Annotated in this window: 105 protein-coding genes, 1 other RNA gene and 2 pseudogenes (2 of these 108 only partly in view); 50 read left to right on the top strand and 58 right to left on the bottom strand. The window is 62.5% G+C overall.

The features are described from left to right. The 4 genes from pimC to E0H22_RS20760 form a co-directional block, all read right to left on the bottom strand. Positions 1-214, bottom strand: partial view of a pimeloyl-CoA dehydrogenase large subunit gene (gene pimC / locus E0H22_RS20745; RefSeq protein ID WP_233022865.1) — the start only. The gene continues 974 nt to the left of window position 1, outside the view; the window shows 214 of its 1,188 coding nt (coding positions 1-214); it begins with the start codon at positions 212-214; its stop codon lies beyond the left edge, outside the window. Positions 215-236: 22 nt separating this feature from the next. After that, positions 237-1,424: an acetyl-CoA C-acyltransferase gene (locus E0H22_RS20750; RefSeq protein WP_233022866.1), complete on the bottom strand. Its 1,188-nt coding sequence runs from the start codon at positions 1,422-1,424 to the stop codon at positions 237-239. Beyond that, positions 1,421-3,112 (bottom strand): dicarboxylate--CoA ligase PimA, encoded by a 1,692-nt coding sequence (gene pimA / locus E0H22_RS20755; protein WP_233022867.1) that lies wholly within the window; start codon positions 3,110-3,112, stop codon positions 1,421-1,423. The genes E0H22_RS20750 and pimA overlap by 4 nt, the downstream gene beginning before the upstream one ends. A gap of 199 nt (positions 3,113-3,311) precedes the next feature. Next, positions 3,312-5,393, bottom strand: coding sequence for a 3-hydroxyacyl-CoA dehydrogenase NAD-binding domain-containing protein (locus E0H22_RS20760; RefSeq protein ID WP_233022868.1), 2,082 nt, complete (start codon positions 5,391-5,393; stop codon positions 3,312-3,314). A gap of 205 nt (positions 5,394-5,598) precedes the next feature. On the opposite strand from E0H22_RS20760, the gene E0H22_RS20765 reads away from it, so the two are divergent. The 11 genes from E0H22_RS20765 (at position 5,599) to E0H22_RS20815 (ending at position 18,218) form a co-directional block, all read left to right on the top strand. Further along, a complete protein-coding gene (locus E0H22_RS20765) occupies positions 5,599-6,468 on the top strand; it encodes an IclR family transcriptional regulator (protein WP_233022869.1) in 870 nt (289 codons plus the stop codon). A gap of 27 nt (positions 6,469-6,495) precedes the next feature. Further along, positions 6,496-7,308: an ABC transporter ATP-binding protein gene (locus tag E0H22_RS20770; RefSeq protein WP_233022870.1), complete on the top strand. Its 813-nt coding sequence runs from the start codon at positions 6,496-6,498 to the stop codon at positions 7,306-7,308. Beyond that, a complete protein-coding gene (locus E0H22_RS20775; protein WP_233022871.1) occupies positions 7,305-8,018 on the top strand; it encodes an ABC transporter ATP-binding protein in 714 nt (237 codons plus the stop codon). The genes E0H22_RS20770 and E0H22_RS20775 overlap by 4 nt, the downstream gene beginning before the upstream one ends. A gap of 11 nt (positions 8,019-8,029) precedes the next feature. Continuing rightward, a complete protein-coding gene (locus E0H22_RS20780) occupies positions 8,030-8,908 on the top strand; it encodes a branched-chain amino acid ABC transporter permease (RefSeq protein WP_233022872.1) in 879 nt (292 codons plus the stop codon). A 2-nt stretch (positions 8,909-8,910) separates the two neighbouring features. Further along, positions 8,911-9,939: a branched-chain amino acid ABC transporter permease gene (locus tag E0H22_RS20785; RefSeq protein ID WP_233022873.1), complete on the top strand. Its 1,029-nt coding sequence runs from the start codon at positions 8,911-8,913 to the stop codon at positions 9,937-9,939. A gap of 108 nt (positions 9,940-10,047) precedes the next feature. After that, entirely contained in the window at positions 10,048-11,265 is a 1,218-nt protein-coding gene (locus E0H22_RS20790; protein ID WP_233022874.1) for an ABC transporter substrate-binding protein, read from the top strand. Between the two features lie 154 nt (positions 11,266-11,419). Beyond that, entirely contained in the window at positions 11,420-12,655 is a 1,236-nt protein-coding gene (locus E0H22_RS20795; protein WP_233022875.1) for an ABC transporter substrate-binding protein, read from the top strand. A gap of 156 nt (positions 12,656-12,811) precedes the next feature. Continuing rightward, positions 12,812-14,044, top strand: a complete 1,233-nt coding sequence (locus tag E0H22_RS20800; RefSeq protein WP_233022876.1) for an ABC transporter substrate-binding protein — start codon at positions 12,812-12,814, stop codon at positions 14,042-14,044. Positions 14,045-14,206: 162 nt separating this feature from the next. Further along, complete coding sequence (locus E0H22_RS20805; protein ID WP_233022877.1) at positions 14,207-15,448, top strand: ABC transporter substrate-binding protein; 1,242 nt, start codon at positions 14,207-14,209, stop codon at positions 15,446-15,448. 181 nt (positions 15,449-15,629) lie between these two features. Beyond that, positions 15,630-16,859 carry an ABC transporter substrate-binding protein gene (locus tag E0H22_RS20810; RefSeq protein ID WP_233022878.1) on the top strand — a complete coding sequence of 410 codons (1,230 nt, stop codon included), beginning with the start codon at positions 15,630-15,632 and terminating at the stop codon, positions 16,857-16,859. A 78-nt stretch (positions 16,860-16,937) separates the two neighbouring features. Continuing rightward, the gene (locus E0H22_RS20815) at positions 16,938-18,218 is read left to right on the top strand and encodes a glycerate kinase type-2 family protein (protein WP_233022879.1); all 1,281 of its coding nucleotides are present in this window, start codon (positions 16,938-16,940) and stop codon (positions 18,216-18,218) included. A 72-nt stretch (positions 18,219-18,290) separates the two neighbouring features. Here E0H22_RS20815 and E0H22_RS20820 read toward each other — a convergent pair whose 3' ends face one another. Continuing rightward, positions 18,291-18,797: a MarR family winged helix-turn-helix transcriptional regulator gene (locus E0H22_RS20820; RefSeq protein ID WP_233022880.1), complete on the bottom strand. Its 507-nt coding sequence runs from the start codon at positions 18,795-18,797 to the stop codon at positions 18,291-18,293. A gap of 183 nt (positions 18,798-18,980) precedes the next feature. On the opposite strand from E0H22_RS20820, the gene E0H22_RS20825 reads away from it, so the two are divergent. Genes E0H22_RS20825 through E0H22_RS20835 form a run of 3 tightly spaced genes read left to right on the top strand, consistent with a single transcriptional unit; the run spans position 18,981 to position 22,524 of the window. After that, positions 18,981-20,021, top strand: a complete 1,041-nt coding sequence (locus tag E0H22_RS20825) for a branched-chain amino acid ABC transporter permease (RefSeq protein WP_233022881.1) — start codon at positions 18,981-18,983, stop codon at positions 20,019-20,021. 5 nt (positions 20,022-20,026) lie between these two features. Further along, on the top strand, positions 20,027-21,799 hold the full coding sequence (locus tag E0H22_RS20830) for a branched-chain amino acid ABC transporter ATP-binding protein/permease (protein ID WP_233022882.1): 1,773 nt from the start codon (positions 20,027-20,029) through the stop codon (positions 21,797-21,799). Continuing rightward, entirely contained in the window at positions 21,796-22,524 is a 729-nt protein-coding gene (locus E0H22_RS20835; protein WP_233022883.1) for an ABC transporter ATP-binding protein, read from the top strand. Before E0H22_RS20830 ends, E0H22_RS20835 begins: the two co-directional genes overlap by 4 nt. Before the next feature lie 85 nt (positions 22,525-22,609). Here E0H22_RS20835 and E0H22_RS20840 read toward each other — a convergent pair whose 3' ends face one another. The 10 genes from E0H22_RS20840 to E0H22_RS20885 all read right to left on the bottom strand — a co-directional run bounded on the left by E0H22_RS20840 (position 22,610) and on the right by E0H22_RS20885 (position 33,724). Further along, positions 22,610-23,758, bottom strand: coding sequence for an ABC transporter substrate-binding protein (locus E0H22_RS20840; RefSeq protein WP_233022884.1), 1,149 nt, complete (start codon positions 23,756-23,758; stop codon positions 22,610-22,612). Between the two features lie 190 nt (positions 23,759-23,948). Beyond that, a complete protein-coding gene (locus E0H22_RS20845; protein ID WP_233022885.1) occupies positions 23,949-25,097 on the bottom strand; it encodes an ABC transporter substrate-binding protein in 1,149 nt (382 codons plus the stop codon). A gap of 130 nt (positions 25,098-25,227) precedes the next feature. After that, positions 25,228-25,989: an SDR family NAD(P)-dependent oxidoreductase gene (locus tag E0H22_RS20850; protein WP_233022886.1), complete on the bottom strand. Its 762-nt coding sequence runs from the start codon at positions 25,987-25,989 to the stop codon at positions 25,228-25,230. 135 nt (positions 25,990-26,124) lie between these two features. Then, positions 26,125-28,005: a feruloyl-CoA synthase gene (locus E0H22_RS20855; RefSeq protein WP_233022887.1), complete on the bottom strand. Its 1,881-nt coding sequence runs from the start codon at positions 28,003-28,005 to the stop codon at positions 26,125-26,127. A 66-nt stretch (positions 28,006-28,071) separates the two neighbouring features. Beyond that, the gene (locus E0H22_RS20860) at positions 28,072-28,851 is read right to left on the bottom strand and encodes a crotonase/enoyl-CoA hydratase family protein (RefSeq protein ID WP_233022888.1); all 780 of its coding nucleotides are present in this window, start codon (positions 28,849-28,851) and stop codon (positions 28,072-28,074) included. A gap of 200 nt (positions 28,852-29,051) precedes the next feature. Beyond that, positions 29,052-29,984: a cyclase family protein gene (locus tag E0H22_RS20865; RefSeq protein ID WP_347340805.1), complete on the bottom strand. Its 933-nt coding sequence runs from the start codon at positions 29,982-29,984 to the stop codon at positions 29,052-29,054. A gap of 180 nt (positions 29,985-30,164) precedes the next feature. Beyond that, on the bottom strand, positions 30,165-30,629 hold the full coding sequence (locus E0H22_RS20870) for a DUF3237 domain-containing protein (protein WP_233022890.1): 465 nt from the start codon (positions 30,627-30,629) through the stop codon (positions 30,165-30,167). 4 nt (positions 30,630-30,633) lie between these two features. Next, entirely contained in the window at positions 30,634-31,938 is a 1,305-nt protein-coding gene (locus E0H22_RS20875) for a TRAP transporter large permease (protein WP_233026457.1), read from the bottom strand. An 11-nt stretch (positions 31,939-31,949) separates the two neighbouring features. Continuing rightward, on the bottom strand, positions 31,950-32,444 hold the full coding sequence (locus E0H22_RS20880) for a TRAP transporter small permease (RefSeq protein ID WP_430715291.1): 495 nt from the start codon (positions 32,442-32,444) through the stop codon (positions 31,950-31,952). A 263-nt stretch (positions 32,445-32,707) separates the two neighbouring features. After that, entirely contained in the window at positions 32,708-33,724 is a 1,017-nt protein-coding gene (locus E0H22_RS20885; protein ID WP_233022892.1) for a TRAP transporter substrate-binding protein, read from the bottom strand. Between the two features lie 261 nt (positions 33,725-33,985). Between E0H22_RS20885 and pobA the strand changes: the two genes are divergently transcribed. Next, positions 33,986-35,158 (top strand): 4-hydroxybenzoate 3-monooxygenase, encoded by a 1,173-nt coding sequence (gene pobA / locus E0H22_RS20890; protein WP_233022893.1) that lies wholly within the window; start codon positions 33,986-33,988, stop codon positions 35,156-35,158. 227 nt (positions 35,159-35,385) lie between these two features. Next, the gene (locus E0H22_RS20895; protein ID WP_233022894.1) at positions 35,386-35,802 is read left to right on the top strand and encodes a PaaI family thioesterase; all 417 of its coding nucleotides are present in this window, start codon (positions 35,386-35,388) and stop codon (positions 35,800-35,802) included. Between the two features lie 90 nt (positions 35,803-35,892). Here the strand turns inward: E0H22_RS20895 and E0H22_RS20900 are convergent, their stop codons facing one another. Further along, a complete protein-coding gene (locus E0H22_RS20900; protein WP_233022895.1) occupies positions 35,893-36,804 on the bottom strand; it encodes a LysR family transcriptional regulator in 912 nt (303 codons plus the stop codon). Between the two features lie 101 nt (positions 36,805-36,905). Here E0H22_RS20900 and E0H22_RS20905 point away from each other — a divergent pair, with 101 nt between their 5' ends. After that, positions 36,906-37,544 (top strand): pyridoxamine 5'-phosphate oxidase family protein, encoded by a 639-nt coding sequence (locus E0H22_RS20905; RefSeq protein WP_233022896.1) that lies wholly within the window; start codon positions 36,906-36,908, stop codon positions 37,542-37,544. Positions 37,545-37,617: 73 nt separating this feature from the next. Here E0H22_RS20905 and E0H22_RS20910 read toward each other — a convergent pair whose 3' ends face one another. Next, positions 37,618-38,346 carry a glutathione S-transferase family protein gene (locus E0H22_RS20910; protein ID WP_233022897.1) on the bottom strand — a complete coding sequence of 243 codons (729 nt, stop codon included), beginning with the start codon at positions 38,344-38,346 and terminating at the stop codon, positions 37,618-37,620. Positions 38,347-38,407: 61 nt separating this feature from the next. Beyond that, a complete protein-coding gene (locus tag E0H22_RS20915) occupies positions 38,408-38,599 on the bottom strand; it encodes a hypothetical protein (RefSeq protein WP_233022898.1) in 192 nt (63 codons plus the stop codon). Positions 38,600-38,687: 88 nt separating this feature from the next. On the opposite strand from E0H22_RS20915, the gene E0H22_RS20920 reads away from it, so the two are divergent. Together E0H22_RS20920 and E0H22_RS20925 are read left to right on the top strand one after the other, a co-directional pair. Further along, the gene (locus E0H22_RS20920) at positions 38,688-39,386 is read left to right on the top strand and encodes a helix-turn-helix transcriptional regulator (RefSeq protein ID WP_233022899.1); all 699 of its coding nucleotides are present in this window, start codon (positions 38,688-38,690) and stop codon (positions 39,384-39,386) included. 41 nt (positions 39,387-39,427) lie between these two features. After that, entirely contained in the window at positions 39,428-39,757 is a 330-nt protein-coding gene (locus tag E0H22_RS20925) for a YkgJ family cysteine cluster protein (protein WP_233022900.1), read from the top strand. 9 nt (positions 39,758-39,766) lie between these two features. Here the strand turns inward: E0H22_RS20925 and E0H22_RS20930 are convergent, their stop codons facing one another. The 4 genes from E0H22_RS20930 to E0H22_RS20945 form a co-directional block, all read right to left on the bottom strand. Then, complete coding sequence (locus E0H22_RS20930) at positions 39,767-40,180, bottom strand: hypothetical protein (RefSeq protein ID WP_233022901.1); 414 nt, start codon at positions 40,178-40,180, stop codon at positions 39,767-39,769. 156 nt (positions 40,181-40,336) lie between these two features. Further along, positions 40,337-40,726, bottom strand: coding sequence for a DUF3307 domain-containing protein (locus E0H22_RS20935; RefSeq protein WP_233026459.1), 390 nt, complete (start codon positions 40,724-40,726; stop codon positions 40,337-40,339). 165 nt (positions 40,727-40,891) lie between these two features. Next, complete coding sequence (locus E0H22_RS20940) at positions 40,892-41,737, bottom strand: DUF6537 domain-containing protein (protein WP_233022902.1); 846 nt, start codon at positions 41,735-41,737, stop codon at positions 40,892-40,894. Between the two features lie 15 nt (positions 41,738-41,752). After that, the gene (locus tag E0H22_RS20945; protein WP_233022903.1) at positions 41,753-42,415 is read right to left on the bottom strand and encodes a Crp/Fnr family transcriptional regulator; all 663 of its coding nucleotides are present in this window, start codon (positions 42,413-42,415) and stop codon (positions 41,753-41,755) included. Positions 42,416-42,615: 200 nt separating this feature from the next. On the opposite strand from E0H22_RS20945, the gene E0H22_RS20950 reads away from it, so the two are divergent. Further along, the gene (locus E0H22_RS20950; RefSeq protein ID WP_233022904.1) at positions 42,616-43,407 is read left to right on the top strand and encodes an enoyl-CoA hydratase/isomerase family protein; all 792 of its coding nucleotides are present in this window, start codon (positions 42,616-42,618) and stop codon (positions 43,405-43,407) included. Positions 43,408-43,469: 62 nt separating this feature from the next. Here E0H22_RS20950 and E0H22_RS20955 read toward each other — a convergent pair whose 3' ends face one another. From E0H22_RS20955 to E0H22_RS20990, 8 genes are all read right to left on the bottom strand, one after another. Then, complete coding sequence (locus tag E0H22_RS20955; protein WP_233022905.1) at positions 43,470-44,147, bottom strand: nitroreductase; 678 nt, start codon at positions 44,145-44,147, stop codon at positions 43,470-43,472. Between the two features lie 156 nt (positions 44,148-44,303). Next, positions 44,304-45,530, bottom strand: coding sequence for an acyl-CoA dehydrogenase (locus E0H22_RS20960; protein ID WP_233022906.1), 1,227 nt, complete (start codon positions 45,528-45,530; stop codon positions 44,304-44,306). Positions 45,531-45,668: 138 nt separating this feature from the next. Beyond that, the gene (locus tag E0H22_RS20965; protein ID WP_233022907.1) at positions 45,669-46,916 is read right to left on the bottom strand and encodes an acyl-CoA dehydrogenase; all 1,248 of its coding nucleotides are present in this window, start codon (positions 46,914-46,916) and stop codon (positions 45,669-45,671) included. A 118-nt stretch (positions 46,917-47,034) separates the two neighbouring features. After that, positions 47,035-48,162 carry an acyl-CoA dehydrogenase family protein gene (locus E0H22_RS20970; RefSeq protein ID WP_233022908.1) on the bottom strand — a complete coding sequence of 376 codons (1,128 nt, stop codon included), beginning with the start codon at positions 48,160-48,162 and terminating at the stop codon, positions 47,035-47,037. A gap of 174 nt (positions 48,163-48,336) precedes the next feature. Next, positions 48,337-50,208, bottom strand: a complete 1,872-nt coding sequence (locus E0H22_RS20975) for an AMP-binding protein (RefSeq protein WP_233022909.1) — start codon at positions 50,206-50,208, stop codon at positions 48,337-48,339. Between the two features lie 72 nt (positions 50,209-50,280). Next, complete coding sequence (locus tag E0H22_RS20980) at positions 50,281-51,084, bottom strand: enoyl-CoA hydratase/isomerase family protein (protein WP_233022910.1); 804 nt, start codon at positions 51,082-51,084, stop codon at positions 50,281-50,283. A 229-nt stretch (positions 51,085-51,313) separates the two neighbouring features. After that, on the bottom strand, positions 51,314-52,072 hold the full coding sequence (locus tag E0H22_RS20985) for an SDR family NAD(P)-dependent oxidoreductase (RefSeq protein ID WP_233022911.1): 759 nt from the start codon (positions 52,070-52,072) through the stop codon (positions 51,314-51,316). Positions 52,073-52,301: 229 nt separating this feature from the next. After that, entirely contained in the window at positions 52,302-52,976 is a 675-nt protein-coding gene (locus tag E0H22_RS20990; protein WP_233022912.1) for a TetR family transcriptional regulator, read from the bottom strand. Between the two features lie 131 nt (positions 52,977-53,107). Here E0H22_RS20990 and E0H22_RS20995 point away from each other — a divergent pair, with 131 nt between their 5' ends. The 3 genes from E0H22_RS20995 (at position 53,108) to E0H22_RS21005 (ending at position 57,511) form a co-directional block, all read left to right on the top strand. Next, complete coding sequence (locus tag E0H22_RS20995; protein ID WP_233022913.1) at positions 53,108-54,283, top strand: acetyl-CoA C-acetyltransferase; 1,176 nt, start codon at positions 53,108-53,110, stop codon at positions 54,281-54,283. A 189-nt stretch (positions 54,284-54,472) separates the two neighbouring features. Further along, positions 54,473-56,017 carry an acyl-CoA synthetase gene (locus E0H22_RS21000; RefSeq protein WP_233022914.1) on the top strand — a complete coding sequence of 515 codons (1,545 nt, stop codon included), beginning with the start codon at positions 54,473-54,475 and terminating at the stop codon, positions 56,015-56,017. A gap of 180 nt (positions 56,018-56,197) precedes the next feature. Further along, complete coding sequence (locus E0H22_RS21005; protein ID WP_233022915.1) at positions 56,198-57,511, top strand: cobyrinic acid a,c-diamide synthase CobB; 1,314 nt, start codon at positions 56,198-56,200, stop codon at positions 57,509-57,511. A 105-nt stretch (positions 57,512-57,616) separates the two neighbouring features. Here the strand turns inward: E0H22_RS21005 and E0H22_RS21010 are convergent, their stop codons facing one another. Continuing rightward, entirely contained in the window at positions 57,617-58,459 is an 843-nt protein-coding gene (locus E0H22_RS21010) for a DUF1194 domain-containing protein (protein ID WP_233022916.1), read from the bottom strand. Between the two features lie 185 nt (positions 58,460-58,644). Between E0H22_RS21010 and clpS the strand changes: the two genes are divergently transcribed. Continuing rightward, positions 58,645-58,950, top strand: a complete 306-nt coding sequence (gene clpS / locus E0H22_RS21015) for an ATP-dependent Clp protease adapter ClpS (RefSeq protein WP_233022917.1) — start codon at positions 58,645-58,647, stop codon at positions 58,948-58,950. 122 nt (positions 58,951-59,072) lie between these two features. Here clpS and E0H22_RS21020 read toward each other — a convergent pair whose 3' ends face one another. The 4 genes from E0H22_RS21020 to fabI form a co-directional block, all read right to left on the bottom strand. After that, on the bottom strand, positions 59,073-60,260 hold the full coding sequence (locus E0H22_RS21020; protein WP_233022918.1) for an adenylate/guanylate cyclase domain-containing protein: 1,188 nt from the start codon (positions 60,258-60,260) through the stop codon (positions 59,073-59,075). A 128-nt stretch (positions 60,261-60,388) separates the two neighbouring features. Further along, a complete protein-coding gene (gene aroC / locus E0H22_RS21025; RefSeq protein WP_233022919.1) occupies positions 60,389-61,474 on the bottom strand; it encodes a chorismate synthase in 1,086 nt (361 codons plus the stop codon). Between the two features lie 82 nt (positions 61,475-61,556). Further along, positions 61,557-62,150, bottom strand: coding sequence for a histidine phosphatase family protein (locus E0H22_RS21030; RefSeq protein WP_233022920.1), 594 nt, complete (start codon positions 62,148-62,150; stop codon positions 61,557-61,559). Between the two features lie 111 nt (positions 62,151-62,261). Beyond that, complete coding sequence (gene fabI / locus E0H22_RS21035; protein ID WP_233022921.1) at positions 62,262-63,083, bottom strand: enoyl-ACP reductase FabI; 822 nt, start codon at positions 63,081-63,083, stop codon at positions 62,262-62,264. A 219-nt stretch (positions 63,084-63,302) separates the two neighbouring features. Here fabI and E0H22_RS21040 point away from each other — a divergent pair, with 219 nt between their 5' ends. Together E0H22_RS21040 and E0H22_RS21045 are read left to right on the top strand one after the other, a co-directional pair. Next, positions 63,303-63,791 (top strand): sigma-70 family RNA polymerase sigma factor, encoded by a 489-nt coding sequence (locus E0H22_RS21040; RefSeq protein WP_233026460.1) that lies wholly within the window; start codon positions 63,303-63,305, stop codon positions 63,789-63,791. Positions 63,792-63,809: 18 nt separating this feature from the next. After that, a complete protein-coding gene (locus E0H22_RS21045) occupies positions 63,810-64,586 on the top strand; it encodes an anti-sigma factor family protein (RefSeq protein WP_233022922.1) in 777 nt (258 codons plus the stop codon). Between the two features lie 55 nt (positions 64,587-64,641). Here E0H22_RS21045 and E0H22_RS21050 read toward each other — a convergent pair whose 3' ends face one another. Continuing rightward, positions 64,642-65,619, bottom strand: coding sequence for a DnaJ C-terminal domain-containing protein (locus E0H22_RS21050; protein ID WP_233022923.1), 978 nt, complete (start codon positions 65,617-65,619; stop codon positions 64,642-64,644). Positions 65,620-65,768: 149 nt separating this feature from the next. Next, on the bottom strand, positions 65,769-66,197 hold the full coding sequence (locus E0H22_RS21055) for an RT0821/Lpp0805 family surface protein (protein WP_233022924.1): 429 nt from the start codon (positions 66,195-66,197) through the stop codon (positions 65,769-65,771). Positions 66,198-66,320: 123 nt separating this feature from the next. On the opposite strand from E0H22_RS21055, the gene pdxH reads away from it, so the two are divergent. Both pdxH and E0H22_RS21065 read left to right on the top strand, forming a co-directional pair. Continuing rightward, the gene (pdxH, locus tag E0H22_RS21060; protein ID WP_233022925.1) at positions 66,321-66,965 is read left to right on the top strand and encodes a pyridoxamine 5'-phosphate oxidase; all 645 of its coding nucleotides are present in this window, start codon (positions 66,321-66,323) and stop codon (positions 66,963-66,965) included. 65 nt (positions 66,966-67,030) lie between these two features. Continuing rightward, positions 67,031-67,750 (top strand): SDR family NAD(P)-dependent oxidoreductase, encoded by a 720-nt coding sequence (locus E0H22_RS21065; RefSeq protein ID WP_430715292.1) that lies wholly within the window; start codon positions 67,031-67,033, stop codon positions 67,748-67,750. 206 nt (positions 67,751-67,956) lie between these two features. Here the strand turns inward: E0H22_RS21065 and E0H22_RS21070 are convergent, their stop codons facing one another. Next, positions 67,957-68,169, bottom strand: coding sequence for a hypothetical protein (locus tag E0H22_RS21070; RefSeq protein ID WP_233022926.1), 213 nt, complete (start codon positions 68,167-68,169; stop codon positions 67,957-67,959). A 934-nt stretch (positions 68,170-69,103) separates the two neighbouring features. After that, a complete protein-coding gene (locus tag E0H22_RS21075; protein WP_233022927.1) occupies positions 69,104-69,850 on the bottom strand; it encodes a YebC/PmpR family DNA-binding transcriptional regulator in 747 nt (248 codons plus the stop codon). 186 nt (positions 69,851-70,036) lie between these two features. Here E0H22_RS21075 and E0H22_RS21080 point away from each other — a divergent pair, with 186 nt between their 5' ends. Both E0H22_RS21080 and ppk2 read left to right on the top strand, forming a co-directional pair. Beyond that, the gene (locus E0H22_RS21080; protein WP_233022928.1) at positions 70,037-71,791 is read left to right on the top strand and encodes a methyl-accepting chemotaxis protein; all 1,755 of its coding nucleotides are present in this window, start codon (positions 70,037-70,039) and stop codon (positions 71,789-71,791) included. A 596-nt stretch (positions 71,792-72,387) separates the two neighbouring features. Next, complete coding sequence (ppk2, locus tag E0H22_RS21085) at positions 72,388-73,314, top strand: polyphosphate kinase 2 (protein WP_233022929.1); 927 nt, start codon at positions 72,388-72,390, stop codon at positions 73,312-73,314. A 302-nt stretch (positions 73,315-73,616) separates the two neighbouring features. Here the strand turns inward: ppk2 and E0H22_RS21090 are convergent, their stop codons facing one another. The 12 genes and pseudogenes from E0H22_RS21090 to E0H22_RS21145 all read right to left on the bottom strand — a co-directional run bounded on the left by E0H22_RS21090 (position 73,617) and on the right by E0H22_RS21145 (position 86,192). Continuing rightward, complete coding sequence (locus tag E0H22_RS21090; protein ID WP_233022930.1) at positions 73,617-77,939, bottom strand: autotransporter domain-containing protein; 4,323 nt, start codon at positions 77,937-77,939, stop codon at positions 73,617-73,619. Between the two features lie 244 nt (positions 77,940-78,183). Further along, positions 78,184-78,921, bottom strand: a pseudogene (locus E0H22_RS21095) (autotransporter outer membrane beta-barrel domain-containing protein); the annotation flags it as partial. Between the two features lie 119 nt (positions 78,922-79,040). Then, complete coding sequence (locus E0H22_RS21100) at positions 79,041-80,498, bottom strand: tetratricopeptide repeat protein (protein ID WP_233022931.1); 1,458 nt, start codon at positions 80,496-80,498, stop codon at positions 79,041-79,043. Between the two features lie 123 nt (positions 80,499-80,621). After that, positions 80,622-81,122 carry a GDSL-type esterase/lipase family protein gene (locus E0H22_RS21105; RefSeq protein WP_347340806.1) on the bottom strand — a complete coding sequence of 167 codons (501 nt, stop codon included), beginning with the start codon at positions 81,120-81,122 and terminating at the stop codon, positions 80,622-80,624. Between the two features lie 636 nt (positions 81,123-81,758). Beyond that, a complete protein-coding gene (locus E0H22_RS21110) occupies positions 81,759-82,379 on the bottom strand; it encodes a cupin domain-containing protein (RefSeq protein WP_233026463.1) in 621 nt (206 codons plus the stop codon). Between the two features lie 154 nt (positions 82,380-82,533). Beyond that, positions 82,534-82,962: a hypothetical protein gene (locus tag E0H22_RS21115; RefSeq protein ID WP_233022932.1), complete on the bottom strand. Its 429-nt coding sequence runs from the start codon at positions 82,960-82,962 to the stop codon at positions 82,534-82,536. A 404-nt stretch (positions 82,963-83,366) separates the two neighbouring features. Next, a complete protein-coding gene (locus E0H22_RS21120; RefSeq protein ID WP_233022933.1) occupies positions 83,367-84,185 on the bottom strand; it encodes a TIGR00282 family metallophosphoesterase in 819 nt (272 codons plus the stop codon). Between the two features lie 2 nt (positions 84,186-84,187). Beyond that, positions 84,188-84,769 carry a 5-formyltetrahydrofolate cyclo-ligase gene (locus E0H22_RS21125; protein WP_233022934.1) on the bottom strand — a complete coding sequence of 194 codons (582 nt, stop codon included), beginning with the start codon at positions 84,767-84,769 and terminating at the stop codon, positions 84,188-84,190. Next, positions 84,766-85,209, bottom strand: a complete 444-nt coding sequence (locus tag E0H22_RS21130; protein ID WP_233022935.1) for a type II toxin-antitoxin system ParD family antitoxin — start codon at positions 85,207-85,209, stop codon at positions 84,766-84,768. The genes E0H22_RS21125 and E0H22_RS21130 overlap by 4 nt, the downstream gene beginning before the upstream one ends. 34 nt (positions 85,210-85,243) lie before the next feature. Further along, positions 85,244-85,403, bottom strand: a non-coding RNA gene (ssrS, locus tag E0H22_RS21135) — 6S RNA. Between the two features lie 71 nt (positions 85,404-85,474). After that, positions 85,475-85,858: a cell division protein ZapA gene (locus E0H22_RS21140; protein ID WP_233026464.1), complete on the bottom strand. Its 384-nt coding sequence runs from the start codon at positions 85,856-85,858 to the stop codon at positions 85,475-85,477. 7 nt (positions 85,859-85,865) lie between these two features. Further along, complete coding sequence (locus E0H22_RS21145; RefSeq protein ID WP_233022936.1) at positions 85,866-86,192, bottom strand: DUF4164 domain-containing protein; 327 nt, start codon at positions 86,190-86,192, stop codon at positions 85,866-85,868. Positions 86,193-86,494: 302 nt separating this feature from the next. Here E0H22_RS21145 and tkt point away from each other — a divergent pair, with 302 nt between their 5' ends. The 11 genes from tkt to E0H22_RS21200 all read left to right on the top strand — a co-directional run bounded on the left by tkt (position 86,495) and on the right by E0H22_RS21200 (position 96,896). Further along, on the top strand, positions 86,495-88,480 hold the full coding sequence (gene tkt, locus E0H22_RS21150; protein ID WP_233022937.1) for a transketolase: 1,986 nt from the start codon (positions 86,495-86,497) through the stop codon (positions 88,478-88,480). A 123-nt stretch (positions 88,481-88,603) separates the two neighbouring features. Further along, entirely contained in the window at positions 88,604-89,614 is a 1,011-nt protein-coding gene (gene gap, locus E0H22_RS21155; protein WP_233022938.1) for a type I glyceraldehyde-3-phosphate dehydrogenase, read from the top strand. Positions 89,615-89,761: 147 nt separating this feature from the next. Then, the gene (locus E0H22_RS21160) at positions 89,762-90,955 is read left to right on the top strand and encodes a phosphoglycerate kinase (RefSeq protein WP_233022939.1); all 1,194 of its coding nucleotides are present in this window, start codon (positions 89,762-89,764) and stop codon (positions 90,953-90,955) included. 78 nt (positions 90,956-91,033) lie between these two features. Then, on the top strand, positions 91,034-91,291 hold the full coding sequence (locus E0H22_RS21165; protein WP_233022940.1) for a hypothetical protein: 258 nt from the start codon (positions 91,034-91,036) through the stop codon (positions 91,289-91,291). A gap of 175 nt (positions 91,292-91,466) precedes the next feature. After that, positions 91,467-92,534, top strand: coding sequence for a class II fructose-bisphosphate aldolase (gene fba / locus E0H22_RS21170; protein ID WP_233022941.1), 1,068 nt, complete (start codon positions 91,467-91,469; stop codon positions 92,532-92,534). Positions 92,535-92,619: 85 nt separating this feature from the next. Then, positions 92,620-92,826 carry an antitoxin MazE family protein gene (locus tag E0H22_RS21175; RefSeq protein ID WP_233022942.1) on the top strand — a complete coding sequence of 69 codons (207 nt, stop codon included), beginning with the start codon at positions 92,620-92,622 and terminating at the stop codon, positions 92,824-92,826. A gap of 14 nt (positions 92,827-92,840) precedes the next feature. Further along, the gene (locus E0H22_RS21180; protein WP_430715176.1) at positions 92,841-93,146 is read left to right on the top strand and encodes a type II toxin-antitoxin system PemK/MazF family toxin; all 306 of its coding nucleotides are present in this window, start codon (positions 92,841-92,843) and stop codon (positions 93,144-93,146) included. 51 nt (positions 93,147-93,197) lie between these two features. Next, complete coding sequence (locus E0H22_RS21185; RefSeq protein ID WP_233022944.1) at positions 93,198-94,220, top strand: class I fructose-bisphosphate aldolase; 1,023 nt, start codon at positions 93,198-93,200, stop codon at positions 94,218-94,220. A 2-nt stretch (positions 94,221-94,222) separates the two neighbouring features. Next, complete coding sequence (locus E0H22_RS21190) at positions 94,223-94,900, top strand: thiamine phosphate synthase (RefSeq protein WP_233022945.1); 678 nt, start codon at positions 94,223-94,225, stop codon at positions 94,898-94,900. Between the two features lie 5 nt (positions 94,901-94,905). Beyond that, positions 94,906-95,994 (top strand): tetratricopeptide repeat protein, encoded by a 1,089-nt coding sequence (locus E0H22_RS21195; RefSeq protein WP_233022946.1) that lies wholly within the window; start codon positions 94,906-94,908, stop codon positions 95,992-95,994. 107 nt (positions 95,995-96,101) lie between these two features. Continuing rightward, positions 96,102-96,896: an inositol monophosphatase family protein gene (locus tag E0H22_RS21200; protein WP_233022947.1), complete on the top strand. Its 795-nt coding sequence runs from the start codon at positions 96,102-96,104 to the stop codon at positions 96,894-96,896. 110 nt (positions 96,897-97,006) lie between these two features. Here the strand turns inward: E0H22_RS21200 and E0H22_RS21205 are convergent, their stop codons facing one another. After that, a complete protein-coding gene (locus E0H22_RS21205; protein WP_233022948.1) occupies positions 97,007-100,159 on the bottom strand; it encodes a multidrug efflux RND transporter permease subunit in 3,153 nt (1,050 codons plus the stop codon). 10 nt (positions 100,160-100,169) lie between these two features. Next, the gene (locus E0H22_RS21210; RefSeq protein ID WP_233022949.1) at positions 100,170-101,384 is read right to left on the bottom strand and encodes an efflux RND transporter periplasmic adaptor subunit; all 1,215 of its coding nucleotides are present in this window, start codon (positions 101,382-101,384) and stop codon (positions 100,170-100,172) included. Positions 101,385-102,147: 763 nt separating this feature from the next. On the opposite strand from E0H22_RS21210, the gene E0H22_RS21215 reads away from it, so the two are divergent. Genes E0H22_RS21215 through E0H22_RS21225 form a run of 3 tightly spaced genes read left to right on the top strand, consistent with a single transcriptional unit; the run spans position 102,148 to position 104,674 of the window. After that, positions 102,148-103,164: a flagellar motor protein MotA gene (locus E0H22_RS21215; RefSeq protein WP_233022950.1), complete on the top strand. Its 1,017-nt coding sequence runs from the start codon at positions 102,148-102,150 to the stop codon at positions 103,162-103,164. 39 nt (positions 103,165-103,203) lie between these two features. Continuing rightward, positions 103,204-104,235 carry a peptidoglycan -binding protein gene (locus tag E0H22_RS21220; RefSeq protein ID WP_233022951.1) on the top strand — a complete coding sequence of 344 codons (1,032 nt, stop codon included), beginning with the start codon at positions 103,204-103,206 and terminating at the stop codon, positions 104,233-104,235. Between the two features lies 1 nt (position 104,236). Next, positions 104,237-104,674: a GNAT family N-acetyltransferase gene (locus E0H22_RS21225; protein ID WP_233022952.1), complete on the top strand. Its 438-nt coding sequence runs from the start codon at positions 104,237-104,239 to the stop codon at positions 104,672-104,674. A 58-nt stretch (positions 104,675-104,732) separates the two neighbouring features. On the opposite strand, the pseudogene E0H22_RS21230 reads toward E0H22_RS21225, so the two are convergent. After that, a pseudogene (locus E0H22_RS21230) lies at positions 104,733-104,870 on the bottom strand (IS5/IS1182 family transposase); the annotation flags it as partial. Positions 104,871-105,129: 259 nt separating this feature from the next. On the opposite strand from E0H22_RS21230, the gene E0H22_RS21235 reads away from it, so the two are divergent. The 4 genes from E0H22_RS21235 (at position 105,130) to E0H22_RS21250 (ending at position 108,348) form a co-directional block, all read left to right on the top strand. Continuing rightward, on the top strand, positions 105,130-105,738 hold the full coding sequence (locus E0H22_RS21235; RefSeq protein ID WP_233022953.1) for a TetR/AcrR family transcriptional regulator: 609 nt from the start codon (positions 105,130-105,132) through the stop codon (positions 105,736-105,738). A 300-nt stretch (positions 105,739-106,038) separates the two neighbouring features. Then, complete coding sequence (locus E0H22_RS21240) at positions 106,039-106,863, top strand: oxidoreductase (protein ID WP_233022954.1); 825 nt, start codon at positions 106,039-106,041, stop codon at positions 106,861-106,863. Positions 106,864-106,909: 46 nt separating this feature from the next. Further along, positions 106,910-107,758: an alpha/beta fold hydrolase gene (locus tag E0H22_RS21245; RefSeq protein ID WP_233022955.1), complete on the top strand. Its 849-nt coding sequence runs from the start codon at positions 106,910-106,912 to the stop codon at positions 107,756-107,758. Positions 107,759-107,817: 59 nt separating this feature from the next. Continuing rightward, positions 107,818-108,348: a VOC family protein gene (locus tag E0H22_RS21250; protein ID WP_233022956.1), complete on the top strand. Its 531-nt coding sequence runs from the start codon at positions 107,818-107,820 to the stop codon at positions 108,346-108,348. A 353-nt stretch (positions 108,349-108,701) separates the two neighbouring features. Here the strand turns inward: E0H22_RS21250 and E0H22_RS21255 are convergent, their stop codons facing one another. Next, complete coding sequence (locus tag E0H22_RS21255; RefSeq protein WP_233022957.1) at positions 108,702-110,561, bottom strand: ABC transporter transmembrane domain-containing protein; 1,860 nt, start codon at positions 110,559-110,561, stop codon at positions 108,702-108,704. Between the two features lie 188 nt (positions 110,562-110,749). Between E0H22_RS21255 and rpmE the strand changes: the two genes are divergently transcribed. Further along, positions 110,750-110,977 (top strand): 50S ribosomal protein L31, encoded by a 228-nt coding sequence (rpmE, locus tag E0H22_RS21260; RefSeq protein ID WP_233022958.1) that lies wholly within the window; start codon positions 110,750-110,752, stop codon positions 110,975-110,977. A 67-nt stretch (positions 110,978-111,044) separates the two neighbouring features. Here the strand turns inward: rpmE and E0H22_RS21265 are convergent, their stop codons facing one another. From E0H22_RS21265 to E0H22_RS21275, 3 genes are all read right to left on the bottom strand, one after another. Then, on the bottom strand, positions 111,045-112,127 hold the full coding sequence (locus E0H22_RS21265; protein ID WP_233022959.1) for an acyltransferase family protein: 1,083 nt from the start codon (positions 112,125-112,127) through the stop codon (positions 111,045-111,047). 210 nt (positions 112,128-112,337) lie between these two features. Next, entirely contained in the window at positions 112,338-112,847 is a 510-nt protein-coding gene (gene rcdA / locus E0H22_RS21270; RefSeq protein ID WP_233022960.1) for a protease adaptor protein RcdA, read from the bottom strand. 529 nt (positions 112,848-113,376) lie between these two features. Further along, complete coding sequence (locus E0H22_RS21275; RefSeq protein ID WP_233022961.1) at positions 113,377-113,568, bottom strand: DUF1192 domain-containing protein; 192 nt, start codon at positions 113,566-113,568, stop codon at positions 113,377-113,379. A 109-nt stretch (positions 113,569-113,677) separates the two neighbouring features. On the opposite strand from E0H22_RS21275, the gene E0H22_RS21280 reads away from it, so the two are divergent. Then, positions 113,678-114,537, top strand: the 5' portion of a protein-coding gene (locus tag E0H22_RS21280; protein ID WP_233022962.1) for an NAD(P)H-quinone oxidoreductase. Its footprint extends 136 nt past the window's final position; only the first 860 of its 996 coding nucleotides appear in the window; its start codon is at positions 113,678-113,680; its stop codon lies off the right edge, out of view.

Below are 114,537 nucleotides of genomic sequence, written 5' to 3' on the forward strand. Positions count from 1 at the left end.
CCGCGCTCCAGCCGGTGCCGCCATACTCGGTCGGCCAGTGCGGAACAGCCCACCCCTTCTTGTTGAGCGTGCGCTGCCAGTTGACCAGGTCTTCCTTGGTCGTGTGGTGGCCTTCCTGCAGCTTCCTGCGCACGGCCGGGTCGAGATTGTCCTTGAAGAAGGCGCGTACTTCTTCGCGAAACGCGAGTTCTTCCTTGCTGAAACTCAGATCCATCGGATCCTCCTTGGCGTCTTGATTACTGAACGATTTCGAGAAGGCCGGCTGCGCCCATGCCGCCGCCGACGCACATGGTGACCACGGCATATTTCGCCTTGCGGCGACGACCTTCGATCAATGCATGGCCAGCGAGGCGCGCGCCCGACATCCCATAGGGATGACCGACCGAAATGGCACCGCCATTGACGTTGAGTTTTTCCGGATCGATGCCGAGCTTGTCGCGGCAATACAGAACCTGCACGGCGAAAGCTTCGTTAAGCTCCCAGAGATCGATGTCATCAACCTTGAGGCCATGGCGCTTGAGCAGGCGCGGCACAGCGAAGACGGGGCCGATACCCATTTCATCCGGCTCGCAGCCGGCCGAAACGAAGCCACGGAAAATGCCGAGCGGCTTGAGGCCTTTCTGCGCGGCAAGCTTGTCGCTCATGATCACAGTGGCGCTCGCGCCGTCCGAGAGCTGCGAGGCATTGCCGGCGGTGACGGTGAAGCCCTCGCCGCGCACAGCCTTGAGGCCGGCGAGACCTTCGGCGGTTGTTTCCGGGCGCGGCCCCTCGTCCTGCGACAGGGTGATATCCTTCATCGACACGGCGCCGGTGGCCTTGTCGGTGACGGCCATCTGCGTCGAGATCGGCGCGAGCTCATCCTTGAACTTCCCTGCCTGCTGCGCGGCAGCGGTGCGGCGCTGGCTTTCGAGGCTATATTCGTCCTGGCGCTCGCGCGAGATGTTGTAACGCTTGGCGACCACTTCGGCAGTGTCGATCATGGGCATGTAGACGTCGCCCTTGATCTTCAGCAGCGCGGGGTCCTGGGTGTGGAATTTGTTGGCATGATCGTTCTGCACGAGCGAGATCGACTCGCCGCCGCCGCCGACAGCAATCTCGACGCCGTCGAAGATCACCGAGCGCGCGGCCAACGCCATGGCCTGCAGGCCCGAGGCGCACTGGCGGTCGATGGTGGTGCCGCCGACAGTAACCGGCAGGCCGGCGCGGAGCAGCGCCTTGCGCGCGATATTGCCGCCGGTAGCGCCCTGCTGCAGGGCCGCGCCCATCACCACATCCTCAACTTCCTTCGGATCAATACCGGCGCGCTTGACGGCATGCTCGATGGCATGGCCGAGCAGCGTTGCACCTTCGGTGGCATTCAAGGCACCACGATAGGCCTTGCCAATGGGGGTACGGGCAGTTGAAACGATGACGGCTTCGGTCATGGGCGTCCTCCGGATGCGGTTTGTTGTTGATCGAGTGTGGGCATGGCGAGCTGATCACGCAAGGCATGGCGCGACAGTTTTCCGACCGGCGTGCGCGGCAATTCGCTCAGGAACTCCACGGCAGCCGGCAATTCATGCTTGCCGAGCTTGCCTGTGAGGAATGCACGCAGATCGTCGATGGTGAAAGGTTCGGCGCCCTTGCGCAGAGTGATGAACGCCTTCGCGGCTTCGCCGCGATAGGCGTCCTTCACACCGATGACGATGACTTCCTGCACGGACGGATGGGTGTAGATCGCCTGCTCGATCATCTGCGGATAGACATTGAAACCGCCGGAGATGATCATGTCCTTCTTGCGATCGACCAGATAGAAATAGCCGTCTTCGTCCATGTAGCCGATATCGCCGGTAAGAAAGCGATCGCCGACAAAGGCTTCCGCGGTTTCCTGCTGGCGATTCCAGTATCCCTTCGTGACGTTCGGCCCCTTGATGCGAATCTCGCCGGTCTCGCCGATGCCAAGCACTTGCGAGGGATCTTCCAGCGAGACGACATCGAGCTCGATACCGGGCAATGCAAGGCCGATGGAGCCGGGCTTGTCGGGGCCTTCGGCGGGATGACCGGTACCGGGTGAGCAGGTCTCGGTCATGCCCCATCCGCTCTTGAGCTTGAGGCCGGTCTTACGCTCGAACAACCGCGCGACTTCCACCGGCAACGGCGCACCGCCGGAGCCTGCGACAGCGAGAGATGACAGATCGCGTGTCTCCAGCGAGGGATCGGCGGCGATGGCAATCCACATGGTGGGAACGCCAGGGAATACCGTCGCCTTCTTCTCCTCGATGTCATCGAGCACGCTGGTGACATCGAAACGCTGGTGCAGCGAGATGGTGTCGCCGACACTGATGCGGCCGAGCAGGATCACCGTCAGCGCATAGATGTGAAACAACGGCAGTGTGCAGATGACACGTTCAATGCGGTTGCGTTCGGCGCGGGATGGCTCCGCCCACACATTGTAGATCGAAACAGCCGAAGTCAGATTGCCGTGGCTGAGCATCGCGCCTTTCGGCAGACCGGTAGTCCCGCCGGTATATTGCAGCAGCGCTACGTCGTCCGGCGAGATGTTCGGCCACTCGGAAAGCGGCTTGGCGTCGGCAGTGAAATTGCGGAAGGTGACAATCTTTGAATTATCCGGCAGAGGCAGTTGCTGGGTGCCGATCGCTCCCCAGTCGTCGTCCTCGCAGACAATGAGCTTGTCGAGCAGGCCCTTGTCAAAAAATTTGAGTGCCATCGGCAGCAATGCGGCAAGATTGCTTGTCACAAGCACGCGCGCGCCGGAGTCCTTCAGCTTGTGCGACAGCGCGATCTCGCCATCGAGCGGCGAAAGATGCACGAGGCGAGCACCGGCTTTCAGTGCGCCGAAGAAATTGACGGGATGATCCGGCGTGTTGCCGAGGAACAGCGCGATGGTCGCATCGCGGCCATAGCCCGCACGCATAAAACTGGCTGCGGCGGCATCTGCACGACCTTGCAGCTCGATGAAGGAGATCGGTTTGCCGCGGAATTCGATCGCTGTGCGGGCACCGTAGTCACGAGCGGCATCGGCTAGCAGGCCCGGCAAGGTGCCGCGCGCAATCGGTGCATCCCAGCGCAGGCCTTTGGGGTAGTATTTCTCGCCTGGGTAAGAATACGTCATGCGCGTTGGGTCCGCACGTTGTGAAAGAGTGGCGGCGATGCCTCCTCCCCGCTTGCGGGGAGAAGAGGACCGCGCAAAGCGCGGTCGGATGAGGGATCTCTCCGCGGGTTCGGAGCGTGTGGAAAGCCTCCCTCGCCTGCCACTGGCATCTTCGCATGCGAGTGGCGCCTCTCCCCGCAAGCGGGGAGCGGTTAGAGGTCTACTTGCCCAGCGAGGCGAAGGTCTTGCCTTCGTCTGCCAGTTTCTTCAGCAGCGGGGCCGGCTCGAGCGACGGATCGTTGATCTGCTTTGCGTAGAACGACAGGCGGTCGGCAATCTCCTTGAGACCGACCTGATCGGCATAGAACATCGGGCCGCCACGATAGATCGGCCAGCCATAGCCATAGAGCCAGATCACGTCGATATCGCTCGGGCGCGAGGCGATTTTCTCCTCGAGGATGCGGGCGCCCTCGTTGATCATCGGATAGACCATGCGCTCCAGGATCTCCTGATCGCTGATGAGCCGGCGGGTGAGACCGAGACGCTTGCAGGTATCGTCAATCAGCTTCTCGACTTCCGGATCCGGGATCGGCGCACGCGAACCGGCTTCATACTTGTAGTAGCCCTTGCCGGTCTTCTGTCCGAAGCGGCCGGCTTCGCACAGCGCGTCGGCGATTTCAGACTTGATGCCGCGGTCCTGGCGCGAGCGCCAGCCGATATCGAGACCGGCAAGATCGCCCATGGCGAAGGGGCCCATCGGCAGGCCGAACTTGGTCACAACGGCGTCCACCTGCTGCGGCAGCGCGCCTTCGAACAGCAGCTTTTCAGACTGCTTGGAGCGAGCAGCCAGCATGCGGTTGCCAACGAAGCCGTCGCAGACGCCGACCACGGCCGGCACCTTTGCGATCTTACGGGCGATCGCTACGGCGGTGAGCAGCGCGTCGGGCGCAGTCTTCTCTGCGCGCACGATTTCACACAGCTTCATCACGTTGGCGGGCGAGAAGAAGTGCATGCCGAGCACGTCCTGCGGACGCTTGGTGACGGCGGCGATCTGGTTAATGTCGAGATAGGATGTGTTGGAGGCCAACACCGCGCCCGGCTTGGCGTGCGCATCGATGGCCGTGAAGACGTCTTTCTTGATCGCCATGGTTTCGAACACGGCTTCGATGATGAGGTCGGCGCCTTTGACATTGTCGAGGCCGACCTTGCCGTCGATCAGCGCCATGCGCTTCGCCGGGGCATCCGCCGGGATACCGCCGCGGGCCGCAGTGTTCTCCCAGTTCTTCTGCATGATGCCCATGCCGCGCTTGAGCTGCTCTTCGCCGGTCTCAATCAACGTCACCGGAATGCCGGCATTGGCGAATGACATGGCGATGCCGCCGCCCATCGTGCCGGCGCCAATGATGGCGACGCGTTCGACCGGTCGCGGCTTGACCGCTTCCGGCACGCCGGCAACCTTGGCGGCTTCGCGCTCGGCGAAGAAGGCATAGCGCTGCGCCTTTGACTGATCGTCATTGACCAGCTTCAGGAACATCTCGCGCTCCTTCTTGAGCGCTTCGTCGAACGGCGTATCGAGGGTCCAGCTCACCGCTTCGGCGCAGGCAAGCGGTGCATTCATGCCGCGGTTCTTTTTGTTAGCGGCGGCAGCGGCATTGGTGAAGATCGAACGGTCGGCCCTGGCGGCGGCGAGCTTCGAATCATCATTCTTGAGCACACGCAACGGGCGCTTCTCGGCAATAACCTTCTTCGCGAAAGCGATAGCCCCCTCCGTCGGACCTTCGACGATCTCTTCGATCAGGCCGTTCTTTAGCGCTTCCGTCGCACTGATCGGGTTGCCGGTCACGATCATCTGCACAGCAAGCTCGGGGCCGACCGCGCGCGGCAGGCGTTGGGTACCGCCGGCGCCTGGCAGCAGGCCGAGCTTCACTTCCGGAAGGCCAAGCTTGGCCTCCTTCACAGCGACGCGAAAGTGACAACCGAGCGTGAGCTCGAGACCGCCGCCAAGTGCAGTGCCGTGAATCGCAGCAATGACCGGTTTAGAGCACTTCTCGATTTCGGCGATGACCTCATTGAGGCCAGGCGACTGCGGCGGCTTGCCAAATTCGGTGATATCAGCACCGGCGACGAAGGTACGTCCGGCACAGGCGATCACGATTGCCTTCACAGCCGCATCGGCATTCGCCGCCTTGACGTTTTCGAAGATGCCGCGGCGAACCGCCGCACTCAGTGCATTCACCGGCGGCGAATTGACCATCACGACGGCCACTTCATCATGACGTTCAAGCTTCACGACATCGCTCACGGCATTCTCCTTGGGTCGAAAATTCAGGACTGGTTTTTGTTGTTTCGCAGTGCGAAATTTAATTCCACATCTTGACAGGCAGGGTTATTTTGAAGAGCGTCCGTTGTCAACGAGGACGCACCACAGAAAACCAATCTGGGCGCGACCTCTCGCGAAAGCCAAGGCGTCGTCGCACAAGATGACGTGAGACGATTATCGGGGAAGCGTGAAGCGTTCAGGAAAACCAGCGGCGACCGATCGCAATTTCGTCGTCGCTCTAGCGCGCGGCCTCGATGTCCTGCGCGCGTTCCGGCCGAATGACGGATTGCTGGGCAACCAGGAAATCGCGGCACGCACCAATCTTCCGAAGCCGACGATTTCACGTCTCACCTATACGCTGACAAAGCTCGGCTACCTTACGCCCGTTCCGCGCTTTGAGAAGTATCAGCTCGCGCCGGCAGCTATGGCCCTTGGGTATGCCGCACTTGCGAATTTAGGCGTAAAGCATCTCTCTGAACCGTTTCGCGATGAATTGATGCGGCAAACCGGCGGCGCATGTGCCGTTGGTGCACGCGATCGGCTCAGCATGATTTATTTCGGGCAATCGCGTTCATCGATGACCGTCGGCGTTCAGCTCGATGTCGGCTCGCGCATCCCGATCGCCACCACAGCGATGGGGCGTGCCTATTTCTGGGCATTGCCCACGGAAGAGCGTGCCCAATTATTGCGCGAGTTCCGCGAACATTACGGAAGCCGCTGGGCGAAGATGCGCGACGGCCTCGAACAGGCCGGCGAGATGGTTTCCAAATATGGATTCGTGATTTCCGCCGGTGAATGGCAGGACGATGTACATGCTGCCGGCGTTGCGCTCACTTTGAACGATGGCACAGGGCCTTACGCATTCAATTGCGGCGCACCTGCATTTCGCTTCACGGAAGAACGTCTCCTCAACGATATTGGACCTCGCTTGCTCGCGATGGTAAGAAATATCGAAGCGGCGCTCGGGGGACTTGCAGCGCCGCACCAAAAAAAAACAGAACCAAAAAAAAATAAATCAGGAGGGAAAGTTGCTGGTATCGTTGAAGGGCTCGGATAGCCTTCGCTGCCGCGAAGGATGCCACACATGACACAGGCACAACTCGCAGAGCGAGCGCCCGTCACATCAAGCGCTCCGCTGCTGCAGGTCCGCGACGTCAGCGTTGTGTTCGGCGGCATCATCGCATTGAACGGAATCACGTTCGACATGCAGAAAGGCCATATCCTCGGCCTGATCGGACCGAACGGTGCCGGCAAGACCACGCTGTTCAACTGCCTCTCCCGGCTCTATCAGCCGAGCAAGGGCGACATCCTGATGGAAGGCCAGTCGATCCTGTCGCGGCCCGCCCACAAGATCTCAGAGATTGGCATCGGCCGCACCTTCCAGAACGTCGCGCTGTTTCCGAACCTCACGGTTCGGGACAATGTCCGCGTTGGCAAGCATGCCCGCACCAACAGCGACATCATCAGCGACAGCCTGAAGCTGCCATGGGTGCGCGCGGGCGAAGCGGCGATTAACAAGGACGTCAACGACATCCTCGGTTACCTCAACCTGCATGATGTCGCCGACACTGTTGTCAGTGGTCTGCCTTTCGGCACCCAGAAGCGCGTCGAGCTCGCACGCGCGCTCGCGGCGGAGCCGAAGATCCTGCTTCTCGACGAGCCTGCCGGTGGCCTCAATCACGAAGAGGTCTACATCCTCGGCGATTTGATCCGCCGCATCCGCGACGAACGCGACGTCACCGTGCTGCTCGTCGAACATCACATGGGCCTCGTGATGTCGATCGCCGATCACGTTGTCGCGCTGAACTTTGGCAAGAAACTCGCGGAAGGTACACCGTCTGCCGTCCAGAAGGACCCGGCTGTCATCAAGGCCTATCTGGGGGATAAAGATTCATGACCGCAATGCTCCACGTAAAGGACCTGCGTGCCTATTACGGACAGGTTCAGGCGCTGCACGGGCTCGAATTCGACCTCAAGGAAGGCAGCCTTACCACTCTCCTCGGAGCCAACGGCGCCGGCAAGACCACCACGTTACGGGCGATCTGCAACATGGTGCGCTCCACCGGCTCGATCGAGTTCGAGGGCAAGAAGCTCGACAACAAATCCACCGAGAGCATCGTGCGTCTCGGTATCGCCCATGTGCCGCAGGGCCGCGGGACCTTCACCACGATGACGGTGGAGGAGAATCTGCAGCTCGGCGCGATCAGCCGCAAGGATACCAAGGCGATCGATAGCGATATCGAGCGCATGTACGATCACTTCCCCGTGCTCAAGCAGCGCCACACCCAGCAGGCCGGCACGCTGTCCGGCGGCGAACAACAGATGCTAGCGGTCGCCCGCGCGCTGATGCTGCGTCCTCGCCTGATGTTGCTGGACGAGCCCTCCTTCGGCCTCGCGCCGCTGATCGTGCGGGATCTGTTCAAGATCCTCGGCAAGATCAATCGCGAGGACAAGGTCTCGATCCTGGTCGTCGAACAGAACGCACAGCTCGCGCTCGAACTCGCCGACAAGGCCTATGTGATCGAAACAGGACGCATCGTGATGTCAGGCACAGCCGACGAAATCGCGAACAACGAAGACGTCCGTAAATCCTATCTGGGATATTGAGGGGGAAAGCCATGGAGCTGTTTACCAATCAAGTCCTGGCTGGCATCGCCACCGGCGCGATCTATGCCTGTATGGCGCTCGCGGTGGTGATGATCTACCAGGCCATCGACCATCTGAACTTCGCGCAAGGCGAGATGGCGATGTTCTCGACCTTCGTCGCATGGCAACTGATGCAGTGGGGCACACCCTACTGGGTCGCCTTCGTGTTGGTGCTGATCTTCTCATTCATCGGCGGTGTCGTCATCGAGCGGGCTTTGTTCAAGCCGCTCGCTAAGGCTCCGGTGCTGACCCACGTGGCTGGCTTCATTGCACTGTTCGCCATCGTGAACAGCGTCGCCGGCCTGACCTGGGACTTCACCATCAAGCAGTTTCCCTCGCCATTCGGCTCGGCTCCGTTTCTCGGCAGCCAGCTGATCTCGACCCACCAGGCCGGCATGATCGGCGTCACACTGGTGCTGCTGATCCTGCTGTTCCTGTTCTTTCGTTACACCCGCGTGGGACTGGCGATGCGCGCCGCAGCCGTCATGCCTGAATCGGCACGTCTGGTCGGCATCAACACGTCGTGGATGATCGCACTCGGCTGGGGCATGGCTGCGGCGATCGGCTCGATCGCAGGCATGTTGATCGCGCCCGTGGTCTTCCTCGAGCCCAACATGATGGGCGGCGTGCTGATCTACGGCTTTGCGGCCGCAGTCGTGGGCGGCCTGTCGAGCCCGCTCGGCGCTGTGACCGGTGGCTTCCTGGTCGGCATCTTCGAGAACCTCGTCGGCACCTACATTCCGGGTGTCGGCAACGAACTCAAGCTGCCCATCGCGCTGGCGCTGATCATCACCGTGCTGGTCGTCAAACCCCACGGCCTGTTCGGCCGCACCATCGTCAAGCGAGTCTGATCATGAGCACCGTGCAAGAAGTCTCCTCTGCTCCGATGGTCGCTGCGGTCCCCAAGAAGGCGATGTCGCTCGGCCCTGCCGCGTCGCTGTTGCTGCTTGGCCTGCTGGTGGTCACGCCGTTCTTCGTAAAGAACTTTATCATCTTCCAGATGACGATGGTGCTGATCTATGCGATCGCGGTGCTGGCGCTGAACATCCTGACGGGTGCGAGCGGCCAGTTCTCGCTCGGCCAGAGCGCGTTCTACGCGCTTGGCGCCTATACGTCGGCGATCCTGATCGAGCATGCGGGCATGAACTACGCGCTCACACTGCCCTTCGCCGGCCTTGTCTGCTTCATCGCCGGCTTCCTGTTCGGTCTTCCGGCGCTGCGGCTGTCCGGCATCTATCTCGCGCTGGCGACCTTCGCCCTCGCAGTAGCGATGCCGCAACTGCTGAAGCTCGGCGTGTTCGAGCACTGGACCGGCGGCGTGCAGGGTCTCGTCGTGACCAAGCCGGACGCGCCGGAAATCTTCGCTTCCATGGGGCTGAAGGTGTCGCAGGACATGTGGCTGTACTTCTTCACCCTCGTCGTGACCATCGTCATCTACATGCTGTCGGTCAATCTGCTGAAATCGCGCTCCGGCCGCGCCATGATGTCGATCCGCGACAACGAAATCGCCGCATCGGCGATGGGTGTGGACGTGGCGCTCTATAAGACGCTTGCTTTCGGTGTTTCCGCCGGCATCACCGGTATCGCCGGCGGCCTAGGCGCCATCGCCGTGCAGTTCGTGGCGCCGGATGGCTACACCATCCAGCTCGCCATCGCGTTGTTCCTCGGCATGGTGGTCGGTGGTGTCGGCTGGCTTCCCGGTTCGCTCGCGGGCGCGCTGTTCATCGTATTCGTGCCGAACATCGCCGAGCACGTGTCGAAGGGCTTGTCAGGCGCCGTATTCGGCGTGATCCTGATCTTCATCATCTTCCTGTTGCCGAACGGCGCGCGCCAGCTCGCCTTTGGCGTGCAGTCCGTGTTCAGCAAAATGCGGCGTGGCTAACGCCACCATCTTTCTGCCACACACTGAGTGCCCCTCGCGACTGCGTCGCGAGGGGTTTTTCATTCGGGTGCTGACGTCAGCGCTCCCTCGCCCCGCGAGGATATCTGGATGCTGCTCCGCCTGTTGTCGCCCGCGTCGATCGCCGCACTGTCCGTTCTGCTCGCAGGTCCGGCTGCGGCACAAAAGCGATACGACGCCGGCGCGTCCGACACCGAGATCAAGATCGGCAATATCATGCCCTATAGCGGGCCGGCTTCCGCTTATGGCGTCGCAGGAATTATTGAGGCCGCCTATTTTCGCATGATCAACGATCAGGGCGGCATCAACGGGCGGCAGATCAATTTCATCAGCTATGACGACGCCTACAATCCCGCAAAGGCGGTCGAGCAGGCGCGCAAGCTGGTGGAAAGCGACGAGGTGCTCGTGGTGTTCAATCCTCTGGGAACGCCGTCGAATACCGCGATCCTGAAATACCTGAACATGAAGAAAGTGCCGCAACTGTTCGTCGGCGCCGGCGGCACTTCATTCGGCGATCACAAGGCCTATCCATGGACGATGGCCTGGCAGCCGCCCTATCAGAGCGAAGGGCGCATCTATGCCAAATATATCCTGACCGAGAAGCCGAACGCGAAGATCGCCGTGCTCTATCAGAACGACGATTTTGGCAAGGACGTGCTCAAGGGCTTCAAGGACGGTCTCGGCGACAAGTCGTTGATGATCGTCGCGACCGAAGCCTATGAGGTGACCGAGCCGACCATCGATAGCCGCATTATCAATCTAAAAGCATCGGGTGCCGACGTGTTCGTCAGCGTGACCACGCCGAAACCGGCTGTGCAGGCGATCCGCAAGGTCGCCGCGATGGATTGGAAGCCACTTTACATCCAGGGTTATGCCAGCGCATCGGTCGGTTCCGTGCTGAAGCCAGCGGGCCTCGACATCTCGCAAGGCATCGTGTCCGCGTATTACGCCAAGGACGGGTCGGATCCGCAATGGGACAACGACGAGGGCATGAAGCGTTTTACCGCCTTCCTCGCCAAATATGCACCCGACTACAGCCGCAACGACATCTCGGTGATCTATGGCTACGGCGTGGCACAGGCCATGGTGCAGGTCCTGAGGCAGGCCGGGGACGATCTCACCCGCGTGAATGTGATGAAGCAGGCGGAAAATCTGAAGGACTTCGTGCCAGACATCGTGCTTCCCGGCGTAAAACTCAACACGTCAGCAAACGATCACTACCCCATCGAACAGTTGCAGATGATGCGCTTCAACGGCGAGAAATGGGAACTGTTCGGCCCGGTCATCACAGGCGAGATCGAACGCTGAGATTTGCCGCCACACGGTATTCGCTCTGCCTAAGAAAGAAGCTCCGCGCGATCTCGTCGCGAGGGGCTTTTTGTTGCCGCACAAGCGCGAACGGTGTTCAATCCGATGGGAGCCACAAAGGCCCTGAAAGACAAACAGAATTCGGGAGTTAGAAATGCCGTCGATCCGTTCGCGCGCCATGGTGCTGTCCATCGCCGCGACCCTCAGCGTTGCCGCATCTGGCAACGCGCTCGCCCAGAAGAAATACGACACCGGCGCAACAGATACCGAGATCAAGATTGGCAATATCATGCCGTATAGCGGCCCTGCCTCGTCCTATGGACTGATCGGCAAGACCGAGGCAGCCTACTTCAAGATGGTCAACGACAATGGCGGCGTGAACGGTCGCAAGATCAACTTTATCAGCTATGACGACGCCTATTCGCCGCCGAAGGCTGTCGAGCAGGCACGCAAGCTTGTCGAGTCCGACGAAGCCCTGCTGATCTTCAACTCACTCGGCACGCCGTCGAACACTGCTTTTCAGAAATACATGAACGCCAAGAAGGTGCCGCAGCTGTTCGTCGCTACCGGCGCCAGCAAGTGGAACGATCCGAAGCACTTCCCCTGGACCATGGGCTGGCAGCCGAGCTACGCCGTCGAGGCGCAGATCTATGCCAAGTATCTGATGAAGGAAAAGCCGGACGCCAAGGTCGCGGTGATCTATCAGAACGACGATTTCGGCAAGGACTATCAGAAGGCCTTCAAGGAAGCATTGGGCGCCAAGGCGGCTACGATGCTCGTGACCGAGGAGAGCTATGAAATCTCCGAACCGACCATCGATTCCCATATAGTGAAGATCAAGTCCCTCAATCCTGACGTGGTCGTGCATTTCGTCACGCCGAAATTCGCCGCACAAGGTATCAAGAAAATCGGCGAACTCGGCTGGAAGCCGCTGCAGATCGTCACCAATGTCAGCGTCTCGGTCGGCGCGGTGATGCAACCGGCCGGCTTCGACAATGCGCAGGGCGTGCTCTCGGCCGACTACCGCAAGGACGGTGCCGATCCGCAGTGGAAAGACGATCCAGGCATGAAGAAATGGTCAGCCTTCATCGACAAATACATGCCGGGAGCCGACCGCACCGACAACAGCCTCGTCTTCGGCTACGGCGCTGCGCAAACCATGGTGAAGGTGCTGGAAATGGCCGGCGATAACCTCACCCGTGAGAACGTTATGAAACAGGCAGCAAGCCTGAAGGACTTTGCACCGGACACGCTGCTGCCCGGCATCACCATCACCACCTCGGCCACCGACTATGCCCCGATCTCCCAGCTCCGCATGATGCGCTTCAAGGGCGAGAAGTGGGAACTGTACGGCGACATCATCAATGCCGACGTAACCGCACCAGATTAGTTTCTGGCACGCCTTGCAACATCGAATACGGGGAACCCCTGCGATTTTGTCGCAGGGGCTTTTTCTTGTGACCTTGCATCAAGAGGCATTCAATATGTCGCAGGAGCCGCAGAGCTCCGCAAAGAACCTGGGACGAAACGACCACGGAGACGATGAATGCTCGCACGATCCATGCGGCTGGGTGCCATCCCTGCTGCGCTCGCCTTGATGCTGGCCACGACCGGCGCATTCGCGCAGAAAAAATACGACACCGGCGCCACCGATACCGAGATCAAGATCGGCAACATCATTCCCTATAGCGGCCCCGCCTCCGCCTATGGGCTGATCGGCAAGACCGAGGCTGCCTATTTCAACATGGTCAACGCCAATGGCGGCATCAATGGACGCAAGATCAATTTCATCAGCTATGACGACGCCTACTCGCCACCAAAGGCCGTCGAGCAGGTTCGCAAGCTGGTCGAATCGGACGAGGTGCTCGTCGTCTTCAATCCGCTTGGTACCCCATCCAATACTGCGATTCAAAAATACCTGAACGCCAAGAAGGTGCCGCAACTGTTCGTCGCGACGGGTGCAACGAAGTGGAATGATCCGAAGAACTTTCCCTGGACTATCGGCTGGCAGCCCTCTTATCAAAGCGAAGCGCAGATCTATGCGAAGTATTTGCTTAAGGAAAAGCCGAACGCCAAGATTGGCATCCTCTACCAGAACGATGACTTCGGTAAAGACTATCTGAAGGGCTTCAAGGACGGCCTCGGTGCCAAGGCCGCATCGATGATCATCATTGAGGACAGTTATGAGATCGCGGAACCGACAATCGACACCCATGTGGTGAAGCTGAAAGCGGCCAATCCCGACGTATTGATGATCTTCACCACACCAAAGTTTGCAGCGCAGACCATCAAAAAGACCGCCGAACTCGGCTGGAAGCCTCTGCAGATTCTCGCCAATGTCAGCATCTCGGTCGGCGCGGTGATGCAGCCGGCGGGTTTCGAAAACGCGCAGGGCGTGTTGTCGGCATCCTACAGCAAGGACGGCACTGATCCGCAATGGAAGGATGATCCGGGTATCAAGAAGTGGAGCGCTTTCCTCGACAAATACATGCCGGACGCCAACAGGGCGGACTCCAGCACGATCTACGGCTACGGTGCGGCACAGACCTTGGTGAAGGTGCTGGAAATGTGCGGCGACGACCTCACCCGGGCTAATGTGATGAAGCAGGCTGCGAGCTTGAAAGACTTCGAGGTCGATACGCTGCTGCCCGGTATCAAGATCAACACCTCGCCTACCGATTTTGCGCCGATCTCGCAGCTGCAGATGCAGCGTTTCAAGGGCAACGCCTGGGAGCGCTTTGGCGAGGTGTTCAGCGGGGATGTCGCCGCCACACAGTAAGCCGCCGCAGCAGATACCATCAGCACGAGCCAGATAACGCCTCCGTGACGCCGACACGGAGGCTTTTTCTTGCTGCCCGATTTACTCGGGTGTTGAATGCGACCAGGAACCGCAGAGTTCCGTGCCGGCACACGGCAAGACACGTCATCAGGGAGACCCGAAATGCCCGTCATGTATCCGCGTTTGGCCGCGCGTCCGGCTGCCTTCTCGCTAGCTGTGGCGCTACTTGCTGCCAGCGTTTCCGCTGCGACCGCCCAGAAGAAATACGATACCGGCGCCACCGACACCGAAATCAAGATCGGCAATGTCGAAGCCTATAGCGGCCCCGCCTCGGCCTATGGCGTCATCGGCAAGACCGAGGAGGCCTATTTCAAGATGATCAACGATCAGGGCGGCATCAATGGTCGCAAGATCAATTGGATCAGCTACGACGACGCCTATTCGCCGCCCAAGACAGTCGAACAGACCCGCAAGCTGATCGAGAGCGACGAGGTGCTTCTGGTGTTCAACGCGCTTGGGACGCCGACGCAGACGGCGGTACAGAAGTATCAAAATAGCAAAAAGGTGCCTCAACTCTTCGTCGCCACCGGCGCCAGCAAATGGAACGATCCGAAGAACTTCCCGTGGACCATGGGCTTCCAGCCGAGCTACCGGGCCGAGGCGCGGATCTTTGCCAAATACATCCTGAAGAACAAACCGGACGGCAAGGTCGCCGTGTTCTATGCCAATGACGACTTCGGTAAGGACTATCTTACCGGCCTCAAGGATGTATTCGGCGACAAGGCGTCGAAGATGATCATCATCGAGGAAAGTTACGAGACATCCGAACCCTCCATCGACAACCACATTGTCAAGATGAAGGACGCCGGCGCGGATGTGCTCGTCAACATCTCGACGCCGAAATTCGCGGCGCAGGCAATCAAGAAGAGCGCCGAACTCGGCTGGAAGCCCATGCATCTGATGACCGACGTCAGCATCTCCATCGGCGCTGTCATGAAGCCCGCCGGGCTCGAAGCCTCCGAAGGCGTGTTATCGGCCGGTTATTTGAAGGACGCGTCCGACCCGCAATGGAAAGACGATGCCGGCATGAAGAAGTTCATGGCCTTTGTGGACAAATATATGCCGGGTGCCAATGTCGCCGACAGCAATTTGCCCTACGGCTATGCCGCCGCGCAGACCATGGTGCAGGTACTGAAGCAATGCGGCGACGATCTCACCCGCGAGAACGTCATGAAGCAGGCCGCAAGCCTCAAGGACTTCGCGCCCGATACGTTACTCCCCGGCATCAAAATCAACACGTCGGCCACGGACTTCGCCCCGATCGAACAGTCCAAGATGATGCGCTTCAAGAACGGTCAGTGGGAATTCTTCGGCGATGTCATCGGCGCCGAAATCGGCGGCTGACGCTTCATTCCATTTGACGGAAAACGAAGGGCTTGCGACCGAAATCTCGCGAGCCCTTCTGCGTTTCTGGACGCTTTCCGTTTGAGCCACTGTGCATTCGCGGTATGACCATATCGCAAGCGCGAAGGATCGCGCTGCGCAAGAACAAGATCTCGCCTTGCAAGCAAGGGAAGGAATTTCAATGTCTGCCACGACCGCGCGGCTGGTTACGCTTTCGGCCGCCGCCATGCTGTTCGCCGCCTCCGCCAGTCCGTCGCTGGCGCAGAAAAAATACGACACCGGCGCCAGCGACACCGAAATCAAGCTTGGCAATATCGTGCCGTATAGCGGACCGGCTTCCGCCTATGGCGCCGTCGGCAAGGCGCAGGCCGCGTATTTCAAGATGATCAACGACCAGGGCGGCATCAACGGCCGCAAGATCAATTACATCTCCTACGACGACGCCTATTCGCCGCCGAAGGCCGTCGAGCAAACCCGTAAGCTGGTCGAGTCCGATGAGGTGCTGTTGATCTTCTCGGCGCTCGGCACGCCGTCCAACACCGCGATCCAAAAATATCTCAATGCCAAGAAGGTGCCGCAGCTGTTCCTCGCCACCGGCGCCACCAAGTGGAACGATCCGAAGAACTTCCCGTGGACCATGGGCTACCTGCCGAGCTACCAGAGCGAAGGTCGCATCTATGCGCAGTATCTTCTCAAGGAGAAGCCGGGCGCGAAAGTCGGCGTGCTCTATCAGAACGACGACTTCGGCAAGGACTACCTGAAGGGCCTGAAGGACGGTTTCGGCGACAAGGCCTCAGCGGTCGTGATCGAGGACAGCTATGAGTTGACCGAACCGACGGTCGATTCGCATATCGTGAAGATCAAGGCGGCCAGTCCGGATGTGGTCGTCATCTTCGCGACGCCGAAATTCGCAGCGCAGACCATCAAGAAGATCGCCGAACTCGGCTGGAAGCCGACCATGATCGTCCCCGGCGTCAGCGTCTCGGTGGGCCAGGTGCTGAGGCCAGCCGGCTTCGAGAATGCGCAGGGCCTCATCTCGGCGCACTACGCCAAGGACGCCACCGACCCGCAATGGAAGGACGATCCCGGCATGAAGGCGTATAAGGAATTCCTCGCCAAATACGTGCCAGATGGCAATCCGGCCGATTCCTCGCTGATGACCGGCTACAACATCGCCGAAACCATGGCGGTCCTGCTCAAGCAGTGCGGCGACGACCTCACCCGCGCCAATGTGATGAAACAGGCGGCCAACCTGAAGGACGTCCAGCAGTCGACATTGCTGCCCGGCGTCAAGGTTAATACATCGCCGACCGATTTCGCGCCCATCGACCAGATGCAGATGATGAGGTTCGAGGGAGAGGCCTGGAAGCTATTCGGAGAGGTGATGAAGGGCGAGGTCGGGACGAACTGAGGTTCGTTCTGTCCCTCTCCCGCTTGCGGGAGAGGGAAGCGCTTGCCGCCTCCCTCATTGCCCGGCATAACCCCTGCCATGATCGACAAACGCCCCCTGCTCCGCGCCATTTTCGATGCCGCTGTCGCTGCAGCGCATCCTGACGTCATTCTCGGTTCCCACCTGCCCGCGCCACCGAAAGGCCGCATCATCTGCCTCGCCGCCGGCAAGGGCGCGGCCGCCATGGCCGCCGCGGCGGAGAAACACTATCTCGACGATCTCAAGCTCGACCCGGAGCGCCTGACCGGTATCGCCACCACGCGCCACGGTCATGGCGTGCCGACTCGCCGTATCCGCGTGGTCGAAGCCGGTCACCCCGTCCCCGATGAAGCCGGCCTCAAGGGGGCTGAAGATACGCTGGCCCTGGCCGCCACTGCGACCGTCGACGATCTGCTGCTGGTGCTGATCACCGGCGGCGGCTCGGCGAACTGGATCGCCCCTGTCGCCGGCATCACTTTCCAGCAGAAGCAACAGGTGACGCGTGCGCTGCTGCGCTCCGGAGCGGTGATCGGCGAGATCAACACCGTCCGCAAACACCTGTCGCGCATCAAGGGCGGGCGCCTCGCCCGTGCCGGGCAGAAGGCCGAGATCCTCTCGCTCGCGATCTCCGACGTGCCGCATGACGATCCCGCTGTGATTGCCTCCGGCCCTACCGTACCGGATACGACGACGCTGGCCGACGCTCGCGCGATCATCGCCAAATACAGGCTGGCGGTAGACGACGCCGTGCGCGCCGCTCTGGACAATCCCGACAACGAAAGCGTGAAGCCAAATGACCGGGCCTTCGCCCGCGCGGCCTTCAAGCTGATCGCCCGGCCGAAAGAATCGCTCGATGCCGCGATCAAAGTGGCGCGCGATGCCGGCTATGAAATCATCGATCTCGGCGCCGATCTCGAGGGTGAAGCCCGCGAGGTCGCGGCCGAGCACGCGAGGATGGCGCTGAAGGCAAAGGCCGAAGGCCGAAGGCTCGCAATCCTGTCCGGCGGCGAACTCACCGTCACGGTCACCGGCAATGGCCGTGGCGGCCCCAATCAGGAATACGCGTTGGCCCTGGTGGAGGCCTTCAAGGACACATCAGGCATCGTGGCATTGGCTGGCGATACCGACGGCGCTGACGGCGGTGCCGGCAGCGCAAGCGATCCGGCCGGCGCGCTGCTCGATGCAAGGACGTTCGAGGCCATGCGGGTGCAAAACCTGGATCCGATCGCATCACTGAAGAACAACGATGCCACGACATTTTTCACGGCCACGGGCGATCTGCTGCAGACCGGGCCGACGCTGACGAATGTGAATGATGTTCGGGTGATTTTGGTGGGGTGAATCTCCCCCTCGTTATTCCGAAGACGAATCGACGCCGCTGGCGGCGAGCACCCCGGAACGACGAAATACAGACTAAAACTCGTGCGCGATCTTCGCCATCATCCCGAGCAGCGCTTTGTGCTCTCCGGGCCCCAACAGTTCGATCAGACGCGCTTCATGCCGCGTCGCCACCAGCTTCTTGGCGCGCGCCAGCGTAGCGCGGCCCTTGTCCGTCAGCATCAGCACATGGGAGCGCCGATCGCTCGGCGAGCGCATGCGCGTCAGCAAATCGCGGCTCTCCAGCCCATCAAGCATCGACACAAAATTCGGACGTAGAATACCCAGCGTGTTGGCGATCTCGGTCTGATTGCGGCCGGGGTTCTTGTCCAGCAGCAGCAGCACCGAAAATTGCGCCGGCGAAAGCTGCAGCGGCGCCATGGTGCGGTGGAAATCGTCGAACACCTTCAACTGCGCGCGCTTGATCACATAACCCAGCAACTCGCTGAGTTCCCCCATCTGCAGCGCGGGGCTCTCCTCATCGAAGCCGACCGGCTCGACAACCTTGGCAGATTGCTGAAGGGGGTTTTTCGACGTCGTCATTGCTCGCCTTCCGCGAATCCCGGTGGTTTGATGTCACACCCGGTCGAGTTGCGGCTGGGCTTGAGTTATGCTCAATAATCGTTATCAAATATACTCAATCTGAGAGCGGGTTCAACCGCCATTGTTGATTGTCCTGCCCCTGTGGTATCCGCCGCGGCAGGCAATATGGGGGAGCGTTCTGCCTTGAATACGACGATCTTGCTGTTCCTGCTTCAGGACGGCATCACCAATGGCGCGGTCTATGCGCTGCTGGGACTGGCGCTGGTGCTGGTCTTCGCAGTGACACGCGTGATCCTGATCCCCCAGGGCGAGTTCATCACCTTCGGTGCGCTGACCTATGCCAGCCTCTCGGCCGGACAGATGCCGGGGACCATCAAGCTCGCGGTGGCGATGGGCGTCGTGGCCTTCGCCTTCGACCTGTTCACTTTCCGCAAGGCCCTGCGCGCCACGCGCGTGCTGCGCTCGCTGGCGGTGAACATCGTATTTCCGCTCGCTATCTGGGGCGTGATGCTGGCACTCGCCGGCAAGCCTTCCAACATCGCCGTCAACATCGCGCTGTCGCTGCTGATCGTCGCCGCTATCGGTCTCTATCTCTACCGCATCGCCTATCAGCCGATCGCCCACACCTCGGTGCTCGTGCTGCTGATCGCCTCTGTGGGCTGCCACCTGGCGCTGCAGGGGTTTGGCCTCGTCTTTTTCGGCGCAGAAGGTCAGCGCGGGCCGGCTCTTTCCACCGATGCCATCACCATCGGCACGCTGCGTTTCACCGGTCAGAGCATCGCAGTCTATGCCATCACCGCCGCGCTGATCGTCGGCCTGTGGCTGTTCTTCGGCTACACGCTCTACGGCAAGGCGTTGCGCGCCACTGCGGTGAACCGGCTCGGCGCCCGCCTGTCAGGCATTCGCACCACGCTGTCCGGTCAGCTCGCCTTCCTGCTCGCCTCGATCATCGGCGCCATTTCCGGCATCCTGATCGTACCGATCACCACACTCTATTACGACACCGGCTTCCTGATCGGCCTGAAGGGCTTCGTCGCCGCGATCATCGGAGGTCTCGTCAGCTATCCCCTCACCGCCGCCGCTGCGATCCTGGTCGGGTGCGTCGAGGCGTTTTCCTCATTCTATGCCAGTAATTTCAAGGAGGTCATCGTCTTCACGCTGATCCTCCCTGTGCTGATCCTTCGCTCGCTTGCCGCACCTGCGGTCGAAGAAGAGAAGGATTAAGCGCCATGCAATCGCGTCTCCTTCCCATTCTCGCCTTCGCTGCTCTGATGGCCGCGATCCCGTTCGTACCGGGTGTCCCGCCCTTCTGGATCGTGCTGCTCGACAATATCGGCCTCGCCTCGCTGGTCGCCATGGGCCTCGTGCTGCTCACCGGCGTCGGCGGCCTCACCTCCTTCGGCCAGGCGGCATTCTGCGGCTTCGGCGCTTACACCACGGCCGTCCTCACAACCGCCTATGGCGTGTCGCCCTGGCTCACACTGCCGCTGTCGCTGCTGGTCGCCGGTTTCGCGGCGGTTCTGCTCGGCATCATCACCATGCGCCTGTCGGGCCACTATCTGCCGCTCGGCACCATCGCCTGGGGCATTAGCCTGTACTACCTGTTCAGCAAGCTGGAATTTCTCGGCCGCAATGACGGCATCTCCGGCATCCCGCCGCTATCCATCGGCACCTGGAAGATGCTCGATCCCGACACGATCTATTTCCCGATCTGGATCGCGGTCATCCTTTGCGCGATCCTCTCGATGAACCTGCTCGACTCCCGTACCGGCCGCGCTATCCGCGCGCTGCGTCGTGGCCATGTCGCCGCAGAAGCCTTCGGCGTGCAGACCCCACGCGCCAAGTTGCTGGTTTTCGTCTATGCTGCGGTACTGGCCGGCCTGTCTGGATGGCTCTATGCGCATTTCCAGCGTGCCGCCAACCCAACCCCATTCGGCGTCCACCTCGGCATCGAATATCTGTTCATCGCCGTGGTCGGCGGCGCCGGCTATGTCTGGGGCGGGGTGCTCGGCGCGGCCGTGGTGATCATCCTCAAAGAAGCGTTGCAGAGCTATCTGCCGATCTTGTTCGGCGGAAGCGGACAACTCGAAGCCATCGTCTTCGGCATCCTGCTGGTAGCGTTGCTGCAGCTCGCCCCCACCGGCATGTGGCCATGGGTGATATCGCTGTTGCCCGCGAAGAACAGCCGCCGACGCCCGGCTCCGGCCGAGGCCCTGCCCGGTCGCGCCGAAAGCCCGCCGGCCGATGGCGTGCTGTTGCTGGTGGAGAAGGCACGCAAGCAGTTCGGCGGGGTGGTCGCCGTCAATGACGTGTCGTTCCAGGTGAAGTCCCGCGAGATCGTCGCCCTGATCGGCCCCAACGGCGCCGGCAAGAGCACGACCTTCAATCTCATCACCGGCGTGCTGCCGGCGACGGCGGGCAAGGTCACCGTACGCGGCGAGAGCGTTTCCGGCGCACCTCCTCAGGAAGTGGTGAAACTCGGGGTCGCCCGCACCTTCCAGCATGTGAAGCTGGTGCCCGACATGACGGTGCTGGAAAACGTCGCCCTTGGCGCGCATCTGCGCGGAAGCTCGGGCGCCATCGCCAGCATGCTCCGCCTCGACCGCGCCGATGAAGCAAAGCTCCTGGCGGAAGCCGCCAGGCAGATCGAGCGCGTCGGCCTTGGCGACCAGATGAACCAGCTCGCGGGCTCCCTCTCGCTCGGCCAGCAGCGCATTGTCGAGATCGCGCGCGCACTCTGCGTCGATCCGATGCTGCTGCTGCTCGACGAGCCTGCCGCCGGTCTGCGCCACATGGAGAAGCAACAACTCGCCGCTCTCCTTCGCCAGCTCCGCGAAGGCGGCATGTCCGTGCTCCTGGTCGAGCACGACATGGGCTTCGTGATGAATCTCGCCGACCGCATCGTCGTGCTCGATTTCGGCACCAAGATCGCGGAAGGCACGCCCGCCGAGATCAAAACCAATCCCGACGTGATCAAGGCCTATCTCGGAGCCGTCGCATGAGCGCGCTGCTGACTGTTACCGACGCGCATGTATCCTACGGGAAGGTCGAGGCCGTGCGCGCCGTCAATCTCGAAGTCCGCGATGGCGAGATCGTCACCATCATTGGCGCCAATGGCGCCGGCAAGACGACGCTGCTGAACGCCACTATGGGCATCCTGCCGCTGAAAGGCGGCGTACGGTTTGCCGGCAAGGAGATTTCCAAGCTCGACATCGAGGATCGCGTTGCCGCCGGCCTCAGCCTTGTACCCGAGCATCGCGAACTCTTCGCCACGATGAATGTCGAGGACAACCTTCTTCTCGGCGCCTTCCGCATCGATAAGACCACCGCTGCACGTTCCTTCGAGCGCGTCTACACCCTGTTCCCGCGCCTGAAGGAGCGCCGCAAGCAACTCGCCGGCACACTCTCCGGCGGCGAGCAGCAGATGCTGGCCATGGGCCGTGCGCTGATGGGCGCACCGAAGCTGCTGATGCTGGACGAACCCAGCCTCGGTCTCGCGCCGATCATCGTCGCCGATATTTTCCGCATCGTCGGCGAGCTCAAAGCCGCCGGCGTTGCCGTGCTGCTGGTCGAACAGAATGCGCAGGCCGCATTGAAGATTGCGGACCGTGCCTATGTCATGGAGCTCGGCGAATTCGTGCTCGACGGCAATGCCAGCGAGATCGCCAGCAACCAGCGCGTGGTGGCGAGCTATCTCGGCTTCCAGCATGGCGCGAGCGCGATTTAATACGTGCTCCGCTCTCTCCACTTGCACCAACAGAAAAGCCGGCGACCTCACGATCGCCGGCTTTCGTTTCTCGCATGGTCCCAGCTTACTTCGCCGGAACGTATTTCCCGTCCTTCACCGTCAGCAGGATGCGCGAGCGGTCGTCGACGCCGTTGCGGTCCTTTTCGGTGTAGTTGTAGACGCCCTGGCTCGCCGGGATCTCGCGCTCGGTGAGCAGCGCCTGGCGGATAGCGTCGCGAAATTCCGGCGTGCCGGGCTTCGCGGTCTTCAGCGCCACAGGCACGACGCGCTTCAGCACTTCGAACACGTCGTAGGAGTGGCCGGCGAACTGGCTGCGGCTGTTGGCGCCGTACTTCGCTTCATAAGCGGTGTTGAGTTCGAGACCCGGCTTTTTGGTCAGCGCCGAATCCGGCTGACCTTCCGGGTTCATCACCGGGCCGGCGGCCATCAGCACGCCTTCGGCCGATTTGCCGGCGATCCGGATGAAGTCACTCGAGGCCGCGCCGTGAGTCTGATAGATCAGGCCCTTGTAGCCGCGGTCGCGCAATTCCGACTGCGGCATGCCCGCGCCGGTTCCGGCGGCGCCGATCAGGATCGCATCCGGATTACTGGCGATCAGCTTCAGGGCCTGGCCGGTGATCGAGGTGTCCGGGCGAGCGAAACGCTCGTCGGTGACGATCTTCATGCCCATCGGACCGGTCTGGTTCTTCAGGTCGTTGAACCACAGGTCGCCATAGCTATCGGAATAGCCGATATAACCGATGGTCTTCACGCCATTGGCCTTCATGTGATCGTACATGATCTTGCCGACGATCTCGACCGGCTGCGGCATGTCCACCGACCACTTTTCACGCGCCGGCGTGAACGGCATCGGCGACAGGCTGAAATGCGGCACACCGACTTCGTTGGCGACCGCCGAAATGGCGATGGATGGCGGCACGATGGACGAGCCGATGATGATATCGGCCTTGGATTCCGAGACGAAACGACGGGCATTGGTGGTCGCGGCGGTCGGATCGCCGCCGTCGTCGAGCACAATCAGCTTCAACGGCACGCCGCCGATCTCCTTCGGCACGAAGTCCAGCGCATTGCGCGCGGGCACGCCGAGCGCCGCAGCCGGGCCGGTGGTCGACAGGCTGACGCCGATGGTGATTTCAGGGCTCTGGGCTTCCGCCGGGGAAGCAACCGCCAGCGCGGCGGCAACGGCCGCGATCGCCAGATGAAGCTTGGACATTTTGGGACTTTCTTGGATGGAAGGGAACGCAGCGGCGGCGGCCGATCACCGGCCGACGGCATGCGGATGGCGATTTGCGCGGCGGCGCGCGCACGGCAAAAAGCCGACCTTCGGGTGAAGGCCGGCTTTGGTTAGCCAATATCGCGGAGGATGGAAAGCGGCTTGCGCCGCGCCCTGTCACCCGAAGGTATTACTGTGCGAGGACGTACTTCCCATCCTTGACCGTGAGCAGGATGCGGGAGCGGTCGTCGAGGCCGTAGCGATCCTTCTCCGTGAAGTTGTAGACCCCCTGGCTCGCCGCGATCTCACGCTCGGAGAGCAGCGCCTGACGGACTGCCTCGCGGAATTCCGGCGTCCCCGGCTTCGCAGTCTTCAGCGCCGTCGGGATCACCCGCTTGAGTATCTCGAAGGCGTCATAAGAGTGACCGGCGAACTGGCTGCGGCTGTTGGGGCCATATTTGGTCTCATAGGCCGTGTTGAGCGCCAGGCCCGGCTTCTTGGTCAGCGCCGAGTCCGGCTGGCCTTCCGGATACATCACCGGTCCCGAAGCCATCAGCACGCCTTCCGCAGCCTTGCCGGCGATACGGATGAAGTCCATCGAGGCGGCGCCGTGGGTCTGGTAGATCAGGCCCTTGTAGCCCTTGTCGCGCAGTTCGGTCTGCGGCAGCGCGGCGGCGGTGCCGGAGGCACCGACCAGGATCGCGTCAGGATTGGCGGCGATCAGTTTCAGCACCTGGCCGGTAACCGACGTATCCGGACGGGCAAAACGCTCCTCCGCAACGATATTGATGCCCATCGGCACCGCCTGGGTCTTGAGGTCGTTGAACCACAGGTCGCCATAGCTGTCGGAATAGCCGATATAGCCGATGGTCTTGATGCCCTTCGCCTTCATGTGGTCGTACATCACCTTGCCGACGATCGGCACCGGCTGCGGCATGACCACCGACCACTTGGCGCGTTCCGGCGTGACTGGCAGCGGCGACAGAGCGAAATGCGGGATACCAGCTTCGTTGGCCACATTGGACACCGCGATGCTGGTCGGCGTCACCGCCGAGCCCATGATCACGTCAGCCTTGGACTCGGTCACGAAACGGCGGGCATTGGTGGTGGCAGCGGTCGGGTCGCCGCCATCGTCGAGCACGATCAGCTTCAGCGGCACGCCGCCGATTTCCTTTGGCACGAATTCCAGCGCGTTACGTTCCGGAATACCCAATGCTGCCGCTGGCCCGGTCGTGCTGGTGGTGATCCCGATGGTGACTTCTGCCGTCTGCGCGCATGCAGGTCCGGCGATAGCCAGCGAGGCGGCAACGGCCGCAATCGCCAAGTGATACTTGATCATTGCTCTCTCCCTCTGGGTTATTTTTTTCTCGTGTCAGCTAAATCAAAGTTTGGCCGATCATTCAGCCCCTTCTTTAGGTCAGTGGGCCGGCACCGGTAAAGACCCGGCCCAATGGCGCTTCGCCGCAGCCTTAACGCGGCGCCATCCGCAACGAGGCGTCGAGCCGGACCACCTCGCCGTTCAGATACGGATTGTCGATCATGTGCAGCGCCAAAGACGCGAACTCCTCGGCGTGGCCGAGCCGGCGCGGAAACGGGATCGCGGCGGCGAGACTATCCTGAGCTTCCTGCGGAAGGCCAGCCAACAGCGGCGTCATGAACAGGCCGGGCGCGATGGTCAGCACGCGAATGCCGAACTGGGCCATCTCGCGGGCGATAGGAAGCGTCATGCCGACGATACCGCCCTTGGAGGCAGAATAGGCGGATTGCCCGATCTGTCCGTCATAGGCCGCGACAGACGCGGTGGAAATCACCACGCCGCGCTCGCCATCTTCGAGCGGCTCAAGTTTGGACATCGGGTCGGTCGCCAGCCGGATCATGTTGAATGAGCCGATCAGGTTGACCCGGATCACCTTGTCGAAATCGCCCAGCCCCATCGGGCCATCGCGACCGATCACGCGCTTGGCGACGCCGATGCCTGCGCAGTTCACCAGCACGCGCGCGGGACCATGCGCCTTGGCGGCTGCAGCAATGGCAGCTTCACCGGAAGCAGCATCCGAGACATCGCAGGAGATGGCAACGCCGCCGATCTCCCGGGCGACGGTTTCAGCGAGTTTGGTGTTGAGATCAAGCAATGCGACCTTGGCGCCCTGTGCCGCGAGTTTTCGCGCGGTGGCGGCGCCGAGGCCGGACGCACCACCGGTGACGATGGCGGCCTGGTTCTTGAGCTGCATGGTGTCCTCCCTTTTTCGATTTCTAGGTCGCCACTCCGGGGCACATGACGGCGGCATGTGAACCCGGAGCTCCGAAGTGTTCAGCCTCTCGGGACCCCGGAGGCGCTGCCCGCGCCCCGGAATGACAGTGAGTGGTCAGATCGCAATCACCTTTGCGGCCTCCGGCCTCGTGTAAATATCGTCGATCAACGTCGCCCGATGCTCCAGCACCGCGCGCTGGTTCAGCGACCCCTTGTCCGTCACCTCTCCTTTATCGATGGACAGCGGGGTATCCAGCAGCACGGCCTTGGCGATGCGGGTCGACGATCCGGTGGCCCCGGACACAAAATCGGCGAGCCGCTTGCGAAAGGCATCGCGGACCATAGGATCATGCGCTGCCGCGACAAGGTCGCCGGGCGGCAGATCGGGATTGATGACTCGGCAGCCGTCGAGATCGAGGATCACCAGCGCTGCGAGTTCATCGCGATTGATGCCGGCGACAACGACATCCCGCACCAGCGGCGCGCAGGTGCCGACAAAGCGCGCGCGGAGCGGGCCGACGCTGACCCAGGTGCCGCTGGCCAGCTTGAAATCCTCGGAAATGCGGCCATCGAAATCGAAGCCCGCCGAAAAATCTGCGGGATCGACGGCCTTCAGCGCATCTCCGAAAATATAATACCCTTCCTCGTCGAACGCTTTCGCCGTGAGATCGGGCTGGCGCCAGTACCCGGGCGTGACGTTCGGGCCTTTGGCGCGCACTTCCATCTTGCCATTGTTCGGCACCAGCTTGGCGTCATTGCCCGATACGGGAAGGCCGACATGGCCGGACCGGCTGGTGAGCGGCGTCACGCACATGAAAAACGGCGATGTCTCGGTGGCACCCAGGCCGGTGAGCATCGGCACCCGCTTGCCCGTGGCCTGCACGGAGAGTTCGTCGAGACTGTTCCAGACGTAGCTGGAAAGCGCCGCTCCCGAGAAGAACATCGCATGCAGGCGCGAGAAAAACTTTTCACGCAGCTGCGCATCTTCGCGCAGGTAAGGCAACAGCGACTCGTAGCCTTTGGGGACGTTGAAATAGACCGTCGGCGAGATTTCACGGAGATTCCGGATCGTCTCGGCGATGCCGGCCGGCGTCGGCTTGCCCTCATCGAGATACATCGAACCGCCATTGAACAGCGTCAGCCCGATATTGTGATTGCCGCCGAAGGTGTGATTCCATGGCAGCCAGTCGATGATGACCGGCGGCTCATCCTTCAGGAACGCCAGCGTATCGCGCAGCATGATCTGGTTCGCGCACATCATGCGCTGGGTGTTGATCACCGCTTTCGGATTGCCGGTTGAGCCCGACGTGAGCAGAAATTTCGCAATCGTATCGGGGCCGATCGCCTGATTGGCCGCATCGAGACCGGCCGCTTCCGGCGTCGCAAGCAACCCCGACAACGTCGTTACGCGGCGATCTGCGAGCGTTCCTCTGGAGACGACGACCTCGACATCGGCGGGCACATTGAGACGGATTGCGTCGGCGAAGGCCTCGCCGTCGTCGACGAAGACAAGACCGGGCGTCAACAGCTTCATCAGATAGTTGAGCTTGCCGTAATCTTTCGACACCAGCGAATAGGCCGGTGACACCGGCGCAAAGGGAATGCCCGCATAGAGCGCACCGAAGGTTATCAACGCATGATCGACGGAATTACCCGACAGAATGACGATCGGCCGTTCGGGCGACAGGTTGCGGGCCAGCAAAGCTGACGCGATACGACGTGCCGCATCGAGCATCTGCGCATAGGTGACCTCGCGCCAGCCGTCATCACCGCGACGCTCGGCCATGAAAACGCGATCCGGCGTCTCCTTCGCCCAATGATGCAGATAATCGGTGACCCGTACGGGATAATCGCCGATGGCATTGACCGGGCGCAGATAGATGGTGCCGTCGTCACGGCGCTCCACGCTGATCGCGGGATCGCTGTAGGAAATCGGCCGCAGCGGATGCTTGGTCGCGCCTCCTGCCCGGTCGCTCGTCTTTGCCGCTGCAGACATGGTTGTCCCGTCCTCTGTATCTTTCCGTCCCATGTTTTTGTTCTTGTCGTCTTGCTGTCGCGACGGTCAGCCGGATTTCACCTTGCCGGCCTTTTTCTCCAGAAAATCCCGGATGCGGTTCTTCGCCTCCTGGTCGCTCTGCGCCACCGAGGCCATCAGCGATTCCAGCATCAGGCCGGTCTGCGGGCTCGCCTCTGCGATCAGCGGCAGCGCCTGCAGCACCGCGAAATTCGTCAGCGGCGCATTCTGCGCAACGCGTTCGGCGAGTTCGATCGCCTTGGCGAGCGCGCCATCCGCCTCGGTGAGATATTGCGCGAAGCCGAGCGTCACACCCTCTTCCGCCTTGTAGACGCGGCCGGTGAGCATCATGTCCGCCATCCGGTGCACGCCGATCAGGCGCGGCAACCGCATCGAGGCGCCGCCGCCGACGAAGATGCCGCGGCTGCCCTCGGGCAGCGCGTAATAGACGCTGGTATCGGCGACGCGGATATGCGCCGAGCAGGCAAGTTCGAGCCCGCCGCCGATCACCGCGCCTTGGAGCGCGGCCATGACGGGGACACGGGCGTGCTGGACCAGATCGAACACCCGATGCCACATGCGTGAATGGTACAGCCCGGCGGTGGCGTCGCGCTCCTGCAATTCGGACAGATCAAGGCCAGCGGAAAAGTGTTCGCCGACGCCATGGATGACAACTGCGCCGATATCGTCCGGCAGCGCCAAAAACGTTTGCTCGATCTCCAGGATGATCGCGTCATTGAGCGCATTGCGCTTGGTCGGGCGATTGAGGCCCACAAGCAGCACCCGGCCACGGGTTTCGATCTGGAGCAAGGAAGCAGCTTGGGTCATCGGCACCGAATAAGTCTCTGGAAGAATAATTATATATTATAACGGATTGGGCGCGAGTCAATCCGCCATCTTCTTGCACGGGTCTCCCACTGTCATTGCGAGGAGCGCAGCGACGAAGCAATCCAGTCCTTCTTGGCGCCATCTGGATTGCTTTGCCCAAACAAATTGGCGCTGCCAATTCGTTTGGGCTCGCAATGACGCTACCGGATCGCCACCGGATTGATCATGCTCTGCACGCCGCCTTTGAAACGCGGCTGGCCGAGCACGAACATGAACTCATAGCCTTTGTCTTTGGCGAGCTCGGCCGTGTCCATGTTTTCCAAGATATAGGTCCCGTTCATCGCCAGCAGGATCTGATGCACCTCGAACACGGTGTTCTTCTCGAACGGCACCACCTCGACGCCCCAGGTATCGGCGCCGACAGCCACCACCCCCTTGCTGGTCAGGTATTTCGCACCCTCGACACCGAGGCCGGGCTCGCCGCCATTGTAGCGCTTGTCATCCTTGCCGAGCAGACCGAGCCAGCCGGTGTGGAACAGCACCACGTCGCCTTCCCTGATCTCGACGCCCTGCGCTTTCGCGGCTTCCTCGATCTCCTTGGTGTTGAACGCGGTGCCTTCCTTCACCACGTCGGTCTTGTAGTAAGCCGCCATATCGAGCAGCACGCCGCGCGCCACGAGCGGCGGCACCTTGTCGATGCCGAGCTTCTTCAAGCCGCTAACATCGCCGAAATCGGCGATCTTGTTGCCGTTATAATAGACGTGGTCCACACCAAGGTGGCCAAGCCCATCCATCTGGCTGCCGACCCCCACCCAGCCGGTGATCATGTCGTCGTTATAAGTCGCCTGATTGGGCCCGATGCCATGATTGCCGGCCTGCCCCGGCTGCACGATCGTGACCTTCACCGAGCGCGGCGGATAAGCGGGCGTATCCGCACCGACGGGAATGCCGAGTGCGTAGGTCTTGCCGGTTTTCACCAGTTGTGCGGCCGCCTTCACGCGTTCGGGGGTGATATAATTGGCGGCGCCAATCTCGTCATTCGGGCCCCATTTCGATTTCGTCCAATCCTGCGCCAGTGCAGGCACAGCCATGACAAGCGATACGGCACATCCAAGCAAAGCTGCTCTTAACATTCGTCGCCTCCCTGTGTTCGCCGGCTTTTGCCGGTCGATCGGGAGTAAACTACAGCAATTAGGGTGAAAGTAAGTATCTTCGTCATAGTGAGGAGCGCAGCGACGAAGCAATCCAGTCTTTCTTCACGTGGCCTTCCGGATTGCTTCGCTGCGCTCGCAACGACGGCGGACAGGTGAACGTCACAGCACTTGATGTACCGCAAGCTCGACGCGATCCGGGTGCCGCGCACCGACGCCGATAAACAGGTTCTGCATCAGCCAGCGATAATCCGGATGTGCCGTCTCGAATTTCGGCACCGAACGGAAATAGATCAGGCTGGGATCGACGATCTCGCCGCGTGCGATGCGATCCAGCGCCTCCTTCGGCCCGAAGCGGATGCCGTAATTGGCGATATAGATCACCGCGCCATCGTCGAGCTCGAATGTGTATTTCGCTTCGAGCTCGGTAAATCCATCCGGGCGGATGATCTGGAAATCGGCGCCGCCGCGATGGATCGTGCCACTGATCCTGTCGCCCTTCACGATGCCTCCGAGTACAGGGATTACACGCCGCGTCCCATAGCCGAGATCGCCGGCCACCACGGGCGTACCGACCTGGATGGCGAGGCTGAACACATATTTCGTTTTCAGTTCCGGCACGTTCATCGCCTCATCCCAGCATGCGCATCGGCAGCCATGTGGCGATGATCGGGAACAGGATCAACAGCACCAGCCGCACCAGATCCGTCGCCACAAACGGCAGCACGCCCTTGAAGATCGTGGACATGGTGACATCCTTGATCACGCTCTTGATGACGAAGACGTTCATGCCGACCGGCGGATGGATCAGGCCGAGTTCCACGGTCATGACGATGATGATGCCGAACCAGATCGGATCGAAGCCAAGCGCCATGATGACCGGGAAGACGATCGGCACCGTGAGGATCACCATGGCCATGGCGTCCATCAGGCAACCGAGCACGAGATACATCAGCAGGATCAGCGCCAGCACACCATAGGGGCCGATGCCGAGGCCGGTGAGAAACTCCGTCACATGCTGCGGCGTCTGCGTCACCGTGAGGAAATAGCCGAAGCACAGCGCGCCGATCAGGACGGTGAAGACGGCCGCGGCCGTACGCGTCGCCTGCAGCAGCGATTGCAGGATGCCGTCCTTGCTCAGCTTGCCGCGCAGGATGCCGATCAGGAAGGCGCCGACCGCCCCCACTGCACCGGCTTCGGTCGGGATGAAGAAACCCCCATAGAGTCCACCGATCACGAACACGAACAGCAACAACGGCGACCACACGTCACGGATCGCCGATGCGCGCTCGCGCCATGACGCCTTCGGTCCGGCAGGCAGGAAGCCCGGCTTCACCACGCCGATGATGGCGATGGTGATCATATGCATCACGATGGCAAGCAGGCCTGGAATGACGCCGGCAATGAACAGTTTGCCGATATCCTGCTGGGTGATGATGCCGTAGACGGCGAGCACCGTGGACGGCGGCAGCATGGCGCCGAGGGTGCCGCCGACGGCGATGACCCCGGTGGCAAAGCTCTGCGGATAGTTGAACCGCCGCATCTCCGGATAGGCCACCGCGGAGAACGTCGCGGCCGTCGCCACCGAGGAGCCGGAGATCGCCGCAAAGCCGCCGCAGGCGGCGATGGTGGCGATGCCGAGGCCGCCCTTCCAGTGCCCCACGAACGTGTTCGCCGCGCGAAACAGTTCGCGGCTGATACCGGACACCGAGACGAAGGCGCCCATCAAGAGGAACATCGGGATCACGCCGAAGGAATAATCCGTCACCGTGCGCATGGTGGTCTGGCCGACCAGCTTCAGCGCCGGCGCGAAGCCGGTGATGTAGCCGAATCCGGTGATGCCGACGAGCCCCATGGCCATGCCCACCGGCACGCGCAGCAGCATCAGCACGAACAGGCTCACAAAGCCGATGACAGCGACCGCTTCATTGCTCAATTCCATGGGATTTACTCGGCCGTCTTGAGTTTGGGTTCTTGCATCTCTTCCGGATGGAAGACGAGCCGATAGGTGCGGATGGCGATCAGCAGCACGGCGGCGCCATCACCGATCCAGGACAGCAGGAAGAACGGCCACACCGGCAGTTGCAGATCCATGGTGACGAGACCGCTGTTGTAGGTGTCCACCACCTTGTCGAACAGCGTGTAGGTCTGCACTGTGACCACGAACAACAGCACCAGCGTCGCGAACACGTCGATCCAGCGCTGATATTTCGGTTTGCTGTTGGCCCAGACGAGATCGACAGTGATGTGCGAGCCGCGATAGCTGGTCGCGGCGATGCCCCAGAAGATCAGCACGCCCAGCATGAACTGGCCGACATTGTAGTAATCGGGAATCGTCACCGCGAAGAACTTGCGCATGAACACCGCGAGGAAAGTGTTCAACGCAACGATGCCGACGAAGAAAGCTGCGATCCATTCGATGGAATCGATGAAGCGATCCATCACGTTCTTCTTGCGCGGCTCCGGCGGGCCGGTGAGCGCGCCGTCGGCGGTAACTTGGGGATTAGCGGTCATGATGGTTTCCTGAGGCAGTCATGGTGCCTTCTCCCCGCTTGTGGGGAGAAGGTGGCCCGGCGAAGCGGAGCCGGGTCGGATGAGGGGCTCTCCATTTGCTGCGGAGCTAGTGGAGAATCCCCTCACCCGTCACGCACATGCTTCGCATGCGAGTGACGACCTCTCCCCGCAGGCGGGAAGAGGTTAGAACGTCACAGCCCCGCATTGTGCTTCTTCAGCGCGGCCTTCAGCTCGGAATCGATGGTGTCCGCATCGCCGCCGGCCTTTTTCACCGCTGCAGCCCAGGCGGCATGCAGAGGCTCGACGCCCTTCTTCCACAGAGCGAGCTGCTCCGGCGTCAGCGGATAGACTTCGTGATCCGGCAACGCCTTCATCTTGGCGACACCGGCGAATTCGTAATCCACCCAGGGATCGGTCACCTTCGCCGCCCATTCCGGCGAGCAGTGATCGTCGATGATCTTCTTCTGCGCCGGCGACATCGAATTATATTTGGCGAGATTGATGTTGTAAGTGAACACCGTCGAATAGAGCGGCACGTCGATGTGATACTTCACCACCTTGTCGATGCCGAACAGGAAGATCGATCCCCAGGGGAAAGCGATCTCGTCGGCCACGCCGCGTTCCAGTGCATCGCGCGATTCAGGCGCGGAAGCCTGCACATTGGTGCCGCCGAAAAGTTTTACCATTTCGCCGATGGTGCTCTGCGCCGGGCGCACCTTCACGCCCTTGAGATCGTCGGGCACCAGAATCTTCTTCTTGCCGTGCAGCGTGCCGGGCGCGTGGATGAAGGCGAAGCACAGTTTCGTGTCCTTCATCTCCGTCTTGGCGTATTTCTGGTACCATTCGTTGAAGGCCTGCGTGCCCTTCTTGCCTTCGTTGAACACGAAGGGCAGCTGGCCCGCGGCCGCGATCGGGAAGCGGCCCGGCTGATAACCCGGATTCACGTAAGTGACGTCGGCAATGCCGTCGCGCGCCATATCGTAGTGGTCGAACGCCTTGCCGAGCTGCTCCGAGGGAAACACCGACAGTTTGATGCTGCCACCTGAGACCTTCTCGATATCCGCCGCCCAGGCCTGCGTGGCCGGCACCAGCGGATGCGCGGGCGGCACCCACAGCGATACTTTCAGATTGACGGTCTTGTCCTGCGCTTGCGCGAAACCGGGCAACAAGCAGCCGGCCGCGAGCAACGCCATCAGCGTCTTCCTCATCGACATCTCTCCCTCTGTGCGTCCGTGGATTTTCCCACTGGACCTGTCCTTCCGGACATATTCACCGAACCTTGAATGGCTCTTGGCAAAGATTGTTATATTTTATAACCATCTCTGCCAGTCTGGCGGAGACCAGTCTCGCCAGACCGCTTGACTTGTCAACTCAGCCTTGAGACTGAGACACAGCGCATGATCCCGAAAAGTGGATACCGGCTTTCGGACTGGATCATGCTCCGACAAACGGAATGACGGGAGCAAGTGGTGCGAACGAAAGTTGCGATCATCGGTGCCGGTCCGGCGGGCATGCTGCTCGGACAACTGCTGCATTCCTATGGCATCGATAACGTCATTCTCGAGCGCAAGGATCGCGATTATGTGCTGGGGCGGATCCGTGCCGGCGTGCTCGAGCAAGGTACGGTCGGCCTGCTGGAAAATCTGGGGATCACGGAACGCCTGCACCACGAGGGTCTGATCCATGACGGCATCGAGCTGCTGTTCGGTGGCACGCGTCACCGCATCGATCTGAAAGCGGCCTCCGGCGGCAAGGTCGTCACCGTCTATGGACAGACCGAAGTGACGCGCGACCTGATGGATGCCCGCGCCAAGGCCGGGCTTGAGACCGTCTATGACGCTGACAATGTGCGCCTGCACGACTTCGACAGCGACAAGCCTCGCGTGAGCTATGAGAAGAACGGCGTCACCCACGAGCTGCTGTGCGATTTCATCGCCGGCTGCGACGGTTTTCACGGCGCCAGCCGGCAGGCGATTCCTGCCTCCGCGGTGCACACCTATGAACGCGTTTATCCGTTCGGCTGGCTCGGCCTGCTGTCGGATACGCCGCCGGTCTCGCCGGAGCTGATCTACACCAATCATGCGCGCGGCTTTGCGCTGTGCTCGATGCGCTCGCCGACCCGCAGCCGCTATTATGTGCAGTGCTCGCTCGATGAGAAGGTCGAAGACTGGACCGACGACATGTTCTGGGATGAGCTGCGCCGCCGCCTCGACAAGGAGGCGGCCGAAAGCCTGATCACCGGACCGTCGCTGGAGAAGAGCATCGCGCCGCTGCGTAGTTTTGTCGCGGAGCCGATGCGTTTCGGCAAGCTCTTCCTGGCCGGCGACGCCGCCCATATCGTGCCGCCCACCGGCGCCAAGGGCCTCAATCTCGCAGCCTCGGACGTGCATTACCTGTCGATGGCCCTGCGCGAATATTACGACGAGAAGTCATCGGCCGGTCTCGATAATTATTCAGCCATCGCGCTCAAGCGTGTCTGGAAGGCCGTGCGCTTCTCTTGGTGGATGACCTCGATGATGCACCGCTTTCCCGATGCCGACGGTTTTGGCACCAAGCTGCAACAGGCCGAACTCGACTATGTCGTCCATTCGGACGTCGCGCGCGCATCTCTGGCGGAGAATTATGTGGGGCTACCGTATTGACTCTCCTATCGTCACCCGGCTTGGCCAGGTGACCCAGCAGCCTCCGACGGAAGTGATGATCCGAACTGCCTGCGTCTAATGGATCGCCCGCCCCAGGCACGCAATGGCGCGCCAGGGCGGGTGATGACAGGCTGAGAACAACACTCGCCTGTTTTAAACACCCGATCCTCCCCGTTTGAAACTTTGTTGGTCTGTCACGATAAGTCTCTTTCACCTTTAATGGCGGCATGACCGACACCGTCCCCAACGGCTTTGCCCCGCATTTTCGCAAGAGTCCGCTCACCACGCCGTGGGAGCCGATCTATTCGAAGATCACCGACAAAGCCGTGATCCTTGGGCTGCGCATCGCCGATGCCCACACCAATTCGCGCGGCATGGCGCATGGCGGCTTGATCACCGCCCTCGCCGACAATGCCATGGGTCTGAGCTGCGGCCATGTTGCCGGCGGCGGCACACGGCTGGTGACAGTGAATCTCTCCACTGATTTTCTCGGTCCCGCAGAGATCGGTCAATGGCTGGAGATCGTAACCGATGTGGTGAAGACCGGCAGCCGGCTGTGTTTCGCGCAAGCGCTCATCACCGCCGACGGTATTCCCTGCGCTCGCGCCAATGGCACGTTCAGCGTGGCTGTTCGGAAAGATTGAAACCTTGTCCCGGACGCGAACGCCGGAGTTCGTAACGGTCCCGGCTCTGCGGCGCATCGCTACGCGATGCACCGCGTCCGGGACACAAATTTAACGGCGCTTCGCCTTCTCGCCAAACCGCCAATCCGTCGTCTCGACCGCCAGATCGATGAACGCGCGTACCTTCGCCGATAGCAGGCGCGACGTCGGATAGACGATGTGGATCGGAATGGCCGGCTGCTCGAAGGCAGCCAGCACGATTTTCAGCTTCCCGGCGGCGAGCGCTTCTGCCGCCTGATAGGCCAGCACGCGCGTGAGTCCGCCGCCTTGCGCCGCATGCCAGATCGCAGCATCCGCTACATTGCAGGTGAAGCGCGGCGCGTGCGGGATGCGCAGATCATCGCCGTCCCGCACGAACCGCCATTCCGGCGAAGCCACGGCGGCACCGAACTGGATCGTGTCATGCCCGGCAATCGCCTCCGGCTCTTTCGGCTCACCGCGGCGCTTGAGATAGTCAGGCGACGCCACAACGATCCGCCTGAGGTCGCCGACCTGCCGCGCCACCAGGCTAGAGTCGGAGAGATGGCCGATACGAACGGCGACATCGACGCCCTCTTCCACCAGATTGACCATGCGATCGTTCAGGCGCAGCTCGCCCGACACGTCCGGATAGCGCTGCAGATAGGCCGACATCAACGGCGTCACGTGCAGACGCCCGAAGCCGACAGGAGCAGTCACTGTCAGCCGCCCGCCCGGCTGCACCTGCTCGGCCTGGGCCGCGCCATCTGCTTCCTCGATATCGGCGATGATACGCCGCGCCCGCTCCAGATAACGCGCGCCGACATCCGTCAGCGTCACCGAGCGCGTGGTCCGCTGCAGCAGCCGGGCGCCTAGCCGCTCCTCCAGCGCCGCCACCAGCCGCGTCACCGCCGATGCGGAAATCCCCAGGCGGCGCGCGGCAGGCGCAAAGCCCTGCAGGTCCGCCACCGCAACGAACGCGGTCATGGCTTCGATCCGATCCATTCGATCATTTCAATATCCGCAATAATGACGTGTCAATCGCGATAATTGTTGCGGAGGTCAACAGGGCCCATCTTCAAGCGACGCAACGAAAGGTGGCTCAGATGTCCGGCACCCACGTCTATTCGAGCGATGTCGCTTTCACGCCTGCGGTCAAGGCGATCCAGACCCGCAAGGGGTCGCGCCAGTCCTATGCGCATGTGGAAGAGAACGGCGGCTGGCGCACCGAGATTGACGATAACCTCGCCGAATTCCTCGCACACACCAACAGTTTCTATCTGGCCACGGCCAGCACGGACGGCCAGCCCTACATTCAGCACCGTGGCGGCCCGAAGGGATTTATCAAGGTGCTCGACAAGCATACGATCGCCTTCGCCGATTTCAGCGGCAACCGGCAGTATATCACCCAGGGAAACCTGACGGAGAATCCGAAGGCCAACATCTTCATCATGGACTACGTGCATCGCCGGCGTGTGAAGATCTGGGGCACGGCGAAGGTGGTAGAGGACGATCCGGCGCTGCTCGCCTCAATGATGCCGAAAGGCTATCGCGCGCGACCCGAACAGGTAATCCTGTTCGCCATCGCCGCATGGGACACCAACTGCCCGCAGCACATCCCGCAGAAATTCGACGCGGCCGACGTGGCGGCGGCGCTGGCGGAGCAGAACGTGAAGATTGCCGAGTTGGAAGCCGAACTAGCAGACCTTAGGAAAACGTTGTCGTCACCCGGCTTGACCAGGTGACCCCGTACACACCGCAGCTTCCGAGTTTACTGGGTTGCCCGGTCGAACCGGACAACGACAGTTGGGAGAGCAACTATGCCGCTTTGGCCTGACGCTCCCATTCGTGCTCCGGATAAAACCGAGCCATCATGCGATTCACATAGGCTGTGAGATTGCCGAACTGCAGCAACCGCCGTCGCAGCGACGATTCGAAATACGGCGTCATGATGCCGGCGAGCATCGCAAAGGCCGTTGCGTCCGCACCGCAGGGACGTTCCCCCATCAGATAGGGCTTGTCGGCCAATAGCAGTGACAGTGCCATCAACGAACGCCCGGCAAGCTCCAGCGCTTCCTCGGGCGAATGGCGGCCGAGACCGCTCAGCAGATAGTTGTGCGCGACCTGTTCGCGTACCGCGTTGCGGACGCCCTCGCGCTGTACATCAGGCAGATCGTCGAAGAAACGCGCGGGTCCCTTGGCGAAGTTCTCTGCATCGACCCAGCGCGCACCAACCATTGCGAAATAGATGTGATGCTCGAGCATCCGCTCGATGGCCCAGGCCTGCGCACGCTGCGCCAGATCGAGGCCCTCGTCGAAATCGACCCCGTGTTTGCGCTCGATATGCGCGCGGATGAAGCTGGAATCGGCGATGGTTTCCGCATTGTCCTCGATGAACGGGATCTGGCCTTTCGGCGATGCCATCGGCCGCGACGCTTGCTTGCGATAGGCAAGCCCCGCCATCTTGAGCTGGACCTCGGTCTTGGTGACGAAAGGGCTGATTTCCGGCAGGCCAAAGCCCGCACCTGCGCCGTGCAGCGTGATCATGTCGTTCTCCCGTTGGTGATTGATGACGGCGTTCTAGAAGGGCGCTGCTGCCACCGTGGTGTCAGCAGCGGATCGCAGCCGCGAGGCGGAGACGCGCTTGCGTCAATGACGCCGACATCAGGCGGCAGCCGAACGCCAGAAGCGCCCAGCGCAGATCGCCACTCATGACCGTAATCACGCGCTCCAGCAGCCAGGCGCGGATACGCCAGAACCGGTCGTCGCTGAAAAAGTCGGGGCTTTGGAATACCGTCATCGCAGGAATCCTTCCGTGTTCGGGGTTGGCTCCTGTATGACGGACCCCTGCTGCCAACATGCTGTCAGCATCATTCGACGAGGACGCCATGAGACGTGCCGATCGCCTGTTCCAGATCATCCAGGTGCTGCGGCGAACCCGAAAGCCGCTGACGGCGGATGCCATCGCCGCCGAGCTGGAGACGTCCAAGCGCACGATCTATCGGGATATCGCGACGCTGATGGGCCAGCGCATACCGATTCGCGGCGAGGCCGGCATGGGCTACATCCTCGAAAGCGGCTTCGACATGCCGCCATTGATGCTGACGCCCGACGAGATAGAAGCGGCGGTGCTCGGCGCACAGTGGGTGATGGGCCACGCCGATCCGGCGCTGGCGACGGCAGCAAAGGACCTGATCGCCAAGATCGCGGACACCGTACCGGAAAAATTGCGACCCTTCGTGCTGGAGCCGGCCAGCCGCGCCCGGCCGGTTGTCGATGGCGCCGTGGACGCGCTCGATATGGTGCAGATGCGCGCGCATATTCATGCTGGCAAGAAAGTCCGGCTCCGGTATCGCGACGAATCCGGTCGCGACAGCGAGCGCATCATCTGGCCGGTGGCAGTCGGCTATCTCGAAGCCGTGCGCCTGCTCGCGGCCTGGTGCGAGCTGCGCAACGATTTTCGCAGCTTCCGCACCGACCGGGCCGTCGCCGCCGACTATCTCGACGAAAAGTATCCCGAGCGTCGGGAGGTATTGCGCAGCCGCTGGCGCAAGACGCTCGCCTGGGAACCACCGACGGACACATGACCGGGTGGCGGCCTGTGGCGGATCGCGCTACATCGCACGGCATGACCACAACCTCCACACGCAATGACGACAGCCCGTGCCAGGCCTGCGGCGCCTGCTGCTCCTATTCAAGCAACTGGCCGCGCTTCACCATCGAGGACGATGCGGAACTCGACCTGATCCCTGCGAAATTTGTAAACGAGCGTCAGTCAGGTATGCGCTGCGATGGCGATCGCTGCAGCGCACTGAACGGCAAAGTGGGGGAATCCGTTGCCTGCGGCATCTATGCGATCAGGCCCGACGTGTGCCGGACCTGCATGCCCGGCGATCCTGAATGCGCCATGGCACGACGCCGCCACGGACTGCCCGTGCTGGCAGCTGCGGACCGGTAGCGCCTTGGCTCAAGCGATGACGCGATCGCGCTCGGCCTCGATCGGATCGTCGAGATCTTCGTCCAGCGGCGCCAGGGTCGATAGCGGCTTGGTCGACAGCGTAATCGCCTTGCGGCTGCTGTAGGCAGACACCGACACGCTGCGCGCTGCCGGTGCATGATGCGCCAGTGCATAGAGCGTGGAACCGACGCGCCCGCCATGCTCGATCAGCTCGCGCTCGCTGCAGCTCGATGCGATGGAGATCGCAAGCGCATGCATGTGATTGCGGCGATAGCAGAACAGCGCCAGCATCGCGCGGACATCCGACGGCACGCTGGCAACGAGATGGGGCAGGCCATTTTCATTCGCACGATACATCGCGCCGAGCAGGTCGTCGCTGACCGGGCAACGATCATTCTCAAAAGCTTGACGGCTGGACCACATGGGTTGTTCTCCTCGATACCGAGGATGCGATCCAATTTGCTAACGTGCGGTTAACCAATAGGCTTAACGGCCCTGTGCGACTCTTGCGCAACAGTGGTAAATATGGCAGCCGCCGCCACAAGCCTGACGCAAGATTGCCGCAAGAGTTTCGCCGGTTCAGCTGTTGGCGACGATGTAAATGGCGAGAAAGAAGTCGGTCAGATGGTGCAGAGCCTGATCGATTCCGATCAACCACCAGAACCAGCGGGTGTTCAGCGTGATGTCGAAATGCGCCACCAGCCAGCCCTTACAGCGATCGATCACGATGTGGATCGCGAAATCGACCAGCCCGAGAAACCAGAGCTTTGGCTGAACCGCAGCGACGATCACAGTCGTAAGCACACCGTGAATCATACAATGGATCAGCAGCGGCAAGGCCCAGCCGATCTTCTGATCCTTGCCCATCGCCAGCCAGGCATTTTGCAGGATGAAATCCGCAATGACATGCTTCACGGTGAGCGCGAGCATCCAGCCGACCAGCCCGCCCAGAGCAATCGACGACGACATGTCAGGAAACACGGTGGCCCCTCTTTGCAGTCACGACGGGCTGGCCAGCAGACCGTCGCCCGTTTCATTTATGACATCACGACGGCAGGAATGCACGCTGCAGCCCCCGAAAACTCACCATATCGTGTTACGCCTTTTGCCACGCCGTCAATGCGCTCCCGCATATCAATGCGCCAGCGCATGACCACGAATGTCACCGATCGTCTTGCGCAAAAGCTCTCCCTTGGGATCGCGCGGCACCGCACGGGCGCGTTCAATGGCTCCGCTCAGATCCGCAATATCGAGTGCGCCATCGAAACTGGGTTTGACAAGTCCGTCGATAATCTGATGCCAAGCCGCCATGCCATGGCGATAGCCGGTGCCGTAGCCCTCGATCATGGTGGCCGAACGCACCACGGCAATGACCGCATCGGGTCGTTTGGTCAACGCCCGGTCGATCATATGTAGCCAGCGCTCGACCCAGACGCGCTCCATCTCGTAGCGCGTTGAGAGCCGACGCCAGTGCCGCATCCAGGCTTCGAATTCCAGGCGCTTGATGCCTAGGATACTGGCCTTGCTGAAGCTGATCTGGACGGTGCGATGCGCGCAATAAATGCGCTCCAGCAGCCGCATGGCGGGCTTGCCGACAATATCCGGAAGCGAAGACACCAACTCGTCGAGGCGGAAACGGCGTTTGTCCACGGCGGGTTTGCGGCCGGGAGTCACAGGCTCATGCAACTTCAATTGCGCAATCCGAATAGGATCGAGATAGCTCATGCGCGCAGCGAGCAGGCGCGCGATCTCCACGAACAATGCATCGTCGACGCCCCGCTTGCCGATGAAGCGGCGCAGGCGATCGCAATAGAGCTGCGCATAGGCCGGACTCTGATAGTCGATCAGGAGCGCAACGCCATCCTGCGCGATCGGACGCATGGCGGCTGGCAGCCCGGCCGGATACTCCACCGTCGCGACATCATTGATGCCGGCAATTTCGCGAATGGTCGAGCGAATGATATTGGTGAAGCCGGGCACGACGATCTCTGAACGTTAGGCCGGCTGCGCTGCCGTTGGCGCGAGCATCGACACATCCCGCTGCGACAGCCGCGCCTCCAGCGTACCGATATTCTCGAACAGTCGGGCGCTTGCGAGACGCAGGAAGAAGAAGCCGAATTCCGGATTCTGAACATAGAGTTCTTCAACCTGGGCATAAGTGACGCTCAGCACGAGCCCCGCCTCGATACATTCCAGGGTTTGCGTGCGTTCACCGAGCGGCGACAGCATGCCGAGCTCGCCGACGATCGCACCGACCGGAAGTTCGATACCGGACTCGACGAGGCGATAGCGACCAGACACAATATAGAACATCCGGTCGGCCTTCTCGTCCTTATAGAACAGAATCTCGCCTGCCTTGCATTTCTGCTTGGTCATGAACGGCTTCAGCCATTCCATCGATAGGTCCGAATTCACCGATTTCTTCACTTCGCGCACCAACTGCAGCATCTGACGCAGGCGAAAGACATTCACTGGCAGCAGCACCGCATGGAGCACCAGTGTCGGATAATTGTGCGTCGGAATCGAGATCGCGATCAGCAGCAGATTGGCCATGATGCCGAACACGCGCAGCGGAATCATCGTCCGCATGGTGGCCGTCGCCACCACGAAAATCGTGGCTGCGGCGCTGCCGAAGTGGTGAAGGTAAGACATGTCCATGGGCGCGAACCGGTGTTCGAGAAAGCGACCGCGATGTCTCCCGTCCGTGCGAAATGCGGAAGACCGGGGAGCGCGAGCCGCATAGAACCTATGTAGTCATCATATCCCGCCCCGCGGCTTATGAAAATGAGACGATCGGCATGACAATTGACGTGCCCGGGTGGCGCGGGCACCGTACGCGCGCTGAGAAGGAGAACAACATGTCGGAAACGACAGACACCGCCGATAATTCCGCCCCGATCCTTACCATCGACGGCCCGCGCGCCACCATTCGCCTCAACCGGCCGACCAAGCTCAATCGGCTGTCGCAGGCCGATCTGGACGCTCTGATGGTGCATTTCGACCGGGTGGAAGCGGATCCTGCCGTTCGCGTGCTGGTGCTGACCGGGACCGGACGCGCCTTCAGCGCCGGGTTCGATCTGACGGCCATCGCCGCGCGCGCCACGAGCACGCCATCGGACAATTCATCCGGCTCAGCTTTCGAGGCAGTCGCCAACCGGCTGGAGGATTTGGGTGTCCCGACCATCTGCCGGCTGAATGGCGGCGTTTATGGCGGCTCAACGGATCTGGCCCTTGCCTGCGACTTCCGTATTGGCCTGGATACGGCCGAGATGTTCATGCCCGCGGCACGGCTCGGGCTGCATTACTACAAGGGAGGCATCAAACGTTATGTCAGCCGGCTCGGCGCGGACAATGCCAAGCGGCTGTTCCTGACGGCGGAAAAGATTGACGCACACGAAATGCTGCGGATCGGCTATCTGACCTCAATCGTCAGCGCACAGACGCTGGATGGCGAAGTGGACAGGCTGGCGACAATGCTGGCGGGGAACGCGCCGAAGGCGATGCGCGGCATGAAGCAGGCGATCAACGAGTTCGCCCGCGGCGAACTGAACGAGGAAGCCGCCGATCAGCGCGCGCGGGACAGCATGCGCGGCGATGAAATCAAGGAAGGCACGAAGGCGTTTGCCGAGAAGCGGGCACCGAGATTTTAGCTCAGAATACGCAGCGGCGCTCCGTTCACCTCTCCCCACCGGGGAAAGGTGAAGAAAGAGCGTCACTCCACAAACGTCGCGACATCCCCGAGTTGTGCGCGGCTGGTGCGATAGCTATTCACCTTGTGCTCGCTATCCGCGTAGCCGAACGAGATTCCGCAAACGACCCGACGGTCATCGGACATATCGAAATGCTTGCGCACGACCGCGGAATGGAAGGCCAGCGCAGCCTGCGGCACGGTGGCAACGCCCAGCGCCTGTGCAGCCAGCATGAAATTGTTGACGTAGCCGCCACAATCCACCGCGCCATAGACGCCGAGCGCCTCATCCGAGGTGATGATCGCCACATGGGGCGCACCGAAGAAGTTGAAATTCTGCAGCGCCTGCTCGGCATAGGCCGCCTTGTCGCCACGCGCGATGCCCAGCGTGTTGTAGAGCTGGAACCCGCTCTCGCGGCGACGGTCGAGATAGACGCCGCGATACTCGCGCGGAAATTCGAAATCACCGGTGCTCGGCGCACCTGACGCAGCAACTGGGTAAAGAGCATCGCGGAAGCGCTTCGTCGCCTCCCCTGAGGTGATCGTCACCTCCCAGGGCTGGCTGTTGCACCACGATGCCGTACGCTGCGCAGCGGTGAGGATGCGATCGATGATCTCGCGCGGTACTGCCTCAGGTTTATAGGCGCGGCAGGAATAGCGGTCGGCGAGAAGGGCTTCGAGGGTGGCAATGGCGTCGGTCATGAAGGCCCCTTACTGACTCAGCCCCTCATGGTGAGGAGGCGCCTTGGCGCCGTCTCGAACAATGAGTTGGCCTGGCTCTTGAGTTTGCCGCCATCCTTCGAGACGACGCGCGTTGCGCGGCTCCTCAGGATGAGGGCGGAGAGTTGAAGGGAGGTATCACCGCCCCTTGGTCGGCACCTTGTTGAACGGCACATCCTTATCGACGCGGATGTCGCCGGGCAAGCCCAGCACACGCTCGGCGATGATGTTGCGCAGGATCTCGTCGGTGCCGCCCGCGATGCGCATCGAGGGCGATGACAGGATCGTGGCCTGGAATTCGCCCGCCGCTTCCGCGTCCGTGCCCGCCAACGCGCCGGCTGCACCCTGCAGATCGGCGGCAAACATGGCGATATCCTGCATCATCATGCCCGACACCAGCTTGCCGATGGAATTCTCAGGTCCTGGGCGCTCGCCCTTCGAGAGCGCCGAGATCGAGCGATAGCTCGTGTAAGTGAGGCCGGAATTCTTTACGGCCCAACCTGCAAGTTTCGAGCGCACATTGGGATCGTCGATCGCGAGACCGTCTTCCAGCATCAGCTTGCTGCAATAGTCGAACAGTTCCGGAAAGCCGGTGTGGACCCGAGCACCGATCGACATACGTTCGTTCATCAGCGTGGTCAGCGACACGTTCCAGCCGTCGCCCACCGCGCCGAGGCGCTGCGCGTCAGGGATGCGTACGTTGGTGAAGAACACCTCGTTGAATTCCTGCATGCCATTGGCCTGCTTGATCGGCTTCACCTCGATGCCGGGGCTCTTCATGTCCAGGAAGAACATGGTGAGGCCCTTGTGCTTCGGCACATTCGGGTCGGTGCGCGTGATCAGAATGCCGTAGTCGGAATAATGCGCGCCCGAAGTCCAGATCTTCTGCCCGTTGACGATCCAGTCGTTGCCGTCTCTCTCCGCGCGGGTACGCAGGCCGGCAACGTCGGAGCCACCGGCGGGCTCGGAGAACAGCTGGCACCAGACTTTCTCTCCGGAGGCTAGCGGTGGCAGATATTGGCGCTTCTGCTCCTCGGTGGCATAGGCCATCACCGTGGGACCACACATGCCCTGGCCAATGGCAAAGGGGCGCGAGAGCTTGTCGTAGACGCCCTCTTCCTGCTGCCAGATCACGCGCTCGATGGGTGTCGATCCGCGGCCGCCATATTCCTTCGGCCAGTGTAGGCAGGCCCAGCCGGCTTCGGCCTTTTTCTTTTGCCACGCCTTGGAAGCTGACAACATGGAGTCGCGCTTGGCGTTCGGATCGGACAGAGCTGCATGGAGCTCCTTCGGCGCATTGGCGTCGATCCACTTGCGCGCTTCGGCGCGAAATTCGGCTTCCTGCGGCGTGTCATCGAAATTCATCGGTCTCGTCTTTCTCTCTGTCCCTCATGGTGGGGAGGCACCGCTTGGCGCCGTCTCGAACCATGAGTTGGCCGGGCTCTGAGTTTGCCGCCATCCTTCGAGACGCCGCTACGCGGCTCCTCAGGATGAGGGCAGAGTTTATGCGCGTCCCCTGGTCGGTATCTTGTTGAATGGCACGTCCTTGTCGACGCGGATGTCGCCGGGAAGGCCCAGCACACGTTCGGCGATGATGTTGCGTAGGATCTCGTCTGTGCCGCCTTCCACACGCGTGGCGGGCGAGCGCAGCAGCATGGCCTGAAATTTTCCGGCGACCTCCGCATCCTCCGGGCTGTTCAGCACGCCGGAGGCGCCCTGCAGGTCGAGCGCGTAGGTCGCGACCTCCTGCGTCATGGCACCCGCAACCAGTTTGCCGATCGAATTCTCCGGCCCCGGCCGCTCGCCTTTCGAGAGTGCGGAGATCGACCGGAAACTCGTATAGCGCAGACCGGAGGCACGCACGGCCCAATTGGCAAGCTTGGAGCGTACGGCCGGATTCTCGATCGCAGGGCCATCCTCGAGCGTGAGGTTGTTGACGAAGTCGAACAATTCCGGGAAGCCGGTGGCGACACCTGCGCCGATCGCCATGCGCTCGTTCATCAGCGTGGTGAGCGACACGTTCCAGCCATCGCCGACAGCGCCGAGGCGCTGGTGATCGGGAATGCGGACATCGGTGAAATAAACTTCGTTGAACTCAGCCTGGCCGTTAGCCTGCTTGATCGGCTTCACCTCGACGCCCGGGCTCTTCATGTCCAGGAAGAACATGGTGAGGCCCTTGTGCTTGGGCACGGTGGGATCTGTGCGCGTGATCAGGATGCCATAATCGGAATGATGCGCGCCGGAGGTCCAGATCTTCTGGCCGTTGATGACCCAGTCGTCACCGTCCTTTTCCGCACGCGTGCGCAAACCGGCGACGTCGGAGCCGCCGGCAGGCTCGGAGAACAGCTGGCACCAAATATGTTCGCCGGAGGCCAGCGGCGGCAGATAGCGGAGCTTATGCTCTTCCCGCGCGAAGGCCATCATGGTCGGTCCGCACATACCATGGCCGATGATGAAGAGCGCCCCTAACTTGCCGAATACGCCCTCTTCCTGTTGCCAGATCACGCGCTCGATGGGCGATGCACCGCGGCCGCCATATTCCTTGGGCCAGTGCGGCACGGCCCAGCCGGCATCGGCTTTCTTCTTCTGCCAGGCTTTTGCAACCTCGAGAATATTCGCGCTCTTGAGCTGGATGCGGCCGAGCGCTGCCTTCTTCAACTCGTCTTCGTACTCGCGTGGCGCATTGGCGGCGATCCAGGCACGGGCCTTGGCGCGGAATTCGGCTTCCTGCGGGGTATCATCGAAATTCATATTCACATCCTCTGACCCTCATGGTGAGGAGGCGCACAGCGCCGTCTCGAACCATGAGCTGTGACACTCACCCTTCGAGACGCGCGCCAAGGCGCGCTCCTCGGGGTGAGGGGCGGAGTTAGGCCGCGTTCTTCTTCCGCATGCGTTCGATCAGCTGGTCTTCCCAATAGCTCAGCGATCCCAGACCCACCGCCAGCGCATTGGAGCGGCGGTAGTAGAGATGGCAGTCGAACTCCCAGGTGAAACCCATGCCGCCATGGACCTGGATATTGTTCTTGGAGCAATGCTGGAACGCCTGGGTGGCGCTGATGCGCGCGGCTGCGGCGGCTTCCGGCAATTCAGCAGCATCGGTCGAAAGCGCCCAGGCGCCGTAATAGCAGTTCGAGCGCGCCAGCGTGGCTGAGACATACATGTCGGCAAGCATATGCTTGATCGCCTGGAACGAGCCGATCTGACGGCCGAAGGCGATGCGGTCCAGCGCGTAGTCACGTCCCATTTCCAGCGCGCGATCGGAGCCGCCGACCTGTTCGAATCCGACCAACACGGCCGCACGGTCGAGCACCTGCGAGAGAATACTCCAGCCTTCATTCGGTGCGCCGAGCAGCTCGGCCTTGACGTTCTTGAACGAGATCTCGGCCTGGTTGCGCGACGGATCGATGGAGGTCAGCGCCTTGGCTTCGACGCCTTCGCTGGTGAGGTCGACGAGAAAGAGCGCGATATCGGTATCACGGCCAGTGGACGCCGTGCGCGCAGCGACGATGGCGAAATCGGCAATGGCGCCGTCGGCGACCGGCTTCTTGGTGCCATTCAGCACACCGTTGGACGCGGTGAGCTTGATCGCTTTCGGCGACGGGTTGCCGGCACCTTCGAACAGCGCCAGCGTGCCGACGGCATGGCCCTGCGCGATGGCTGGCAGCCACTTCTGCTTCTGCGCCTCGGAGCCGGCGAGCAGCAGCGCTTCGGCGGCAAGATAAACGGTGGAGGAGAACGGCACCGGCGCCAGCGCACGGCCCATTTCCTCGGCGATCACGCACAGCTCCAGATGGCCGGCGCCCGAACCGCCGTAAGCCTCTGGGATCGCGACGCCCAGGAAACCCATATCGGCAAGGCCCTTCCACAGTTCGCGATCGTAAGGCTCCTTGCCGTCGATGACCGCACGCACAGCCTTGGGCGGGCTCTTCTCGGTGAGGAAGCGGCGGGCTTCGTCGCGGAGCTGTTTCTGGTCGTCGGAGAAATCGAAATTCATGGCGGTGTCTCTCTTGCGGAGTGTTAGCTGTATCTCAGTCCCTCAAGGTGAGGAGGCGCGACGCGCCGTCTCGAACCATGAGTTGGAGGGCTCGGAGTTTGCCGCCATCCTTCGAGACGCCGCGCTCTGCGCGGCCCCTCAGGATGAGGGAGGAGTTCATGGCGGCCTTGTTCTTCATTTCAGCACGATCACATCCTCGCCCGGATGCTGCGCATAGAGCTGCTCCACCTGCACCGCGCGGCGCTCGAGGCCGGCGCGCTGGTTGATGTAGCCCTTGTCGGTGAGTTCGTTGCCGTCGATGGAAGGCGGCTCCACCAGGAACATCGCCCGCGCGATACGACGGCTGCTCGCGCCAACGGATGTCGCGTTGTGCGCGCGCAGACCGTCCTTGAAACAGGCGAGCACTTTTGGATGCTTCACCACATCGGCGAATGTCGCTTCCGGTTCACCGATCAGGAGACGGCACGCCGGCAGGTTCGGCCAAGCGAGGACGCCGATGAACTCGCGGTCCTGCCCCGTGATCAGCGCATCCTGGACGACGGGTGTACACGCCGCGATGATATCGGTGCGCAGCGAACCCACATGTACGAAAGTGCCCGTGGTGAGCTTGAAATCCTCCACCACGCGGCCGGAGAAGATCAGACCCTTCACCGGGTCGTTATCATCGACGAACACGCCGGCATCGCCGATCTTGTAGAATCCCTCCTCATCGAAAGCAGCTTTCGTCAGCTCAGGCTGGCGGTAGTAACCGGGCATCACATTGATACCCCGCAGGCGCAGCTCATATTTCGCATCCACCGGCACCATCTTCAACTCGACGCCGGGAAACGGCAGGCCGATGAGGCCGACGCGTTCAGTGTCCCAATAGGTGCCGGTCGAGGTCGGAGAGGTCTCGGTGCAGCCCCAGCCGGTGTAGAATACGATGCGTTCGCCGGTTGCGCGCACGGCGAGCGCCTGCATGCGGTCAAACAGATCGTCCGGCAGGCGCGCGCCGCCATAGCCCATCAGGCCGAGTTTCTTGAAGAACGACCGCGCCAGCTCATCATCCCTCTCCATCGCACTGGCGATCGCAGCATAACCGGCAGGGACATTGGCGTAGTAGGTCGGCGAAATCTCACGCAGATTGCGCAGCGTTTCATCAATCATACCCGGCATCGGGCGGCCGTCGTCGATATAGAGCGTGCCACCGTCGATCAGCAGCGGATTGAACAGCGCATTGCCGCCCATGGTGTGGTTCCACGGCATCCAGTCGAGATAGACCGGCGGGGCGGCATCGTGATCGCGCGGACGCGTCTGCATCATTTGCGCGGCATTGGCGGTCATCATTTCCTGCGTATTGATGACGGCCTTAGGCATGCCGGTGGAGCCGGAGGTAAATAGCAGTTTACCGACCGTCTTAGACGTAATCCTCGCAATCGAGGCTTCGACATCGGCGGTGACCTTCGTCGCGGCCATTTCGGTAAACGACGCACTGGCAATCCCTTCTGGCGGCCGGGCGACATGGATGACCTTGATGCCGGTCAGATCGAGCGCATCCAGCGCCTTCTGAAAAGCCGGGCCGTCCTGCACCATGATGGCGACGGGCTTCACGAGGTCGAACAGATATTTGAGTTTTGCGTGATCCTGGCTCATCAGCGAATAAGCCGGCGACACCGGTGCTGCCGGATGCCGCGCCTGCATCGCCGCCAGGGTCATCAGGGCATGCTCGATGGAATTGCCCGACAGAATGGCGACCGGGCCTTCCGCCGGCAGCTTCATGTCAAGCAACGCCTGGGTCAGGCTATCGACGGTGCGCTTGGCTTCCGCATAGGAGATGCGGCGCCACTGCCGATCGTCGCCAGCACGCTGGGCGAGCCAGGTGAGATCGGGGCGCAGCTTCGCCCATTTGGCCAAGGGGGCGGCAAGATGAGGCTCACGCTCCATCAGCGGAATGCGCGACTTCATGATGATCACGCCATCCGGTCGGCGCTCGACAGCGATATCGCGCTCCATCCAATGTACCTTGCGGAAGGCGGGTTTTGTCTGCGCCGCAGCCTGCACGTTCATTGCGTTCCTCCCAGAACGGCTTGACCGACTCCCAGTTCCTTGTCCGGATTTTGTGTCGGCATCATTGTAGCCTCAGCGTGTGACATAGATCGGCTTGCGTTTCTCAATGAAGGCGCGAATGCCCTCTTCGAAATCTTCGGACCGGCTGCACAGCACCTGATTGCGATCTTCCATGGCGATGACGGCTTCGATCGAGCCGGCATCCACCGCCATGTTGATGCATTCCTTCGACAGCCGCAGACCGACCGGCGATGCCGCGATCATGGCATCGATGTAAGGCGCGGCGGCTTTGTCGAGCTCCGCCTCCTCGACGACTTCGGACACCAGGCCGACGGCGAGCGCACGATCGGCATGAATGAAGCGGCCGGTGAGAATGAGCTCGGAAGCGACGGAGACGCCAACGAGGCGCGGCAGAAAATAGCTGGTGCCGATGTCGCAACCACCAAGGCCGAGTTTGATGAAAGCACAGTTCATGCGCGCCGATTTCGACGCAATGCGGATATCGGCGGCAAGCGCCAGCGCGAAACCACCACCAGCGGCGGCACCCTGCACCAGCGCGACGATCGGCTGCGGGCAGCGGCGCATCAACATCACGATATCAGCGATGCGGCGCTGGGAGTCCAGCGACTCGGTGACAGTGCGCGGCGCATTCTGGCCGCGCGAGGCCATCGCATGCTTGAGATCGAGCCCCGCACAGAAATTTGCGCCGGCGCCTTTGAGGATGACGACACGCGTCTTGCGATTGCGCTGCAGGCTCTGGAAATAATTGTTGAGAGCATCGATGAGGGAAGGATCGAGCGCGTTAAGGCTCTCCGGGCGATTGAGCGTCACCCGGTCCACGCCGTCGTCATATTCGATCAGCAGTGGTGATGCCACGTGTTACTCCTACCCATCATGTTGCGCATTCGAGGCGCTTATTTCTGCGCCCTCTCCCTTTGTGGGAGAGGCATGCAGTGGCAGTAGAAAGAAACCCAGTTGGATGAGCGGTAGCCACAAACTCAGGAGCCTTGTGGCTATCCCAAACCCGTCCGCGCTTCGCGCGGCTACCCTCTCCCACCCTGCACAGCTTCGCTGTGCTTGGGGGAGAGAGGAAGAAACGTCCGCCTTACCGCGGCGCCATACGGATGGCGCCATCGAGACGGATGGTTTCGCCATTCAGCATCGGGTTCTCAACGATATGAACCGCGAGATTGCCGTATTCCGACGCATCGCCGAGACGGGCTGGATGCGGGACTTGGGCGCCGAGGCTGGCACGGGCTTCTTCATTCAGGCCCATCAGCAACGGCGTCAGGAACAGGCCGGGCGCGATGGTATTGACGCGAATCTTCTGCGAGGCGAGGTCGCGTGCGGCCGGCAGCGTGAGGCCGACGACACCGCCCTTCGAGGCGGAATAGGCGATCTGGCCGATCTGGCCTTCATAGGCGGCAACGCTGGCGGTGTTGATGATGACGCCGCGTTCCTCGCCGATCGGCTCGGCCGTCGCCAGTTGTTCGGCGAACAGACGCAGGCAGTTGAAGGTACCGATCAGGTTCACCATGATCACATTGGTGAACTTCTCCAGCGGGTAGACGCCCTGCTTGCCGACGATGCGCTGCGAACCGCCGATGCCGGCGCAATTCATCAGCACACGCGCGGTGCCGTGGGCGGCCGAGGCTTTGGCGAGCGCTGCCTTGACATCGTTTTCGCTAGTGACATCGCCCACGCAGGCCACGCCCTTCACTTCGGCGGCCACCTTCTCGGCATTCTCCGCAGCACGATCGAACACCGCGACCTTGGCGCCCTTGGCAGCCATCGCGCGTGCGGTCGCGGCACCGAGGCCCGAGCCACCACCGGTGATGAATACGGCTACGTCTTTGAGCTGCATGTCGAGAGCCTTTCCTTGGGCGTTTCTGGTCGTTTCTTGAATCGTTGGTCGCAAAGAGAAAAAGAAGAAATGGTCCTTGGGCGTTTCTTATTGGTCTTGAACTGCGAGCTTGATGGAAGCTTTTGTTTTCTTGTTCTTCTTATTGTTGTTTTTGTTAGGTTCCTTGGGCGTTTCCTCAAGTTTCTTATTTTTGCAGTCTGTCCTTGGGCCGTTTCTTCTTGAGCTGTGATTAGCGGGCTTTCGCGCCCGCTTTCTTGTTCGTGAGCATGCCGTCGAGCAGCAGCATTTCGAGATGCGCCACATAGGCGCGGCACACATCGTCCGTCACCGGGCCGACGCCGATGGCGCGCGACATGGCGTGACGGCTGAAAAAGAGATTGTCGCAGGCGCCGATCAGGGTGGTGTAGAACAGCACGGGATCGACGACGCGGAATTCGCCGGTCTTGTGGCCTTCAGCCAGCAGGCGGCGATGGAAATTCAGCAGCGGCCCAACGAAGAATTTTGAAACCTCGTTGGCCGACTTGTCGCTGCTTTCATGCAGCAGATAGTGGATCAACCGGTTCATATAGGGGAACTGGTTGTAGGCCTTGATAATCCCGGCGATGTGCAGCCGCAGCTTTGCGGTGGCCGAGATCGGCTGCGCCAGCAGATATTCCAGATTGGTCATTTCATTGGCGGCGTCGCGCTCGAGCAACGCCAGCAGGAGTCCATCCTTGTTGCCGAAATGATATTTCACAAGGGCGGCATTGACGCCGGACTGCTGCGCAATCTCGCTCAGTGACACCTCGATGGAGTTGCTGGAGATCATCAGCTCGCTTGCCGCGAGCAACAGCTTCTCCGCGGTCGGATTTTTGCCGACTGCGTGACGGACTGGTGCTTGAGACGGGCTGGGAGTCGCTGCCATGGGAGCCGCAGATAATACGAACATTAGGCCGCACTCAAGAGTTAATTGACTGATTGACTAAAATGGATGCGCCCCGTTAAATCCGCCCGGTTTCACGCCCACCAAACAACAAAATTCAAGGGAGAACGCTCATGGCCGAGGCCTATATCGTCGCCGCCGCACGCACCGCAGGTGGCCGCAAGGGTGGCCGGCTGGCCGGATGGCACCCGGCGGATCTCGCCGCTTCCGTGCTGAATGCGCTGGTCGATCGCTCCGGTGTCGATCCCGCACTGGTGGATGACGTGATCATGGGCTGTGTCGGCCAGGGCGGCGAACAGGCCGTCAACGTCGCGCGCAATGCCGTGCTGGCCTCGAAACTGCCGGAAAGCGTGCCGGGCACGTCGATCGACCGGCAGTGCGGCTCGTCGCAGCAGGCATTGCATTTTGCGGCGCAGGCGGTGATGTCCGGCGCCATGGATATCGTGATCGCCTCGGGCGTCGAGAGCATGACCCGCGTGCCGATGGGATCGCCGAGCATCCTCGCCGCCAAGGCCGGCATGGGCCATTACAAGAGCCCGCAGATGGAAGCGCGCTATCCGAACATCCAGTTCAGTCAGTTCACCGGCGCCGAGATGGTGGCGCAGAAATACGATCTGTCGAAGGACCAGCTCGACGCCTACTCCTACGAGAGCCACAAGCGCGCGATCGCGGCCACCGAAGCCGGCCGGTTCAAGGACGAAATCGTGCCGGTGCAGATCACCCGCGCCGATGGCTCGACCGACACCCATCATATCGACGAAGGCATCCGCTTCGACGCCACGCTGGACGGCATCAAGGGCGTCAAGCTGATCAACGAGAACGGCGGCCGGCTCTCGGCGGCGAGCGCGAGCCAGATCTGCGACGGCGCCTCAGGCGTGCTGGTGGTCAACGAGAAGGGCCTGAAGCAGCTCGGCGTGAAGCCGCTGGCGCGGATCCACCATATGAGCGTGATGGGCGGCGATCCCGTCATCATGCTGGAAGCCCCGCTGCCGGCCACCAAGCGTGCGCTGGAAAAGGCAGGGATGAAGATCGACGACATCGATCTGTTCGAGGTCAACGAAGCATTCGCATCGATCCCGACGGCATGGCTGAAAGCGACGGGCGCGGATCCTTCGCGGCTGAACGTGAATGGCGGCGCCATCGCGCTCGGCCATCCGCTCGGCGGCTCCGGCACCAAACTGATGACCACGCTGGTGCACGCGCTCAAGCAGCAGAACAAGCGCTATGGATTGCAGACCATGTGCGAAGGCGGCGGCATGGCCAATGTGACGATCGTCGAGCGGCTGTAACTCCACTTCCTCTCTCGCTTGCGGGAGAGGGTCTGAGACGAACAAGAACAAAAGGCCCTCTCCCGTCTCGAACCGCCAACGCGAACCTCAGCTTCGCATCCGCGGCTCGATCCACCCTCTCCCGCTGCGCGGGAGAGGGAAAGAACCAAACGAGCGGAAAAATCCGCCGGCCTTCCAGAGGAAACATCCATGACGCATCCGTCGATCCACGCGAAGACCCATCCCGACAAGATCGCCTATCGCATGGCCGGCTCGGGCAAGACCCTCACCTATCGCGAGCTCGACGAGCGCTCCAATCGCGGCGCGCATCTGTTCCGCTCGCTGGGTCTCAAGGCCGGCGACCACATCGCGCTCTTGATGGAGAACCGGCTCGAATTCATGGAGATCTGCTGGGCCGCACAGCGCAGCGGGCTCTACTACACCGCTATCAGCCGCTATCTCACCGCCGACGAGATCGCCTATATCGTGCAGGATTGCGGCGCCCGCGTCGTCATCACGTCCGAACAGTGCGCCGATGTGATCGCACCTGTTATCACCAGCGCGGCCGAGCCGATCTTCTACATCGTCGATGGCTCGCGCGACGGTTTTCGCGACTGGAATGCGGCGCTAGCGGCCCAGCCGACCACTCCGATCGCCGACGAGATCGCCGGTTATGACATGCTGTATTCGTCCGGCACCACAGGCCGGCCGAAAGGCATCAAGCGGGCCTCGGAGAATTCGCCGATCGACGTGCCCAACCCATTCCTGAAGCTCTTGTGCTCCACCATGTGCGGCATGACCGAGGACAGCGTCTATCTGTCACCGGCGCCGCTCTATCATGCGGCACCGCTGCGCTTCAACATGATGGCGATCACGCTCGGCGGCACGTCGGTGATCATGGAGAAATTCGACCCCGAAAAATTCCTGGAGCTGGTCGAGAAGCACAAGATCACCCAGTCGCAGCTGGTACCGACCATGTTCGTACGCATGCTGAAACTGCCGGACGAAATCCGCCAGCGCTACGACGTGTCGTCGCTGAAGGGCGCGATCCATGCGGCGGCGCCCTGCCCGATCGACGTGAAGGCGAAGATGATCGAGTGGTGGGGCCCGATCCTGATCGAATATTACGCCGGCAGCGAAGGCAACGGCGTCACCGTCTCCAATTCGCAGCAATGGTTGAGCCATCGCGGCACCGTCGGCAAGGCCGTGGTCGGCAGCGTAAAGATCCTCGACGAGGAAGACCAGGAACGGCCGACCGGCGAGATCGGCACCGTCTATTTCGCCGACACGCCGCAATTCAGCTATCATAACGATCCCGAGAAGACGAAACGCGCCTATAATGCGCGCGGCTGGTCGACGCTCGGCGATGTCGGCTATGTCGACGAGGAAGGCTTCCTCTATCTCACCGACCGCAAATCCTACATGATCATCTCCGGCGGGGTGAATATCTATCCGCAGGAGACCGAGGATGTATTGATCACGCATCCCGAAGTCGCCGATGTCGCCGTGTTCGGCGTGCCCAATGACGAGATGGGCGAAGAGGTGAAAGCGGTGGTGCAACCGCACAGCATGGACCGCGCCGGCAAGACACTGGAATCCGACCTGATCGCGTTCTGCCGCAAGCATCTGTCGCCGATCAAATGCCCGAAGAGCGTCGATTTCGAACCCGAACTGCCGCGCACCCCGACAGGAAAACTGGTGAAGCGGCATCTGCGCGACAAATATTGGCCGAAAAAGGAAGCGGCGACGGCGTGAGTTATTTCACCGCCGCCTCACCCCACTTGTCGTCACCCGGCTTGACCGGGTGACCCAGTACAGGCCGGCCTGAGTTTACTGGATCGCCCGGTCAAGCCGGGCGACGACAGACCGTATGTATCGACTTGCCGCCTCACCTCACTCGCAGTAATCCACCGCCATGCTGCGAGCCCCATTTCCATGACCACCGGCCTCCTGATTTCTGCCATCCGTTCCGGTGCCGGCAAGACGACGGTAACGCTTGGTCTGCTGGCCGCGCTGGCGCGGCGTGGCATCAGGCTGCGCGCGGCCAAGGCCGGACCAGACTATATCGATCCCGCATTTCACGCCGCCGCCACCAGCGCGCCTTGCATCAATCTCGACAGCTGGACCATGCCGCCACCTCTGCTGCAGACGCTGATGGCGCGCGCAGCGGCAAGCGCCGATCTCATCGCCATCGAAGGCGTGATGGGGCTGTTCGACGGCGTGCCGGCAATAGATTCCCGCAGCGGCTCCAGCGCCAGCATTGCCGCGCAATTTGGTCTGCCGGTGATCCTCGTGCTCGACGTCACCGCCCAATCGCAGTCGGCCGCAGCCGTCATACGCGGCTTCGCTACTCATGATCCAAGTGTTCGCGTCGCTGGCGTCGTGCTTAATCGCGTCGGCAGCGAGCGCCATCGACGATTGATCACCGATGCCATCGCGGCGCTGAACGTTCCCGTCGTCGGCGCCATCCCGCGCGATGCGGCACTCGCTTTGCCGGAGCGGCATCTCGGCCTGGTTCAGGCCGGCGAACATGGCGATCTTGCAAAGCGCATCGCGGCGCTCGCCGACATGGCCGAGACGCATCTCGATCTCGATGCAATTCTCGCTTTGGCTGCGCCCATCGAAACGTCACCGGCCCGTTCCAATACGCCAGCGTTGGCGCCACCGGGCCAACGGATCGCGCTCGCTTCCGATGCGGCGTTCAGCTTCATCTATCCGCATCTCATCGATGGCTGGCGCGATGCCGGCGCCGAGATCGTCCGTTTCTCACCGCTGGCAAACGAAGCGCCACCCGCGGATTGCGACAATTGCTGGCTGCCGGGCGGCTATCCCGAACTGCATGCTGGCACACTGGCGGCTGCGACCGCATTCCGTGACGGCCTCGCAGGCTTCGCGCAGACCCGCCCCGTTCACGGCGAATGCGGCGGCTACATGGTGCTCGGCGAAGGGCTGGAAGACGCGGACGGTCATCGTCATGCGATGACTGGCCTGCTTAGCCACACGACGAGCTTTGCGAAACGCAAGCTGCATCTCGGCTATCGCGAGGCGAAGCTGCTGGCGGACAGTGCGATCGGATCCCAGGGCGCGCTCATCCGCGGCCATGAGTTCCATTACGCGTCGCTCACCGATATCGGCCGCGACCAACCACTGGTCGATATGATCAATGCCGATGGTCAGCCCCTGCCCGAACGCGGCGGACGGCGCGGCCATGTCACCGGGACGTTCTTTCACGCCATAGCGCGAACATGAGCGCTTTGCCGTAGGGCGGATGGGCGAAGCGTAATCCGCCGGCCGAATGCATGGTGGAGACTCCGTGGCGGATGACGGCTTCGCCTCATCCGCCCTACGGATCCGCTACCTTCCCCAGCGATCCTGCCAGATCTTCTCGCCCACCATGCAATTCACCCGCGGTTCGCGCGCAGCTGCCGGAATGACCTTCGCATAAGGCAGCTGAATGCCCGCCACTTCCATCACCAGCTTGGTACGGATGGCTTCCTTGAACTTGTCACGCTCCTTGATCGGCACCACGAAAGAGCCGGGACCGCCGATCACGCAATCTTCATAGTACCAATCGAGGTTCTCGATATCCATGGTCGAGTAAGACAACTCCTTCGCCATGATCGGCAGGCCATTGATGATGATGCCTTTCTCCACCGCCGCATCGCGCGCGATGGTGACAGGGCCGCCATTGTTGTTCGGCCCGTCGCCCGAGATGTCGACGACACGGCGCATGCCATGCAGCGCGTTCTCCTCGAACAGCGGAACGGCAAAGTTGATGGCTCCCGAAATCGACGTCCGCGACGCCCGGCGGATCGGTGCTTTCATGATTTCGGCGGCGACCGCGTCGGCCGACTCCGGCCCGTCGATCACGCGCCAGGGGATGACGACTTTCTGATCATTGGCGGCCGCCCATTCGAAATAGGTAACGGCGATCTTGCCATTCGGCCCGGTCTTCAGCGCAGCGAGGAATTCCTTCGAGATGATCGCCTGGGCATAACCCTCGCGCTGTATCGCCAGCTCGTCCATATCCATCGAGTAGGACACGTCCACCGCCAGCACCAGTTCGACATCGACCACGGGCTCGGCCTTGCTCTGGGCCAGTTGCCCGCGCAAACCGGTGGCAGCCACACTCGTCGCATCGCCGCCGAGCATCGCTCCGGCGACCAGCACCGCTCCAATCGAGACACACCAGCGCATTGCGGTCCTCCCGTTTGTGAATCAGATGGTGACATGCAAATGACGAGCCGCAAAGCGGGAACCGCGTGGTCGCTTCACAATCAAGTCAGCAATGCCGGTGGTCGCTGCTCATCGACAGAGACCGGCGGTGCGATTATATGTGGACGCCTCAGAGCGCGTCCCGCCGACCGACCGCGTGAATCGTCATGCCCCAAAGCGTTGTTCAGCCGCAGACCAAGGCGAAGCCGAAGGTCGAGCGACCCAAATTATACAAGGTCATCCTGGTCAATGACGACTACACGCCGCGGGAATTTGTCGTCCGCGTGCTGAAGGCGGAATTCCGCATGGCCGAGGAGCAGGCGGCCAAGGTGATGCTGACCGCCCACCAGCGCGGCGTCTGCGTGGTCGCCGTATTTACGCGGGACGTCGCCGAGACAAAGGCGACGCGGGCAACAGATGCCGGACGCGCCAAGGGCTATCCGTTGCTGTTCACGATAGAGCCGGAGGAATAGCTCCGGCCCCCTCATGGTGAGGAGGCGCGAAGCGCCGTCTCGAACCATGAGATGTCGGAGCTCCGAGCGTCCGGCCATCCTTCGAGACGCCGCTAGGCGGCTCCTCAGGATGAGGATGGAAGTTATGGCAACGCGTCTTCATCGGCCAGCCCGTACACCCGCTCCGCCCTTGCAAATCCCGCAATCGGAAACTCACCGAGATCGGTCCACTCGACTCCGCTCGCATCGACGAAAGCGGACGATGCCACCACCGTGCGGGACAGCTTGCCGGCGATCTTCTCCAGTCGCGCGGCGAGATTCACCGCGGGACCGATGCAGGTGAAATCCACGCGATCACCACCGCCGATATTGCCATACAGCACCTTGCCCACATGCAAAGCGAGGCCGAAGCGGAATTGCTCCTCGGTCAGGCTGGCTCCTGCCCAGCGGAGCTGCTCGACGGCTGCACGAGACAGGCGCGCAGCTTCCAGCACGCGGCCGCACACAGCCGTCAAGTCGTCCTCATCTTCGGCCACGGGAAATACGGCAAGCAACCCGTCGCCCATGAATTTCAGCACCTCGCCGCCCTGCTCCAGGATCGCCGGCACCTGACAATCGAAATAGCGGTTGAGAATATCGACTACATTTTCCGGCTGCAGCCGGTCCGACAGCGCGGTGAATCCGCGCAGATCGGACAGCCAGATCACAGCCTGCATGGTCTCGGTATGGCCGCGCCGGATCTGCCCGGCGAGAATGCGCGCACCCGCACGGGCGCCGACATAATTATCGAGCAGGCCGGCAGCCGTGCGGCGGAGCAGATGGATTTCGATCATGCGCGTCAGTGACGGCATGATCCGGCGGAGGCCAACCAGCTGGGCCTCGGTGAAACCTTCGGGATCGCGCGTGATCCAGCTGGATGCATAAAACTCGCCGTCCGACATCACGAGCGGCAGCGCGATGTAATCGGTGCAGCCCTCGGCGCGCATTTCGGTGAGAAACGGCCTGTTGCTCACCATGTCATCGCGGAGCGAATGACGGACTTCCACCCCCTCGTTGAAAACGCGGTGCAGCGGACTGATCTGGAATTCCTCGCCGTCCTCCTCGCCATGGGCCATGGAGCCCAATGTCACGCCAGTACCAGCCCGCCAGATGAAGCCACGCCCCATCATGCTCGGATGAAGCGTCCGCACGAACACGCCGACACGGAACAGCGGGATGCCGCAGGCGACCATGCGCTCGCAGGTCTCTGACATAAAGAGATCGGTGCGAACGGCCGAACGCGCGCCCTCGGCAAGCCAGGTGATGAGATCGTTGAGTTGTGTCGTATCCATTGCGGGGTGAGCGTAACACAACCGCGCTGCCGTAGGGCGGATTAGCGAAGCGTAATCCGCCGGCCGATTCCTTAATTATGCTCCGCGGCGGATTACGGCTTCGCCTCATCCGCCCTACGGCCGAGCTCTTATCCCACCTGCCCGCGATGACGGATAAAATGGTCGGCGATCACGCAGGCGACCATGGCTTCGGCCACTGGCACGGCGCGGATGCCGACGCAGGGATCGTGACGTCCCTTGGTGAGAATGTTCGTGTCGGTGCCGCTGCGATCCACGGTCTTGCGCGGCGACAGGATCGACGATGTCGGCTTGACCGCAAAACGCGCGACGATGAACTGGCCGGTGGAAATGCCGCCGAGAATGCCGCCTGCATGGTTGGACATGAAGGTCGGGCCGTTATTGCCCATCCGCATCTCGTCCGCGTTTTCCTCGCCAGTCAGCGCGGCAGCATCGAAACCGTCGCCGATCTCGACGCCTTTCACGGCATTGATACTCATCAGCGCCGACGCGATGTCGCTGTCGAGCTTGCCATAAATCGGTGCACCGAGGCCGGCGGGCACGCCATCGGCCACCACCTCGATCACTGCGCCGATGGAGGAGCCGGACTTGCGGATGCCGTCGAGATAGTCGGCATAGAATGCCGCCTTGTCAGCATCAGGGCAGAAGAACGGATTGTTCCCGACCTCGTCCCAATTCCAGTTCGCACGATCGATCTTGTGCGGCCCCATCTGCACCAGAGCGGCGCGGACATTCACACCCGGCACGACTTTTCGCGCAATAGCGCCAGCCGCCACACGGGTCGCGGTTTCGCGCGCCGAGGAACGACCGCCGCCGCGATAGTCGCGCAATCCGTATTTCGCCTCATAGGTGAAATCGGCATGGCCGGGGCGGAATTTGTCCTTGATGTCCGAATAGTCCTTGGAGCGCTGATCGGTGTTCTCGATCAAGAGCGCGATCGGCGTTCCCGTTGTCACCTGCATGCCGGTCTGCGGATGCGCCATCACACCGGACAGAATCTTCACCGCGTCGGGCTCCTGCCGCTGGGTGGTGAAGCGCGACTGGCCGGGACGACGGCGATCGAGGTCGTGCTGGATCTCGGCCGCTTCCAGCGGAATCATCGGCGGGCACCCGTCGACCACGCAGCCGATCGCGACACCGTGGCTCTCGCCGAAGGTGGTGACGCGGAACATATGGCCGAAGGTATTGTGGGACATGGGGTTTCCGAAGATCGCAAAAGTCGACACATGTCGTAGCGACATGTCGCGAGAATCGCAACAAACGCCCCCTTCACGGTGATTAAGCGAACTTCTCCAGCCCGCTTTCGCCAAACACATAGACCGCGCCCTGCTGGATCGGCAGTTCCGCGACGCCCTCCGGCGTGTCGAGCCCGAGCGCCACCATCAGCGCGCGGCAGGTGCCGCCATGGGCGACCGCGACCACGTCGCCGGTCAAATCTGCTGCCCAGGCGCGGACGCGTTCCTGAACCTCAACATAGCTCTCACCACCTGGCGCCGGCAGCGTCCATTTCTGGGTCAGGCGCGCGGCATAAAGATCGGGCTTGTCGGCCCGCTGCTCGGCCAGCGTAAAGCCTTCCCAGTCGCCATAGCCGATCTCGCGCAGGCGATCGTCAAGTGCATAGTCGCCCACAGGAATAGCAAGCTCCGCGCGCACCAATTCCATGGTGTTGCGCGCGCGGCCAAGCGGGCTGGCGACAAAAGACACATCGCGATGAGTGCGATTGTGACGCGCCAGCAGATCCTTCAGCACCGTACCGGCATGCGTCGCCTGTTCGCGGCCGAGATCATTAAGCGGAATGTCCTTGGAGCCCTGAAAACGACCCAAGGCATTCCACTCGGTCTGGCCGTGGCGGATGTAATAGATGGTTGGCATGAGGTGAGGCTCGATGTTTCCAGTCGTCATTGCGAGCGTAGCGAAGCAATCCAGAGGCCAAGAACGAAGGCTGGATTGCTTCGTCGCTACGTTCCTCGCAATGACGGCATATTATTCCCCGCTGCCCATGCGAATATCCGGCGCGTCCGGCACCTTGGTGCCGAGTACGTGATAGCCGGCATCGACATGGTGCACCTCGCCGGTGACGCCGCTGGAGAGATCGGAGAGGAAATACATCGAGCTCTGGCCAACTTCGTCGATGGAGACGTTCTTGCGCAGCGGCGCGTTCACTTCGTTGTATTTCAGCAGATAACGCGAGTCCGCGATGCCCGCGAAGGCCAGCGTCTTGATCGGGCCGGCCGAGATCGCATTGACGCGGATGCCCTTCTCGCCGAGGTCTGCCGCGAGATAGCGCACACTGGCTTCCAGCGCGGCCTTGGCGACGCCCATGACATTGTAGTTCGGCATCCACTTCTCGGCGCCGTAATAGGACAGCGTGACGATCGAACCGCCTTCCGTCATCAGCTTCTCGGCGCGCTGGGCGATCGCCGTCAGCGAATAGCAGGAGATCAGCATGCTCTTGCTGAAATTCTCCGCGGTCGTGTCCACATAGCGGCCTTCGAGCTCATTCTTGTCCGAGAAAGCGATGGCGTGGACCACGAAATCGATCTTACCCCACTTGGCCTTGGCGGCGTCGAACACCGCGTCGATGGTAGCGGGATCGGTGACATCGCAATGGCCGAGCAGTGTCGCGCCGAGTTCGGCAGCCAGCGGCTCGACGCGCTTCTTCAGTGCATCGCCCTGATAGGTCAGCGCGATTTCGGCGCCTTGAGCCTGACACGCCTTGGCGATGCCCCAGGCGATGGAGCGGTTGTTGGCGACGCCCAGAATGACACCACGCTTGCCCTTCATCAGGCCCGACACTTCGCTCATATCGCCTCCGTTTTGCGCTGACCGGCTTTGGGCCGGCCTCAAATCTGGCCCTTGGGGTACACCAGCACTGCCGCAGGGTATAGCCCCAAAGTGGCCGCTTGGCGGCCGTTTACCCTGTGCGCCAGCGTCGGAATAGATGCCCTACCAAGGTGTTATGATGGATGCGGCAATTGTGGCCGCCTCGAAATACCGATGGACCCAGCCGATGGCGACAGCCTCATGAACGCGTTCCGCGACGGCGTGGAGAGCATGATTCCGGCGCTGCGGCGTTATGCCCGCGCGCTGGCACGCGACACAGACATTGCCGACGACCTCGTGCAGGACACGCTTGTGCGCGCGCTGCGCTCCGAAAAGCTGTTCATCGGCGGCGACCTGCGCAGCTGGCTCTATACGATCCTGACCAATCTGAACCGCAACCGCCGCCGCTCGCTGGCGCGCAAGCCTGTGTTCACCGAGCTGTTCGACACCAATGCGGATGCGTCAGGCACCGAAGCCGAGGGGCGCGATATTTCGCGCGCTCTTGCTGCCTTGGTCGAGGAGCAGCGCTCGGTGCTGCTGCTCGTGATGCTGGAGGGACTGAGCTATCGTGAGGTCGCCGACATCCAGGGTGTGCCGATCGGCACCGTGATGTCGCGCCTCGCCCGTGCCCGTGCCCATGTCAAAGCCTATCTCGACGGCGAGCGCCCGGCGCTCCGCGCGGTCAAGTGATCTTCCGAGGACCCGACGATGACGACCCCGAACATTCCCGTCACCGAAGATGAACTGCACGCTTTCATCGACGACGAATTGCCGGCCGAACGTCGCGCCGATGTGGAAGCCTGGCTCGCGGCACACCCCGACGATGCCGAGCGCGTGCGCTCCTGGCGCAGCATGGCCGATCTCCTGCACGCACGTTACGATGCGGTAGCCGACGAGCCGGTGCCGCAGCGACTCGAGCTCGAGCGCCTGACCCGGCAGTCGCAAACACGGCCATGGCTCTATAGCGCCGTCGCTGCAGCGCTGGTCGCCTTCGTCGCCGGCGGCAGCGTCGGCTGGCTGGCGCGCGGCACATCCGCCTCGTCGCCGAGCTTTCGGACCTTCGCGCTCGATGCGCTCGATGCCCATCGCACCTATGTGGTGGAAGTCCGCCATCCCGTCGAGGTCGCGGGCGACGAGCGCGCGCATCTGCAGCAGTGGCTGTCCAAGCGCGTCGGCTACGCCGTCAAGGCACCGGATCTGGAGAGCAGCGGCTTGAAGCTGGTCGGCGGACGCTTGCTGCCTGGTCCCGACGCCCCGGCGGCGTTCTTCATGTACGAGACCGCCAGCGGCGAGCGCTTCACACTTTATACGTCGCGCGCCAAAACCGACACGACCTCGATGCGCTACGCCTCGCAGGACAAGGACGGCGCCATGTTCTGGGCCGACAAGGGCGTCGGTTATGTGGTGTCAGGCACGTCCGACAAGGAGCGCCTGAACACCGTAGCGCGGGCGATCTACGATCAGACGGAGAAGCTGGGCGGATAGCTCGGATCTTAGGATGGGTAGAGCGTAGCGAAACCCATCCTAAGACCGCGCAGTGTTACATCTCACTCCGCGGATTATACGGGTGTCCGCTCTGCCACTTCTCCATCAGCGCTTCCAGCTCCGCGTCGTTGCCGTCGGGAAGCATGATGCGGGTGGTGAAATAGAGATCGCCGGCACCGTCGGCTTTCGGCAAGCCCTTGCCCTTCAGGCGAAACGTGCGGCCGCTCGACGTATTCTTCGGGATCGACAATTCGACCGCGCCTGTCAGCGTCGGCGCACGCACTTTCGCGCCGAGCACGGCTTCATAGAGCGTGATCGGCAGGTCGACGCGCAGGTCGCTGCCGTCGATCTTGAAGGTCGAATGAGGAGCGATGGTCACGGTGATCATCAGATCGCCGGGGCGGTGGCCGGGGGCGGTCTCGCCCTGCCCGCGCAGGCGGATCTGCTGGCCGTTGGTGACGCCGGCCGGCACCTTGACGTTCAGCTCCTTGCCGGATGGCAGGCGCACGCGCTTTTCGGCACCCTTGACGGACTCCTCGAGAGTCACGGTCATGGCGACATTGATGTCGAGATCGGGGATGCCGCCACCATAGGCGCTGCCGCCGCCGAAGCCACCGCTCTCGAATTCGAACGACTGCGCACCGGCACGGGCGCCGCGAGCGGCCGCGCCGCCGAACATGCTGTTCAGGATATCCTCGAAGCCGGCGGCGCCGCCGGCGCCAAAGCCCTGCTGGCCGCCGCGGAAGGCGTGCTCGAAACCGGCACCGCGCGCGCCGCCACGTCCGCCGCCCGGGAAGCCCTGGAAACGCGGCTTGCCTTCGGCGTCGATCTCACCGCGGTCAAACTGCTTGCGCTTGTCCTCGTCGCCAAGGATTTCATTGGCCGCGTTCACTTCCGAAAACCGCTCGGCGGCTTTCGGATCGTTCTTGTTGGCGTCGGGATGATGCTTCTTGGCGAGCTTGCGAAACGCACTCTTGATCGCCGCAGCACTGGCGCCCCGCTGCACCCCCAAGACCTCATAGGGGTCGCGCATCCGTCGTCTCTCCTCACATATGCGAAATACGGGCTTCGGACGGCTAGGCCCGGACCCGCGTGAATGGCATGCGGGACAAACCCGCTTGCCCCTTCATCTGGTGTGTTCGTGTCATTTTTGCAACGGGGCCGCAAGCGGTGAAGCGAAACTCAGCTTCGCTTCCACGGCACCAGAGTCCGCACGTCCCAGCGTCCGCGCTCGCCTTTACACGCCGCACCTTGCATCCAGCTTTCGGTGGTGCCGTTGACATAGGAGGCGAGAAAGTCACGGCAGGTCTTGCCCTCGGCGACATAGGCATTGGACAGCGGCGTGACCGAGCCGCGGGCACCGGTCACCGGATTTTCCCATGGCTGGCTGGAATCCTTGCTGCCGCGCGTGAGCACATCACTGGCGGCGTTGCGGGCGAGCGCCAGATCGGCCTCGGTCGGGTCGTAACTCGCCGACTGCGCCGTGGGTGACATAGAACCGGGCGTGATCGAGCCGGTCACGTCGCCGCCGTCCATCCTGGCGAACGGGCCGTCATTGTCCCGCATGACGCTGCAACCGCCAAGGCCCGTACCGATGAGAATAGCTGTCAAAGCTGCCTTGAGCGGCCACAGACCCGATAGGCCAATGCGTCCGCGTGCCCTATATAGGTCTCGCCTATAGAGGGATCCTGGCGCGCTATCGCTGACAGGCCAACGCAATACGGAACTCCGGACATGACCGACACGACCCCCTCCATGAAACACCCAACTCCGTTAACGTCCGGTGATTTTACGGCGGCAGAGGAACCGTTTGCGCTGTTTTCCGAATGGTTTAACGAAGCCAAGACGTCCGAGCCGAACGATCCCAACGCCATGGCGCTGGCGACCGTCGATGCCGACGGCCTGCCCGATGTGCGCATGGTGCTGATGAAGGGCTATGACGCCGACGGTTTCGTCTTCTACAGCCATATCGCCAGCCAGAAGGGCCAGGAACTCGCCGGCAATCCCAAGGCCGCGCTGCTGTTTCACTGGAAATCGCTGCGCCGGCAGATTCGTGTTCGCGGGCCGGTGACGCCTGTGACCGATGCCGAAGCCGACGAATATTTCGCCACCCGTCCGAAACAGGCGCAGATCGGTGCGTGGGCCAGCAAGCAGTCGCAGCCGCTGGAGAGCCGCTTCGCCTTCGAGCAGGCCATCGCCAAAGAGGGCGCGAAATATCTGATCGGCAATGTTCCGCGCCCGCCAGGCTGGAGCGGCTGGCGCATCATTCCGCAGAGGATCGAGTTCTGGCACGACCGCCCGTTCCGCCTGCATGACCGTATCGAATTCCGCCGCGATGCCGCCGGCAGCGCCTGGAGCAAAGTGAGGATGTATCCGTGAACGCTGACCCGGCCGCGAGGCCCAAAGCCGCGATCCATTCCGGATCGAATGCGCCCAAGCGCACGATGCTCCTGACCGGCGCAAGCCGCGGCATCGGCCATGCTACCGTGATGCGCTTTTCCAGCGCCGGCTGGCGCGTGCTCACCTGTTCGCGGCATCCATTTCCTGAAGTCTGTCCATGGGACGCAGGTCCCGAAGACCACATCCAGGTCGATCTCGCCGACCATGACGACACCGCCCGCGCCATCGACGACATCAAGGAGCGCCTGAACGGCGGCACGCTGCACGCGCTGGTGAACAATGCTGCGATCTCGCCGAAGGCCGAAGGCGGCAAGCGCATGGGCTCGATCGACACCGATGTCGATACCTGGACCCATGTGTTCAACGTGAACTTCTTCGCACCGATCATGATGGCGCGCGGGCTGATCGAACAGCTCAAGGCCGCCAAAGGCTCGGTAGTGAACGTCACCTCCATCGCCGGCTCGCGCGTGCATCCCTTTGCCGGCGCCGCCTATGCCACATCGAAGGCCGCGCTCGCGGCGCTGACGCGCGAGATGGCATCGGATTTCGGCCCACTCGGGGTGCGCGTCAATGCGATCGCGCCGGGCGAGATCGACACCTCGATCCTGTCGCCGGGAACGCAGGCCATCGTCGATCACCAGATTCCGATGCATCGCCTGGGCACGCCGGACGAAGTCGCCAAGATCATCTATGTGCTGTGCACGGAGACGAGCTCATACGTGAACGGCGCCGAAATCCACATCAATGGCGGCCAGCACGTCTGACCACACTCTTCGCACCTCATGGTGAGGAGCGCGCTCTTGCGCGCGTCTCGAACCATGAGCTGGCCGGGCTCGAGCATGCGGCCATCCTTCGAGACGCCGCTGCGCGGCTCCTCAGGATGGGCGCGGAGTTTTTGTTTTCGGAATGTGTGGGAACATGAAGTGAGGCTGGCGCCTTTCTGGCGCTCCTCGCAGGGAAGGCGGAACAATCAGTCCGCGTAAAACTTTCGCAGCATCGGCGCCGCGGCGCTGATGCCGGCGCTGGAACAATCATCATCGGACTCGCCTTCGAGCAGGGCCGCGCCGCAATGCCGGCACGTCCGCGCCGATATCGCCTGCGCCCTGCCGACGGCGATACGCGCTTGCTTGTAGGAGCGCAGATCGACGACGTTCCGCCCGGGCATTTCTGTTTTATCAACCATTGCTGTCCTCATCGCTAGTGACAGCGGTTATGACAGCAAGACTTAGCGCAACCGTTCAGCGGAATGCTCGAATTTTACCTGAAATATTGTGGCGGAAGAGAGCACCTACTTCGTAGGGCGGATGAGCCGAAGGCGTAATCCGCCGCGGAGTTTCGGTTACGCCCTCGGCCGGCGGATTACGCTGCGCTCATCCGCCCTACGCCCTGCGCGTCGTTGCCTGATCAACCTGTCAAACAGCCACGTCCTTCCCGAGATCATGAGTCCTCATTCTCGCGGCGCTTGCGCGTCCGAGGTGTGAGCAGGTCTCCCCTCGAAGACATGAGGGGAGGCGGCACGCCGCAAGGCGCGTGGGGGTGGGACTGACGCGATCGGTTTGCACTGGATCGCCAGTGCTGGCCGGCCGCGCAACGCCTGACGGCGTGCCACCGCGGGACTTTTGGCTGGAGGACCGCTCTGTCGCACACCGGCACGTCCCTTACTCCTTGCCGCAGCAAGTTTCCGAGCCGCTGATCCCGACGGATTTCTCCGCCGTTCGCCTGTGCCGTCGCAGCCGACCTATCGGCTCCCCCTCGTATTGGGGAGGGACGGTGACCCCCGGCCTCCCGAGTCCTGCTTGCGAGGCAGGCCGCGGGCTCCGCATCCTGTCCCGCTCAAAGAACGCCTCATGAGAGCGCCCCCCGCGAACAAGACGGCAGCGATAATGGACGGGATGGGAATTTTGTCAAGAACAAAATAAGAACATTTAGACTCTGCTTGTCATCCCCGCGAAAGCGGGGATCCGGTACACGCCGACTGAGCAGCTTGATCCGATCCATGGGTGTCTACTGGATTGCCCGGTCGAGCCGGGCAATGACATGTCAGAGGCCGCTACGCCAAGCGGCGACGGCAGAGGTTTGGCCAAGCTACGCAACAATGGGGAAAGCGCGGCGGAGCGTCAGCCGCCCAGCTTCGCCATCAGGGCTTCGGAGATTTCGAAGTTCGAATAGACCTGCTGCACGTCGTCGTGATCGTTGAGCAGGTCGACGAGCTTGAGCAGCTTTTCGCCGGTCTCGTCATCGACGGCGATGGTGTTCTGAGGCTTCCAGGTCAGTTCCGCCTTGCTGGCTTCGCCGAACTTCGCTTCCAGCGCCTTCGAGACTTCGTGGAAACCGTCGGCCGAGGCATAGATTTCGTGGCCGCTCTCGCTCGACACCACATCGTCAGCGCCGGCCTCGATGGCCGCTTCGAGCATGTCATCGGCCGATGCCTTGTCGGCGGGATATTCGATGATGCCGACCCGATCGAACATGAAGGACACCGAACCGGTTTCCCCCATATTGCCGCCCGACTTGGTGAAATAGGAGCGGATGTCCGAGGCGGCGCGGTTGCGATTGTCGGTCAGCGCCTGGACGATGACGGCGACGCCACCGGGGCCGTACCCCTCGTAACGGATTTCATCGTAGTTCTCGCCATCGTTGCCCGCGGCCTTCTTGATGGCGCGCTCGATATTGTCCTTTGGCATGTTCTCCGCGCGCGCCGCCAGCACCGCGGAGCGCAGGCGCGGATTCATTGCCGGATCCGGCGTTCCCAGCTTGGCCGCCACGGTAATTTCGCGGGCCAGCTTGGAGAACAGCTTGGACCTCTGGGCGTCCTGACGGCCCTTGCGGTGCATGATGTTCTTGAATTGGGAATGTCCGGCCATGCAGGTCTCTCGATCGTCCGACTGATTGAATATGAGGGCTGTGGCGGGGGGTTATAGGGGGCGAAATTGGCAAAATCAAAAAAACGGCGGAATAGCGAAAATCGGCCGCCCCGGCCAAATGCCGCTTAACGATCGTTTCACCGGTAGGTGCAAGACTACTCGCATAAATTGCATAGCGGGGGAGGCATGGCGATCCAACTGTTTCGCAAGCGGCTGGCCGAGACGGCCGTGCCGGTGATCGACGCTGAAAAACCTGCCCCTCATGCCCAGCCGCCGCTTCCCGAACCCGACCCTGCCCGCGACATCCTGGAGTTGCTGGAGCTCGAACTCGGCGGCCTCGTCCGCCAGCTGGAGAAGGCCGCAGGCGCGGTGGCGGGAGGCGCCGAATCGACCGCGGCAACCCTCGCCGCGATCCGCACCCGCACCGATGCGTTGACAGACCGCAGCACCGGCGCGCTGGCGACCGCCGCAACCTTCTCCCATGCCGCCGACAAGTTCACCCATTCGGCCCAGGCCATCGGCGCACAGGTGCGCGATGCCGGCCAGCTGGCGGACGCGGCCGGCGCTGCCGCCCATGAGGCCAGCCTGAATGTGGACCGGCTGCGGGAATCCTCCGCGGCCATCGGCCAGGTGCTGGACCTGATCGCCCAGATCGCGCGGCAGACCACCATGCTGGCCCTGAACGCGACCATCGAGGCCGCACGGGCCGGCGCCGCAGGGCGCGGCTTTGCCGTGGTCGCGACGGAAGTGAAGGCGCTGGCGGTGCAGACCCAGGGGGCCACCGAAGAGATCAAGCGCAAGGTCGACACGCTGCAGCGCGACGCCGCGAATTCAGTCGAGGCGGTGCAGCGGATCTCCGCGGCGATCGCGGCGATCCGCCCGGTGTTCTCCCATGTGAATGAGGCCGTGGCCGAGCAGAATACGACCACCGGCGAGATGGCGAGCAACGCAGCCGCCGCGTCGCAATTCATCGCCGCGGTCGGCGACAGCGCGCAGAAAATCGATGCCGCGGCCAGGACGGCGACGGAACATGGCGCGGACGTCGCGCAGGCCGGCGCCGCGGTGACGCTGTTTGCCTCGAAACTGAAATCGCGCTGCGCGGTGCTGCTGAAGCAGGACGCCGCGAGCGAGGAACAGCGCAAGCGCGAACGCCTGCCCTGCCATCTGGATATCGTGCTGGACACGGGCGGCGGACAGCTGCGCGCGCCGGTCTATGAGATCGCCATGGATGGCGTGCTGATCGGCGGGCCGGATGCGGCGCGGCTGCCGCTGCACGCGGTGCTGTCCGCGGAGCTCGGCGAGATCGGCGCATGCCGGCTGCGCATCGACGCGCGTGGCAACAGCGGCGCACAGGCCCGCTTCGTAGCGCCGGATGCACATCTTGTCAGCCGCATCGAGGACCGGCTCTGGGCGATCCACGACGAGAACACCGAATTCGTGACGCGGGCGCTCGACGCAGGCGCGGCGCTCAACAAGATCTTCGCCGACGGCGTCGCATCGGGCGCGATCACCATCGACGACATGTTCGACGAGACCTATGTGGAGATCGCCGGCAGCAATCCCGTGCAGTACCGCACGCGGATGCTGCCCTGGGCTGAGCGCGCGCTGCCGGAATTCCAGGACGCGTTTCTCGCCCGGGATTCGCGCATGGCATTCTGCGTCATGATCGACCGCAACGGCTATCTGCCGGTGCATAACGGCATCTATTCGAAGCCGCAGCGCCCCGGCGACGTCGCCTGGAACACCGCCAATTGCCGCAACCGCCGCATTTTCAACGATACGGCGGGCCTCGCCGCCGGACGCAACACCCGCGCCTATCTGATCCAGAGCTATGCCCGCGACATGGGCAATGGCACCACCGTGATGATGCGCGAGATCGACGTCCCCGTGCGCGTGCAGGGACGGCATTGGGGCGGATTCCGGACGGCGTATAAGCTGTGACGCCGGGTCGTAGGGCGGATAAGGCGCAGCCGTCATCCGCCGCGGAGTTTCCGCCATGCAATCGGCCGGCGGATGACGCTTCGCTCATCCGCCCTACGTCTCTGCCCTCATCCTGAGAGCTTGACTGGAAAGGCGGTCTGTAGTTTGGCGCTGCTGGTCGCCTAGACGGAGCGCAACAGTCCCTCATGGTGAGGAGGCCTAGCGGCGCAATTGCGCCGCTGACAGCGCCGTCTCGAACCATGAGATGGCTTGGCTCGGAGCCTTTTCGGCCATCCCTTGCGAATGGCTACGCCATTCGCTGGGAGACGCCGCTGCGCGGCTCCTCAGGATGAGGGCGGAGTATAGAAGAACCCTCATGGTGAGGAGCGTCCACTTGGCCGCGTCTCGAACCATGAGCTCGCGCCCAGACCGCTTTATGAGTCAGACTCTGAGGGGCCGCGCAGGCCGCATCTCGAAGGATGACTGGAAAGCTCCGAGCCAAGCCAACTCATGGTTCGAGATGGAGTTGGTGGAACGCATGTCACACCAATGACATTCGATGTTGGTTCAACCCGGTTGGACCGACATCGATCACCCACTCGTTTCCCGAGGCGACCATGAACGAACTCTCCCCCGACAATGCAAAAGCCATGCATGACCGCGTGCGTGAGGAGATGCTCGACAGCTACGACGAGGAAATGGAACTCGAACTCGACGAAGACCGCATCGACCAGATGGCCGATGAGCTGGCCGGCCAGAAGCTGACCTCATCGGTCGACCGCCGCACCTATTTCAAGGAACTGTTCCGCCTGCAGGGCGAGCTGGTGAAGCTGCAGAGCTGGGTGCAGCACGAGAAGCTGAAGGTCGTGGTGATCTTCGAGGGCCGCGACAGCGCCGGCAAGGGCGGCGTCATCAAGCGCATCACCCAGCGGCTCAATCCGCGCATCTGCCGCGTCGCCGCCCTGCCCGCGCCGAACGAGCGCGAGCGCACCCAATGGTACTTCCAGCGTTACGTGTCGCATCTGCCGGCCGGCGGCGAAATGGTGCTGTTCGACCGCTCCTGGTACAACCGCGCCGGCGTCGAGCGCGTGATGGGCTTCTGCACCGAGGACGACGTGCAGGAATTCTTCCGCTCGGTGCCCGAATTCGAACGCATGCTGGTGCGCTCGGGCATCATCCTGATCAAATACTGGTTCTCGATCACCGACGAGGCGCAGCATCTGCGCTTTGCCATGCGCATCGCCGATCCCCTGAAGCAGTGGAAGCTCTCCCCGATGGACGTGCAGGCCCGCGCGCGCTGGGAGGCCTATACCAAGGCCAAGGAAGCGATGCTCGAACATACGCATATTCCGGAAGCGCCGTGGCATGTGGTGCAGGCCGTCGACAAGAAGAAGGCCCGCCTGAACTGCATCGCGCACCTGCTCGCGCAAATCCCGTACAAGGATCTGCCCTATGAGCCGGTGGCGCTGCCGGAACGCGTGCGCAACCCCGACTATTTCCGCGCCCCCGTGCCTGCGGAGATGTATGTGCCTGAGAAGTATTAAAGGGCGCATGAGCCGACTCGTCCGCCAACGCGCGAAGAGCGACGGAAGGCGTCGTCCGCCGTTCGCAAAGCAATTCTGTTTCGACGACATCGTGTCCCGGGCGCGCTGCGGCGCAGGCGATGCAAGGCATCGCCGACAAGGCTGCTGCGCAGAACCGGGACCGTCACAGGCTCCGGCGCTTGGTACGGTCCCGGCTCTGCGAGGCGGCACTTGCGGCGAAGCTTCGCTTCGCCTGAGCGCCGCATCGCGTCCGGGACACGGTTCAGCTCGAAACTGCTCTCATCCGCTCTCGTGACACCGTCTCACCACACGTAGCGCACGACGCCCTTGCCGGCATAGCTGGTGGTGACGTCGGAGAATTCGCCTTCGAAACTCGCGGCCAGCGAGAGGCCGCTGCTGAACGTCATCTCCGCCGATGCGGTGGTGAGCGCCGCGTTGCGCGCGGGCGCGGCGCCGTTCACCACAAAGCTCGCGCCGGGCAGCGACTGGAACGTGGCGGCGACGCTGCGGTCGCTGGTGTAGTCATGCGCCCAGGCGGCACGGCCGCGCAGGGTCAGGATCGCATCACCGACAGCGAAGGATTTGTCGGTGCGGATGCCGAGTTCCGATCGCGTCGATGTGGCGGTCCTGGCGGCGTAGGCCAGCGCAAACATATTGCCGCCGGCATTGGCGGTTTCCGCATAGGACGGCAGATCGAAGGCTATGACCTGGGCGGCGGCATAGGGCGTGACGCCGACGCCATCGACCCACGGCATCACCCAGCGATTGCCGACCTCGACACGGCCGGAATAGGCGTTGGCGTTGAACTGGGCGCGAAGCTGGTCGATGCCGGCAACGGTGACCGTGCGATCGGTGGTGATATCCTGCCAGCCATAGGCGGCGGCGGCCGTGATGTAGGTCGAGCCCACGGTATGGCGAACAAACGCGCCGGCCTGGAACAGATCGGATCGCCCGCGGCCGCCATTCGCCACGCTGAAATTCGTGCCGCCGCCGGCGAGGGCAAAACCGGCAAGCGTGTTCGGCGAAAACCAGTAATCCGCACCGACCGCGACCCCACCGAGCCGGCTGGTGGTGGTGTTCGATCCGGTCGCGCCATTGCCGTCGGTGGTCTGCGATCCGCCGAAGCCGGCGGCCCACACGTTCCAGCGAGCTTCGAATGCAGGCGCGCGGGGCGGTGCCTTGGCAAACATCGCATAGGCGTCGGCGCCCGTGCGCTTGCGGCCGGAAGATGCATAAGCGTTGAACGCATCATCTTCCGCAGCAAAGCCGGTCGCGCCGGTGCCGCTACCGCCGCGCCCGGCGCTGAACGGATCGGTGATCACGCCCATGAACTGGGTCATCGCATCGAACGTCGCCTGCTGGCTACCGGCGGCAGTTTCGCCGGAGACCTGCGTCAAGCCCTGCGGCGTCAGCGCGCCGAACACCAGCGGAATGCCGCCTGCCGTGTTGAACGAGTTGATCAGCGCATTGGCGACGTTGCTCTGGTTGCTGCTGAGCCCGCTGCCGAAGCTTGGCGCACCCGGCGGATCGGGCGGCGTGAAGTTCAGCGTCAGGTTGAGGTAGGCGTTGTTGGCGTCATAACTCAGCGACGGCGTGAAGTTCGCCGGCAGATTGGTGTTGACCAGCGACGCGAACGTGCCGCTGACACCACCCGCCGCATTGAGGATGGTGTATTGCCGCGTCACATAGGCACCGCTGGCATAGGTCGCCTGCACCGTTGCTCCGCCGAGCGTCGCCGTGCCCGTCACATTGGTGCGATCGGCATGAGTCGGATCGACCTCCACCATATAGGTCGATGCCGCCGTGAACACGAGATTGCCCCGCACCGTCAGAGTGCCGATCGAGTTGCCCGGCGACAGCGTGCCGCCGTTGATCGCCGTGTCCCCGACGATGCCGTTGCCGCCAAGGATGCCGCCCGCGTTCACCGTCATCGTCCCGGACGACATGCCGTTGCTGATGAAGCGACCGGCGTTCACCGTCACGTCCGAGGCGATGCTGCCGCCCGCGGCGATCTCCAGCACGCCGCTGCTCACCGTGGTCGCGCCGGTATAGCCGTTCGCGCCGAGCATCTGGGTCGTGCCGCCGCTAACGGCAAGGCTTGCACTGCCGCCGAGCCGGTCGATCGTGCCGCCGCTCGACGTCAGCGCCCCGGTCAACGACCCGTTGCGGATCGTGCCGCCGTTCTGCAAGGAGACGCCGCCGTTCTGGATTTGCGCCGTGCCGCCGAGATCGAGCACCGCGGTTGCGCCGTTGATCGTGGTGGCGTTCGCCGCATCACCGAGCGTGCCGCCGCCGGCCAGCGCCAGCACACCGGCATTGATGGTGGTGCCGCCGGTATAGGTGTTGAGGCCGGACAGGATCAGCGTGCCGTCCTGGGTCTTGCTGACGCCGCCAGCGCCGGTGATCGGCGCGGCGATGCTCGCCGTCACCCCCGCCAGCACCCGCAGCTCGCCGCCGTTCGCGCCGAGCACCAGCTCGCCGCCGGCGCCACCGATCAGCGTGTAGCCGTTGGTCACGAATTGCAGGCTGTCGAAGGTCTGCGGTCCAGCGACTGTCACCGTGCCGCCGCCGCCCTCGAACGCGGCGTTCATAGCCGCCCACCGCGCCGGCACTGTGCCGCCGACATTGAGCCAGTTCGGGTTGCTGCTGTTCCAGGCGCCGTTGCCACCCTGCCAGGACTGCAAGGTGCTGGTGCCGTCGGCCACCAGCAGATCGACGACCCCGGCGCGGGAGGTGTCGACGCCGATATCGGCGGCATTCCATCCGACCGGCGGCGCACCGAAGGTGAGGCCGTTGCCGGTGAGTGTGCCGCCATAGGTCATCAGCCGGTAATAGCCGATACCCTGCGCGCCGAAGGCCACCAGATCCAGCGTGCCGTTCAGCGCGAGATTACCGGTGACTGCGACCAGGCCGGTGCTTCCGGGCACGGCGGACGATCCCGGCGCGCCGAGCAGATAGCTGAGATGCGCGCCGCTGGCGAGCGTCAGGTCGCCGTTGATCCGCAGCGCGCCGGAGCCGCTATCACCGCCGAACAGGCCTCCCCCGGCCTGGATCGTCGTGCTGCCGACGGTGCCATAGCCGCCGAAGAGTACGCCGTTTTGCACCACCACGGCGCCATCGATCCGTGCGGCGCTGTCGCTGGCGGTGTTGCCGACCCGCAAGATTCCCGACGAGACCGTCGTTTCCGTGGCGGTGATGATGCCGTTGGCCCTCATCGTATTGCGCGCGCTCAGCGTCAGGGCGCCGCTTGCCGTCACCGAACTGGTTGCGGCCATATCCATGCCCGCGGACGAGGTCAACGAGACGCTGTTCCCAGTCAGGCTGCCGTTGACGGTGAGCCCGCCGCCGGTGCCAAGCGTCATGGCGCCGGTGCCCGCATCCACCGCGCCGGTCACATTGAGGCTGCCCGCGTTCGTCAGGCTGAAGCCGGTCGCGGTGAAGGCGCCGAGGCTGGCGATCTGGTTGCTGGTTGACGTCAACGAGACCGCGCCGGTCGCACTTCCCGTCAGCGTTCCAGCGGCGAGCATCGATCCGTTCGATTGCGTGATCCCGCCGCCGGTCGCGGTCAGCGTCACCGTGCCGGAGCCGGCATCGGTGCGGCCGGCGCCCGTGAGCTGCACCGATGCGCCGGTCAGCGAGATCGTGCCGCCGCTGCTTCCGCTCGACCCGTAGGCGTAGATGTTACCGGCATTGGTCGCGATCCTGTCCGAGACAAGCGTGACGCCGCCGCCGCCCTGCCCGGTCACGTTGATGGTACCGCTGTTGGTGACATCGCCGCCGGTGCCATTCAAGGTCACCGTGCCGCCGGCAACCGCGCCGACACCCAATGCAGAAATGAAGCCGCTGTTGCGAACGATATCGCTGGTGAAAAGACCGGACGTTGCCAGGGCGGTGAGATTGACGCGGCCGCCGTCGTTGGCCTCCAACGTTCCGGTGTTGAGCACCGCGGGATTGGCGTTGAACGCCGTCACGAGAGGGCTGTCGATCACGACGGTGTCGAAGGGAGTCGTCGTGCTCGATCGGCTCAAGGTCGCAGAACCGGCCGCCATCAGATTGATGCTGCCGGACTGCGCGGCGATGCGTCCACCGTTATCAACGCCAGTCCCGACCAGGGTCACCATGCCGCCAGTGGCGGCGGTCAGCGAGCTGCCTGCGATGGCCCTGACTTGTCCTGTCGTGGCTAGAGTGTTGAGCCGATACTGGTCTTGGTCGACGTATCCGGGATCGAGCGTGGTGGCGATCAGCGACCCGACGTCCACCAAGCTCGTCGCTGAGAAGAGCACCCCGTTGGGGTTGGATAGCAGCACGCTGCCGTTGGCGGCGAGAATCCCAGCAATCGTGCTCGGTGCGTTACCAGTCACACGGCTGACGGCCAGCGACGTCACACCTAGTTGATTGAATGCAAGCGTTACCGGTGGGCCCACGTCGAAGCTGTTCCAGTTCACCTCCAAGATAGTGCTGGTCTGATTTATCGTCGGCAGAGTGATCGTGCCCGATCCCCTGATGATCGTGTTGCCCGCCGGCAAGGTCTGCGCGCCCGCTTGGCCCAGGGGCAGCAGCAGCCCGGCCAGTCCCAGAGCTGCCCGCCCCGAGGCCAGCCGCCATCCGAGCCCCATGGCGATCATGCATGCCCTGTGAAAATCCCGCATCCGTCCCTGCGCAGTCCCGGTCAAAACCTGCCGCAAATACTGTACCATAGATTGCTGGCTATGCGTGTCGCATCCCATGTTCCGTGACGGCGCTCGCTCATGCGTCAAAATGTATCACTGCATCACCAACTGCGTGTCGATTGTTGCTGCTCACCGCGCCGCGATTGCGGATGGTCCGTGTAGCGGAATTGCCGACAAATCCGCCTGCGCCGCCTTCGGTTCACCAGCGATAGCGGATGGTGCCGCGGCCGGTGGTGCTGGTGGTGACGTCGGAGAATTCGCCTTCGAAACTCGCGGCCAGCGAGAGGCCGCTGCTGAACGTCATCTCCGCCGATGCGGTGGTGAGCGCCGCGTTGCGCGCGGGCGCGGCGCCGTTCACCACAAAGCTCGCGCCGGGCAACGACTGGAACGTGGCGGCGACGCTGCGGTCGCTGTTGTAGTCATGCGCCCAGGCGGCACGGCCGCGCAGGGTCAGGATCGCATCACCGACAGCAAAGGACTTGTCGCTGCGGATGCCGAGCTCCGATCGCGTCGATGTGGCGGTCCTGGCGGCGTAGGCCAGCGCAAACATATTGCCGCCGGCATTGGCGGTTTCCGCATAGGACGGCAGATCGAAGGCTACGACCTGGGCGGCGGCATAGGGCGTGATGCCGACACCATCGACCCACGGCATCACCCAGCGATTGCCGACCTCGACACGGCCGGAATAGGCGTTGGCGTTGAACTGGGCGCGAAGCTGGTCGATGCCGGCGATGGTGACCGTGCGATCGGTGGTGATATCCTGCCAGCCATAGGCGGCGGCGGCCGTGATGTAGGTCGAGCCCACGGTATGGCGAACAAACACGCCGGCCTGGAACAGGTCGGATCGTCCGCGGCCGCCATTCGCGACGCTGAAATTCGTGCCGCCGCCGGCGAGGGCAAAACCGGCAAGCGTCGTCGGAGAAAACCAGTAATCCGCACTGTTCAGCTCGAAACTGCTCTCATCCGCTCTCGTGACACCGTCTCACCACACGTAGCGCACGACGCCCTTGCCGGCATAGCTGGTGATGGCGTCGGAGAACGTGCCTTCGGAAACAGCTATTTTGCGACTGCCTCCGTTCCCGAGCCGACGCGCGCAACAAGAGCATCGGCGCGCTGTCTGATATTGCCGGAAAATTTTTCGCCGCTGCCGAGCCGGCTTTTCACGCTCGCAGCCAGCTTGACCGCCTCAGCCGCATGACCGAGCGCATGTTCGGTCTCGGCCAGCGCGATCTGAAACCTGATATTGTCGGGCTGTGCCTCGAACGCCTTCCGCAGCGGCCCGATGGCTTCATAGTTGCGGCCCTGACGCTGCAGGTCTTCGCCATAATCGAGCTGCAGCATGGCGCTGCTCGGAACGACGGCGACGCCGGTCAGCAGCGCCTCGCTCGCTTCCTTGTCCCGCCTGGCTTCGCGGAAGACCGCCGCCAAGCGGCGATAGGCGACGATGCTTCGCGCGTTCTTGCTCAGCGCGGTCCGGTGAGCATCGATCGCTTCATCCTTGCGGCCCATCGCATTCAGCACGATGCCGAGGGAATTGTAGCTGTTGTCGGACTGCGGCGCGCGCTCGACGCCGCGCCGCACCGCCTCGAGCGCGTCCTCCGGCTTCTTCTGCGCCAGCAGCACAAATGCTCTGGTGTATTCGGCGGCGACGAAGTCCGGGTCCATGGCCCGCGCGCTCTCCGTCGCCTGCATCGCTTCGGCGACCTGGCCGCGGCTGAGATAAATATAGGTCCGCAGGTTCAGTGCATATTTTTCCGCATCCTTGTGGCCGCCGGCCAGGGCGACGGCGGTCAGACGCATGGCGCTTTCCTCGTCGCCATATTCACGAAAATAGATGCCCGCTGCGATCTCGGGATCGATATGCTCCAGCAGATTGAGCGCGGCTTTCCTGAACAGGTTTTCGGCCCCCGCCGCCGTTTCAACATCGATCAGACCTTCACGGCCGGGCGTCTGGCGCAGACGGAGTCTCAGCAGCTCCTTGCCATCCTCGTTGCGGGTGGTGATCTCGCCGGAGATCTGAACGATCTTCTTTCCCAACACCTTCTGGATCAGCGACTGAAACGACTTCAGGTCGATGTTTCCAGCCGGCGTTTCGATGGACGACAGCGCATCGATCAATTGCGTGTCGCCAAGCGCGGTTTTGGGTTTCGCGGCGTTGGAGTTCCGGTTCAGCGTGGCGATTTCGTCGAGCAGCCGCTGCGTTGCGGTTTCCGCCGTATAACCCGCCGCTTCGAGCGATTGCGGCACCCGCAGCGCGGTCATCACGATGCCGTTCTCGATCATCGCCTTGGAAACGACGATCACCGTCAGGACGATCGGCACGACGGTGACGAGGACGACGGCCAGCCCCTTGGCAAACATCGCAAGCTCGGCAACCGTCCGATCCCGGATCTGTGCGGCCAGATAATCCCGGGTGCGCACATGAAGACGGCGCTTCGCGACCGCGCCCGAGACATTACCCGAGACAGCGCCGGTCGCACGGGGCTGCGCGTATTGAACCGGTTCTGACGACATCCCGGACATCCCAAGCGGACAGCAACGATAGGCATGCAGGGCCCGCCGTAACACAAGCCGGGGCGGGCCCCCTCTGAAAAATTGCAGCGAGAAATGCGCGGGCAAGATCGCCGCCCGTCCGAATTACCGGACCGAACTGGCGAGCTGCGCCGCGACCCTTTGATGACCGGCAACGCTGAGGTGGATGTGGTCGCTCTGGGCCATGCCCGACTGCAGCGCCGCCTTCACGTAGCCATCGGCCTGAATCGTCTTGATGCCGCGCGCCCGCAATTGCTGTTGAATGCTGGCGATGTTGGCCTGCCGCTGCGCCGGCGAGATCCCGCGGCGGTTGTCATTGCCGCCGAACTGCAGGATCACGACCTTGGTGCCTTCCGGCACGGCGCTCGACAGCCGCGACAGCATGCCGGCCGTGGTATCGCCGGACACGCCGGCATTGCTGACCGTGGTGCGCGAGCCCTTCGCTTGCAGGATTCCCTGCAACTGAGCCGGATAGGCCGCCGACGATCCGACACCCAGGCCTTCGGTATTGCTGGCGCCGAGCGCGACGACCTGCGCCGACGCCGTATGCGAAGCCATGCTCGCCATCAGCGTCGCAACAAGTATGGCCGTTTTCAGTGACATCATGGTTCCCTCTCTATGCTCCGATCAGGGGCGGCGTTGCGCACCGGACCATCGGTGACGCCGCCCACTGACACGCACAGGAAGGCACGGGACGACGCCGGTTTCGTCCCCCAATTGGGTGAGCATGCGTGACGATCGCGAGCCGAAAGGCGCGAAATGCGATCGAGCGCAGGCACGACGGAATATTCCGATGTGCGGAGGGCACGACCGGCGACCGCCGCCGCAGAGATATTTGGACAGCAGAAACAGCAGGGCTTGATGGCAACGCGGACGATGCTTCGCCCATCCGCTCTTTAGAGTCTGTCTCATAAAGCGGTCGAGGTGGTTTTCGGCTGCTTTGGTTCGGAATAATGCCCGTTCAGCTCAGTATCTCGCTTTTCCACCCCTCATCCTGAGGAGCCGCGTAGCGGCGTCTCCCAGCGAATGGCGTAGCCATTCGCAAGGGATGGCCGAAAGGCTCCGAGCCAAGCCATCTCATGGTTCGAGACGGCGCTGTCAGCGGCGCAATTGCGCCGCTAGGCCTCCTCACCTCAGCCTGAACGCAGCTGCGTTCAGGCGGGAGGGACAGAGTTTGTTGCGTTCCGCCTGGGCGACCAACAGGGCCAAACTACGGACCACATTTCCAGTCAGGCTCTTACGTCAAGCGCGCTTTCCCCCCAGCGATATGAAAGCCATGAGGCAAGGCTCTTCCAACGGATTACGCCAGCGATGGCGGGTGCCGTTCTGCACGACACAGTCGCCCTGACGCAGATGGACTTTCTGTCCATCGTCCAGCTCCAGCGTCATCTCGCCACGCACCACGATCCCGTAATCGATCGTATCCGACGTGTGCATGCCCGGGACGTCGCGTTCGAAATGATCGCCCATCCCCGGAACCTTCTCCGACAATTCGCGCAATCCGCTTTCCATGGTGACGCCCGGCGGCGGCTTCCAGCCTTCGGGCCGTTTCGGCGGATAGGAGATCAGGCGAAACAACGTGCCGCCCGGGCCGGGAAAGGCCTTGGTCCCCGCCAGCATCGGGTCCGGCTCGCGGCCGGTCAGTTGCGGCACGCCCTCGGTCATATAGAGCTCGTAGAATGTCAGGCCGGGATTGGCATCGATCTCCACCACCTGCGCGCCATCGAACGACTTGAGCACCGACTTGCCATTCTCGTCGCGGCCCGTCACGACGCGCCTGGGCGCCGGATTGCCCGCTCCTTTCGCCTGTGTGGATGGCGATGTCCCCATCATGGAACTGCCGACGAACAGCGCGGACAACACCTGCAACAGCTGACGCCCGTGACGGCATCGGGACACGAATCGGCGTGCGGCCCGATGGTGCATCCCGGCCGCCGGCGTTGAAAGAGCTTGTTCATCGACGGTTCCTTCTGCTCGGTTGTTTCGTGATCGTGACTGGAATGCTCCGCGCTGCCCCTCAAGCCGGGACGATGGCAATGTAGGGGATACAGGCGACAATGACGGCCATCTGGACCGCGTTGCCCAGCATGCCACCCCAATGCAATCGCCGCAGTTCGCGCGCCGCATTGGGATCGCCGGCGGCGCCGTCACGAAGCCGCGCATCCATGTGCTGCAGGAACCAGCGGCGCCATACCGCCGTCATAGCAACGACGAGACCGATGCCCGTCGCAATCGCGAAGCGGCCTTCCGCGGCAACCGCCAGCATTCCAACGGCGCTGGTGGCAAGCAGCGTCAGGAAATAGCCGTTGAACATGATGCGGAGCAATTGAGCGACCTGGCGAATATCCAGACTCACCAGCAGGAAAGCCGGCGCCGCCAACAGCAGGTAGAACATCGGAAGCAGAAGAATGGTTGTCGCGAATACGGCCACATGATCTGGGACCATTTGCACATCCTTTTGTTTTCTTCCCCGAGCATTCCTTATGATTGCATTGCCTCCTCATCATCATCCAAAGCGGGTGAACGAGCTATTGGGCTTTGGTCGGATGCGATATGCGCATGATGACCACGACGACGACGGCGCTGGGCTTGCACAGCAGGAAGCAAGCACCGGCGCGCGTTTGAAATTAGAGTGGTTATGACCTTATAGCACCGTGTCCCGGGCCCGCTGCAGCGCAGGCGACGCGGCGCGTCGCCGACAACGCTGCTGCGCAGAACCGGGACCGTACCAAGCTCGGCGTTTGTTGCGGTCCCGGCTCTGCGAAGCGGCATGCCTGCGAAGCTTCGCTTCGCCTGGAATGCCGCATCGCGTCCGGGACACGATACCATCGAAGCAGAAACTACTCTCGCTCACCAGAATTCCGGCATCGTCTGCGACAGCCGTCCGCCAATCCGAACCGGCGCGATCCGGACTGCGAGACCGGTCTTGTCGTCCGTCTCCACCGCGACGCCCGACAGGGTGGCAGGACCGAAGGCCGGCTCGAAGCGGCCGGAGGGGATGCCGGTGACGAAGCGGCGCACCGGTTCTTCCTTCTGCATGCCGATGACGGAATCATAGTCGCCGGTCATGCCGGCATCGGTCATGTAAGCGGTGCCGCCGGGCAGTATCTGGTGATCCGCGGTCGGGATATGCGTGTGGGTGCCGACCACCAGACTGACGCGGCCGTCGCAGAAATGGCCCATGCCCTGTTTCTCGCTGGTCGCCTCGCAATGGAAATCCACCACGATGGCATCGGCGGCCTCGACCAGCGGGCAGGCTTCGATCTCTTTCGTCACCGCCGCGAAGGGATCGTTCAGCGGCTCCATGAAGATGCGGCCCATCGCATTGATGACGAGAGCACGCGCGCCGTTCTTGGCGTCGATCAGCGCCGCGCCGCGGCCGGGCGTGTGGCGCGGGAAGTTCAGCGGACGGATCAGGCGCGGCGCGCGCTCGATGAAGACCAGCGCCTCCTTCTGGTTCCAGGCGTGATTGCCGAGCGTCACCGCATCGGCGCCGGCATCGATGAGATCGTTGTAGATGGCCTCGGTGATGCCGAAGCCGCCGGCGGCGTTCTCGCCATTGATCACGACGAGATCGAGCTTCCAGTCCTTGACGAGGCCGGGAAGCTTGTCCTGGATCACCACGCGGCCGGTTTTGCCGACCACATCGCCGATGAAGAGAATACGCAACGTCATTTGCTCCGGAAGTCGATCACACGGGTCTCGGTTAGCACAAAATCGAGCGCGACGTCGTGCGGCTGCATCGGAATGGCTGCGATCTCCTGGGTGTCGAAGGCAACGCCGATGGCGGTGAAGGATTTGACGGCGCGCAACTGCGCGAAGGTGCGGTCGTAGTGACCGGCGCCATAGCCGATGCGGTGGCCGGCGCGGTCGAAGGCCGCGAGAGGGACCAGCAGGATGTCGGGTGCTACCGGCGGCGCGTCCGGTGACGGTTCGAGAATGCCGAGCGATCCGGCGACCAGGACATTGGCCGTGTCCCAGGCGCGGAACAACAGGGGTTCATCGCGGGCGACGACGACAGGCAATGCCAGCTCCGCCCCCCGCGCCGCGAGCGACTGCATCAGCCGCACGGGATCGATCTCGCTGCGGATCGGGGAATAGCCGGCGACGATGGCGCCGGGCGTGACGGTCAGCGGAAAAGGGTGTGTCGCGAGCGCGCGCGCAGCCTCATCGCGATAGGCCTCGCTCAATGCCGAGCGCCGCGCGAGGGCGGCGGTGCGAAGGTCGGGCTTGGTGGGGATGGGTAGGCTCATGGCCGACTAGTAGCGCTTCTGCCTTCTCCCCGCACGCGGGGAGAAGGTGGCCCGGCGAAGCGAAGCGCAGCCGGGACGGATGAGGGGACTCTCGCGGACTTTAACGTTCGTGGAGAGTCCCCCTCACCCGCCTTCCACATGCTCCGCATGTGCAAGGCGACCTCTCCCCGCAAGCGGGGCGAGGTCAGGCGCGATTGGCGTTCGTTCCACTTTGCGTTAGCTTCCGCGATTAGTGTTTCTACATCGAGCGGTTCGTCAACAAACCCGCTATCGAGCCCTTCCTGATAGGCTTGCCGTAGCCATTCAAGCCGTTCCTGCCGATCGTTCAGCAGCCGCAGCGCTTTGCACACGACATCGCTTGGCGTTGCGTAGTGCCCGCTCGCGACTTGCGCGTTCACAAAGGACACGAGGTCATCGGGTAATGAGATTTCCAGAACCATCTCTCGCTCCGGTCCGAAAACTCAAAAAGAAAAGCGCGAAGCCGCGGTGGCCGTTGAAGCGGTCGATCCCGGGACGCCTACGAAAGTAGGTGGGCGCCGTGTGTCCAGGTCCACAGACCTGGCCAGGGACAGCTCCCTTAAGGATCGATAAGGCCCCGGGGATATATGGCTCCTGACGCGCGACGCAGCCTCGCACGGGCAATGTAAGGGTTATGGGCGGGATACGCCAGTGGGGATGTCGTTCCGGCGCACGCCGGGATGACAGTCACCCGATCGCCACGCCGCCGCCGATGGTGCGGTTCAGCACCTGCGTGGTCTTCTCGATGCGCTCGGCTGCGGCATTCAGCGCCGCGGCGACCGCGGTCTGTGTCGCGCGCGCGCGATCGGCGGCAACCACGCGAACATCGCGCAGCGCCATCAGCTCCTCCTGCAGCGCCCGGATCTGCTGGTTGGCATCGACGAGTTCGTCGGCCACCATCAGCGCCGCCATCACCGTGAGGCGCGCATCGCCGATCTCGCCGAACTTTCCGCGCAGATTCGTCACGCGGGATTCGAGGCTTTCCGCGAGCCGCAGCAGGCGTGTCTCCTGCCCTTCCTCGCAGGCCATGCGATATTGCCGGCCATTGATGGTGACGTTGACGTGGGTCATGTCGTGCTCACTCACGGCCCTGCTCCGCCAATACCGTGCGAATGGTGCCGATGGCCGCATCGAGCGTGCCCGCGATCTCGCGATTGGTACGTTCGAGTTTGCGCGTCTTCACCAGCGAACCGTCGAGTTCGTCAGCCAGGCGCGAGCGATCCGCGCCGAGGGCCTGAATGCGGGCGGCAAGCTCGTCCTCGTCGCGGTCGGCCTCGCGGCGGCGCTCCACGGCGCTCTCCAGCGCGTCCAGCGCGCTCATCAGCCGCCGGGTCGCGGACTCGATCTCCTGCACGCCGACTTGGGCGGGATCGGAGGCCGATAGATGGGCGGGACGTTCGATCATACCGGACGATGCAGAACCTGATTGCGGGCGCGACGCCAAAAAGCACGCCGCGACAAGGTTTTAAGGCTCGAAATTTAAGCGGGGAGCGTCCCGGACGCAACGCCGCTCAAAAGCTATGCACCGTAAAGCGGTCAAAAACCGGCGGTAGCTTCGATCGTGACGCGACACCCGGCACCGCCTTGGACTCTCAGGAACCTAGGTGCTATTCCCCGGTTCTCCATTGCGATGCCGCACGTGCTGCGAGGCCGCTGTTCCAGCGGAGGCAGGCCGGTTCATACCCTTCAAGTCACACGGAACACGATATGACGCAGGTTGATCACTCGAAAATGGCCAACGCCATTCGCGCCTTGGCCATGGATGGCGTCGAAAAGGCCAAATCCGGCCATCCCGGCCTGCCCCTGGGCGCCGCCGACATCGCCACCGTGCTGTTCACCCAGTTCCTGAAATTCGACGCCGCCGATCCGAAGTGGCCGGACCGCGACCGCTTCATCCTCTCCGCCGGCCACGGCTCGATGCTGCTCTATGCCCTGCTCTATCTCACGGGCAACAAGGAGATGACGCTCGACCAGCTGAAGAACTTCCGTCAGCTGCATTCGAAGACGCCGGGCCATCCGGAGAATTTCCACACCTCCGGCGTCGAGACCACCACGGGCCCGCTCGGCCAGGGTGTTGCCACCTCCGTCGGTTTCGCGCTCGCCGAACGCATGCTCGCGGCCGAGTATGGCGACGTGGTCGATCACTACACTTACGTGCTGTGCTCCGACGGCGATCTGATGGAAGGCGTCAGCCATGAAGCCATCGCGCTCGCCGGCCATCTGAAGCTGTCGAAGCTGATCTTCCTCTATGACGACAATGGCATTTCCATCGACGGCCCGCTGACGCTCGCCGACAGCGTCGATCAGGTGGCGCGCTTCAAGGCCCATGGCTGGAACGCGGTACAGATCGACGGCCACGATCAGGCTGCCATCGCCGCCGCGATCAAGACCGCGCAGAGCTCCGATCGTCCGACGCTGATCGCCTGCAAGACCACCATCGGTTTCGGTTCGCCGAAGAAGGCCGGCACTTCCAAGGCGCATGGCGAACCGCTCGGCGCGGAAGAACTGCTTGCCACCAAGAAGGCGCTGGGCTGGGATTACGGCCCGTTCGAAGTACCTGATGACGTGCTGAACGCCTGGCGCGACGTGGGCAGCAAGGGCGCCGCCGCCCATGCCGACTGGCAGAAGCGTTTCGATGCGCTGCCGGCGGAGATCCGCAGCGAGTTCACCCGCCGCAACGACCACAAGCGCCCCGCCGCCATGGCCGATGCGTTCCGCCACTTGAAGAAGAAGCTGGTCGACGAGCCGCAGACCGTCGCGACCCGCAAGGCCAGCGAGATCGCGCTCGAGGTGATCGTGCAGGCGGTGCCGGAAATGGTGATCGGCTCGGCCGACCTCACCCCGTCGAACAACACTCGCACCAAGCAGGCCGTGGAAGTGAAGCCCGGCGACTTCGCGGGCCGCTACATCCATTACGGAATCCGCGAGATGGGCATGGCGGCGGCCATGAACGGCATCGCCCTGCATGGCGGCTTCATCCCGGCGGGTGCGACCTTCATGTGTTTCACCGACTATGCGCGCCCGGCGATGCGCATCTCGGCGCTGGCGCAGATCCCGGTCGTCTACATCATGACTCACGACTCGATCGGCCTCGGCGAAGACGGCCCGACCCACCAGCCGGTGGAGCATCTGGCCGCCATGCGCGCGATGCCGAACATGCGCACCTTCCGCCCGGCGGATACGGTGGAGACCGCCGAATGCTGGCAGCTCGCGCTGGAGAACACCACCGGCCCGACCATGCTGGCGCTGTCGCGCCAGAATCTCTCGCCGGTGCGCACCACGCATCACGACGACAACCTCTCCGCCAGCGGCGGCTATGAGTTGATCGCGGCGAACGGCAAGGCGGCCGTGTCGATCTTCGCCTCGGGTTCGGAAGTCGAGATCGCCGTGGCTGCGCAGAAGACGCTCGCCGAGAAGGGCATCCCGACCCGCGTGGTCTCCGTGCCCTCGCTCGAACTGCTGCTGGAGCAACCGGACGAGAAGCAGAAGGCGATCATCGGCGACGCGCCGGTCAAGATCGCGGTGGAAGCCGCCGTGCGCTTCGGCTGGGATGCCGTGATCGGCCACGACGGCATCTTCATCGGCATGAAGGGCTTCGGCTCGAGCGCGCCGGCGAAGGAGCTGTACAAGCTGTTCGGCATTACGCCGGACGCCGTGGTCGAGGCCGCGACGCGCAAGCACAACGCGGCTTAACTCCATTAAAGCGCTGGTGAAATTGACACGTTGCACCAGCGCTCCAATCCGGGCATGAAATGCCCGCAAACGGGACTATATAGAGCCCTCATCCAAGGCAGGGCCCCAACAAGGAGAAAGTGAATGGCGATCCGGGTTTCGATCAACGGTTTTGGCCGCATCGGCCGCAACGTGCTGCGGGCGATCTACGAGTCGGGCCGCACCGACATCGAAGTCGTCGCCATCAACGATCTCGGACCGGTTGAGACCAACGCGCATCTGCTGCGTTTCGACAGCGTGCATGGCCGCTTCCCCGGCGAAGTCACCGTCGAGGGTGACACGATCCAGCTCGGCAAGGGCAACAAGATCAAGGTCACCGCAGGCCGCGATCCCTCGGCGCTGCCGTGGAAGGATCTCGGCGTCGACATCGCGCTGGAATGCACCGGCATCTTCACCGCCAAGGACAAGGCCTCGGCCCATCTCACCGCCGGCGCCAAGCGCGTGCTGGTCTCGGCCCCGGCCGACAATGCCGACCTCACCGTCGTCTACGGCGTCAACCATGACAAGCTGACCAGGGATCATCTGGTCGTCTCGAACGGCTCGTGCACCACCAACTGCCTCGCGCCGGTCGCCAAGGTGCTGAACGACACCGTCGGCATCGAGACCGGCTTCATGACCACGATCCACGCCTATACCGGCGACCAGCCGACGCTGGACACGCTGCACAAGGATCTCTATCGCGGCCGCGCAGCTGCGATGTCGATGATCCCGACCTCCACCGGCGCCGCCAAGGCGATCGGCCTGGTGATGCCCGAACTCTCCGGCAAGCTCGACGGCGTGTCGATCCGCGTGCCGACCCCGAACGTCTCGGTGATCGACCTCAAGATCGTCGCCAAGAAGGCCACCACCAAGGAAGAGATCAACGAAGCGGTGAAGAAGGCGGCCGCCGGCCCGCTGAAGGGCGTGCTCGGCACCACCGTGCATCCGAATGTGTCGATCGACTTCAACCACGATCCGCATTCGTCGACCTTCGCCTTCGACCAGACCAAGGTTCAGAACGGCACGCTGGTGCGCGTGCTTTCCTGGTACGACAACGAGTGGGGCTTCTCCAACCGCATGGCCGACACCGCCGTGGCGATGGGCAAGCTGCTGTAAGCAGACCAACTAACTCATGGTTCGAGACGCGCGCCTGTTGGCGCGCTCCTCACCATGAGGGTTCTCCCCTAGGACTCCGCCTCATCCTGAGGAGCCGCGCCTCGGCGCGGCGTCTCGAAGGATGGGAGCTAACCGACCGAGCCAGCCATGACCAATTCTTTCCGCACCCTCGATGATGTCGATGTGAAGGGGAAGCGCGTTCTCGTGCGCGTCGACCTCAATGTCCCGATGGACAGCGGCAAGGTCACCGACGCGACCCGGCTCGAGCGCATTGCGCCGACCATCACCGGCATTTCCGACAAGGGCGGCAAGGTCATTCTGCTCGCGCATTTCGGCCGCCCCAAGGGCCGCGACGACAAGAATTCGCTGAAGCCGGTGGCGGCCGCGCTCGCCAATGTCATCAACAGGCAGATCGCCTTCGCCGACGGTTGCATCGGCGAGCCCGCCCAGAAGGCGGTGGCCGCGATGAAGGACGGCGATATCCTCTGCCTGGAAAACACCCGCTTCCATGCCGGTGAGGAAAAGAACGATCCGACTTTCGTGGACGAACTCGCGAAGCTCGGCGACATCTGGGTCAACGACGCGTTCTCCGCCGCGCATCGCGCGCATGCGACCACCGAAGGCCTCGGCCGCAAGTTGCCGGCCTATGCCGGACGGACCATGCAGGCCGAACTCGACGCACTCTCCAAGGCGCTGGAAGCGCCGAAGCGGCCGGTGATCGCCGTGGTCGGCGGCGCAAAGGTTTCGACCAAGATCGACCTCTTGGAGAACCTCGTCAGCAAGGTGCAGGCACTGGTGATCGGCGGCAGCATGGCCAACACCTTCCTGCATGCGCAGGGCGTCGGCGTCGGCAAGTCGCTGTGCGAGAAGGATCTTGCGCCGACGGCGCTGCGCATCCTGGAGAAGGCGGAAGCCGCCGGCTGCGCGATCATCCTGCCGGTGGATGCCACCGTGGCTTTCAAGTTCGAAGCCAATACGCCGTCGCAGGCCTACGGGCTCGATGCAATCCCCGAGGACGGCATGATCCTCGATGTCGGCCCGCAATCGATCGAGCGCATTCACGCGGCGATCGACGACGCCGCGACGCTGGTGTGGAACGGCCCGGTGGGTGCGTTCGAGATCGCACCGTTCGACCGCGGCACCGTGGTCGCGGCGAAGCATGCGGCCAAGCGCACCAAGGAAGGCAAGCTGATCTCGGTGGCCGGCGGCGGCGACACCGTGGCCGCGCTGAACCATGCCGGCGTGGCCGACGATTTCACCTATATCTCCACCGCTGGCGGCGCCTTCCTCGAATGGATGGAAGGCAAGCCGCTGCCGGGCGTCGAAGTGCTGAAGAAGTAAGCTTCAGCAACTTAAGATTGCCGTTGCGCATTAATGTGTTTATGATACGTTCTCGCTAATAGCGAGGACGTATCGGCCATGAGTGGCAACGTGGAAAATGCGGTGCTCGACATCCTGAAGAAAATTCAGAGCGACATCACTTTGGGTCGTTCTGAATTGAAGACGTTCAAGCAAGACACCGAGACGCGCTTTGAACGCTTGGAAACGCTTGTCCGGAAACAACGCCGGGATGGCGCTGCGATGCTCGTCATGATGCGCGCGGCGGCCGGTGACTTCGAGGAACGCCTCACTGCCGTCGAACAACAGATTGCGGCGCTCGAGGCTCGCGACCACTAGCAGCCCTGATTTTCCGCTCGTTGGAACAGCCAGCCGCTTTCGCCATTAACGGTTGTCCCTCGCGCGACTTATGGCGTCTTGGATTCGCCGTGGGCTCGCGCTAAGAGCGATCATCCCCGGCACGAAACCGCGCCGCCTCATAAAAATGCTGCCCCCATAAAAAGGAGTTTCCCGCATGGCCCGTATCACGTTGCGTCAACTGCTCGATCATGCGGCGGAAAACGACTACGGCGTACCGGCCTTCAATATCAACAACATGGAGCAGGCCCTCGCCATCATGGAAGCGGCCAATGCGGTGGACGCGCCGGTGATCATCCAGGCCTCCCGCGGCGCCCGCTCCTATGCCAACGACATCATGCTCAAGCACATGATGGACGCCGTCACCGAAATCTATCCGCATATTCCGGTCTGTGTGCATCTCGACCACGGCAACGAGGCCGCCACCTGCATGACCGCAATCCAGGCCGGTTTCACCTCGGTGATGATGGACGGCTCGCTGAAGGCCGACGGCAAGACCCCGGGCGACTGGGACTACAATGTCGGCGTCACCAAGACCGTAACCACGATGGCGCATCTCGGCGGCATCTCGGTGGAAGGCGAACTCGGCGTGCTCGGCTCGCTGGAAACCGGCGAGGGCGAGGCCGAAGACGGCCACGGCGCCGAGGGCAAGCTGTCGCACGACCAGCTGCTGACCAATCCCGACGAGGCCGTGAAATTCGTCAAGGAGACCCAGGTCGACGCGCTGGCGATCGCCATGGGCACCTCGCATGGCGCCTACAAGTTCACCCGCAAGCCGGATGGCGACATCCTCGCCATGAACGTGATCGAGGAAATCCACCGCAAGCTGCCGAACACGCATCTGGTCATGCACGGTTCGTCCTCGGTGCCGCAGGACCTGCAGGACATCATCAACACCTTCGGCGGCCAGATGAAGCCGACCTGGGGCGTGCCGGTTGCGGAAATCCAGCGCGGCATCAAGCATGGCGTGCGCAAGATCAATATCGACACCGACAACCGGATGGCGATGACCGGCCAGATCCGCAAGATCCTGTCCGAGAACCCCAGCGAATTCGATCCGCGCAAATATCTGAAGCCGGCAATGGAAGCGATGACCAAGCTGTGCAAGCAGCGCCTGCAGGAGTTCAACACCGCCGGTCAGGCCAGCAAGATCAAGCGCGTGCTGACCACCGCCGAAATGGCCAAGCGCTACGCGTCCGGCGAACTGAACGCCAAGATCGCCTGATCGTGCGCATCCCGCCGGGATGCACGCATGCCTTGCGGGCCAAGGCGACCCTCGCTATGTTACATGTAACGGAGTGGAGGTCGTCATGGCGACAGGTGCCGAACGGGTCCGCAAGCACCGCGAAAAGATGAAGGCCGCCGGTCTCAAGCCGGTGACCATCTGGGTTCCAGATGTGAATTCGCCGGAATATCGAGAAGCTCTCGCTCGCGATATCGCAGCAATCAACGCTAGCGCAGACGAAAAGCAAATTCTGGAAGAGCTTTCCGGCGTTGAAATCGATGGCTGGAAATGAGACGGGGCGACCTGGTGACCGTGGTCATGCAGGGCGCTTATGGAAAACCGCGCCCCGCTGTCGTGGTGCAAGCTCTCGGGCACGAAGGCTTGACCTCCGTGACCTTCTTACCGCTGACCACCGAAGTGACAGCTGCCGAAATTATCAGGGTTTTGGTCGAGCCTAGTGCCGACAATGGTCTTGAGGCGAAATCACAGGTGATGGCAGACAAATGCACAACTTTGCCGAGGTCCAAAATCGGCAAAGTATTTGGTCGCCTCGACGACGCCGATATGGATCGCGTTAACCGCGCCCTCGCCGTTTTCCTCGGATTTGCCTGACATCTGTCGTTATTGTCCGTAAGAAGCATTCCATCTTTCAGGACCGCTCCGATGAACCTCGCCGATCTCAACACAATCGCCCGCGCCATGGTTGCGCCGGGCAAGGGACTGCTGGCTGCGGACGAGTCGTCAGGCACCATCAAGAAGCGTTTTGACGCCATCGGCGTCGCCTCCACCGAGGACAGCCGCCGCGACTATCGCGAGATGCTGTTTCGTTCGCGCGAGGCGATGAGCCAGTCCATCTCCGGCGTCATCCTGTATGATGAGACAATCTGGCAGAATGCGAAGGATGGCACACCGCTGGTCCGCCTGATCGAGGAAGCCGGTGCGATCCCCGGCATCAAGGTGGATGAAGGCACGCAGCCGCTGCCGAACTGCCCGGGCGAACTCGTCACCGTCGGTCTCGACAAGCTCGCCGAACGACTGCCGAAATATTACGCGCGCGGCGCGCGCTTCGCGAAGTGGCGGGCGGTGATCGATATCGGCGCCGGCATTCCGAGCATGACCGCAATCTCGGTGAACGCCCATGCCCTCGCGCGCTATGCGGCGCTGTGCCAGCAGGCTCAGATCGTGCCTATCGTCGAACCGGAAGTGTTGATGGACGGCGATCACGACATCGACCGCTGCGTCGAGGTGACGACGCGCGTCCTAAACAAGACGTTCCAGGAATTGCGCGTGCAACGCGTCGCCCTCGAAGGCATGATCCTCAAGCCGAACATGGCGATCTCCGGCAAGGCATCGAAGACACAAGCCAGCGTCAGCGAAGTGGCCGAGAAGACAGTGCGCATGCTCAGGAACTGCGTGCCGGCCTCCGTGCCCGGTATCGCCTTTTTGTCCGGCGGTCAGTCGGATGAAGAAGCCACCGCGCATCTCGATGCCATGAACAGGATCGGCGGCCTGCCCTGGCCGCTCACCTTCTCCTATGGACGCGCGCTGCAGGCTGCGCCGCAGAAGGCATGGTCCGGCAAGGCCGAGAATGTGACGGCCGGCCAGAAGGCGTTCACCCATCGCGCGCGCATGAACTCGCTCGCCGCGTCCGGCACATGGACTACCGAACTAGAGAAAGCTGTATAATCTTGGCTGCCAAACCAACCGCGCCGCCCGCCCCCCGTCTCTATCTTTCGACGCCCGTGGTCGATGACCCCGCCGCGCTGCTTGCCGGGCTGCCGGACCTGATCCGCAAGGCCGACGTGGCCGCCGTGCTGCTGCGCCTTGCGCCATCGGATCCGCGCACCCTCACCTCGCGTATCAAGGCAGTGGCGGCGCCGGTCCAGAAGGCCGATGCCGCGCTGCTGGTGGAAGGCCATGTGGATCTGATCGCCCGCGGCGGTGCCGATGGCGCTCACCTGCCAGGCCTCGCACCGCTGCAGGAAGCGCTGCCCGCGCTCAAGCCCGATCGCATCGCCGGCTGCGGCGGCCTGACGACGCGTCACAACGCCATGTCGGCCGGCGAGGCCGGCGCCGATTATGTGCTGTTCGGCGAACCCGATTCGAAAGGCCAGCGCCCCTCGGCGGACGCTATTGCGGAACGCATCGAGTGGTGGGCCGAACTGTTCGAGCCTCCCTGCGTCGGTTACGCAGCGTCGCTCGACGAGGCCGAACGGTTTGCCGCGGCCGGAGCTGACTTCGTGCTGGTGGACGATCTCGTCTGGAACGATGCGCGCGGCGCTTCGGCAGCGCTTGTCGATGCCGGCGCCGCCATCCAGCGCGGCCATGCGGCCGTGCTCGAACGCTTCAAAGCGGCACAGGGCTGATCGCAGTGACGACGCTGCGCGCATTGCTGCTGACCACGACCTGCCTGTACGCAACAGCGGCGGCCGCACAGATATCGCTGACGCCGCCCGCCGCGCAGGCGCCAGCCAAGCAGTCCCCCGCCAAGCAGTCCCCTGCGAAGGCGCCAGCCAAGCAGGCACCGGCGAAAGCACCGGAGGCTGCGAAGAAGGCTCCCGAAGCCGCCAAGAAATCGCCGCCCGCGAAGCAGCCGGAAAAAGCCGAAGAACCGGTCGATCCCCGCGCCGATCTCGTCTACGGCGCCTATCAGCGCGGCATGTACAAGACCGCCCTCGAACTCGCCACCAAGCGCGCCACGGAGAACAACGATCCGAAGGCGATGACCATGCTCGGCGAGCTCTATTCCAATGGGCTCGGCATCAAGCGCAACTATCAGCTGGCCGCCGACTGGTACAAGCGCGCCGCCGACCGCGGCGACCGCGAGGCGATGTTCGCGCTCGCCATGCTGCGCATTTCCGAGCGCACCAATCCCGGCGGGCGTGACGAGGCGGTGAAGCTGCTGGCCTCCTCCGCCAAGCTCGGCAATCCCAAGGCGGCCTACAATCTCGCACTGCTCTATCTCGACGGCCAGACCCTGCCGCAGGACGTCAAGCGCTCCGCCGAACTGCTGCGGCAGGCCGCCGATGCCGGCAATCCCGAAGCGCAATATGCGCTGGCGACCTTCTACAAGGAGGGCACCGGCGTCGAGAAGAATATCGACAAGGCCGTGCGTCTGCTGCAAGCGGCCTCATTGGCCGACAATGTGGATGCCGAAGTCGAATACGCCATCGCGCTCTATAACGGCACCGGAACCCCGAAGAACGAGGCTGCAGCCGTGACCCTGCTTCGCAAGGCGGCGCGGCAGAACAGTCCGATCGCGCAAAACCGCCTCGCCCGGGTGCTCGCCCTACGCACGAATACCGACGATCGACTGGAGGGCTTTCGATGGCATATCGTGGCCAAGACCGCCGGGAAGGGCGACCTGATGCTGGACGAATTGCTGGCCCAGGCCAGCCCGCAGGAGCGCGCCCAGGCCCAGCAGGCGGCCAACAAATGGCTCGGCTCCACCCTGAAATGATTTGGCCAAGGCGATCTTGCCTTGACGCCATGGCCCCCAAAGGGCACCCATCGCCCCCAGCAACCCAATCCTGAAGACCTGACGCCAGGTCGTCGCGAGACGAGACCATGATCAATTCGGCCCTGATGAATGTGATGGTGAAGGCCGCGCGCCGCGCCGGCCGCAGCCTCAAGCGCGACCTCGGCGAGATCGAGAACCTGCAGGTATCGACCAAAGGACCTGCGAACTTCGTTTCGCTCGCCGACAAACGCGCCGAGGAAATGCTCTATACGGACCTCAACAAGGCCCGCCCCGGCTACGGCTTCCTCGGCGAGGAAGGCGGCACCCGCGAGGGGACCGACAAGAGCCATACCTGGATCGTCGATCCGCTCGACGGCACCACCAATTTCCTGCACGGCATCCCGCAATTCGCCATCTCGATCGGCCTCGCCCGCGAGGGCCAGGTGATCGCCGGCGTGATCTACAATCCCGGCAATGACGAACTCTACATGGCCGAGAAGGGTGCTGGCGCGTTTCTCAACGACACCCGCCTGCGTGTCTCCGGGCGCCTGCAACTGCATGACTGCGTGATTGCCTGCGGCCTGCCGCATATCGGCCGCGGTGACTTCGAACAGTCGCGCAACGAAATGGCGGCGCTGCAGCCGAAGGTCGCCGGTCTGCGCCGCTTTGGCGCGGCCTCGCTGGATATGGCCTTCGTGGCGGCCGGCCGTCTCGACGGCTATTGGGAGCGCAACCTGCAGCCATGGGATGTCGCGGCCGGCATCATCATGATCAAGGAAGCCGGCGGTCTGGTCAGCGACATCGACGGCGGCGATCTGCTGAAGACCGGCGACGTGGTGTGCGGCAATGAAGTCGTGCACAATTCGCTGGTGAAGATCCTGCGGCCGCTATCGAAGAAGTAAGACGATGCCGTAGGGCGGGTTAGCCGAAGGCGTAACCCGCCGTCTCTTCGTCACATACACTCGGCCGGCGGATGACGCTTCGCTCATCCGCCCTACGGCCGAGCCTTCTGTCAATGCGATGCCGCCGGCTCGCCGGCCTCCTCCGTCTGCCGGGTCTTGTCCTTCTTCGGCTTGTCCCCCGAGAACAGATTCTGCACCCAGACGAAAAACACCGGCACGAACAGCAGCGCCAGGATCACCACCGCCAGCATGCCGCCGGCGACGGCCGTGCCGAGCGCCTGCTGGCTGAGCGCGCCGGCGCCTGACGAGATCGCCATCGGCAGCACGCCGCAAATGAAGGCCATGCCGGTCATCACGATCGGTCGGAAACGCAGCTGACAGGCTTCCATGGTCGAATCGTAGAGCGATTTGCCCTGCGCACGCAGATCCTTGGCGAATTCGATGATCAGAATGGCGTCCTTCGCCGCCAGACCGATGATCGTGATCAGGCCCACGGTGAAATAGACGCCATTCGGCTGGTCGCGCAACGTCGAGGCCAGCACCGCGCCGATGATGCCGAGCGGAACGGTCATCAGCACCGCGATCGGAATCGTCCAGCTTTCATAGAGAGCCGCGAGGATCAGGAACACGACCAGCGCCGACAGTGCCAGCAGAAACGGCGCGGTCGAGCCCGACTGCTTCTCCTGCAGCGACTGGCCTGCCCATTCATAGCCGAAGCCGCGCGGCAGCTTCGCCGCCAGCCGCTCCATCTCCGCGATCGTATCGCCAGAAGTGAAGCCCGGCTTGGCCTCTCCGGAGATGCGCATCGCCGGATAGTAATTGAAGCCGATGATCTGGCTCGGCCCCCGCGCCCACTCCACCGTCGCGAAGGAGGAAAACGGCACCGACTGACCGCGGCTGTTCTTCACGGTGTAGTTCAGGATGTCCGACGCATTCATGCGGTTGTTCGCGTCGGCCTGCACCAGCACGCGCTGCATGCGCCCCCGATTGGGAAAATCGTTGGTGTAGTTCGAGCCGAGATTGGTCGAGATGGTGTTGTTGATATCCTCGAAGGTGACGCCGAAAGCGCCGGCCTTCTCGCGGTCGATCATCAGATTGACGATCGGCGCCTGCGGCAGGCCCTCGATATAGGCATTCTGGATGATGCTGCCCGCATTGGCTTCGGTGACGATCTGGTTGGCCGCAGCCAGCAGGGCTTCATACCCCTTCGACGCACGATCCTGCAGACGGAAGCTGAAGCCTGCGGAAACGCCGAGATTATCCACCGGCGGCGGCTGCTGGCCGGAAATATCGGCGTCGCGGATCTTGGCGAGATCCCTGTTGATGTCTTCCACGATCTTCGCGGCGGACTGCTGCTCGGTGCGCTGCGACCAGTCCTTCAGCGAGATGAAGGCCTGCGCCGTGTTGAGACCCTGGCCGAGAAAACTGAAGCCGGTGAGGAACACCACATTGGCGATGCCTTCCTTCTTGCTCAGATACTCCTCGACCTGCTTGATCGCATTCTCGGTGCGGGCATAGGACGAATCCGACGGCGTCTGCACGTCGGTGGTGATGAAGCCCTGGTCATCGACCGGCAGGAAGCCGCCGGGCATGCGGACGAAGGCCCAGCCGAGACCGACCAGCAGCGCCACATAGACAAGCATCACTCGGCCGGCCTTTTTCAGCGACCACGCCACGGTGCCGGTATAGCGGTCGCGCACGCCATCGAGGCCGCGATTGAACCAGCCGAACAGGCCGGTATGCGAATGGCCGTGGCCCTTTTCGACGGGTTTCAGCATCGTGGCGCAGAGGGCCGGCGTCAGCGTCAGCGCCAGCAACGCCGAGAAGCCGATGGCCGAAATCATGGTGACGGAGAACTGCTTGTAGACGATCCCGACCGAGCCGGGGAAGAAGGCCATCGGAACGAACACCCCCATCAGCACCAGCGTGATGCCGACGATGGCGTTGGTGATCTGGTCCATCGCCTTCTTGGTGGCTTCCTTCGGCGGCAGCCCCTCTTCGCTCATGATGCGTTCGACATTTTCGACCACGACGATGGCGTCGTCGACGAGAATGCCGATCGCGAGCACCATGCCGAACATGGTGAGCATGTTGATGGAATAGCCGACCGTCAGCAGCACGGCGCACGTACCCGCCAGCGCCACCGGCACCACGATCGTCGGAATGATCGTGTAACGGAAATTCTGCAGGAACAGAAACATCACGACGAAGACGAGAACGACGGCCTCGATCAGCGTCATCAGCACCTTGTTGATGGCCGCACTGATCACCGGGGTGACGTTATAGGGAATCTCGTAGGTGATGTTGGCGGGAAAGAAGTTCGACAGCTCCTTCATCTTCTTGTCGATCGCATCCGCGGTCGCCAGCGCGTTGCCGGCCGGCGACATCAGCACAGCGAGGCCCGCAACGGGCTTGCCGTTGAGACGCGTCTTGAACTGATAGTTGAAGCCGGCGATCTCGATCCGCGCGACATCGCGCAGGCGCACCGCCGAACCGTCGGGATTGGCACGCAGCACGATGGCGCCGAACTCCTCGGGCGTGGTGAGCTGCCCCTTGACCAGCACCAGCGCGGAGGTCCGCTGCTCCGCAGGGCTCGGCTCGGAACCGATGGCGCCGGACGCGACCTGGGCGTTCTGCGCGGTGACAGCCTTGTTGACGTCATCGGCGGTGAGATTGTAGCCGACGAGCTTTGCCGGATCGAGCCAGACCCGCAGCGCGCGTTCCGTGGAGAACAGTTGCACGCGGCCGACGCCGGGGATGCGGCGGATTTCGCCGACCACACTGCGCGTCATGAAATCGCCGAGCGCGATTTCATCGAGGCTCCCGTCGGTCGAGTTGATGGTGATGATCTGCAGCACCTGCGCCGAAGCTTCCTGAATGCGGATGCCCTGCTGGATCACCGCACGCGGCAATCGTGGCTCGACGCGCTTGATGCGGTTCTGCGCTTCCACCGACGCGGCGCTGATCTCGGTACCCGGCTCGAAGCTGGCAAGGATTTCCACCGAGCCCAGCGAGTCGCTGGTGGATTCGTAGAACAGCAGCCCCGGTGTGCCGTTGAGCTCTTCCTCGATCAGCCGGGTGACGCTGTTATAGAGATTTTCGGGCGACGAGCCGGGATAGGTCGCGCTGATCGAGATCAGCGGCGGCGCGATGATCGGATATTGCGCGACCGGCAGCAGCGGAACCGAGATCGCGCCGAACAGACAGATAAAAAGCGCGACGACCCAGGCGAAGATCGGCCTGTCGATGAAAAAACGGGGCATGTTGCTCTACTCAGGGCCGCGCTTGCGTCGTCTTCTGGCCATCGCCTGAAAACTGCGCCGCAAGGCTCGGATCGGTCCACTTCACGGTCTTCACCTTGTCGCCGGCGGAGAACTTCTGGAAACCTTCGACGACGATCTGCTCGCCGCCCTTGAGACCTTCCATCACCAGCCACAGACCGTCCTGCACGGCACCGGTCTTCACCGCCTGCACGGCGACATGGCCGTCGCTCTTCACCACGAACACCTCGGCGCCACCGCCGCCATTGCGCTGGACCGCCTGCTGCGGAACTGCGATGGCGTCGGTGTCAATGCCCTGCTCGATCTGCACGCGGACATACATGCCCGGCAGCAGCTCACGGTTCGGATTCGGGAACTCGCCGCGCAGCGTCACCTGCCCGGTGAAGGTATCGACCTTGGCCTCCGAGAACAGCAGCTTGCCGACCAGCGGATAGATCGAGCCATCGTCGAACACGAGACGCACCTTGGCGGCATCCGGCGCGATGCGCTCGAGATCGCCGGTCTCGAAAGCACGGCGCAGCGAGTTCAGCTCCGACACCGACTGGGTGAAGTCGGCATAAATCGGGTCGAGCTGCTGGATGGTGGCGAGGTTGGTGGTGTCGTTCTGGGCGATCAGCGTGCCTTCGGTCACCAGCGCGGCGCCGACAATGCCGTCGATGGGCGCGCGAATCGTCGCATAGTCGAGATTGAGACGGGCGCGGGCGACGTCAGCCTTGCGCGCGGCGATCTCAGCTTCAGCCTGGCGCTGGGCGCCGATGGCGCGCTCGCCTTCGGCCTCGGACACGGCCTTCTGCTGCGCGAGGCCGGAGATACGCTTCGCCTGCAGCGTCGCGAGGTCATGGGCCGCTTCGGCCTTGTGCAGCGACGCCTTGGCCGCCTGCAATTCCACTTCGAACGGCTTGGGATCGATCCGGTAAAGCGTGTCGCCGGCCTTCACCTCGGTGCCCTGATGAAAGGCGCGCTCGATGATGATGCCGGACACGCGCGAACGCACATCGGCGACGCGCGTGGGCGCGATACGGCCCGGCAGTTCGCGGACGATGGCGCGGGCCTGCTGCCTGACAGTGACGACGCTCACCTCAGGCGCCGGATCTTCTGCCGGCGCCGCCGCGACTGCATCCTTCGGTTCGTTGCATCCCGCCAGCACAGGCGCCAGCCCTGCCAGCAGAAGCGCGAAGCCTGCAGCACGTGCATTGATGATCGTCATCGATTTCGATTTCCCAATTTGCAATTCGAACAAGCATCGACGGCTGCGAGGGTCATCAACGCATCTCACGTGCAGCCGGATTTATCGAACGTGATGGGGGCAAAATAAAAACCGCCCTGTTGCGCCGCAACGTATATCGAGGCGGCGCATTGCCACACGGAGTATCGCATTGAAAACAAAACAACATTCCGGCTTCACGCGAACGTGACGCCGATGGAACCCTTACCGTCCGGTTAACCGCGGTGATGCGGTAGTGATCGACGCCCATCGCTGCCATCGATGCATTCGAACCGGTGCCACGCCGCGCGAAGAAACCAACGCCAGCACCACCTCCCCAACGCGATAGGACATCCGATCGAACAAACAGGCTCCGGCGCGACGCATGAGAATGCATGAGGACGCGGCCGTCGGCGCCAGCCAACGGGCATCCGCGCGTCGTCCACTCTCGCCCGCTCATCATGCGTTCGAACATCTCCACCGAAGCGATACGACTCAACGATACGCCCCCTTCGAGTCCAAACGCGCGGACAAGATGACGACCAGTGACGTCATCAACCCATGCCGTGCATCGAACGGCTGATCGCAACCGGGCGTTCGTAAAGGGCTCACCGCAAAGGTCTTGCAATCATCGAGTCATCAAACGCGATTTCACCCGAAAGTTCCGAACAGCGTCGTCAATTCCGCAGTATCCGAGCTTTTCTTGTCGCCCGGCTGTGCCATATTGCTCGCCTGACCTTGATCCTCCCAAGCAGATGAAGCACCCATGGCGACCACCCCCTCTTCCCGCTCCGCGATAGAGATCGAACTGACCAAGCTGTCGTCGCCGCGGATCTTCCTGGTCCGCATGCTGGTGTTTCTGGTGCTGTGCGGACTGATCGGCACCGTGCTCTACAAGCAGATCGTCACGGCGTTCTTCGCCAATCCCGGGCTCAACGCCCTGATCGGCGGCGTCTTGTTGATCGGCATCATCCTGTCGTTTCGCCAGGTGATCCGGCTCTATCCCGAGGTGCGCTGGGTCAACAATTTCCGCATCTCCGATCCCGGCCTCGCCATGGACCGGCGGCCGACGCTGCTGGCGCCGATGGCCGCAATCCTCGGCGGCGAGCGCTCCGGCCGCATGTCGATCTCCCAGCAGACCATGCGGCATCTGCTCGATTCCATCGCCACGCGCCTCGACGAGGCCCGCGACATTTCGCGCTACATGACGGGCCTCTTGGTCTTTCTCGGCCTGCTCGGCACCTTCTGGGGCCTGATCGAGACCGTAGGCTCGGTGGGCAAGGTCATCGAGGGATTGAAGGTCGGCGGCGATTCGGGCTCGCTGTTCGACACGCTGAAGGAAGGGCTTGCCGCACCGCTCGGCGGCATGGGCATTTCATTCTCGTCCTCGCTGTTCGGTCTCGCCGGCTCGCTGATCCTCGGCTTCCTCGACCTTCAATCGAGCCAGGCGCAGAACCGCTTCTACACCGACCTCGAAGACTGGCTCGCCTCTACCGTGTCGGAATATTCCAGCTCTCCCGTCGCCGCTGCCGCCACGCTGCCGTCCGGCGCCCCTCCGGAGCTGCTGGAGGCCATCGAGCGGCTGCGCCGCTCTGTCGAGGACAGCGGCAATCGCAACACTTCCACCGCCATGGCGAATCTTGCCGATGCCATCCAGGGCCTCGTCGCGCATATGCGCAGCGAACAGGAGATGATCCGCGAATGGGCCGATGGCCAGGGCGAGCAGAGCAAAGAGATCAGAAAGCTGCTGGAACGCATCGCGCGCCAACCGGAGAAGAATTAACCGCCCTCGTCTTCGCGCCGTTAGGAAAAGACACAGACCATGGCACTCGCACGCGGTCGACGCAATTCGTCTGAAATGAACTATTGGCCGGGTTTCGTTGATGCCCTGTCCACGCTGGTGCTGTCCATCGTCTTCCTGCTGTCGGTCTTTCTCGTCGTGCAGTTCTTCCTGTCGCAGGAAGTGACAGGAAAGGACAAGGCGATCGACGAGCTGAACGCCAAGCTGGCACAGCTCAGCGACATGCTGTCGCTGGAAAAGCTCGACAAGATCAATCTCGATGAGCAACTGAGCTCGCTGCGTGCCGGCCTCGCCGCAGCGCAGTCCGACCGCGACCGTATCAAGGGCCTGTATGACGGGCTTGCCGGCGCAGGCGCCGATGCACAAGGCCGCAACGCCGAGCTCAACAAGGCGCTCGACTCCGAGAAACAGGTTTCGTCGCGTGCGCTGGCGCAGATCGAGGTGTTGAACCAGCAGATCTCCGCGTTACGCCGCCAGCTCGCCGCGCTGGAAGAAGCGCTCGATGCCTCGGAGAAACGCGACAGGGAATCCCAGGGGCGCATCGCCGATCTCGGCCAGCGCCTGAATGTGGCGCTGGCACAGCGCGTGCAGGAACTGTCGCGCTATCGCTCGGAATTCTTCGGCCGCCTGCGCGCCATTCTCGGCAACCGCCCGGATATCCGCGTGGTCGGCGATCGTTTCGTATTCCAGTCGGAAGTGTTCTTCGATGCCGGCAAGGCCGACCTGCTGCCCGAAGGCCGCGCCGAGCTCGACAAGGTGGCGAGCGCACTGACCGAGCTCGACAAGCAGATCCCGCAGGAAATCAACTGGGTGATGCGCGTCGATGGCCATACCGACTCGCGCCCGATCCTGAACAATCCGCTGTTCAAGACCAACTGGGAGCTATCCGCTGCGCGCGCGATCTCGGTGGTGCAATATCTCGTTTCGCTTGGCGTACCGCCGCAGCGTCTGCTCGCTGCGGGCTTTGCCGAGTTCCAGCCACTGGATGCAGCACAGACGGAGGATGCCTACAGGCGCAACCGCCGCATCGAACTGAAGTTGACCGAACGCTGAGATGGTGACGCTGCGCTCCTATCGCCAAGAAGACGAGAATGCCTCCATCGCGCTTTGGCTGGAGACATGGAAGCTTGCCTATCCCTCGATCGATTTCGACAAGCGGGTCGACTGGTGGCGCGCACGCTGGCGCGACGAACTGGTGCCGGCGGCACGGATCGTGGTGGCCGAGCAGGACGGTGCGATGGCCGGTTTCGTCACCATCGATGCAGCAGGCTACCTCGACCAGCTCGTGGTCGGCCCTGCATATTGGGGCAGCGAAACAGCGCGGCTGCTGATGGACGAAGCCAAGCGCCTCTCGCCAAGCGGTGTGACGCTGAAGGTGAACGCCGACAATGCCCGCGCGATCAGGTTTTACGTGCGCAACGGGTTTGCAAAAACCGGTGACGAAATGAACGCATCGGGCCGAGCCGTCGATATCATGGCGTGGCGGCCATGAACGGCCGTATCGAGGCGGCGTTACACACAGCCCGCCCGCAACGACTCAGGGCGCGGACTCATAACGTGCGGCCAGCCGTGGATGCCAGTCGGACGAAGGCAAGGTAGTTTCCCGCGAGCCTGTCGTAGCGCGTCGCCACCCGACGGTACTGCTCGATCCTGTTGAAGAATCGTTCGACGCGGTTGCGCGCGCGATAGAGGTAAGGCTGAAGCAGATCGGATCGCTTGGGTTGCTTTTCGGCGGGATATTGGCCCAAGCGCTTTCTTCACGGCAAACTCCCCGATCAAGTCCGCGTCATAACCACGGTTCGCAAGCAGCATTGATCCGGATTTGAGACGAGACAGCAGTTCCCCGGCAAGTCGAACGTCGTGCGCCTCGCAGACTCAACGCAAGCCCTCTCGCCCAATTCAATCTTTCTGCTTGCAATTAGGAACCATTCGGTCCATATTGCTTGGATGATGGCTACCAATTCTCAGCTCCCCGTAGGCCGCCCCCGCGAGTTCGATCTCGATGAGGCGATAAGGCGCGCCATGCAGGTCTTCTGGGATCGCGGCTATCACGATACGTCGTTGCCCGACCTCCTTGCCGGAATGGAGCTTTCGAAGGGCAGCTTCTATAAGGCGTTCGGCGATAAGAAATCTGTCTTCCTGCGCGCGCTCAAACTCTATACGGACGACGGCGTGCGAAACGTCCAAGAGGTTCTTCGATCGGATCCTTCGCCGAAGGCGGCAATCCGCAACGCTTTGGTACGGTATGCGGATTTGTCTTCCGGAAGCAAAGGTGTTCGTGGATGTTTCGGTGTATTGACCGCTGCTGAGATGTTGCCGGCAGATCCAGACATCGCAGACCTGATCAAGCGTCTTTTCACCAGGCTTCAAGATCTATTCGCCGCCACGGTCGCGAAAGGGCAAGCTGCCGGCGAAATTAAGAATAGTTGCGACCCTCGTGTCATAGCGCACTTTATCGTCTCTCACGCCCAGGGCATGAGGGTCCTTGGAAAAGTTGGATCACGTCGCGACGAAATGCTGAAAAATGTCGATCTCGTGATGGAGATTGTTTTTTAAAGTTCAATTAGGAACCGATTGGTTCCTAATAAGGTTGTGTCGAAGGTGCGCTTTGCGATCCTAGGAGGCTCAATGTTCGAAGATCTCGCAAGAAAATCGCCGGCCCGACCGCGGCGATGGCTTGAGCTGATCGTGCTTTTGCCGGGCGCGCTTTTGCCGCCACCTTGAAGCTGCCCGCGAGGGGCTCAGTAAAGCTGTCTCCGCCGGCCTCGGGGAAACGCACTGGTCGATGATGGCCGATATGACGGTTCGCGGCGGCGACAGTGTGGCGTCGCCTGAAAACAACTCGGAGAAGAAGTCATGAAAACTTGGCTCATCACAGGCTGCTCAAGCGGTTTCGGCCAGCGGCTCGCGCTCGCTGCGGCACAGCGCGGCGATCGGGTTATCGCGACGGCCCGCAATGTCACGACGATCGAGGAAATGGCCGAACCTTTTGGTAGCAGCATGATCACCTTGCCGCTCGATGTGACGGATGCAGCGGCCGCCAAGGCAGCGGTCGCAAAGACGGTCGAGATCTTTGGCGGGTTCGACGTGCTCGTAAACAATGCCGGCTACGGACTGTTCGGCGCAATCGAGGAAGGCACGCCCGAAGAATATCGGCCGATGTTCGAGGTGAACGTCTTTGGTCTGATCGAAACCACCAGAGCCGCCCTGCCCGTCCTGCGACGCTCGGGCGGAACGATCGTCAACATGTCGTCCGGCGCCGGCATCGCGGGCGGCGGCGGCGGTGGATATTACAATGCCGCCAAGTTTGCCGTGGAAGGGATTTCCGAAGCGCTCGCCGGCGAGCTGCGGCCCTTCGGCATACGCGTGCTGATCGTCGAACCTGGGCCGTTTCGCACTGATTTCCTTGGCCGTTCGATTACGATGGCGGCCAAAGAGATGCCCGAATACGCCGCGAGCTCGCGCAAGCACTATCGCGAAACCAACAACGGGAATCAGGCGGGCGATCCCGACAAGGCGATCGCGGTAATCCTGCAGGCAGTCGACGCCGATGACGCCCCGCTTCACCTGCCACTAGGCCCCATCGCGCACGCGATCGCCGAGCGAAAGCTGGCTGCCTTCCGCAGCGACATCGACGCTTGGCGCGATGTCTCGATCGCCACGGATTTCGATCAGCGCTGAGCGCTCGACATCGGCCTGAACGTCAACATTTGACTAGAGTGCAATCATGATCGCAGCTTTAAAGGGGTTTACCCAGCAGTTGGTGCCGGCGAATGGCATCAAGATCAACGCCGTCACTGGGGGCTCCGGTCCGCCGATCCTTCTGCTTCACGGTTGGCCGGAGACGTGGTGGGAATGGCACGCTGTGATGCCGCTGCTGGCCGAGCACTTCAGCGTCGTGGCGATCGATCTGCGCGGCGCGGGCTTTTCCGACTGCCCGCTGGACGGCTATGACAAGGCGACGATGGCGCGCGACGCGCACGAAGTCATGGTTGCGCTTGGGCATGAGCGCTACGCCGTGTGCGGCCATGACATCGGCGGAATGGTCGCCCTAGCCCAGGCCGTCCTCTATCGGGAGGCAGTTACCCAGTTGGCCGTCCTCGACGTTCCGCTTCCCGGCTGGACCGGATGGGAGGCGACGACCGCAAGGCTCTGGCACTTCAGCTTTCATATGAACCGGGACCTGCCCGAGCGCCTGATTCATGGCTGCGAATACGACTATGTTTCGACCTTCATGGCAGAGCGGTTCTACGATCACAGCACCTTCGATCCGGCTGATATCGAGATCTACGCCAGGGCGATGGCGCTTCCTGGCCGCACCCGTGGCGGCATGGAATGGTACCGCGCCTTCGCTGCCGATCATGCGGCTGCGCTCGCGTACAAGAAGCAACCGCTGGAGGTACCGGTACTTGGCCTGGGTGGGGACCAGCGGTTCGGTGCGCAGATGGTGCCTATGCTCAAGGAGTTCGCCACCAATGTGACAGGCGGCTCGATCGCGCGGTGCAGCCACTATGTCGCGGATGAGCGGCCGGATGAAGTAGCAGCCGCTCTGATCGGTTTCCTCAGAACCAATTGAACTCAGCGCCGGCGCCATCGTGGGCCGAGCGGATCGACTAACTAAGAAAGGAGACTATCATGACCGCACCCGTCATTCGCGGCGTCAATCATATCGGCATCACGGTGCCCGACATCGAAGCAGCAAAGTCGTTCCTGGTGGAAGCTTTCGGCGGTCAGGTGATCTACCAGTCCTTCGGGCCGCAGGATCCGCCGCGGCAGGGACCGGAATTCGAGCGTGCAGTGGGGGCTTACCCTGGGACGGTCGTGCGCGCGCAAGCTATGGTGAAGATCGGGACCGGCCCCGACATCGAATTGTTCGAGATGCACGGACCGGACCAGGCTCAGCCCATCCGGGCGAGCGACTTCGGCATCACGCATTTCGCGCTTTACACCGAGGATATCGACGCGTCAGTCGCGCGCTTCGAGAAGGCGGGCGGAAAGCCGCTCACGGCACCGCGGGCAATCCCCTATGCGACCGAAAAAGGCCCGGGCAACAAGGTCTGCTACTGCCAGATGCCTTGGGGCACAACGATGGAATTCATCACCACACCAGATCGCATGCCCTACCACAATCAGACGGACTTACGGAGGTGGCAAGACGGGGATTGAGACGAGCGGAGAGGGCGCCGGCTTTGAACGCTCGACTGCCGGATGCATGGCCGGCTCGGCGCATGAGCCTGAGACCCAGCGCACTTCCGCTTATGGTCTTTCTCGGAAGTTCGATAACGTCGGGCTTTCCCGTCGCCGTTGGGGAACAAGCGGACATCAGGTGCGCCCGCTCCTAGCAGGAAGTTTTATGAGTACGCATCCTAGCTTTCATACTCGCCTATATCGCCAACCATTTGTCGCCTCACGGTACTGCCTTATCCGTGTCTCGTTTTTTACGAAGTCGTAGAGCGCGAATCATTGTCCACGCGATACGGCGTTCGTCGCGCGACATGTCGGAGTTCTGAGCAGGACGCTCACACCCCGAACTGCAAGCGCGCCAGCCGCGCATACAGCCCGTTGGCGGCGACCAGCGACGCATGCGTGCCCTGCTCGACGATACGGCCCTGGTCCATCACGAGAATACGGTCGCAGGACAGCACGGTGGCGAGGCGATGGGCGATCACCAGCGTAGTGCGGTGCTTCATCAGCTCCTCCAGCGCGGTCTGCACCAGCGTCTCGGATTCCGCATCGAGCGCCGAGGTCGCCTCGTCCAGCAGCAGCAGCGGCGCATCACGCAGGATGGCGCGGGCGATCGCAATGCGCTGGCGCTGGCCGCCGGACAGTGTCACGCCGCGCTCGCCGAGCGGCGCCTCGAAACCACCTGGCAGGCGACGGATGAATTCGGTGGCATGAGCGAGATCGGCGGCACGCTCGACTTCAGCATCCGTCGCATCCGGACGGCCGAAGCGGATATTTTCGCGTGCGGTTGCGGCGAAGACGACGGAGTCCTGCGGCACCAGCGCAATGCGGGCGCGCAGCTCCTGCGGATCGGTGTCGCGGATCGGCACGCCATCGACGAAGATGGCACCGGTCTTCGGATCGTAGAAGCGCAGCAGGAGGTGAAACAGCGTACTCTTGCCGGCACCGGACGGGCCGACAATGGCAACCTTTTCGCCGGCCTTCACTGACAACGAGACCCCAGCGGCAGAGAGAACGCCCGGCCGTGTCGGGTACGCGAAGGAGACATTGTCGAATACGACATCGCCTCGCGCCGGCGCCGGCAGCGCGCGCGGTTTTGCGGGCGCCGTGACGTCCGACTTCACATGCAGGATTTCGAACAGACGCTCGGCGGCGCCCGAAGCCGCGGAAATCTCGCCCCAGACTTCGCTGAGCTGGCCGAGGCTGGATGCCGCGAAGGCCGCGTAGAGCACGAATTGACCGAGCCGGCCCGGCGTCATTTCCCCTACGGAGACGTCATGCGATCCGACCCACAGAATGCCGACCACGCTCGAAAACACGATGAAGATGATGATCGCCGTCAGCACGGCACGGGCGCGTGTGGCGCCGCGCGCCGCGCCATAGGCCTGCTCGACCTCGCCGCCGAACCGGCTGTTGGCGAGACGTTCATTGGTATAGGCCTGCACGGTGCGGATGGCGCCGACCAGCTCGCTGGCATAGGCCGAGGCGCTGGCCAGCGTGTCCTGCGCATTACGCGACAGACGGCGCACCCAGCGGCCGAAAGCGACCAGCGGGATCACGATCAGCGGGATGGCAGCCAGCACGAAGCCCGAGAGTTTCGGACTCGACACCACCATCATGGTGGCGGCGCCGAGAAACAGCACGATGTTGCGCAGCGCGATCGACACCGAGGCACCGACGGCAGACTTGATCTGCGTGGTGTCGGCAGTGAGACGCGACACCAGCTCGCCGGAGCGCGACGTATCGAAGAAGGACGGCGACAGCGCGGTGAGATGCGCAAACACATCGCGGCGGATATCGGCGACGATGCGTTCGCCGATGGTCATCACCAGATAGTAGCGGGCAGCGCTGGCGACGGCGAGCACCACGACGACCGCGATCATCACGCTGAAATAGCTGTTGATCATGGCGATGCCTTCGGGGCTGAAACCGAAGTCGATCATCCGGCGCGCGGCGATGGGCACGATCAAGGTGGTGACGGCGGCGATCAGCAGCGACACCAGCGCGAACAGCGCGCGGCCGCGATAGCGCGCCACATAGGGCGCCAGCATCAGCAGCGGTCGCAGCTTCGCGCGGCTCGGCGCCGGTGGGGCGACCACGGCATCGGCCACTGTGGACTCTTCCAACACGGGCTCGGGCCGTGGAACCGGTGCCGGGGTGCCGCGGGATTGGTCGAGCCGTTCGACTGCACTCATGATCTATAACCGTTCTTGTCGTTACGGCCTCATAGGCCCATGCAGCCGGCGTGGCAAATGACTTAGGTCGAGGGATTTGGGTCCATGACGACAGGTCCTTGTCGAATGGGGCTTCCTGCGATATAGACGCGCCAAATCCGCCATCGAAAACCGTAAGATTCAGGCGCATCCGCGCCGAAGGAACCGTCATGAAAGCCGAAATTCACCCGGATTATCATAACATTACCGTCGTGATGACCGACGGCACCGAGTATCAGACCCGTTCGACCTGGGGTAAGGAAGGCGACAAGCTGAACCTCGATATCGACCCGAAGTCGCACCCGGCCTGGACCGGCGGCACCACCCAGATCCTCGATCGCGGCGGCCGTGTCTCGCGCTTCCAGAAGAAGTTTTCGGGCTTCCTCAAGAAGGACTAAGTTCTTCCGTCTGCCCAGCTTCCAGCCTTTCAAACGCCCCGCTCAGGCGGGGCGTTTGTTTTGGGCGTCAGGTAGCGGAGGCTGTCGGCCGCTTCGGCGCAAACCAGTTCACGATTGCCCGGCGGCCGGGCATTTCCACCAGCCGGTAACTCACCTCCGCCAGCACCCAGATGATGGCGAAGGCCGCCAGCGAGGCGGCCACATAGACCCAGCCGGTCTGGCCGAAATGGCGCCAGGTGCGGATGGCGAAGCTCACGAAGAGCGGGTGGATCAGGTAGATCGAATAGGAGATGATCCCCAGCCGGTAGACCAGCGCGTTGCCAAACAGCAGCTGCGCCATCCGCCCGTCCCGCGACAGTACCGCAACCAACGGAATGTAGAGCAAATACATCAAGCGGTCGCTGGCATCCGCAGCGCCGACCGCAACGATGGCAAGCGGCAGCACGACGACGAGGATATCCTGTGTCGTGGCCGACAAGCGATCGACGATATCGCCGAAGCGGAAGATGACGAGACCGAGCGTGAAGCCGCAGACTGCACGCAGCATCGGATACAGCGAATTGCCGTTGACCACATCGAGCGGCCCGCCCGAACCGCGGCTGGTGATGCTGACCGCATAGATGCCGACGAGCGCAGCGATGACCGCGAGGAGCGCAATCCATCTATGCCTGTTCTGCGTCCACGGCATCAGCAGCGGCAGCAGCAGATAGGAGCCCATTTCCGCACTCGCGGCCCAGGCCACGCCGATGATCGGAAAGATATAGAGCCCCCAGCCCGACAGCATGAACAGATTGCCGAACCAATCCCACGCCGAATACATCTCCAGCTTCTCGCCGGACAGACCGGCAGCGATCTTGGCGATGTAGAGCAGGCCGATGATGAAATAGGCCGGATACAGCCGCGCCACGCGCTTCAGCATGAAATTGGCGAACACCTTGCCGGTGAGGTGCTGGAACGTCTCGCGGTAGTTCAGCGCCATCACATAGCCGGACAGCATGAAGAACATGTCGACCAGCAGATAGCCGTAAGGGATACGGAAGAACGAGCCGGTGCCGCCGGTGGCGAGCTGCACGTCGCCGAAATGATAGACGACGATGACGGCAGCGGCGACACCGCGCACGCCGGTCAAGGCCCTGATATCGTCAGCCATGAAAATGCCCCTGCTTTGCTCGCTCATCTGTAGCGCATGAGCGGCAGGCCGGGGCTAAAATTTAAAAGACATGGGCTTGGCTCAGCCCTCATGGTGAGGAGCGGCCTCAAGGCCGCGTCTCGAACCATGAGCTGTCAGCGCGTCTCACGTCATGGTTCGAGACGGCGCTGCGCGCCTCCTCACCATGAGGGCCGGAGAGTGGACAACGCTTCAGCGTTCGAACGCAGCCCGCAAACGATTGAGTTGCGGCATCAGCGGATTGCCTATCGGCGTCGGTTCGGCGGCCGTGTGAATATTGGCGTCGAGACGGCGCACCTTGGTCTGCAGCGCCATCGAGCGCGCGATCAGAACCTGCAGCTGCTCCGGCAACTTGATCAGCATGTCATCCGGGCTTGGATCGGCAGCGCTGAGCTTGACCTTGGTCTTTTCGCGATTGGCCTGCGACAGCGTCATCTCGCCTTCCTTCACCGCACGATGCAGCAACAGCCAGGAGGCAAGCTGCATGAGACGCGTGGTGAGGCGCATGCTCTCGGTCGCATAGGTCAGGCTGACCGAGCGATCGAGCGCCTTGGCTTCGGTGCGACCGACGCCATCGAGATAGGCGGCCGTCTCTTCCACGAGATCCATGCCCTCGCGGAACAAAGCACCGAAGGCGGCAGAATTGGTCAGCCGCTCGCTGAACTGGACGAGCGCAGGCTCACTCTGCAAACGATCCGTCATGGTTAACGCCTCAGCAATGGATTGCGGCCGCCAGTTCGCGGCCTTTTTATGATGAACAAATCATTGCGCGGGGAATGCCGAGAGTCCAGCGGGGCGAAAATTAAAGAAAAGTTTATGGTTTAAATCGTGGGAAGCACGGTGACGCCAACTCAACAAAAAAAGAGCCGCCGTTGCCGGCGGCTTTGAAGTTGATAACAGGGAGGCGTCAAACAGAGTGGACAGGAGCCACTCGGTGTCCAAACAAGGACAATTTGAGTAATAAGCGAGAAAGCTTAATTGCATGTAAATCTGTGGGGATTTGTTGACTATCGCAGCGTGTGCATATGTACCGAAATGGGACGCTCGCGGATGTGTGATTGATAGTTGGCGCGAAATTCTCCGTCCCTCATTGAGGCTCAGCAGCGCAATTGTGCCGCTGAGCGCCATCTCGAACCGTGAGATGCTGGAGCTCCATCGTCATCCTTCGAGACGCGCGCTTTGCCCGCTTCTCAGGATGAAGGCGGAGGACAGATTCCCCGTCACACAACCATCACGACTTGAAGAACCGGTCCGCCGCATCGCGCGTCGCGCGTTTGAGGTTCATGCTTGACTGCAGACGCTGGATCTCGCCGGTCAGCAACTCGATCCGGGCTGCCAATTCTTCCACAGACAATTGCGAGAGGTCCTGTCCGATCTCGTGACCGACCTGCTTCTTCGGCCGCTCGCCATCATCGATCGCCATGGTCATCTCCGGTAGAAAGCTCGACGCCCGACGTGCCACTGACGGTTGCCAGCGCCCGGCAGGCTCACTAAGCAAGTGAGAGCACCTCATCTCGCCGCAAGGACAAATCATGGAAAAGCTGCCCGCGCAAATGACCGTCGTCGCCATCAGCAAGCCGGGTGGACCCGAGGTGCTGATTCCGGAAACGCGCGACTTGCCGAAGCCCGGCCCGGGCGAGATTCTGGTGAAAGTCGCCGCCGCCGGCGTCAATCGCCCGGATGTGGCGCAGCGGTCCGGCAGCTATCCGCCGCCGCCCGGCGCCAGCGACCTGCCCGGCCTCGAAATCGCCGGTGAAGTGGTTGCGCTCGGTGACGGCGCCACGAAGCACAAGCTCGGCGACAAGGTGATGTCGCTGGTCGCCGGCGGCGGCTATGCGCAATATTGCATCGCGCAGGACGCGCAGGCGATGCCCGTGCCGGAAGGCTTCTCCATGCTGGAAGCCGGCGCCACCGCCGAAACGCTGATGACCGTCTGGCACAATGTGTTCGAGCGCGGCGGCCTCGTCGCCGGCGAGACGCTGCTGATCCATGGCGGCTCCTCAGGCATAGGCACCATGGCGATCCAGCTCGCCAAGGCCTTCGGCGCCAAGGTGATCGTCACCGTTGGCTCACAGGACAAGGCGGATGCCTGCATCAAGCTCGGTGCAGACCATGCGATCAACTACAAGACCGAGGATTTCGTTGAACGGGTCAAGGAGATCACCAAGACCGGCGCCGAGCTGATCCTCGACATGGTCGGCGGCGACTATGTGGAAAAGAACTTCGACGCGGCAGCCGTCGATGGCCGCATCGTTCAGATCGCCGTGCTGAACGGCCCCAAGGCCACCATCAACGCCGCCAAGATCATGGTGAAACGGCTGCATTATACCGGCTCGACCCTGCGCCCGCGGACCAACGAGGCCAAGGCCGCCATGGTCGCCAATATCGAGGC

This window comes from Rhodopseudomonas boonkerdii (assembly GCF_021184025.1).
Lineage (GTDB): Bacteria > Pseudomonadota > Alphaproteobacteria > Rhizobiales > Xanthobacteraceae > Tardiphaga > Tardiphaga boonkerdii.

Excerpts from the sequence above, each read along its gene's own strand:
- E0H22_RS20750 (WP_233022866.1), bottom strand. The coding sequence starts at position 1,424 with ATGACCGAAGCCGTCATCGTTTCAACTGCCCGTACCCCCATTGGCAAG.
- pimA (WP_233022867.1), bottom strand. The coding sequence starts at position 3,112 with ATGACGTATTCTTACCCAGGCGAGAAATACTACCCCAAAGGCCTGCGC.
- E0H22_RS20770 (WP_233022870.1), top strand. The coding sequence starts at position 6,496 with ATGACACAGGCACAACTCGCAGAGCGAGCGCCCGTCACATCAAGCGCT.
- E0H22_RS20775 (WP_233022871.1), top strand. The coding sequence starts at position 7,305 with ATGACCGCAATGCTCCACGTAAAGGACCTGCGTGCCTATTACGGACAG.
- E0H22_RS20780 (WP_233022872.1), top strand. The coding sequence starts at position 8,030 with ATGGAGCTGTTTACCAATCAAGTCCTGGCTGGCATCGCCACCGGCGCG.
- E0H22_RS20785 (WP_233022873.1), top strand. The coding sequence starts at position 8,911 with ATGAGCACCGTGCAAGAAGTCTCCTCTGCTCCGATGGTCGCTGCGGTC.
- E0H22_RS20790 (WP_233022874.1), top strand. The coding sequence starts at position 10,048 with ATGCTGCTCCGCCTGTTGTCGCCCGCGTCGATCGCCGCACTGTCCGTT.
- E0H22_RS20795 (WP_233022875.1), top strand. The coding sequence starts at position 11,420 with ATGCCGTCGATCCGTTCGCGCGCCATGGTGCTGTCCATCGCCGCGACC.
- E0H22_RS20800 (WP_233022876.1), top strand. The coding sequence starts at position 12,812 with ATGCTCGCACGATCCATGCGGCTGGGTGCCATCCCTGCTGCGCTCGCC.
- E0H22_RS20805 (WP_233022877.1), top strand. The coding sequence starts at position 14,207 with ATGCCCGTCATGTATCCGCGTTTGGCCGCGCGTCCGGCTGCCTTCTCG.
- E0H22_RS20810 (WP_233022878.1), top strand. The coding sequence starts at position 15,630 with ATGTCTGCCACGACCGCGCGGCTGGTTACGCTTTCGGCCGCCGCCATG.
- E0H22_RS20815 (WP_233022879.1), top strand. The coding sequence starts at position 16,938 with ATGATCGACAAACGCCCCCTGCTCCGCGCCATTTTCGATGCCGCTGTC.
- E0H22_RS20820 (WP_233022880.1), bottom strand. The coding sequence starts at position 18,797 with ATGACGACGTCGAAAAACCCCCTTCAGCAATCTGCCAAGGTTGTCGAG.
- E0H22_RS20830 (WP_233022882.1), top strand. The coding sequence starts at position 20,027 with ATGCAATCGCGTCTCCTTCCCATTCTCGCCTTCGCTGCTCTGATGGCC.
- E0H22_RS20835 (WP_233022883.1), top strand. The coding sequence starts at position 21,796 with ATGAGCGCGCTGCTGACTGTTACCGACGCGCATGTATCCTACGGGAAG.
- E0H22_RS20840 (WP_233022884.1), bottom strand. The coding sequence starts at position 23,758 with ATGTCCAAGCTTCATCTGGCGATCGCGGCCGTTGCCGCCGCGCTGGCG.
- E0H22_RS20845 (WP_233022885.1), bottom strand. The coding sequence starts at position 25,097 with ATGATCAAGTATCACTTGGCGATTGCGGCCGTTGCCGCCTCGCTGGCT.
- E0H22_RS20850 (WP_233022886.1), bottom strand. The coding sequence starts at position 25,989 with ATGCAGCTCAAGAACCAGGCCGCCATCGTCACCGGTGGTGCGTCCGGC.
- E0H22_RS20855 (WP_233022887.1), bottom strand. The coding sequence starts at position 28,005 with ATGTCTGCAGCGGCAAAGACGAGCGACCGGGCAGGAGGCGCGACCAAG.
- E0H22_RS20860 (WP_233022888.1), bottom strand. The coding sequence starts at position 28,851 with ATGACCCAAGCTGCTTCCTTGCTCCAGATCGAAACCCGTGGCCGGGTG.
- E0H22_RS20865 (WP_347340805.1), bottom strand. The coding sequence starts at position 29,984 with ATGTTAAGAGCAGCTTTGCTTGGATGTGCCGTATCGCTTGTCATGGCT.
- E0H22_RS20870 (WP_233022890.1), bottom strand. The coding sequence starts at position 30,629 with ATGAACGTGCCGGAACTGAAAACGAAATATGTGTTCAGCCTCGCCATC.
- E0H22_RS20880 (WP_430715291.1), bottom strand. The coding sequence starts at position 32,444 with ATGGATCGCTTCATCGATTCCATCGAATGGATCGCAGCTTTCTTCGTC.
- E0H22_RS20885 (WP_233022892.1), bottom strand. The coding sequence starts at position 33,724 with ATGAGGAAGACGCTGATGGCGTTGCTCGCGGCCGGCTGCTTGTTGCCC.
- E0H22_RS20895 (WP_233022894.1), top strand. The coding sequence starts at position 35,386 with ATGACCGACACCGTCCCCAACGGCTTTGCCCCGCATTTTCGCAAGAGT.
- E0H22_RS20900 (WP_233022895.1), bottom strand. The coding sequence starts at position 36,804 with ATGGATCGGATCGAAGCCATGACCGCGTTCGTTGCGGTGGCGGACCTG.
- E0H22_RS20905 (WP_233022896.1), top strand. The coding sequence starts at position 36,906 with ATGTCCGGCACCCACGTCTATTCGAGCGATGTCGCTTTCACGCCTGCG.
- E0H22_RS20910 (WP_233022897.1), bottom strand. The coding sequence starts at position 38,346 with ATGATCACGCTGCACGGCGCAGGTGCGGGCTTTGGCCTGCCGGAAATC.
- E0H22_RS20915 (WP_233022898.1), bottom strand. The coding sequence starts at position 38,599 with ATGACGGTATTCCAAAGCCCCGACTTTTTCAGCGACGACCGGTTCTGG.
- E0H22_RS20920 (WP_233022899.1), top strand. The coding sequence starts at position 38,688 with ATGAGACGTGCCGATCGCCTGTTCCAGATCATCCAGGTGCTGCGGCGA.
- E0H22_RS20925 (WP_233022900.1), top strand. The coding sequence starts at position 39,428 with ATGACCACAACCTCCACACGCAATGACGACAGCCCGTGCCAGGCCTGC.
- E0H22_RS20930 (WP_233022901.1), bottom strand. The coding sequence starts at position 40,180 with ATGTGGTCCAGCCGTCAAGCTTTTGAGAATGATCGTTGCCCGGTCAGC.
- E0H22_RS20935 (WP_233026459.1), bottom strand. The coding sequence starts at position 40,726 with ATGTCGTCGTCGATTGCTCTGGGCGGGCTGGTCGGCTGGATGCTCGCG.
- E0H22_RS20945 (WP_233022903.1), bottom strand. The coding sequence starts at position 42,415 with ATGGACATGTCTTACCTTCACCACTTCGGCAGCGCCGCAGCCACGATT.
- E0H22_RS20950 (WP_233022904.1), top strand. The coding sequence starts at position 42,616 with ATGTCGGAAACGACAGACACCGCCGATAATTCCGCCCCGATCCTTACC.
- E0H22_RS20955 (WP_233022905.1), bottom strand. The coding sequence starts at position 44,147 with ATGACCGACGCCATTGCCACCCTCGAAGCCCTTCTCGCCGACCGCTAT.
- E0H22_RS20960 (WP_233022906.1), bottom strand. The coding sequence starts at position 45,530 with ATGAATTTCGATGACACGCCGCAGGAAGCCGAATTTCGCGCCGAAGCG.
- E0H22_RS20965 (WP_233022907.1), bottom strand. The coding sequence starts at position 46,916 with ATGAATTTCGATGATACCCCGCAGGAAGCCGAATTCCGCGCCAAGGCC.
- E0H22_RS20970 (WP_233022908.1), bottom strand. The coding sequence starts at position 48,162 with ATGAATTTCGATTTCTCCGACGACCAGAAACAGCTCCGCGACGAAGCC.
- E0H22_RS20975 (WP_233022909.1), bottom strand. The coding sequence starts at position 50,208 with ATGAACGTGCAGGCTGCGGCGCAGACAAAACCCGCCTTCCGCAAGGTA.
- E0H22_RS20985 (WP_233022911.1), bottom strand. The coding sequence starts at position 52,072 with ATGCAGCTCAAAGACGTAGCCGTATTCATCACCGGTGGTGGCTCGGGC.
- E0H22_RS20990 (WP_233022912.1), bottom strand. The coding sequence starts at position 52,976 with ATGGCAGCGACTCCCAGCCCGTCTCAAGCACCAGTCCGTCACGCAGTC.
- E0H22_RS20995 (WP_233022913.1), top strand. The coding sequence starts at position 53,108 with ATGGCCGAGGCCTATATCGTCGCCGCCGCACGCACCGCAGGTGGCCGC.
- E0H22_RS21000 (WP_233022914.1), top strand. The coding sequence starts at position 54,473 with ATGACGCATCCGTCGATCCACGCGAAGACCCATCCCGACAAGATCGCC.
- E0H22_RS21005 (WP_233022915.1), top strand. The coding sequence starts at position 56,198 with ATGACCACCGGCCTCCTGATTTCTGCCATCCGTTCCGGTGCCGGCAAG.
- E0H22_RS21010 (WP_233022916.1), bottom strand. The coding sequence starts at position 58,459 with ATGCGCTGGTGTGTCTCGATTGGAGCGGTGCTGGTCGCCGGAGCGATG.
- clpS (WP_233022917.1), top strand. The coding sequence starts at position 58,645 with ATGCCCCAAAGCGTTGTTCAGCCGCAGACCAAGGCGAAGCCGAAGGTC.
- E0H22_RS21020 (WP_233022918.1), bottom strand. The coding sequence starts at position 60,260 with ATGGATACGACACAACTCAACGATCTCATCACCTGGCTTGCCGAGGGC.
- aroC (WP_233022919.1), bottom strand. The coding sequence starts at position 61,474 with ATGTCCCACAATACCTTCGGCCATATGTTCCGCGTCACCACCTTCGGC.
- E0H22_RS21030 (WP_233022920.1), bottom strand. The coding sequence starts at position 62,150 with ATGCCAACCATCTATTACATCCGCCACGGCCAGACCGAGTGGAATGCC.
- fabI (WP_233022921.1), bottom strand. The coding sequence starts at position 63,083 with ATGAGCGAAGTGTCGGGCCTGATGAAGGGCAAGCGTGGTGTCATTCTG.
- E0H22_RS21040 (WP_233026460.1), top strand. The coding sequence starts at position 63,303 with ATGAACGCGTTCCGCGACGGCGTGGAGAGCATGATTCCGGCGCTGCGG.
- E0H22_RS21045 (WP_233022922.1), top strand. The coding sequence starts at position 63,810 with ATGACGACCCCGAACATTCCCGTCACCGAAGATGAACTGCACGCTTTC.
- E0H22_RS21050 (WP_233022923.1), bottom strand. The coding sequence starts at position 65,619 with ATGCGCGACCCCTATGAGGTCTTGGGGGTGCAGCGGGGCGCCAGTGCT.
- pdxH (WP_233022925.1), top strand. The coding sequence starts at position 66,321 with ATGACCGACACGACCCCCTCCATGAAACACCCAACTCCGTTAACGTCC.
- E0H22_RS21065 (WP_430715292.1), top strand. The coding sequence starts at position 67,031 with ATGCTCCTGACCGGCGCAAGCCGCGGCATCGGCCATGCTACCGTGATG.
- E0H22_RS21070 (WP_233022926.1), bottom strand. The coding sequence starts at position 68,169 with ATGGTTGATAAAACAGAAATGCCCGGGCGGAACGTCGTCGATCTGCGC.
- E0H22_RS21075 (WP_233022927.1), bottom strand. The coding sequence starts at position 69,850 with ATGGCCGGACATTCCCAATTCAAGAACATCATGCACCGCAAGGGCCGT.
- E0H22_RS21080 (WP_233022928.1), top strand. The coding sequence starts at position 70,037 with ATGGCGATCCAACTGTTTCGCAAGCGGCTGGCCGAGACGGCCGTGCCG.
- ppk2 (WP_233022929.1), top strand. The coding sequence starts at position 72,388 with ATGAACGAACTCTCCCCCGACAATGCAAAAGCCATGCATGACCGCGTG.
- E0H22_RS21090 (WP_233022930.1), bottom strand. The coding sequence starts at position 77,939 with ATGATCGCCATGGGGCTCGGATGGCGGCTGGCCTCGGGGCGGGCAGCT.
- E0H22_RS21100 (WP_233022931.1), bottom strand. The coding sequence starts at position 80,498 with ATGTCGTCAGAACCGGTTCAATACGCGCAGCCCCGTGCGACCGGCGCT.
- E0H22_RS21105 (WP_347340806.1), bottom strand. The coding sequence starts at position 81,122 with ATGATGTCACTGAAAACGGCCATACTTGTTGCGACGCTGATGGCGAGC.
- E0H22_RS21115 (WP_233022932.1), bottom strand. The coding sequence starts at position 82,962 with ATGGTCCCAGATCATGTGGCCGTATTCGCGACAACCATTCTTCTGCTT.
- E0H22_RS21125 (WP_233022934.1), bottom strand. The coding sequence starts at position 84,769 with ATGAGCCTACCCATCCCCACCAAGCCCGACCTTCGCACCGCCGCCCTC.
- E0H22_RS21130 (WP_233022935.1), bottom strand. The coding sequence starts at position 85,209 with ATGGTTCTGGAAATCTCATTACCCGATGACCTCGTGTCCTTTGTGAAC.
- E0H22_RS21140 (WP_233026464.1), bottom strand. The coding sequence starts at position 85,858 with ATGACCCACGTCAACGTCACCATCAATGGCCGGCAATATCGCATGGCC.
- E0H22_RS21145 (WP_233022936.1), bottom strand. The coding sequence starts at position 86,192 with ATGATCGAACGTCCCGCCCATCTATCGGCCTCCGATCCCGCCCAAGTC.
- tkt (WP_233022937.1), top strand. The coding sequence starts at position 86,495 with ATGACGCAGGTTGATCACTCGAAAATGGCCAACGCCATTCGCGCCTTG.
- gap (WP_233022938.1), top strand. The coding sequence starts at position 88,604 with ATGGCGATCCGGGTTTCGATCAACGGTTTTGGCCGCATCGGCCGCAAC.
- E0H22_RS21160 (WP_233022939.1), top strand. The coding sequence starts at position 89,762 with ATGACCAATTCTTTCCGCACCCTCGATGATGTCGATGTGAAGGGGAAG.
- E0H22_RS21165 (WP_233022940.1), top strand. The coding sequence starts at position 91,034 with ATGAGTGGCAACGTGGAAAATGCGGTGCTCGACATCCTGAAGAAAATT.
- fba (WP_233022941.1), top strand. The coding sequence starts at position 91,467 with ATGGCCCGTATCACGTTGCGTCAACTGCTCGATCATGCGGCGGAAAAC.
- E0H22_RS21175 (WP_233022942.1), top strand. The coding sequence starts at position 92,620 with ATGGCGACAGGTGCCGAACGGGTCCGCAAGCACCGCGAAAAGATGAAG.
- E0H22_RS21185 (WP_233022944.1), top strand. The coding sequence starts at position 93,198 with ATGAACCTCGCCGATCTCAACACAATCGCCCGCGCCATGGTTGCGCCG.
- E0H22_RS21200 (WP_233022947.1), top strand. The coding sequence starts at position 96,102 with ATGATCAATTCGGCCCTGATGAATGTGATGGTGAAGGCCGCGCGCCGC.
- E0H22_RS21205 (WP_233022948.1), bottom strand. The coding sequence starts at position 100,159 with ATGCCCCGTTTTTTCATCGACAGGCCGATCTTCGCCTGGGTCGTCGCG.
- E0H22_RS21210 (WP_233022949.1), bottom strand. The coding sequence starts at position 101,384 with ATGACGATCATCAATGCACGTGCTGCAGGCTTCGCGCTTCTGCTGGCA.
- E0H22_RS21215 (WP_233022950.1), top strand. The coding sequence starts at position 102,148 with ATGGCGACCACCCCCTCTTCCCGCTCCGCGATAGAGATCGAACTGACC.
- E0H22_RS21220 (WP_233022951.1), top strand. The coding sequence starts at position 103,204 with ATGGCACTCGCACGCGGTCGACGCAATTCGTCTGAAATGAACTATTGG.
- E0H22_RS21225 (WP_233022952.1), top strand. The coding sequence starts at position 104,237 with ATGGTGACGCTGCGCTCCTATCGCCAAGAAGACGAGAATGCCTCCATC.
- E0H22_RS21235 (WP_233022953.1), top strand. The coding sequence starts at position 105,130 with ATGATGGCTACCAATTCTCAGCTCCCCGTAGGCCGCCCCCGCGAGTTC.
- E0H22_RS21240 (WP_233022954.1), top strand. The coding sequence starts at position 106,039 with ATGAAAACTTGGCTCATCACAGGCTGCTCAAGCGGTTTCGGCCAGCGG.
- E0H22_RS21245 (WP_233022955.1), top strand. The coding sequence starts at position 106,910 with ATGATCGCAGCTTTAAAGGGGTTTACCCAGCAGTTGGTGCCGGCGAAT.
- E0H22_RS21250 (WP_233022956.1), top strand. The coding sequence starts at position 107,818 with ATGACCGCACCCGTCATTCGCGGCGTCAATCATATCGGCATCACGGTG.
- E0H22_RS21255 (WP_233022957.1), bottom strand. The coding sequence starts at position 110,561 with ATGAGTGCAGTCGAACGGCTCGACCAATCCCGCGGCACCCCGGCACCG.
- rpmE (WP_233022958.1), top strand. The coding sequence starts at position 110,750 with ATGAAAGCCGAAATTCACCCGGATTATCATAACATTACCGTCGTGATG.
- E0H22_RS21265 (WP_233022959.1), bottom strand. The coding sequence starts at position 112,127 with ATGGCTGACGATATCAGGGCCTTGACCGGCGTGCGCGGTGTCGCCGCT.
- rcdA (WP_233022960.1), bottom strand. The coding sequence starts at position 112,847 with ATGACGGATCGTTTGCAGAGTGAGCCTGCGCTCGTCCAGTTCAGCGAG.
- E0H22_RS21275 (WP_233022961.1), bottom strand. The coding sequence starts at position 113,568 with ATGGCGATCGATGATGGCGAGCGGCCGAAGAAGCAGGTCGGTCACGAG.